This is a genomic window from Kaistella chaponensis (genome assembly GCF_900156725.1).
Lineage (GTDB): Bacteria > Bacteroidota > Bacteroidia > Flavobacteriales > Weeksellaceae > Kaistella > Kaistella chaponensis.
Genome location: NZ_FTOI01000007.1, coordinates 57,672 through 173,014, shown reverse-complemented (window position 1 = coordinate 173,014; position 115,343 = coordinate 57,672). Strand labels below are relative to the sequence as shown.

The following is a 115,343-nucleotide window of genomic DNA, read 5'->3' as shown; positions in this document are numbered from 1 at the left end:
GAATTGTGGCGAATCAAAAATATGGAGTTGAATATTTTCAGTAACTTTTTTCAATCTGCGTTCGAGCCAATCATCTGAAGGTGAAATCACATTAATTTCGGTGATGTTTTCCTTTCTAATTTCAGTTTGAAAATTTCGGATATCCGATAAATCATCTCCACTTTCAATATAAATCACTTTTGCACCATTCTTCTCCAAATATGTTTGGAAAAATTTCATGGAGGCTCGATGGAAAGCAATTTTCTGTTTATGAAACTTGAATTCCCGGAAAAATAAATGTTCCTCGATCAAATAGAAATCACCATCATTTTTTAATAAAGGATGATTTTTAAAAAGCTGATTGGAAAATATAATGTTAATCGATTTCGACATCAATTTTAGAGCGTTTTATTTCGTTTCAAATTCGTTTTGCAGTTCTTTTTTGATCTTTTTCCAATAGTTAAAGAATGACGGAAAATTACCTTCCAAATTAGAAAGTGATGTTCTGTTTTCTCTTGTTCCTGCGTAATGAGAATTCGTCGGATGTTCCTTGTAACAAATGTTATCCGTGGAAATTATTTCATTCAAAGCTGAAAATTCGCCAACAAAAATTTTAAGATCAGGAATGTTTTTGGAAAGCGCCAAAGCAAAATCCAGACATTTTTCAGAAACGGGAAATTCTTCAAAAAAGGTAGGTTCTAAAAGCAAAATTCTTTGAAAAGTTTCGTTTTCATGCCACGCAAAATCAAGATTGTAGTAATTAAATACCAATGTTTTTTCATTTAAAATTTTGTCATTTTGTATAAAATCTAAAGACGTTCTACCATTGAAATGCTGTGTTTCTTTTAAAAGATCTGGAGTTTTTAAAGTCTCAAAATCATCATATTCGACATCTAAAAAGGTGTTTTTCTGAGTTCCGCCAAAATATTTGTTCAGATTGTCCTGATTCGCGAAATATTTCTTTTTCGAGAAACTTCCGGCGACCCATTGCCAACTTAAATGATTGCTCGCCAAATCGCCGTCGAGTAAATTACTGTACAACCATTTTGCAGGTTCAGACCAATGACAGTGGGCAATATTGCAACAAACTGAAGCGAGATACATTCGCAAATGATTGTGAAGATATCCAGTTTCATACAACGTTTTTACGGCTTCATCTAAAATTTGAATTCCGGTTTCGCCTTTTAAAACTGCGGTTGGAATTCCAGTACTTTCTACATTTTCCTGGGGTTGTTTTAAATCTGAAAAAATATCATCGCCTTTTTCTTTCCAGACATTTTGAAAAAAATCGCGCCACGCTAATTCCTGAACGAGTCTTTCCACTTCAAACCATTCTAGTTTTAAAGTTTTCAAATGGTCAAAAACATCGCGCGATGAAATAACACCCCGAGAAATGTAGGGACTTAATTTGGTAATCGCGCCATCTCTGAAATTTCTGGTGAAGCCATATTGTATGGGATCAATCTCTTGAATGCGGTGTTGGATATCGGTAATGTTGGTTGGAAACTCGATGGAATTGTTTTTAGGAATTAGATTGAATGAAATAAATGTATAAAAATAATTTGGGTTGTAGGGAATTTGATTGACGATATTAAAATTTTGAGCATAAAAAAATCCACTCTGGGTAAAGTGGATTTTCTAAATTATGAATAAGTTTAATTACCATTTGCATCTGAATAATAGATCTTATTTTACCAAAACCATATCTCCATTTGCAGGATTTAGATAAAATTTCTCGCCTTTACTATTCTGCATAATTGTGGCACCATCGCTATTAAGACCAAGAACTTTTATTTCTGGCTGGAACTTATTCGTTTTCCAGGTAAAAGATTCTACGTTATTAGAATTGTTAAGTTTTTGAAAATACTCGCTTTTTGCCCATACTTCAGGTTTGATAAAATTCATATCACCAGTGGATTTATCAAGCGTAAACAATTCTCCTTTGGTATTTCGGAAAACCGTATTTCCTTTTGAAACACCTTCAATCTTAAGGTTTTCGTTACAGTTGCACTTATGAAAAGACCCCATTTTTAAATAATCATTTTTTAGATTAAATTTTATATACATGGATTCTTTTTTGGGAGACGTAACAACAGCTTGTTTTTCGTTTTGTGCCTGTATATTTGTTGAAACAGCTTGTAATGTGATTAAGGCGGCTGCAGACAGAAAATCGTTTTTTGTTAAGCGAAATGCTGGTTTTAGATGAGTGTTTTTCATTGTGTTATTTTTTAAAATTAATATTATTGAATAAGTGTTTTTCTACAATTAGTAGAGCCACAATAGCAAGGATGCAATTTTTTTCTCTCTCGAAGACTTAAGTTTCGCTCATTGGAACTGCCCAATTGATAGTCGAAGAAAAGTTCATCACCTTCTGAAATGTCTTCCATAGCATAAATGTATGGAGTATTGTCAAAAAAATAGACTTCGCAATTAGGCATACAACTGTGATTAAAAAATCGGGCATCGTTTCCTTCTCGTTCACCGTCAATCGCAGTTAAATCATCTAAGCGCATCACGTAAACTAAAGTGGTTAATCCTTTTTCCAAATCTGAAGGTAAATCTTCTTTAAGAATTCTTTTACCCATATACTCAATGATCCGTGTTCCCTTAGGAATTGCCTTTTTTGCAAATACACCTTTGCCATGAATTGGTGAATCTCTTACCAATATAAAATCCCGGTCTACAATTGATTGATTGCTTTTCATGATGTTAAATCCTGCTCCTTAATAATTTAGAATCCTGGATTTCGTGGATCAACACCTTTACCATTCCACGCAATTTTAATTGCAGAACATCTACCATCTTGACATCTTTCTGGCGTAATGAGAATCAGTTGTTTCGTGTCTTTTTCATTTGCTGGTTCCGTAGAATAAAAGCACGAAGCTGATTCTGCACTCTTACAATCGGGACCTTTTGGACAATAAGTTTCGAGTTTTGCCACGGTATTATTTTTAACCATTAATGGTTTTACTAGAGAAAGGGTAACTGTTCCAGGACTGTTTGGATCTTTTCTTTCTACTTGGTAAATTCCTTTTGCAATAATGCAGGATTCTACTCCTAAAGCTTTGCAAACTTCGGCAGGACAAACGTAATCTTCTTTGTATTCAAAATAGAGAATTGCGCCGTTTTCTGGATTTACACAAGCGGGAGTTTTTCCGTTCCAACCTTTTTTTACCGATTCTTCTGCTCCCATTTTCCCAGAATCTGCTTTTGTCATCTTAGTTTTTTCTGCGACTCCGTTCCAGCCTTTTTTTGTTTTGCTAGAAATTTCTTGTGCATTTACAAACAACGTGATTCCTAAAAGGAAAGCTGTTAAAACTGTTGTTGTTTTGAAATTTGTCTTCATCGTTAATGATTTTAATAATTAAAATTTTTATTCTTTAATAAATTTTATTTTGTAATTTTTTGTTGGGGTTACTATTTCCAGATAGTAAATGCCTTTCATCAAGCTGGAAACTTCGACCGTCTTAGAATTTGTTTTGATGCTTTTTAAAAGCCGACCTTCAGAATCGTAAATTTTGACTCCGGTTATATTTTGGATATTATTGATGAGGAGTTCTGCTTTCACAGGATTGGGGGAAATAGAAATTTTATCTGCTGAAAGTCCATTGGTCGCTAAAACTCCACTTGGAGTAATAATATTATCTAAAACATACCAATGCAGATAATTTGAAAAACCAGAGAACTCCAGATGATAGTTTCCTGCAACGCTCACTGCTATAGGATTTGTAGTGCAGGTATTAGTTGGCGCTATTCCATAATGTTGAGATTCATTGATACACAATCCACTTACTGTTGTGAAATCTGCAATAATATTTCCGCCAGAATCTTTCAATCTTATGGCAGGATTTCCCATTGGTTGATCACCCATCATAGGGTCAAATCGTGCATTGATATAACTATACTGAACAAAAAAATTTCCTGCTGATACAGGAAAACTTGATGATTTTAGATAAAAGATATCGGTAAAAGTACCAGATTGATTAATCTGCAAATAACCTGAAGGCGCAGTGATGCTGAAAGTTGCCGGAGTGATGCTCCAACCTGTAGTTCCACTATTGAAATTTCCATTAGGAACCTGGCCGAAACTTAATGTAAAAATAAATAGAAAGGGTAATAGAAGTGTTTTCATGGTATTATATTTAAAGCTTATAACAAATGTCTGAAAATAATAACATAAAATTTGTAAAGTGGTTAATTATTTTTAAATGTAACTTGCAATAAACAGAACAAAATATTTTTCTGTTAATAAATTCTGAAATACATCTTTGAAATTATTTTAGTTGACTTTAAGAAAGTTACTTTAATCCTGTCTTCTTCAATTCATAAAATAAAAAAGCCAACGTAATATTTACGCTGGCTTAAAAAAATAAATCTATGAAAAATTAAGGTCTATTTCTGTTAAGAATAGAAGTGGAATAAATTGGAGGAATCGTCCATGTAAAAGTTGAGTAGTGATCCGCTCCTTGTGATTGATAACATACGCTACAATCTTCGAAATGCACAATACAAGTCATTACAATTTCTAGATTTCCGTTGCAGTTAAGATTCACAGGCAACTGAAAAACAGGATTGTAAGTTGAGCCAAGTGTCAAATAATTTCCGCTCCAAAATTCTACTTTATTCCGTTCTTTGAAAATTCCGGAACCTGGTGATGGTAACCCAAAATTATTCAGACCTCCAATGGAACTTGGAGAAACGATATTTAACGTACCTAAAACCGTATTGCTGCAGGATAGATAGGTGGTAGGATTTAAAGTTCTGACATCTGTTAAAATAAATTCTACTTTATTCACTTTTGGTGCACCTGGAGCAAAGGTTAAAGTGGTATTCACCTTTCCGCTATTATCAATACTGTTAATTTTGAAAGTGAAATTCGCAGCATTTCCAGAATTTGTAAAACATCCTTTGGTGCTGCCGAAGATACAATCTGAAATATTTACAGAAGCGTTATTCGCAATGGTGTCAATAGGAATAAATATTGGTCCGGATGGCGCTTGTGGAAATTTAACCAAGCTCATTTTTTTGTCAATATTACTTTCCATTTTCATTTTTTGAATAAGATCGCTTTTTTCTATTTCGGATGTTGCGGCGAAATAGTTATTGATGAGTTCTGCATTATTATTAACGATGATCTTTGGTAATAAGGCAGGATTTCCTTTTGCGGAAACTACTGATGCCTGATTAGACATATATCCAAAAGTGACATTCGCTGTATTTTTCACCTCCAAAACTTGATTTGCATTAAGATTATTCGTGTTGTAGATTACAGAATACTTTATTTTTAAAAGGGTACAAGGTTTTAAATTATACTGATTAATTGTTAAACTATTTACCGTAGAACTCATGGAAGCGTAACTTGGAACACCCGTTGGAGATTCTTCGAATTGAATATTTCCTGGTTTATTTACACCTTGTCCAGAGGAAATGGAAAGGGGAGAAGGAACGGTAATGATATCATTAATATTTACAGTAATTGGGAGATATCCCATATTCAGCACCCAAATTTCGTAATCTACTCTGGCTTTTTTGGATACACAATCTGTAAACCATTTTTTAGCAGTTTTTTTGGTAATGACCAATTGATCTTTATTGACTACTAAAGTGACTGGATTTGAAATCTCTGAATTTATCATTCCACTTCCAGCATCTTTATAAGTTGTAGTGAACTGATTTGTAAGACTTCCATTCGGTGCGGTAAGTGCAATTTGACCTTTAATTTTTACAATATAATGCGTGATTCCAGTACAGGTGAATTTGTCTAAAATATTTGGACCAGTTAATTTAATTTTTAATTTCCCACCAACCAAAGAGATGGAACTGCTTGATGTAATATTCGATAATTTTCCGGGTGGAATAGTGCTGAGATCACAAATATTAGTAATGTAATTACCGTAATTGCTTATTTTGTAAACTTTAATATCATTTACATTGGCAGAGAAGTTTGCAGGTAAATTGTCCTCGATCACTACATTTGTTGCATTTGTGGTTCCATAATTATAAGTGTGTAATGCATATTCCACTTGATCACCTGGTAAAAAACTAGAGGAATTAACTCCACCACAACTGTGTGATGCGATGGTACATAATTTTTTAGTCGTAATGATAGTGGCTTGATTTGGAACTGTTTTTAAGCCAATGTCACAAAAAGCTTTGGTGATGAAACTTGGTGGTTGCACTCCGTCATTTAGACGTACTTTTAGATTTACACAATTCTTAATTATTTGGTTTGGTAAAGGGGTCGTCACCATAAATGGAATGGTTATCGTAATCGTACCACCCGGAGCTAAAGCCGTTGTCGTACTAAAATTTAAACCTCCAGAAGTAACCGTTAAAGCACTGGAATATACGGCGGGAAAAACGGAAATTCCTCCTGTATTGACCGTAATTAAATTGCTTGCTGGGAAAACATCGGAGAATTTAATGACATCATACTTGTAACTGGAAGTACAATTTTTAATGGTAATAATATACTTTCCTTTGCAACCTGCCATAGTTAGATTAAGATCATTTCCATCCATCTTTACTTTTTTCTCCGCACAAACTGCTTTATCTTCAGGTATGGAAATACTTCCTGTATTGGTGCAACTCACATTTAAAAGATCAAAGTTTGCTTCTAAAACGCTGTCGTCACCACAAACATCTGTTAAATTTGCTTTAACCGTATTTAGTAAATCAAAAGGAGTTGAGGCACAGGAACAAGTGGTGGTTTTTATTTTGACTTGAAAAAGATAGCTTCCTAAAGTTTTGCCAGAAGTTGTCGTTGGCAAATTCCAGTTAAAATCCATTCCATACGGAGCAGCTACCGCATTTCCAATGGTAGTAAAACTTCCTGGTGTGGCTTCATTTGGAATGTAGGTCACAGAACTTCCGGAAACATCTGCTCCAATACATGGTGATGAGGTAAACTGATCTAAAAAGTTTGCACTTGGTAACACATTCATGTTGAATTCTCCTACAGACGAGGAAAGTCGAACATCATAAATTAAATAACCACCGGTAAAAGATCTGAAGGTTTTCTCTAATTTCCAGGGACTTGTGCTGTTCACTTTAATTTTTGAAACTAAACTTACAATTGAACTTGGAGCCGGAGCTCCAGCTTGTTTTATTAATTTTACTTGATTGCTGATCACCGCGTTATTCGGTAACGAACATGCATTTGCATTGAGTGCAACTTTTATCTTAAAACTCAGATTTGCACTTCCAGCTCCGGGACATAAATTTACAGAGGGGAATTTGAAGGTGAGAATTCCAGTGGAACCTGAAGCAGGTTGAATTAGTCCTGACAATGAGGTTGGACACCAATTGTTGTAAAAAGCAAAGACCGTAGAAGAAGTATTAAAATCACTGCTGATATAATCCAGATTGGGATCTAAAATATCCTGAATACTTCCCAATTCAGATAAAGAGGTTATTCCGCTTATACTTATAGTGTACTCGAAAACTTCGCCCACGTAAGGATTATTATTGGAGGCGGTTTTGGTGATGTTGATGGCTTTAACCTGTGTAAAAATACCAAGGAAGAGCGCTATAAAGAAGATGAACTTTTTCATTTTTTTTGGTTTAAAATTTTTAAGACAATTAATTAAAACACTCTGGTAATATAATTTTCGCAATTGGTTCCATCAGCGAAAAATAAAGTAAACTTGATGTAGTATTTTTTCACCGTTTTCAAACTCATTTTATCGATTTTCAAATTGTAGGAAATCGTTCCGGTTGCAGGTGTTGTAAAATTGCTTACAATCATGTTACTTCTTGTCATTGTTAAACTAAAAGGAACTGAAACCGATCCATTAATCTGACTGGAAGACAAAAATTCAAAATTTGGAAGTGGATTAGCAACTGCAGCATTATTTTTATCCGCAGAAAAGGAGATCAGTTGTGCAACTACTTTTTTGAGTGGTCTGGAAGAATTTGCACCCACGATGGTTCCATTTATATTCGCGATATCACCACTAACAAGTGCAATTGGTGGACTTATAGTCACATTATAACAATCTGCACAACTTACTACAAAATAAACCACACATGTAGAACATAAAACTCCATCACACCATCCTTCAGCAACCAGACGATATGTTCCAGAGGTTGAAGGCATCGTTAGATCTTTATCCTGACCAGAGTTTGCCGTTGTAGCGCTCATTACCGTTCCCGCTTGATTGATGATTTTATATTTGATAACAGCGGTGCAGTTTCCGTTTGGATTACAATAAAAGGTATAATTAACTCTTTGCACTGAACCTGGTGTGAAAATTTTTGCCAATGTAGTATTACAGTTGACAATTCCAATATTTGTCCAGATTCTCTTGCCCCAATTACTGTTCAAGCAGCAAGAAACTGGATCCGGAAAGACTACTTTGAAAGAAATAATACAAGTAGTACAAGGTGATTCCAAACATAATCCAGTTGCGATGATGCGGTAAAAACCTTCCGTAGAGGGCATTGTAATATTAACATTGGTTCCACTTATTGCAGTTGTAGTACTGATAATATTTCCAGAAGCATCAACCAGATCATATTTAATGTAAGGTGGACAATTTGGTTGGCAAGTAAAGTTGTAATTTAATGTTTGGATACTGCCTGTAATTTTATTTCCAATAGTTTGTCCGCAGATTAAATTATTTTCTCCCATCCACTGAATGGTTCCCCATCTGCTTCCTTTGCAACAATCTGTAACACATGGAACCGAAATATAAATGTCACAATTGTCACATTGAGTTGTAGCAGTCGCCGTAGAACAGGTTGATTTTAAAACAATTTTGTACGTTCCGCACTCGGCGATCCGATTTTGCGCAAAAAGTCCGGGAGAAATATTGGCGTAGATTAAATTTCCGTTCAGATAGATATCCAATACAATATTACTTGCACATCCTCCTGGACCACAAACGTAATTACTCAGATCGAAAAGAATTCCACTTCCGACGTTCGCACTTATTTCTCCACCACAAACTGTTGATAAATTGGAAAAGCTGGTAGAATTCGGCCCGAATAATTTATAGGTAATTGCAGATGTAAAACTTCCACAACTGCACTGAGGGAATTTATTAGGGTTTGAAGTAGATGGATCTTTTGGTGTAACCGTGGAACCAGTAGGTTTTGCACTGATTTGCGACTTAATACTACTTCTTGATTTATTGATTTCTACTTTCGCAGGCTCGGGATTATTTGAACCACCTGTAGAATCAGAAGGTTTTGCACTGATTTGCGACTTAATACTACTTCTTGATTTATTGATTTCTACTTTCGCAGGCTCGGGATTATTTGAACCACCTGTAGAATCAGAAGGTTTTGCACTGATTTGCGACTTAATACTACTTCTTGATTTATTGATTTCTACTTTCGCAGGAGTAGGAGTTTCTCCCGATCCATTTGTTCCACCAAAAGAATAACTTAACCCAACACTTGCGCTGAAAGCATTGTAAGTAGTTTTTATAACTTCACCAGTAACTTTTGTTCCCAATTCTACTTGCTGTTGCTCATATTGTCCCCCTTGATTCGGTTTTCCAAAAGGCACCAAACTGGTCAACTGCGTATTTATTTTTGGTCCAAAAACATAAGCTCCGTCCGCAAAAACGCCGAAATTTTTAGTAAAAAAATATTGCGCTCTAATTTTTGGCGTAATTGCTAAACCACTGGTTTTCGTTTCTGGCAAAGTCCATAGAGTATATTCTACGGGTTTGCCGTTAACAGTACTATTTTGCAAAACGCTTAACGCATTTCTATTCAAAGAAAAATATTCTGCAATGATCATGGGAGAAAATATAAACCGTTCTCCCAAATTGAAATTCATCTGCGGTCCAGCTCCGATCCGGAATCCACTTTGTCCGGAAGCTCCAGTTTTATAAGAAACTTCAGTATTGGTTTGTCCTGAAATATTTAGTGGTGAAGGCAAAGGAGAACTGGGATTTTCATTATTTTCAAAGTAAAAAGTTCCCCCAATATTAAATCCAAAACTTCCACCTTTTACCGTTCCGTCCCAACCTTTTCGAAAGAGGGAAAATGGAATAAATGCATCCGCACTAATTCCCGATGAGTTTAAAATATAAGCATCTTTGGTTGCAGAATTAAGTTGAGTAGTATTGTATCCGAAAGAAATACTTCCTCCTTTTACTACGCCGTCCCAACCTTTTCTTTCGTTTTGCTGAGCTTGATAAAGCGTTATCGCACTCAGAAAATAAAACATTAAAATTCGTTGAAGTGTTTTCATATTCGTTTTATTTAATTTTTTTCATGACAAAGATTATAGAATTTTGTCCAAAAAAAAATCCCTAAAAGTAGGGATAAGGTAGATTGGAGACTGCAGGATTTTAGATTAAAGATCCAGGACTTTCAGCTTATAAATTTTTATAATACCACGCAATCGCTTCTCCCAAAGAGGAAATGTGAAGTTTTTCGTAGATGTGTTTTGTGTGAGAATTGATGGTGGAATAACTTACACCCAGTTGATCGGCAACCATTTTATAACTTTTTCCTTCCGCGAGGGATTTTAAAACTTCCTGTTCTTTGGAAGTTAATATTTCCAGATTTTTTTTCGGCGCAAAATACTCCAGAACGCGCTTTGCGATGGCGGGATTCATTGCAGCGCCACCTTCATAAACTTCTTCTATCGCCTGTAAAATTCGCGTTGGACTGTCGGATTTCAAGATATATCCACTTGCGCCATGAGAAATACTTTTAAAAATTTTGTCACTGTCATCAAAGGCAGTTTGAATCAAAACTTTAATCTGTGGAAATTTAGATTTAATGAGTTTTAATCCTTCCAAACCATCTACAATTGGCATATTAATGTCCATCAACACTACATCTGGAGCATATTCTTCCATTTCGCGCAGTACATTTTCACAATTTTCTGCATCTCCTACATATTTCAGATCGTCACTTAAAGAAATAAGTGCCTGTAAACTTCTCAGCCGGTCTGAACTGTCATCATATGCAAAAATGCGGATCATTTGGTGGTCGTAATTCAAAAAATTATTTGACAAAGGTAGGGGTTAAATCGCGGTTTAGGTCTCCCTAATTATAGGGATAGAAAAAATCAGCTTCGTTCCAATTCCTTTATAGATCTGAAATTTCCCACCTAATTCTTCCGTTCTTCTTCTCATGTTAGAAACCCCATTTCCTCTTTTTTCAAGTTCCGTAAATCCGATACCGTCATCTTCAATTTCGAGGATATAATGTTCTTTTGATTTTTGAAGGATTAAACAAACTTCATTTGCCTGGCTGTGTTTTAAAATATTATTTAGCGCTTCTTTACAGATGAGAATTAAATTTTTCCGCGCAGAAAAGTCCGTAATTTCAGAATCGATGATGATATCGATCAAGATCTCATATCTAATATTGGAGCTTCCTAAAATTTCACTCGTGATTTTCTTAATTCTTGTACTCAAGGTCATAAATTCATCTTGATGAGGTTTCAAGCTCCAGATAATATCGCCAATATTTTCCGAAATACTTTTTGCCTGAGTTTCAATCTTGTTTAAAATCTTTTTAGCTTCTGTAGGATTTTTATCTAATACTTTTTGTGCAACTGCACTGTTTATTTGCAAACTACTAAGTGAAGCGCCTAAATCATCATGAAGATCGGCGGTGATTTTTTCTCTTTGATTGTGCAGATCGGTTTCGTGGTTAAACTTTCTTTTCTGCTGCATTGATTTTTCACGGTTAATCGAGTAGTAAATAAGGGTAGAAGTCAAGACCGAAACCAGGATCCAGAACCAGATGGTTTTATAAAATGGTGTTTCTATTTCGAACGTTAGCTTGATGGCGTTTTGATAAATCTTGTTGTTTTCGTCGACGACGCGAATTTCAATTTTATTAACACCGCTATTCAGTTGCAGGTTCAGAAAATTGCCTTCAATATCCGAGAATTTATCTTTATTAACGGCGTATTGAAAGTTTTTGAAATGTCCCGTAATATCCACTCCGGCTAATTCTAAAGAAATATTGTTTTGATCGCTTTTCAATTGATAAGTAGAATCCAACGCGACGGTCTTTTCATTAATTTTTATTGAAATTATTTTCGGCTGAAGTTGCAGCTCTTTTTGAATGATTTGAGAAGGAATTTTGGATACGCCATTGTCTGTAGCTGCATAAACAGTATCTTTTTTCAGGTCTAAGAAATTGACGACATTAGACGTTAATCCATCTGAAGTAGTCAGTTTTGAAAGAGATACTTTTTCTAAATTGGCGTAATTTAAAATGAAGATTCCGGATTTCGAACCCATCCACAATTGCGTATTGATGTTGAGTAATTTCGAAATATTATTGGGAATTCGTTTGTCATTGATGAACTCTTTTTTGATTGTATTATTTTCCAACAGGTAGAGATTTCCTTTGTACGTACTGATCCACATTCTCGATTTGGAGACGGGTTCAAAATGTTCAATCGTATCATTTTGAAAAAGATGATTTGGAACAATCAGTTGGTACTTATTTTTACTTAAATCATACCGATATAATCCATCGATTGCCGAAAAGTAGAAAGAATGGTCATCATCTCTTTTTAGATTTAAAATTCTTTCTTGGGAGAAATTCAGAAATTCATAGTGGTCAGTATTCACATTGTATTTTACCAAACCAGCCGTACCTCCTAAAATTAATTCATTTTCATTTAGTTTTAGAGAGGTTTTTACATTTTGTCTTCTGTTGGTTTTGGTATAAAAATTAAGTTTCTTTTTTAAATTAATTAAAATTCCCTCATCAGAAACAATGATGGTTTTACCCGGAAAAAAATGGAAATTTCTGATCCAGATCGTATTATCTTTTAACGTACTAAAATTATATTTCGTTTCAGTTTTACCTTTCTTTACGTAGATTTCACCCTGATAATTTCCGGCGTAAACCGAACCATCATCTGAAACCTTAGCCGATAAAAAATTTGAGATCACTCCTGTTGAATAGTGCTCTTTTTTGATGGTTTGATCGGTATAACACATCAATCCATTATTCACTGTGGCGACCCAAATATTATTTTTGGAATCCACATAAGCAGTATTTACATTGAATTCATTGGGTATGGTAGAAAGTAATTTTAAATTTTTTTCATCATAAATATAGATCGTTCCGCTCTTGGACATTAGGCTTAACTTATCCGAAGAAAGCTTTAGCCATTTTATGTTTTCCGGCACCGTTAATTTTTGAATGTCGTATTGAAGTGGATGTAACTTATTTATTTTAATCTGGGTGATTTCTTTGTCAGAATATCGATAGATCCCGTAATTATCAAAATATTGTATAAAAGAATTATTAGCATCTACATATTGAACACTCCCTAAAAATTGACTATTCTTATAAAAATCAATGCTTTTATTTTTTTTATCGTTTACAAAAACTTCTCTAGTTTTTATATTAACCAATTCATTTTTAAAATATAATTTGTTAACATCGTTAGCTTTTTCATTTTCATTGATTTTTACTTTGTCAATGATTTTTCCCTTGCTAAAAATGAAACTTCCAATGTAATTATGAAAGAACAGATCATTTTTATTCACCGCATATATATCCTGAAACAGAGCCGTACTTAGTTCTTTTACGTGTTTGTCAAAGTCTAAGCAAACAAACCGATTTAGTTTTTCATCAAAATAACTGGGTGGTTGTTTGTAGGTATTTACCCAGATTGTTCCGTCCTTTTGTTTGATGACGTTAATAGCATCATTGGAGGGCAAACCATTTTTCGTATTGTAATTAACGAAGCGTTTTCCATCAAACCTAGAAACTCCATTATCTGTAGCAACCCAGAGAAAACCGTTATCATCTTGCACCACTTCATATACCAAATTACTGGGCAAACCATCTTTGGTACTGAAGGTGTTGGTAAGATTGTAGTTTTGTGCAAAGCAATTGGTCCCGAAAATCAGAACAAGTAAGAATAAAAGATATTGGTAGAGATTTCGAATAATTTTAAATTTTAAGATAAGCGAATGTACTCAAATTTAAAATTTGGACCTCAAAAAAAGCCAACTCCGAAAAGTTTGCTTTGTTTAAAAAACTCTGTATTTTTCTAACATCTAACATCTAACATCAAACATCTAACATCTACTTCAATTTTTCCTTCAAATATTTTCCTGTAAAGGATTTTTTATCTTTCGCCAGATCTTCCGGTGTTCCCGCGAAAACAACTTCGCCACCATATTTTCCGGCTTCCGGACCAATGTCGATCACGAAATCTGCCGTTTTTATAATATCCGGTTGATGTTCGATGACGATGACTGAATGTCCCAATTCAATTAAAGCTTGAAGCGATTTCAGCAATTTATTAATGTCATGAAAATGCAGTCCGGTAGAAGGTTCATCAAAAATAAAAAGCGATTTATCGGTCGTAATTCCTTTTACTAAAAAAGAAGCCAATTTTACCCGTTGCGCTTCACCACCTGAAAGGGTAGAGGAACTTTGGCCCAATTGCAAATAACCTAAACCAACTTCCTGTAGAGGTTTTAGCTTGGTCACAATTTTTGTTTGATGGTTTTCTGTGAAGAATTCCAAGGCTTCATCTACCGTCAGATGAAGAATATCGGAAATGTTTTTTTCGTCGAACTTTATTTCCAGAATTTCATCTTTAAATCGTGTTCCTTTGCAGGTTTCACATTCCAGCTCTATATCTGCCATGAACTGCATGGACACGGTAATTACACCATCTCCTTTGCAATCATCACATCTTCCGCCATCCACGTTAAAGGAAAAATGTTTCGGTTTTAGGTTTTGAACTTTCGCCAATTTCTGTTTCGAAAATAAATCCCGAATATCGTCATACGCTTTTAAATACGTTACGGGATTTGATCGGCTGGATTTTCCGATGGGATTTTGATCGATGAGTTCAATGTTTTTAATGAGTTTTTCCGGAAATTCTACTGAATCATAATCGCCTTTTTTTCCGCCCATTCCGAGTTGAATCTGAATATCATTCGTCAAGACTTCTTTCATTAAAGTAGATTTTCCACTGCCCGAAACGCCAGAAATAACAACCAGACTTTCCAACGGAATATCTACATTGATGTTTTTTAAATTATTTTGTCGGGCGCCTTTTACATGAATCCATTCTTTGGATTTTCTGCGGGTTTCAGGAACTTTAATTTCTAATTTCCCAGTTAAATATTGCGCTGTTAATGAATCTGAATCTCTTAATTCTTCAAAAGGACCAGAAAAAACCAATTCTCCGCCTAAATATCCAGCTTCCGGACCGATATCAATGATGTAATCTGCAGCTTTCATCACGTCTTCATCGTGTTCTACGACGATCACCGTGTTTCCTAAATCGCGCAGATTTTTTAACACTTCGATTAAATTTTCGGTATCTCGGGAATGCAAACCGATCGAAGGTTCATCTAAAATATAAATCGATCCTACCAAAGAACTTCCTAAACTTGTCGCCAGATTTATTCTTTGACTTTCCCCTCCAGAAAGCGTATTTGAGGTTCGGTTGATGGTTAAATATCCCAATCCAACTTTCTCGAGAAACGCCAAACGGGTCGTGATTTCGTAGAGCAATCTTTTTGCAATTTCGGCGTCGTGTTTATTGAGCTTCAAAGATTGCATTAAAGGTAAAAATTCATCCAACGGAAGTTCAATCATTGATTGAATGTTGTGTCCGTCTACTTTCACCCATTTTGTTTCTTCGCGCAATCGTAAACCTTCACAACTCGGACACAAAGTTTTTCCGCGAAATCGTGACAGCATAACGCGGTATTGGATTTTATATAAATTTTCTTCAAGCATTTTGAAAAAACTGTTTATAGAAGGGAAGTTGGTCGTTCCGTCGCCTTTCCATAAATAATTTTTCTGCTCTTTTGTAAGTTGATAATATGGTTTGTGAATCGGGAAATCTTTTGCTTTTTTGATGAAATCTTTCCTCCATTCACTCATGCTTTCGCCTTTCCAACTCGCTACAGCGTCTTCAAAAATTGAAAGATTCTTATTCGGAATCACCAAATCTTCATCAATACCGATTACTTTTCCGTACCCTTCACATTCCGGACAAGCGCCATAAGGATTATTAAAGCTGAAAAAATGAACATTGGGTTCCATAAATTCGATGCCATCGAGCTCGAATTTATTTGAAAATTCTCTGATTTTACCGGTTTCAATATTTTTCAAAGAACAATAGCCACGACCTTCATAAAATGCCATTTGGATAGAATCTGCCAATCTTTGCAAGAAACTCTCATCTTCTTCATAATTAAAACGATCGATGACCAACTGGATTTCCATTTCTTTTTCTGGCAAGAAACCGAAACTTTCCAGGTCTTCAATTCCGACCACATTTTGGTTAACTTCCAGTCTTGTAAAGCCCGAAACTTTTAGGGTTTTCAGAAGTTCGCTGAAATTGTCAACCTCAAATATCAAAGGACTTCTCAAAAGAAAAGTCTGGTTTTCATTTTCTTTGATGAAATTAATGACATCGCTTACGGAATCTTTTTTTACCTCATTTCCTGAAACGGGAGAAAATGTTCGTCCGACACGAGCGAAAAATAATTTCAAGTAATCATAAACTTCTGTAGAAGTTCCAACGGTAGAACGCGGATTTGAAGAGATCACTTTCTGCTGAATCGCAATAGATGGAGCCAAACCTTTAATGTCGTCAACTTTAGGTTTTTCTAATTTCCCTAAGAATTGTCGCGCATAAGAACTTAAACTTTCTACATACCTTCTTTGTCCTTCCGCATAAATCGTATCAAACGCAAGAGAAGATTTCCCACTTCCCGAAACGCCCGTAATCACAATGAGTTTGTTCTTTGGCAGAAGTACATCAATGTGTTTCAGGTTGTTGAGGTGAGCGTTTTTTACGAAAAGTTGTTTTTTGATATCGATTTCGGTCGTTGTAGCCATAGGTAAAATTGAGACGTACAAAAATACTGTTTTTTTTGACGAAAATTTTTAATATTATGTAGATTAAAATTTGGTTGGTTTTTAATTTTTTCCAATATTTGTGAAACAAATAAAGTAATATGATCATGAGAAAACTATTTAATGATTTAATTACACATTTGATGAGAAAAAGATAGCGTTTTACGACTAACTATCAAAGAAAATGCAATTCCAAGGAGTTGCATTTTTTTCGTTCTATATTAAAAAATTCTGAGAGAAAATTCTTTTTTTATTGGTGATTTCTGAAATATATTTGCCGCTTCAAAACTAGAAAATCGGCCAGTTTGGATGATTATCAAAAAAATTACGGAATGAAAAAGGGAGTTATCAGTATTTTATTTTTAGGCAGCATTATCAATTTTTCAGCTCAGGAAAAAGAAAAAAATATTTCCGAAGTTATTGTACAAGGAAAATTTCTTGCACTGCCTTTAAAAAAAGTCAATGAAAATGTAACCGTCATTTCAAAAAAAGAAATTCAAAATTCGCCCGCGAAAAGTGTGGAGGAAATTCTGGCTCACTATACAGGATTTGATATCCGAAGAAGAGGCGGAAATGGTGTTCAAGCTGATATTTCTTTGCGAGGAAGCAGTTTCGAACAGGTTTTGATTTTGGTAAACGGAATTCGAATGAACGATTCCCAAACCGGCCACAATTCGATGAGTATTCCCTTTGATATGGCTTCTATAGAAAAAATAGAAGTGGTAAAAGGTCCTGCTGCAAGACGATTTGGTCAAAATGCTTATGCAGGTGTGGTGAATATTGTCACAAAAGCCAGTTCCGATGAAAATGTAATTATTTCGGGAAGTGGAGGAGATTTCGAAACCTATTCTTTAGGAATTGGAGCAAATTTTGGAACCGAAAAAATCTCCAATTTTTTACAAGCCAATTCTTCCAGTTCAAGTGGTTATCGATACAATACCGATTACAAAATCAACAATGTTTTTTACCAAAACCAATATCAATTAAATAATGGTTCGATCAATTTTCAGGCTGGAATTCAGGAGAAAAAATTTGGTGCTAATGGATTTTATTCTAGTCCTGCAGCAACAGAACAGTACGAAGAAACGCAGGCTTCGCTTGTAAGTATAGGAATCAATAAAAAGTTTTCAAAATTCAATCTGAATTCTAATATTTACTGGCGACGAGGACAGGATTTGTATCTTTATAATAGACAAAAACCAGAAATCTACCGCAATCTACATGTCGGAAATAATATTGGTGCCGAAATCAACGGTTCTTATCTTTCAAATTTTGGAACAACTGGAGTGGGTGTTGAAGCGCGCAAAGAATTTTTGGCCAGTAACAATTTGGGATCTCGCGAACGATTTGTAACACAGGTTTTTCTAGAGCATCATTTTGCTTTTTTTCAAAACAAATTGCATTTTTCTCCAGGAATTTCTTGGGCAAATTATGACACTCAAGGCGATTTCTTTTATCCCGGTTTAGATCTTGGTTTTGATTTTAATGATCACCATAAAATTTATGGAAACGTGGCAAAAGTAAGCAGGATTCCTACATTTACCGATTTGTATTATGTAAGCAAAACAGAAAAAGGAAATCCGGATTTATTGCCCGAAAATGCTCTTTCTGCAGAAGTTGGTTACCGTTTTCAACGAGATGGTTTTTTGGCAAAAGCAAGTGGGTTCCTACGCAATTCAGACAATTCAATCGATTGGACCAAAGAAAATCAAAATGATATTTGGAAAGCCCAAAACATAGGAAAAATTGAAACAAAAGGAATAGAAGTAGAGTTCGGGCAGCATTTTAATTCGTTTGTGAAATCTTATTTTGTAGGGTACACTTTTTTAGATAGCAAAGCAAAAGAACCCCAGAATCTAATTTCACGCTATGTTTTAGAAAACTTAAAACACCAGTTTGTAGCAAAATTGGAAAATAAATTTTTGAAGAATTTCACCAGTCAGTTGATTTATAGATATAATGAGAGAGTAACCACCGGAAGTTATCAAATTCTGGATGGAAAAATAAGTTATGACTTTAAAAATATGAATCTTTATGTCTTAATCGACAATATTACCAATAACGTCTATTCTGAAACATTTGGAGTTCCGATGCCAAAACGTTGGTTTCATTTAGGCTTTACGTATAAAATTGGACTTTAACATTGGGAAATTAGTGGGGATTAATTCCATCTATTTTAGTATTTTTGCGAAATGAAAAAAAGGATTGTCCAGCTGTTTATGATCATGGTTTTTAGCAGTATTGCTGCGCAAAAGGAAAACATTTCCAGTTTCACTACGGTAGCTGTAACCTACAAGTTTCATCCCCAGTTTTTTCTTTTTGTGGAAGGTCAAATGCGTGGAATTGAAGAGTATTCTTATCCAGATTATTACGAAATTAAAGGGGGAATTGGTTATAATCTTACCAAAAATCATAAACCTTTTATAGGAATTGGGCGATACGGAAATTACAAAGACCACGATTTCAGCAAAGAAGAATTTCGAATCTGGTTGCAAGATGTCATTGATTTTAAAGCAGGTAAATTTAAATTTGAAAACCGTTTTCGGGCAGAAAAAAGTTGGTTTTATGAGCCGCAAATCGATGTGCATTCGCAGCGCGTTCGTTTGCGTTACCGGATGAATATTTCCGTTCCATTAAATTCGGAAACTGTAAAACCTGGAACACTTTTCGCCAATGCGTATGATGAAGTTTTTTTCATCACCACAGAAAACCCTTTATTTGCCCGAAACAGAATTTATGGTGGAATCGGTTATCAGATCGATGAAAATTTCGGTATTGCTTCAGGTTACCTTTGGCAAAGAGAATTTGGCAGTTCAGGCAACAAAAATTTACATTATTTATATCTCGCATTAAACATCACCATCGATTCTTCGCAGGATAGAAATTATCATTTTCCGGGGGCAGATTAAGTGTTGATAACTTTTCTTCAAATTAACCTTTAAATTTTGCGTTTGTTTCCTTATTTTGCTCCAAATCCTTATATTTGTAAAAATATTTTTTAGAGGAAACACAACTGTTTCAGAAAACTTTAGAAAAAATAAATATTAAAGAATGAAATTTATTGTTGCAAGCGGAGAATTACAAAAAGCATTGAACACCGTAAGTGGTGTGATTTCCAGTTCTCAATCGAGACCAATTCTCGAAAACTACCTTTTTGAGCTTGAAGAAAACAATCTAAAAATAACCGCTTCTGATGGTGAAACGACTTTGGTTACGACTTTGGAAGTCAAATCCGACGATACCGGAAAATTTGCGGTTCCTGCGAAAATCTTCCAGGATTTTGTAAAAACATACAACGAACAACCATTAACGCTTTCCGTAAAAGAAGCTACAGATGGAAACGGAAGTTTGCTCGAGATTTTAGATGAAAAAGATAATTTTGCTGTTGCACTTGATAATGCAGATGATTACCCGGAACTTCCGGAATTTGATGCTTCCCAAAGCGTAAAGATTTCTGCCGGAATTTTATCAGAAGCTTTAACAAACACGCTTTTTGCTACAAGTAACGATTCTCTGAGACCAGTGATGACAGGAGTTTTGTTCCAGTTTAAAGAAGACGAAACCAATTTTGTTTCTACTGATTCCCACCGATTGGTGGTTTACAAAAGAACCGATCTCATCAATGCAGAACCGATAGAATTCATCATGCCGAAAAAACCATTGGCAATTTTCAAAAATATTTTAGCCAATTCTGGGGAGGATGTTACGATTGAGTTTAATGAGAACATGGCGAAATTCACATTTGGAAACAATACCTGGATTTGTAGATTGATCGATGGGAAATACCCAAACTACACGGCGGTAATTCCAAAAGAAAATCCAAATATTTTAACAATCAACAGAAATTTACTGTTGAGTTCCATCAGAAGAGCTTCCATCATGTCGAATAAATCCACGAACCAAGTGCGATTTAAATTGTCTGGGAATATTCTTCACCTTCATGCAGAAGATACCGAATACGCAAACAAAGCAGATATGCAGATTCCTTGCGATTACAATGGCGAAGACATTAACATCGGTTTCAGTTCGAAATTTTTAACAGAAATGTTATCAGTTTTGAGTTCAGACGATATCACCATGAAAATGTCGCAACCGAATAGACCCGGAATTATCGAGCCAGTTGACGGTTTAGAGGACGAAGAAAAAATCCTCATGCTTTCGATGCCGGTAATCGGAATGTAAAATGAAGATTAAAAATTTAAAAAGTTATAGCCCGATGTTTTTCGGGCTTTTTTTATGCACTTTGTTCTTGTTTAAAATGCGCAATGCTTTAAATTACATTTGAATTTAAACTTTAAAATCACGATATTTGCAAACTTAATAATAAAAATATTTTTGGTTTTTGAAATCTCAAATCTCAAATCTCAAATCTCAAATCTTTTTTCAATGAAAATCTCAAATAACTGGCTGAAAGACTATATCAAAATAGATTTAAAATCTGATAAAATCGGAGAATATCTTACCGATATCGGTCTTGAAGTAGAAGGTATCGATAAATTTGAATCTGTAAAAGGAAGCCTAGAAGGAATTGTGGTCGGAAAAATCTTGACTTGCGAACAACATCCGAATGCCGATAAATTAAAAGTGACCACGGTTGATATTGGGAAAGGAAAAATTCTGAATATCGTTTGTGGTGCGCCAAATGTTGCGGCTGGACAAACCGTTCCTGTTGCCGTGGTTGGAACGATTATTCACAAAGGTTCAGATTCTTTTCCGATCAAAGAAGCTAAAATTCGTGGCGAAGTTTCGCAGGGAATGATTTGCGCAGAAGACGAAATGGGTTTGAGTGAAGATCACGGTGGAATCATGATTTTAGATGAAACCAAATTTGAAGTCGGCAGAAATTTCGTCGAATATTTTGAATTGACCAATGATGAAGTTTTCGAAATTGGATTAACGCCAAACAGAACAGACGCAATGTCCCATTACGGTGTTGCGCGCGATTTAAATGCATTTTTGGTTTCCAATCAAATGAAATCTGAGTTCGAAAAAGCAGTTTCTAAAACATTAAATATCGAAGGAAATACAGATTTTCAATTAGAGATTGAAGACTCAGAATTATGTCCGCGATATATTGGAGCAGTCATTGAAAATGTGAAAGTTGAAGATTCTCCCGCTTGGTTAAAAAACCGTTTGAAAGCAATAGGATTAAGTCCGATCAACAATATTGTAGATATTACGAATTATATTTTGCACGGTTTTGGTCAACCGCTTCACGCTTTTGATGCCGATAAAATTTCTGGTAAAAAAGTGAAAGTTGGTGTAAATCCAGCTGGTTCAAAATTCACCACTTTAGATGGAGTAGAAAGAACTTTGAACGGTTCTGAGATTATGATTAAAAATGGCGAAAATCAAGCAATGTGTATTGCAGGAGTTTTTGGTGGTCAAAATTCTGGCATTTCCGAACATACAAAAACGATCTTTTTAGAAAGTGCCTATTTTAATCCAATTGCGGTAAGAAAAGCAGCGAAATCTCATGGTTTAAATACCGATGCATCGTTCAGGTTCGAACGTGGAGTAGATCCCAACAGTACCAGAACAGCCATTACGCACGCGATTTCTATGATTGAAGAGATTGCAGGTGGAAAATTGGCAGGTCAACTTTTGGAACATTATCCTAAAAAATTGGAAGATTTTTATGTGATTCTAAGATTTTCAAAAGTAGAACAGATTTTAGGAACCAAAATTCATAAAGAGAAAATAAAAGAAATTTTGAAGTCGCTGGAAATTCAGGTTCTGAACGAAATTCAAAATGGATTAGAGCTTTCCGTACCTGCTTACAGAGCCGATGTAACACGTGAAATTGATGTGATTGAAGAAATCCTTAGAATTTACGGTTACAACAAAATCGATTCCCCACAAAAGTTTTCTTTCAGCCCTGTAAAACTGAGTTTTGATGACCAAGATGCTTTAGAAAATTCGTGGGGAAGAACTTTGCAAAGCAATGGTTTTAATGAAGTCATGAACAATTCGCTGACTTCTGTGAAAGATGAAACCAACGCGGTAAAACTTCTAAATCCATTGAGCGGAGATTTAGCATTTATGAGAAAATCTTTGTTAGAAGGTCTTTTGCAGAATGCAGATTATAATATTAAAAGAAAAAATCAGGATATCAAGTTTTTCGAACTGGGAAAAATTTACCACAAGAAAGAGAAATACGAAGAGAAAAAGCAATTGGCAATATTGGTTTCCGGGCGTAATGTTGCTGAAAACTGGTTACAGCCAAAATCTGCTACCGATTTTTATATGTTGAAGTCTTTCGTAAAAGTTCTTTTAGAGAAATTGAATTTGAAAATCGAAGAGAAATATTTAGTTGATGCGCGTTTTTCTGATGCATTGGAATTGGTTGCGGAAGACAAAACCATCGGGAGATTGGGTAAAGTTTCTCCCGAATTACTGAAAGATGCAGATATTGATCAGGACTGTTTCTATGCAGAGATCGAGCTGGAAAATTGCCAGGAATTGCGGTCAAAAGACAATTTGAAATTTGTAGAGATCCCGAAATTCAATAAAATCAGACGCGATTTGGCTTTATTGGTTGATAAAAATGTGACGTACGCAGAACTTTTCCATTCGGCGAAGAAAAATCCTTCAAAATATTTGAAAAACATCAATCTTTTTGATGTCTATGAAGGAAAAAATCTTCCGGAAGGCAAGAAGTCTTATGCGCTAAGTTTTGAACTTTTAACTGAAGAAAAAACTTTGGAAGAGAAAGATATTACGGAAGTGATGAATTCTTTAATTAAAACATTCCAAAAAGAGTTTTCTGCGGAATTACGTTCTTAAAAAAGCTTCAGAATTATTACAAAAAAGCATTTCAACTCGAAATGCTTTTTTTATTTGGATGGAATATCGAAAAGCGATTCTGTGGAAGTCGATATAATTTCTTAAATTTGAGAAAATAAAAAAAATGAAGAATATTTTTTTAGCAGTTTTTGCAGTCGCAGCAATGTTTTCATGCAGTTCGATGTCTAGCTCGAAAAGTCGTGGCGCGCAAACAAATATTGCAGGAACCAATTGGACTTTGGCCGATAACGTAAAAGGGAAAAAACCTACTCTAAATATAGAATCTGGGAAAATTACAGGAAATGCAGGGTGCAATAATTATTTTGGAGAACTTTCTCTGGATGCAACTGCCGGAAATTTCATCGTTAAAAATGTGGGTTCAACCAGAATGTCTTGCGATAATATGGAAGTTGAAAGTCAATTTTTGCGCATGTTGAATGAAGCCGATAAGTACGTTGTATCAGGAAATACGCTGGAATTGTACAAAGGAAATCTTCTGCTGATGAAGTTAAATAAATAATAAAGAAATTTTTTAAATAGATCTAAAAAAAAGGAACTCAAATTTGAGTTCCTTTTTTTTTTTTATGCTTCTTCGTCTTCTTCGTCATATTTTGCGAGTTCTTCGTCGCACCATTTGAAGGCTGCTTCTACAACTTTGGTGGCTTCATCTGCCATTGTTTCTTCATCATCGCCTTCTAAATCATCGAACCATTCAACTTCTTCCTCTTCTACATTGAGGACAAATCTTGGATATTCTGTGTGAACTACAAATAGATCTTCAGGAAAATCTGAGTTGTCGGCTAATAAAAACTTTGGTAATTTCATAATAATTAATTTAACTCGTCAAAAATACAAAAATTATTGAAATTTGTTCGTGTCGATCTTGATTTTTTGTAAAACTTTATATTGTGTTAAAACATTTTGATTCAGCGTATCACTTGGTTTAAATGTGACTTTTACGTTGGGATTTACGGTGCTTATCAATTCGGCGATCTGCATTTTCGACAGATCAAATTCATTTTCCATATAAAAATTGACGCGGCCTTTATCCAAATGTTCTTCTTTTAAAAATCGGGCGATTTCTCGTCTGTTCTCCAAATAATTCCCCTTGGAAAGCCACGTGAAAACAAAACCCGTAATCAAGCTCAAAACCGTGATTCCGTAGGTGAGTTTCCCAAAAATGGCAAATAATTTTTTGAAGTAAACAAGCCAAATTCCGAACGAAAAAGGCGCCATCAAACGGTAATCAATTGGATTGACCGAATAGAAATACTGAATAAAATAGGAACAGATGATGCCAACAATTCCCACAAAAACAAAGAAAAATTCAGTTTCAGAAAGCTTATTTTTCGTGAATAGAAAAACCATCAGAAAGATATTGAGTAAACCCAAACCGTAAATACCGACATTAATGATTCCACCCGAAGGATTTGCAATGTGTATAAAAGGATTAAAAACGGTCGTCAAACCTTGAAAAAGTTCGATCAGCAATTGAGAAGTAGTGTGCAAACCAATTTCTAAAAAGGTAGAAACATATTTTTCATCAAAATAATCGATGAACAAAAATTTGTAGGCAACAACAAAGAAAAATCCGGCTAAACCCGAAATGATGAAAATTTTACCGTACGATTTTTTATATTTTAAAACACCAAAAAGTCCGGTTGCGAACATTAAAAATAAGGCCGGATAACGAATATTGTACAATAAAATTAAAATCAAACTTAAATATAAAACCGCTTTCCAACCTTTGATTTCTTCTGTAATGATTTTTTGAGCGATAAAAAGAAAGAGAAATACGACCGGTAAAATGAAAGCTTCGCTCATCGTGTATGAAAAGATAGAGACGAAACTGAATAATCCACCAATCAAAATGGTTTCTTTCAAGTAAAATTTCGTTTTTGCGGCAAAATAAATGATCAATAAATAAGACAGAATTCCAACAATTTTGCTCGCCCAAAATTCATCAAAACCGAAAAGGGTGAAAAATTTTAAACTCAAAGGATAACCAAGCGGAGTCACCGTATTATCGATAATCGGGAAAACGTTTGCAGTTCTCATGTAGCGAATAGAATCGGGATTTACCCTTCCTTTTTCGTTGAGAAGAAAACGCAAAATGATCATCACAATAGTTGTAATGACCATTAAAATTTGAATTAAATTTTCCTTTATTCTTCTCATTAACCGGATGATTTTAATTTTTCTAAAATCTAAAATTTACAATTATTTCGCAAACATTTTCGCCACTTTCTCCGCTTTTTTGCTTTCAGAATAATCATAAAAACCTTCCCCGGATTTTGCGCCGAGTTTTCCTGCCATTACCATATTCACTAACAAAGGATTTGGTGCATATTTTGGGTTTTTGAAACCGTCGTACATCACATTTAAGATCGCTAAACAAACATCCAAACCAATAAAATCTGCCAATTGCAAAGGTCCCATCGGATGAGCCATTCCTAATTTCATCACCGTATCGATTTCTTCAACACCTGCAACACCGTTGTACAAAGTTTCGATGGCTTCATTGATCATCGGCATCAAAATTCTGTTTGCCACAAATCCTGGATAATCATTGACTTCAGTCGGAGTTTTCCCCAAAGTTATACTCATTTCATAAATCTGGTCAAAAGTTTCTTTTGAAGTAGAGTAGCCTTTGATGATTTCTACCAATTTCATAATCGGAACCGGATTCATAAAATGCATTCCGATCACTTTGTCTGGACGATTCGTCACCGACGCAATTTTCGTGATGGAAATCGAAGAAGTATTGGTTGCGAGAATGCAGTTTTCAGGAGCTAATTCATCCATTTGTTTAAAGATTTTCAGCTTTAAATCTAGGTTTTCTGTCGCTGCTTCTACGATCAGATCTGCATTTGTTGCACAATCTTCTAATTTGGTAAAAGTGGAGATATTGTTTAATGTTCCTTCTTTTTGTTCTTCGGTGAGATTTCCTTTGATAATAATTCGGTCCAGATTTTTGGTGATCGTGGCAATTCCTTTATCCAGTGCTTGTTGCGAAACATCCACTAAATTAACTTTAAATCCGGTTTGTGCAAAAGTGTGTGCAATTCCGTTTCCCATGGTTCCAGCTCCGATTACTACTATGTTTTTCATTGATTTATTTTTAAAGTGGTTAATCATTTTTGGTGTAACTTTTTCCTTCTTCTAAAAGGGTAGCTTCACTTTCTGAGGTTTTAAATTTTGTTTCTATAAATATTCTTTTTCCGTCGGTTCTATTCATGAAAACTGCGAAATGAAGGTGCGGTCCGCTTGCAAAACCTGTACTTCCGCTGTAACCGAGTAGTTGGTCTTTTTTTATGAATTCTCCTTTTTTTACAACTGCTCCCTGAAATTTTAAATGAGAATAGTCTGCAAAAGTTCCGTCGCTGTGCATGATCAGAATTTTGTTATTGTATTTTGCACAGGAAATATTGGGACAATTTTGCGTATTGTTATTGACAACCTGGACTACAATTCCTTCTCGGGAAGCCAATATTGCACTTCCCGTTTTTAAATTAAAGTCCAGTGCAAATTCATTTTGGTGAGAAAATTTTCCATTGTAACCCTGAAAAATAGACTGGGTTTTTCCTTTCTCATATGGCAGTGAATAGATATAACCACTGTCATAATTTTCTTGCAGTGCGTTTCCAAAATTATAAATTGTAGTGTACGAAAAAGAATTGGATGAATTGGGCTTAATTTCTTTCAGTACCGTAATGAGAAACTTTTTTGTTTTCTCCGGAATGACTACAATACCTTTATTCGCAAAAGTAGAAGTTAAGTTGGTCAATTTAAAATCAAATTGAGATGACATCGGCATTGGTTCATTGTTATCTGCATATATCGAAATCTCGCGATTGTTGATTTCATGGTAGAAACGGAGATTCCATTTCTCCTGAGAAAGCAGAAAAACATGTATCAACAGAAAAAATAATACAAATTTTGGTTTCATTTATTTTCTGCTAAAATAATCAAAAACACGTTTAGAAATATCGGCGATTATTTTGGTATTGGTTTCCTCGGTTTCCATAGAATCAGAAACGAAAACGCTGATTGCATAATGTTTTCCATTCGGAAGTGTAATAATTCCGATGTCATTTTCAGCAATTGTTAAACCTTTTTCATCTTTTCCGGAAGATCCCGTTTTGTGTGCAACAGGAGTTCCTTTTGGTAATTGAGCCACAATTTTGGTGGTTCCAGTTGTGGTTTCGATCATGGTTTTCATTAAAAAACTGGTGGAGTTTTTAGAGAGAACTTTACCATCGAAAAAGTTCATTAACAGTAAATTGCTATCGTTGGTTGATGTAGTATTCCAATACATAAATTCATATCCTTTATGCATTTGAGCTTCATCAGCTTTAATGGTGAAATTTTTTATTCCTTTATTATTAATGAATTTCTGAACCGTTTCTGTTCCGCCGATTAATCTTAATAAAAGGTCGCAACCGTTATTGTCGCTTTTCGCAACGGTATATTTGATGAGTTCACTCAAAGGCATTTCGATATTTCCGTCTGGATATTTTTCCCGAATCGGACTCCAAGTATTTTCTAAAAGATCAGCTTTTTTAATGAAAATCGGTTGATCCAATTTCAGTTTTCCCTGATCAACCTTATTCAAAACCGCTAAAGCAATATGAAATTTAAAAACGCTCAACATCGGAAGTTTTTTCTCGCCATTTTTATTTTCAAAATGAAGCGGAAAATCAATTCCAGTAACAGAAACTGCAACCGTTGCGTTTTTATCATTGGTGATTGCGTTGATTTCTTTTTTTAAATCTTGCTTTTGTGCAAAACAGAAGAAGGAAAGGAATAATAAGAAAAAGGTAAGATTTTTCAATATCTTAGGATATCCATAGTAATTTTTCATCAGTAATTTTCCATTTATTATTAATTCTTTTCAACTCAAATTTAATACCTTGTCCACACATTCCACCACAATGAAAATTTAATTCAACGTAGGCTTTTGTTCCTTTTTTATTAAATATTACATTTGAAATAACAAATTCGGATGTAAAATCTTCATTACAATTATCGATAAAATTATTTTTACAGGGAAGTTTCTCTAATCTTTTTATCTTTAATTTATTAATTTTTGAGAAATTGATTGGATTTGTTTCTACAATTAAATATTGATCATCTCCCCATTCCTGGACTGAATTATATTTTTTCTGATAATACTTCAAAGTATCTAATTTAAAAAAATTAGGAACTAAATAATAACTTAGTTTTCCTGAATTAATTAAACTGTCGTTAAATTTTTCATGGTTTTTACTTCCAAAAGTGATTGATTTGGGAGGGAAAATTTTCTTACCGTACGCATTTACTTTTTCCATTAAAATTAAATTTATAATTTCATAGGAATCTTTTTCAATATTTTCTTCACACTGAAGAAAAAGGCTTATAATGAAAACCAGATAAATATTAAATAGAATTTTTTTCATTTTCAAATTATCACATCACCACATTATCACATCAAATCATCACATCAACTAATCATCTTAACAATCTCCAAAGCTACTTTCAAAGCTTCTGTTCCATCTTCCAAAGAAACTTCCACATTTTTATTTTCAGTGATCGCATCTGCAAAACTTTCTAATTCATCCAGAATCGCATTGTTCGGTTGAATGTTTGGATATTCGAAAATAATCTGGTTCTTTTCACCTTCCGCATTTTCAATGATCATATCGAAATCAGAAGGGTTTTCTGGTGCCGGTTTCATGCGAATGACTTCGGCTTTTTTTTCTAAAAAATCTACAGAAATATAAGCATCCTGCTGGAAAAATCGGGATTTTCGCATCGCTTTCATCGAAATTCTGGAAGTCGTCAGATTCGCCACGCATCCGTTTTCAAACTCAATTCTCGCATTACAAATATCCGGAGATTTCGAAACCACCGAAACGCCACTTGCATGAATTGCTTTTACTTTTGATTTTACAATCGACAGTAAAATATCCAAATCATGGATCATTAAATCCAAAACAACAGAAACATCCGTTCCACGCGGATTAAATTCCGCCAATCGATGGATTTCAATGAACATGGGATTTTTAATATAATCTTTGGAGCCAATAAAAGCCGGATTGTACCTTTCAACGTGCCCAACTTGCGCTTTGATACCAAATTCACGGCATTTGTAGAGAATTTCTTCCGCTTGTTTTAAAGTTTGCGTAATGGGCTTTTCAATGAAAAAATGAATTTTTTTATCGATCGCTTTCATCGCATAATCGTAGTGATAAAGGGTTGGAGTTACAATATCGAGCATCTCAATCTCGTTGAGTAAATCCTCGAAATGTTCGAAATATTTGTAGCCCAATTCACTTTCCAGTTTTCTGCCATTTTCAGCATCTGCGTCGTGAAAACCGACCAATTCGTATTTTTCTGATTGATTCAGAAGTTTTAAATGTATTTTTCCTAAGTGACCTGCGCCAACTAAACCCGCTTTTAGCATTGAAAATTAATTTTTGTAAAGATAATAAAAGATGTTAGAAGCGAGAAGTTAGATGCTAGAAATTCTAATCTCTAAATTCTCATTTCTAAAATCTAATTCCTATTTTTGTGAAATGCAGGATTCATACGTACACAAAGGAAAAAGGAAAATTTTGGTGGAATATCTTCGGGAAAAAATTGGGATTTCAGACGACAATGTTTTGAAAGCCATCAATGAAGTTCCACGACATCTTTTTCTGGAAAGCATTTTCGAGGATTTCGCCTACGAAGACCGCGCTTTTCCGATCTTAGCAAAGCAAACGATTTCGCATCCTTCCACCGTTGCGGAACAAACAGAATTGCTAGAAATTCAGCAAAAAGATAAGGTTTTAGAAATCGGAACCGGAAGTGGTTACCAAACCGCGGTGTTGGTCGCAATGAATGCTTGGGTTTATACCATCGAGCGCCAAAAAGATCTGCACGATTTCTCTCAGAAAAAATTGCGTGAATTGCATCTTCGTCCGAAATTTCAGAGTTTTGGGGATGGTTTTGCAGGATTGCCAACATTTGCACCCTTTGATAAAATCCTCGTGACTTGCGGCGCAGAAACTTTACCCACCGAATTGCTTCATCAATTAAAAGTAGGCGGAATGATGGTCATTCCATTAGGTAAAACGGAGGAACAGGTTCTTACAAGATTTACAAAAAAATCCGAAAAGGAATTTGAAAAAGAAGAATTTGGGGCGTATAAATTTGTTCCAATGCTCAACAATACGAATCATTAAAATGATCTGAAAATTTTTCAATTAAGTGGAACATATATTCAGATTCTTTAGGTGCAAAATGTAAGTGGATATTTAGGATGAACTAAATTTTAAGCTGTCTGCAAAAATTTAGGTGAAGGAATTTTGCAACATATTTTCCCTTTAAACTTCTCTTTAAAATGCTTTTCCCTGAATGATTGATGATGATTGTAAAGGAAGCTGCCCCATAAACAATTAAATTTTTTGCCACTCTCCAAAAAAAAGGAATTAAAACGCGCTAAAAGAAGGTGATCTGTTTATTTTTTTAAGCGCCAGTTTTAAAAGTTCTGCTTTATGGAAACCTAATAAATATCACGTTGCAAATTCGCTTATTCATTTTATAGATTGTATTTTTGCAATTGCTCAAAAATTATCCTCAACGAATAGAACTGAAAATCTAAAAAAAAGTATTTTCAGTAATCTTTAAAAGTATTGTATTCTCATGAAAAAAATTCAGAATATTCTTATTTCCACTCGTACAATGGCGGTTTTGCTGGTTCTTTTTGCTGTAGCAATGGCCTATGCAACTTTCCTTGAAAATGATTTCGGAACTCCCACTGCAAAAGCCCTGATTTATGAAGCAAAATGGTTTGAAGCAATCATGCTCCTTTTGATCATTAACTTTATTGGGAATATGTTTCGGTACCGATTATTCCGACGGGAAAAATGGCCAACTTTGGTATTTCACCTTGCATTTGTTCTCCTCTTCATTGGAGGTGCAGTGACGCGGTACATTAGTTATGAAGGAATTATGCATATTCGAGAAGGAGCTACATCTAATGAAGTAGTGACGAGTAAAAACTATTTTAAAATTCAGATCGAAGAAAAAGGTGATATTTTGAATTATCAGGATGTTCCTTTTACGATGATTCCAGACGGAGCACGCGAAACCAAATTAATTGCAAAAATATTCGCTAAAAATTTCAAAGCGGGATATGATTACCACGGAAAACAGATTACGGTCAAACAACTTAAGTTTGTACAACGTAAAAAAGACAGTTTAGTCGCGGATAATTCAGGAACAGAATATCTACATGTAGTTTCTACAGGACAAAGTGGCCGTGAAAATATTTACATTAAAGCTGGAGAATCGAAGTTGATTAATGGGACTTTGGTCGCTTTCAACCGCGCAATTGCAGGTGCGGTAGAATTTAACAATTCGAATGGAACCATGCTCATAAAAACGCCTGTTGATGGTAATTTTATGACGATGGCAACGCAAGCAACGGGTACAACGAAGAAAGATGAATTTCAACCTTTGGTTTTACGGAGTTTATATACGATCAATGATTTAAAATTGGTAGTTCCGGAAGGTTTGAAAAAAGGAAAATTAATTTCCTATGAAGGTGATCGCAAAAAAGATAAAATGGTTCCGGATCAGTTAACGGTTGAAGTTCAAGGTCCAAAAACGAAAATGAATGTTGATTTATCCGTGGAAGAAGGAAATCCAAATGCGTATAAACAAATTACGATCGATGGTCTGAATATTATTTTAGGATTTGGACCCAAAGTCTATAACACTCCTTTCTCCCTGAAACTTGAAAAATTTGTTATGGAAACTTATCCAGGAAGTACCTCACCAAGTGCTTACGAAAGTCACGTGAAAATCATTGACGAGGGAAAAGAAACACCTTATAAAATTTATATGAATCACGTTCTTAATCATGGTGGTTATCGGTTTTTTCAGGCAAGTTTTGATCCCGATCGAAAAGGAACAGTACTTTCTGTAAACCACGATTTCTGGGGAACATTAATTTCATATTTAGGATATGCATTCTTATTTTTAGGAATGTTTGTGACCTTCTTTTGGAAAGGTTCTCATTTCTGGAAACTCAATAAAAATTTACAAGCAGTGAATCACAAAAGAGCAGCAACAGTTTTATTATTGTTCTTAAGCTTGAGTTTTAACGCGCAGTATATCGATACGCACGGAAAAGACGGTAGTGAACAAAAACATTCTGCATCAGATGGTCACGATCATGGAAATGCAGACGCAGCTTTAATGCAAGAAGCAGCTCCAAAAAAACAAACGAATACATTGGCTTTAAAGTCACCAAAAATGATCTCTGCCGATGAAATCATTAACCGAAATAAAATTTCTGAAGAACATGCTGAAAAATTTGGTAGTCTTCTCGTTCAAAATAGAGAAGGTCGTATTGTTCCAATCAACACGCAAGCTTTAGATGTTCTAAGAAAGTTATATAAAAGCGATAAATTTAAGGGTACGAACGGAAAAAGTCTTACCGTTAATCAATGGTTTCTATCAATCAATACCGATACCGCAAGTTGGACGATGGTTCCATTGATAAAAATTATTACGGGAGGAGAAGAATTACTGAAGAAAACCAAAGCCAACGCAGAAGGTTACACTTCTTTGATGAACATGTTTCCTGCGGATGCAAATGGTCAGCTTCACTATGTTTTAGAAGAAGATTATCGGATCGCCTTTGCAAAGAAACCAGCTGCTCAAAGCAAATATGATTTAGCGGTAATTGATCTTAATGATCGTGTTCAGGCTTTTAACGAATTTTTCAGCGGTCAGTTTTTAAGAATTGTTCCGGTGCAAAACGATCCAAACAGCACTTGGCATTCTTGGCTTGACCAAAATTTTGAACCCGACACCAATTCCCAAAAGGTGATGGGACCTTACTTTTCGAGTGTTTTAGCAGCACAACAATCCGGAGACTGGTCTAAACCTGATACCGAACTTAAAATCCTTTCAGACTATCAACAGAATTGGGGTAAAAACGTAGTTCCTTCCGAATCGAAAGTGAAGTTGGAGGTTTTTATGAACAAAATCAACCTGAATTTCAAATTGCTGATTTTCTACACGATTATTGGTGCTTTGCTTTTACTACTGGGATTTGTAGAATTGTTCAAACCTAACAAAATACTAAACCGAGTGATCAAAGGAATTATTGCTTTTGGAGTCATCGGTTATTTGGCTCATTTCTTAGGGTTGGTTTCCAGATGGTATTTATCCGGTCACGCTCCTTGGAGTAATGGTTACGAAGCAATTATCTTTATTTCCTGGATCGGAATTTCTGCAGGTTTAATGTTTTATTTCGGATTTGGAAAACCAAGTTTGAAAAAGAAAGACAGTTCCGAAAAAATTAAAAGAAACAATGTTTCCAACGCTTTAATTCCTGCCGCAGGATTTATGGTTGCCGTGATCATGATGGGATTTGCGCACGGTGGTTCTGCTTTGGATCCACAAATTACGCCGCTCGTTCCTGTTTTGAAATCGTATTGGTTGATTGTTCACGTGGCAATTATCACATCGAGTTACGGATTTTTCGGCTTGTCGATGGTTATTGCGGTCATCACTTTGTTATTTTACATTATTTCCAATAAGAAATCATATCTTTTTCATCACGACACTACAATAAAAGAACTAACCATCGTTTCCGAAATGTCTTTAACAATGGGACTTTTCGCTTTAACGGTTGGGAATTTCCTCGGCGGAATTTGGGCAAATGAATCGTGGGGAAGATACTGGAGTTGGGATCCAAAAGAAACCTGGGCATTTATTTCCATCATGGTTTATGCCTTCGTTTTGCACATGCGACTCGTTCCAGGATTGCGCGGAAGATGGTCATATCACGTTGCAGCAATGTTCTCATTCTGTTCGATGGTCATGACGTATTTCGGGGTAAATTATTACTTAAGCGGTCTGCATTCTTATGCAGCAGGAGATCCAGTTCCTGTTCCAGCTTGGGTTTATATCGGTTTATCGAGTATGGTTGTACTTGCAGCCGTTTCTTTTATAAGTTTGAAGGCTTTGAAAAAATAAGTGTAACGATCAAGATCAAATCCCGGAAATTTTTTTCGGGATTTTTTTTTTGGAGCACAAAAAGATAGGCTTCTGCGCCAAGACTCGACCCGCTTTCCGTTATATCTTTTTCTTTTTTCTTAGAAAAAAAAGAAAAAGGATGCCACTGCAATCGGGGCTAAAACAAAGGTTTTTTCTTCTTTTAAAATTGTATTAAAAGCCTTTTTTCTCAATTTTTAGACATTATTCAGCGAACTTAAAAAAAACGGACAACTTTTTGGAAGTCAAATTTCCTTCTAAATTTCACATTCATTATTCCTATCCCTTTTTCTTGTTTAAAATAGCCTAAGAATGATTAAATTTGTATTAAATTTAAAACTTCAATCAAAAATGATTGGTCATCAAAATCAAACACTTACCTCTTGAGTACTTATCTTACTATTCTCGGCTTCAATTCAGCAATACCTACGGTAACTTCATCGCCGACTGCGCAATTTCTAGAAATGGAAGAACGGTCTTTCCTGATCGATTGCGGTGAAGGAACACAAGTGCAGCTCCGAAAAGCAAAAGCCAGATTTTCTAAGATCAACAATATCTTTATTTCGCATCTTCATGGCGATCACTGTTTCGGATTACCGGGATTAATCGCTTCCTTCCGACTTTTAGGGCGCGAAATGCCGCTGAATGTTTACGGCCCGAAAGGAATCAAAGAAATGATGGAAACCATTTTCCGAATCACAGAAACACACCGTGGTTTTGATGTGATTTACCATGAACTTAGTGGCAAAACATCAGAAAAAATTTATGAGGACAATAGAGTAGAAGTCTATACGATTCCCCTTGATCATCGGATTTATTGCAACGGTTATCTCTTCAAAGAAAAACCAAAAGAACGCCATCTCAACATGCAGGAAATTTCAAAATATTCCGAAATAGAAACCTGCGATTACCATAATTTGAAATTGGGTAAAGATTTTATTCTCAGTGATGGTTACGTTTTAAAAAATTCTGTACTCACCAATGAACCCACCAAATCCGTATCGTACGCATTTTGCAGCGACACTCGCTATATTGAAAACGTAGTTCCGATCATTGAAAATGTCGATGTCCTTTACCACGAATCCACTTTCCTGCACGATTTAAAAGAAATGGCAGATTACACGGGTCACACAACCGCTTTAGAAGCTGCCAGAATTGCGAGAAAAGCCAATGTTGGAAAATTAATTTTGGGTCATTTTTCGAACCGTTACGGAGACTTAAGCGTTTTCACCGACGAAGCCCGCGAAGTTTTCCCCAACAGTTTTTTACCAAAAGTTTTGGAAGCAGTGAAAATTGGATAAAAGAATAGTTGGTTAGTTAATTTTTGATTGAAAGACAACGTATTGATCGTGAAGGAAATAACGATCATAATTTTCATCAATCAAATAAAAATTTCATCAAATCCTCACATCAACACATCCTCACATCAACAAATCATCACATCAATAAATGACCGTCCCCGAACTCAAATCCTTCCTCGACGAAAAAGCAGATTTCTACAATAATCTTTCTTTTATAGGCGATGATCCTATTTCTGTTCCGCATCGTTTTTCGCTGAAACAAGATATTGAAATCATCGGATTTTTAACGGCAACCATTTCTTGGGGAAATCGAAAATCAATCATTAACGATGCTGAAAAAATGCTAAATTTCATGGGGAATTCTCCTTTCGATTTTATTAAAAACAGTTCGGTAAAGGAGCTGAATTCTTTAGAAAAAACAGGTATTCACAGAACTTTTAACGGCGAAGATTTTAAAGAATTTGTCATTAATTTGAAACGAATCTATTCACAAAACGAAAGTTTAGAAAACCTTTTTTTAATGCAAAATGGGGAAGGGAATTTCTATCATGCTTTGCATCGTTTTCGGGAAAATTTTATTGGAGAAAATCTCCATAGAAGCAGGAAACATGTAAGTTCAACCTACAAAAATTCTTCTGCAAAACGACTCATGATGTTTCTGCGCTGGATGGTTCGAAAAGACAGAAAAGGAGTCGATTTTGGATTGTGGCACAATATTGATCAGAAATATTTATCGATTCCATTGGATGTTCATACGGGGAATATTTCCCGGAAACTTCATCTGATTCAAAGAAAACAAAACGACTGGAAAACGGTCGAAGAAATGGATTTGATATTAAGGAAATTTAATCCTGAAGATCCTGCAAAATACGACTTTGCCTTATTTGGATTGGGCGTTTCAAAGGATTTTTAACTAAATTTGCACTCATTATGGATAAATCAAGCAGAGCAGAATTACGCGAAAAAAATATAAAATTTCTTACCAAAGTTACCGATGGTGTGATGTGGTGGATTGGATCTATTCAGTCGCTCGTCATGCATTCCATTGTTTTTGTTGCAGCTTTTGCTCTTCCGGTTTTGCATATTGTTTCCATTGATAAAATGCTATTGATTCTCACCACGGTTTTGTCTTTAGAAGCGATTTACCTCGCTATTTTTATTCAGATGTCTGTCAATAGAAGTCACGAACATATTGAAGATATTCGCGAAGACATCGAAGAAATCCAGGATGATATTGAAGAAATTAGCGAAGATATCGAGGAAATTAGCGTCGATATTGATGACATCCAGGAAGATATTGAAGATATTGCCGAAGATGAAGATTCCGACGATCACAACGAACGCGCCAGAAATGTCATGCTAAAAAGCAATGTTTCTTCTAATAAAAACGACATCAAAGCAATGAGAGAAGTCATTGCAAACCTTCAAAAGCAGTTGGAAGAATTAAAAAAAGAAGGCAATAGTCTATCTTCTGAGCAATAAAATAGTTCGATTTTTTTACGACCTATAACGCATTTTTCCACTCCTGTGTTAAAGATATAAAATCTTGAATAGTAAGTTCTTCCGCACGTTTATCCATAAATAGATGAGATTGCAAAGCTTCCGGAATTTCTAAAACTTTCAACGAATTCGACAGCTTTTTCCGTCTTTGTCCAAATCCTGCTTTTACAATTTTTTTGAATAAAATTTCGTTGCCGACCAAACCATCCTTAGGATTTCTTGTTAGTTTGATAACACCCGATTTTACTTTTGGCGGCGGATTGAAAACATTTTCATGAACCGTGAATAAATAGTCCACATCATACAACGCCTGAACCAAAACCGACAAGATTCCATACGCTTTCGTTCGTGGAACTGCCGCAGTTCTTTCCGCAACTTCTTTCTGAAACATTCCCACCATTTCTGGAATATAATCGTAATAATCGATGATTTTAAATAAAATTTGGGACGAGATATTGTACGGGAAATTCCCGATGATTGCAACCTGACTCTCAAAAGTTTCCGCGATATTGAGTTTTAGAAAATCACCGATAATATGTTGGTTATCTAATTTAGCATAATGTTTCTGCAGATATTCCACGGATTCATGGTCGATTTCTGCCACAAAAATTTCCGATTCTTTATCCAAAAGATACTTGGTGAGAACGCCCATTCCAGGTCCAACTTCCAATATTTTTTGGTAGTGATCGAATGAAAGAGCGTCCACAATATTTTTTGCGATATTTTCATCCGTGAGGAAATGTTGACCGAGATATTTTTTTGCTTTTACGTTCATAAATTCAGTATTCAAAAGGAAAAATCTGCGTTAAAAGGCATTTTCTTTATGTTTTTTTTAACATTGATTTTCTAGGATTCTCGGCAAATTACGGAAGATTTTTTCTAATTTAGCAGAAATTTATTATTTAATGGCAAAGACAGTTGAAGATTTTAACAAAAGACGACTCCGATCCAGTAATATTACCGTTGTGGTGAGTATCGCGCTTGTGTTATTTTTATTAGGATTAATGGGCCTTATTCTCATCAATGCTCAGAAATATTCTGATTATATCAAAGAACAATTGGTAGTGAATGCCTATTTTGACGAAAATTTTGATGCCAAAGATTCTGTGAAGATCGTGAAGCAAGAAAATGATGCTTTCAAAAAAATACAAAATTTAGCTCCCGTTAAACGCGCAACTTATATATCGCGACAAATGGCAGCTGATGAAGCCAGAAAAAGCATGGGAATTGAATCCAGTGCGCTTTTCGAAGAGAATATTTTCCCGTCTTCCGTAGAAGTTGCTCTAAAACCCGATTACGTAGATCCTGCAAAAATTGATGAAGCCATCAAACAGATCAAAGCGACACCGGGAATTATGGATGTTAAAAACAACAGCACATTAATGGTTGAAGTGTACAACAACCTGAACAATATTTTAAAATGGATTTTAGGTTTTTCGATTTTGTTTTTAATCTTAGCAGTAGTTTTAATTAACAACTCTATTCGTCTGAAAATTTTCTCCAAAAGATTCATTATCAAAACGATGCAATTGGTTGGTGCAAAGCGTCGTTTCATTCTGAAACCTTTTATTAAAGAAGCGGTTATTTTGGGCGTAGTTGGAGCAATTATCGGTTTAGCGGTTCTTTTTGGTGCGTGGTATTATTTTATCACCCAAATCGGAACTCCTTTTGTTCAAGACTCGAATCAACTCATTATTTTGGTAATTGCCATTTTTATTTTGGGTGTAGTGATTACCGTTCTCAGTACCATTTTCGCCACTTGGAAATTCCTTAGATCGAATGTTGATGATCTTTATTATTCTTAAAAATGAGCAAAAAAAATCAAAAATTTTCCGCGGATAATTACGGAAATACAGAAACCGGAACACCGCCTGAAAATACCTTCTATTTCGGAAAAGAAAATTATAAATTCATGTTAATTGGTTTGGCGTTAATTGTCGTAGGTTTTCTACTGATGATGGGTCCCGATGCAAATACAGTTGATGGTAAGTACGATCCAAACGTTTGGAATGAAGGGATTTTCTCCATCCGCAGAATCCGAATTGCACCCATGTTGGTCATCGCTGGTTTCGTTGTAGAAATTTACGCGATCCTCAAAAGAAAAAAAATATAATTTAACCCCCACAAAATATACTGCTTTGTCAAAATTAAAACCTTTGACAAAGTTTTTTTTTAAAACTAAAATATGGATATACTTCAAGCCATTATTATTGCAATCGTAGAAGGTCTTACCGAATTTCTTCCTATTTCATCAACCGCTCACATGGGTTTTGCCGCTAGTTTAATGGGAATGGAGGAATCTGAATTCCTTAAGATGTTTCAGGTTTCTATACAGTTCGGAGCTATTTTGGCGGTTGTTGTCGCTTACTGGCAGAAATTTTTTGATTTCTCTAACCTTAAATTTTACTACAAATTGGCATTCGCGGTGATCCCAGCTTTAGGTTTAGGGTTTTTATTTGATGATAAAATCGAAGCCGTTCTCGGGAATCAAATCGCGATCTCAAGCATGCTTGTTTTAGGTGGAGTCGTTTTATTATTCGTAGATAATTGGTTCAAAAATCCAGTCATTCACGACGAAAAAGAAATGTCCATCAAAAAAGCGGTGATCATTGGTTTTTGGCAATGTCTTGCCATGATGCCCGGAACAAGTAGAAGTGCAGCTTCCATTATCGGTGGAATGACGCAAAAACTCACTCAAAAAGCCGCGGCAGAATTTTCATTTTTCTTGGCCGTTCCTACGATGTTGGCTGTAACGGTTTATTCAGTTTTTGTAAAAACTTGGGGCAAAGAAACGCCAAATCCAATGAAAGGTTATGAAATGATTATGGCAGACAATCACCATATTTTGCTTTTTTTCATCGGAAATATTGTAGCATTTGTAGTGGCTTGGATCGCTATAAAATCCTTCATCAGTTTGCTTCATAAATACGGTTTCAAACCTTGGGGTTGGTACAGAATTATTGTGGGAATTGTCCTTTTAATTTATTTTACGCAGTTTCAATAATATTTTTTTGGCAGACATCCCGATATCTATCGGGACCGCCCTCCGTTCCCGCTTTTTTTGTTATTGCGAACAAAATGAAGGATTCCGTTGAAGTTTTTCAGATTCGCAATAACAAAAAAGAGCTCCACTCAGGTCGGGCTGCAACTCGGAATTTTTTACCCAATTTATTTTTTTTAAACAGAAAATGAACATCAACATACCAGAAATTTTGAGCAAAATCTGTTACACAGAACTCGTGTATCAAAGAATTAACAAAAAGCTGAAAACTGAGCTTTCAAAACTGGAAATAGAAAAAATGCTTTTTGATATTTTGAATGAAACTCAAGAAAAATATTTCAAAAAAATTGGGAAAAATATTTATGTAAACAATTCAGATAATAATATTAAAATCACCATCAATTCAAATACATTTAGAATTATTACGGTCGATAAAATTGTAAAAAAATAAAATTTCTTTTACTTTGTCAAAGCTGTTTACAGAGTTATAATGCTTTGACAAAGTTTTATCGAAAATTTTCTTAATAATCTTTCATCATCCAACACCCATCAATAAGCAAAAAAACATGACCAACGGCTTCAAACTCATCGGAATTTCAGTTCGCACTACGAATCAGAATAATCAAGTTCAAGAAGACTTGGGAAAATTGTGGGGACAGTTTAGCTCAGAAAATATTCACTAGGAAATTCCCAAGAAAATTTCAAATGAAATTCTAGCAATTTATACCGATTATCAAAGCAATGACACCGAAGATTACACCACAATTATCGGCGTTCCGGTTTCTACTTTAAATGAAATTCCAAACGGAATGATTGGTCAGGAATTTCAACCAGAAAATTTCAAAAAATTTATAGCAAAAGGTGAAATGCCAAAAGCAGTTGACGATACTTGGATAAATATCTGGGAACAAGACGAAAATCTCAACCGAAAATACACCTACGATTTCGAATTATACGGTGCTAATTGTAACAAAGGCACAGATTCGGAGGTGGAAATTTTTGTTGCTGTAAAATAAAAAAAATAGTTTGTACAGAGCGTTGTCAAGACTTCAAGCCTCGACAACGCTTTCCTACTTTCCCAAACCTAATTCCTAATTTTTTTAAGATTTAAATCAATGCTTTGACAAGATTTGTCATGGTGCGAAATTCTATTTTCAAGACTCTTAACGTTTTTAACAGATTTAACGGGATTTTTTATAACTTTAGATTGAATTAAAATAAAGGTTAAAATATAAAAAATACTAATTTTTTCTTATTAAAATGTTTTAATTATTGAGAATCTGTTTTTAAAATGTAATTTTTTTTAATAGAAAGTAAATTTCACGAAAGCTAAAAAATACCCTTTTGTGTAATTGACTAGAGTTTGTATTATCTTCATCTTTGCTGAAAGAAATGAAATGAAAACAAAAATTGCCATCGTAGAAGACGAAAAAACGTATAGCAATATGTTGAAAAAAATCATCGATTATCAGGATGATTTAATGTGTGTTGCGCAATTTTTTAATGGTAAAACAGCAATAGAAAATTTGCAAAATTACGCACCAGAAGTTGTTTTAATGGATGTGCAATTACAAGATATGCTCGGAACTGAGGTGGTAAAAAAAATGAAGCCGCTTTTACCGGACAGCAAATTTATCATGTGTACGACCTATGAAGACGAAGAAGTGATTTTTGAAGCGCTGAAAAATGGCGCATCCGGTTATCTTTTGAAAGATGAAAGTTTACAGAAAATTATCCAATCAATTAAAGATTCTCTGCAGGGAAGTTCGCCAATGAGCAATAGTATTGCGCAAAAGGTTTTTCATTTTTTTCAGAAGAAAAATATTTCAGAAAAAATTTTAGAGACATTGTCCGAAAAGGAATCAGAAATTCTGAAACTCTTGTCTAAAGGTTTTTTATACAAAGAAATTGCCGACCAAAAGTGCATTAGCATTGAAACTGTGAAAAAACATATCGGGCATATTTACAGAAAATTACATGTTGCTAACAAAATAGAAGCGGTGAATATGCTTAAAAACAACTGAATAAAATGATAATTAAGAAGTTTTTCTTGCTTCTTTTATTTCTCCCATTGCTATTTTATTCTCAAAAAACGATTATGATTGAGGGTGAATCGGCAGTAGACATTAACCAGCAATCTTTATATTCTACTTCTAACAAAAATTCGATCAATTTTAATTTTTCTCCGAATCTACCGATATTAACAGATGCTCCGATTGCTACTAAAAATGTTTCTTTGTTTTTTGAATTGCAAAATAACAACGAAAACGATTCTCTATTTTATATAACGAGTAATGACGATGTTTCTGAATTTTATTTATTTACTAAAAATAATAATAAATTATTGAAAATAGGAGGAAGTGGATTTTCACATTTCAAAACTCAACTATCTGTTCCTGGAAATTCTAATGCGATAGTCTTTGTTTTAAAGCCTCACGAAAGGAAAAAATACTATTTAGAAGTCCCGAAATTTGATAACGAAATATATTTACCAGAGTTTTATGTACAATCTGAAAAGGAATTTTTAATCGCTAATTACAAGAATTCGCAATCCTATTTTACTATTCTTTCTTATATTTTTATTGGCATTCATTTATGTTTGCTTTTTTTGGGATTATATAAATTAAAGTATCAAAAATTCAGAAAACCACTTGTTTATTTCATTATTCTTAATTCGGTTTATATTTTTTATATATTCTTCAATACCGAAAATTTAATTTTAGAAAACACTCTTTTTCCGGATGTTCCCAATATTATTTACGAAAAAATTCTTGGTGCTTTAGAACCTGCGCTTTATTATTTGTTTTTTTGGAGTTATTTAACATTCAATAAAAAATACCATTATTTTGGGGTCTTTCTAAAATATTCTGGATTGTATTGGCTGGTCTATTTTATCGTGAGAAACGTACAATTTGAGTATGAATGGTATGTAAAATTCTGTAATTTTATAAAAGATTTTGCTACAATTTATGATTTGATCATTACATTTTTGGTGTTTTTATATTTATTAAAGTTTAATTCGATATTTTACAAATTTGCAAGAATTGGCGTTTTTTTACTATTAATAAGTGCTTTGCAAATGTCTTTCCCTTTTATAATGGGTTTGCTGGGATTTAGCGAAACTCCTTATGTAATTAGCGAGTTCTCTTATATTTTTATGGGATTAATGATTGTTTTGGATTTCCTTCTCTTTCTGTACGGAATTAATTTGGATGAGTTACAAGCGGTGAAAGAAGGTCAAGAGTACAAAAATGAACTTTTATCCAAAGAGCTCGAAAAGCAAAAAGAACTCGAACACGAGCGAGAACGCATTTCCAGTGATATGCACGATGATATTGGGGCCAGAATTTCTGCCATGAAATTGCACGGAGAATTCATTAAAGAAAATTTTTCCGAAGATCCAAAGTTGAAAGCCGAGCTCGATGAATTATTTAAAAACACTGAAGAAATGACCGTTTCTATGCGGGAGATGATTTGGAGCCTGAAATCTCAGAACGATTTTTTGCAAAATTTCATCAGTTTTGCTCAGCAATATGCAACGGGTTTTTTTGCAAAATCTAAAGCCCAAATTCACTTTAAAAATGAGATAGAAGAAAACCAACATTTCAATGCAGAAATCCGCAGAAATCTTTTTCTTTGCTATAAAGAAGCGCTGAATAATATTTACAAACACAGCCAAGCGACAGAAGTTTACATTATTTTTTCTACAAAAAATAGTAGATTACAATTAGAAATTTCTGACAATGGAATTGGTTTTCAGCCCAATGAAAACAACCAAGGAAACGGAATGTATAATATGAAAACCAGAATGACGGAGATTTCGGGAGATTTTGAAACCCCGAAAGTAGAAAAAGGAATGTTGCTGCGATTTAGTACGCCTTTAGAACTCGTATAAATTCTAATTTAATAAATATTTTAAAGCTTCAAGTCGTATAGATTTTGAAGCTTTTTTTTGCAAAAATATACCCGTTTGTGTAATTGACTGGTGTTTTCTTTTAAGGGAAATTTGTCATTAAAACTAATAATCATGAAAACTAAAATTTATAGTGCTATGAAAAAGATATTTTTACTTACGATTGTATTTTTTAAGATGAGTTTTGTTTTTGGGCAGAATTCTGCTGATTGGAGTCCATGGATAACTGCAGATTGTTACAAAGGAATAAAATACAAAGTAGCCAATTGGGGTAAAGTATCTGGAGATTATTCTGATTATTATTGGGGAATTATGTTTCAAAATACTTATTCACAACCAATATCATTCTCCTATCATTTTAGTGTAGGTAATGAAAATCCACCTACAAAATACAATTATACAGTCACATATCAAATTGAACCAGGTGGAGTATATAGTAATGATGGAACCAAAGCAACAGCAATTTTGTTCAAATCAAGTTCCACAAATTACAAAGTTTCGATTACAGATGTATGCGTAGGTAATTGTGATAGTAATTATATTAATTGTCAAGGTGTTCCACAAAATTCTGTTACTAATTCGAGTAATTCAAATTCGAACTCGACAAATCAAAACAATGCTGGTGGAAATTTCAGCAATGTAAATGATGAAATTAGAGATTTACAACGCAGACAATCAATCGCTTGTGGAAAAATGCAACAACAAGGGCAACCATTCAACAACCGATTATGTACGGAAGGATTAAATGGTGCATTACCTCAAAATGATTCTGATATAAGGAAATACCTTGTTCAATTGCGAAGTCAAGTTAAAGAACTTGAATCTATGAATAATTCAAATACAACCACTCAACAAAATGACCTTACCGATTACAACAACAGCAAAGCAGATCTTGAAAGAGAATTGGCTGAACACAACTCGGGAATACAAAAACAAAATGAAGAGAATGCAATAAAAGGACAAATTTGGGACAATGCAATAAAAGCTGGAGTAGATGCACACAACTCAGGAAACTACACCGAAGCAAAGAATCAGTTTACTATTGCAATCAATAATTCTACTAATGGACAAGACAGACAAAATGCACAAAATTATTATGATAATTCTGTAAAAGCTGAAAAAAGCCAAGAAAAAATAAAAGCAGTAACAGATTTAGCACAAGGAGTAATTCAGATTTTGGGCGATGCACACGAAAACAAAATGCAAAAGCTAAATGCCGAAATAGATGAAATGGACCGAAAGCAAGAAATTATTAATAATGATCAAGCTATAAATACTTTGAGCGACACTAAAATTTTTGAAACCTATGCCAATTATGTAGCTAAAAATTTTGAAGCTCTGAATATTAAATTTGAGAAGTTAACAATTTACAAAAATGAAAAAAACGAAAAAGAAGCTCATCTTAATTTTACGGGTTTACAGGTTATTATTACAAATAGATGGTTGAATAACAAAATGCAGAAATACATTAATGTTCAATCAGATACTGAAAGTTTGTATAAAAGCATCTATAACACACCATTTTTTGAAAGTTTAAAAAAGCTTGATCCATATTACAATGAAGAATTGAGACAAGAAATAAGAACTAATACAAAAGGTAATAATTTTCTCATTTATGGATTAGAAAACACACAACCTTTTATTGACGTTTATGATCACGGCTATAAAAGTAGCACATACAAAGGGTTTAATATCATTTTGCAAAATCTTGAAAATGAAGCAAAAGGAAAGTTAAACAAAACAGATAATGCAGTAGAAACTCTTTTAGAAAAAGCGAAATTATTTGAAAATGGAACAAGTGGTGTAGAAAAAAATTACCAAAAATCACTTCAATTTTACCAGCTAGCATTTGATAATAGCAACGATAAAAATATCTTAATAGCGATAGGAAAATTGTATGAAAAAGGTGATGAATTTTTACCAAGAAATGTAAATACCGCTATCGCTTATTATGAAAAGCATATAACAAATAATGATAATATTAATCCAGATGCTTTTTTAAAATTAGGTAGCGTCTACAGTGAAAACAAATCTGATGTGTATAATTTAGAAAAAGCGAAAAATTACTTTGAAAGTCAAATTGCGTTGTTAGAGCAAAAATATAATGTTACACAAAACGAAGAAGAAAAACAAGAAATCAAAAGTAAGATTGCAAGAACATATTATTTATTAGGGTCGCATTATAATTACTCAGCAAAAAAATATGCAATTAGTATTGCTTATTATGAAAATGCATTGCAATGGAACGAAAATGATTCTGAAACAGCTTACTATATTGGCTACATATATAAAGGCGGGTTAATGGGCAAAAATTTTGACAGTACTTTTAAAAAAGACAAGAAGAAAATAATATATTGGAGAGAAAAAGTGTGTGAGATTTATTCACGGATTGCCACTCAAAACGATAATTCAAAAACAAACGTAGCAAAAGTGTATTGTGATTTAGCTAAGCAGAATTTAAAATAATTACAGAATTTAGAATTAATGAAATAATTAAATAAAAACAAAATTTACTATTTTCTAGTCCTGATTTTCAGCGTTAATCACTTACAACCTTATCCATAAACAAAAAAAAATTATAAAAGCCACCAGTTATGTAAATTAATAAACCAATAACCATGAAAACAACAATTACTTATTTATTATTAACATTTGCGTTTCTAGCAAACGCACAAGATGGAATTTTAGATACCAGCTTCGGAACCAACGGAAAAATAGATTATTCATTCTTTTCTACTTTTGTTGATATGAAGGTGGACAATGGAAAAATGATAGCTCTAGGAAAGCATACCGATGGAAACCCAATTTTAGTACGATTTAATCTCGATGGCACATTAGATACTACTTTTGACAATGACGGAATCAAAATAGTAGATTTTGGGAATGACAGCGAAACTCCTGCTTCTTTCGCTATCATGAACCATTCAAGTGGTTATGCTTATCTTGTAGCTTCCTCTATAAGCGGAGAAATTGCAAAAATTATGGAAGACGGATCTTTTTCTTCCTCTTTCGGAACCAATGGAATTTTAGAATACGAAGCCACCGGTAGTTATAGACATGCTTCTGTAAATTACAATCCTTCCACTGAAAAAATTACTTTAGTAAGAGCAGATGGTAGTTGGAACAGTAGTGATGGTGGAAAAATATTAAGATTGAATGCTAATGGAACGATAGACCCGACTTTTAACAACGGAAATATGAAAAGGTTTTATTTTTATAGCGGCGGACAGATTATTAATCTAAATAGCGCTCATACAGATACGGCAAGTAATATTTATATTCATGGCTTATATACACAAGGAGGCGTTCAGGATTCGTATACCGTAAAATTTTCAAATGTAGGAGTTCAGGACTATAGTTATAGTTTGAATGTCAATGGATCTAGAAGTTATGATCCGTCACCAAGATATTTATTAAACGGATTAAATAGCACTTCTTACATTTTTGGGATGAGTACAACTTATAAAATGATGGTTGTAAAAAAAGCAGCAAATGGTAGTTTGGATCCTACTTTTGGGACAAATGGTGTAGTGTCTTTAGATTTACCTAACAAATATTATGACAATGTAACTTCGATTGCTCCGTATTCTCATGGTATCGATGATTTTAAAATTATTCTCGCAGGAAGAACCCGACAACAAACCGGTAACTCTGATGTTTTTCTTAGCCGAATTAATTCCAACGGTACGTTAGATAGTACTTTTGGAACATCTGGTTTCACTTCTGTGCCTACAACAATTGCCAATCATACTTCGCCGATTTTTTTGGGAGTAGATTACAGCAACGGAAAAATTTATACAATGGGCTATACTGCAACAGGAATAGTTTCAATGTTTCGATATGGAGTTAATCTTATTCTCCAAAACGAGGAAACTTCCAATTATGTTCTAAAGATTCACCCGAATCCTACCAAATCTAATTTAAATTTTTCCCAAGAAATTTCAGAAATAAAAATCACAGATTTAAGCGGCAGACAAGTGTTTTTTAATAAAGAAAAAACCAAAAATATTTCTGTAGAAAATTTACCAAAAGGAATTTATTTCATCAATGGAAAAAATAATAAAGGAGAAATAATTTCAGAAAAAATAATCAAACAATAAACACTAATCATGTTTTTTCAAATGCCAAAACCAAGGATCACCCCGAAAGTTTTGGCATTTTCTGTATATTTGGCCTTTTAAAAAAATGAAAACAGCCGAAGATTTTTTAAACGGACAAACCATCCTCCTCGACAAACCTTTGGATTGGACGAGTTTTCAATCCGTCAATAAACTCAAATATAAACTCAAAAGCGAATTTAATCTTCCAAAGAAATTCAAGATTGGTCATGCCGGAACTTTAGATCCAAGAGCAACCGGACTTTTAATTATCTGCACCGGAAAATTCACCAAGATTATTCCCCAAATTCAAGATGCGCCGAAAGAATACTTCACCGAAATAAAAATCGGAGTGCAAACAGAATCGTACGACACCGAAAAACCGGAGATTCTTCACCAGGATATTTCTGAAATTACTGAAACCCAAATCAAAGAAACTTTAGAAAAATTTCTTGGAGAAATCGATCAGAAACCACCCATTTTTTCAGCCATCAAAATAGAAGGAAATCGCGCCTATGATTTAGCCAGAGCCGGAAAAGAGGTTGAAATGAAATCCAGAAAAACAACGATTAATTATATTGAAAATATAGAAATTGATTTGCCTTTCGTAAGATTTACCGTGGGTTGCTCCAAAGGAACTTATATCCGGAGTTTGGCGCACGATATTGGTCAGAAATTGGGAGTTGGCGCGTATTTAACCAATCTTCGCAGAACAAAAATTGGGGATTATTTAGTTGAAAATGCAAGTTCTGATTATTTGCAAAATGATTTTAAATTTAATCAAGAGTGAAAAAATTAATTCTACTTTTTTTTATTGCAAGTTCTATTTTTCTTTATTCGCAAAAAACAACAACAAAATTAGGAGTATTCACGTCTTTGGATGCAAATATTGGTTTTGATTTGGGAAGTATGATTAGAAATAGTACGGCGAAAACTGATTACGAAAAAAGTAAGCTTCCGCCCGGAAAATATAATTACGGATTCAGTGTTTTAGCTGGTTATCAACCTTTCAATTGGTTTTCTGTGAGTGGTGGTTTGCGATACAGTTACATTGATCCGAATTTCCACTTGATCTATTATAAAGTGCAACCGAATTTTTATATCAACGCCCCTGAAACGGATGATCTTGTTTATCTTTTTGCTAACTTTGGCAACAAAATCAATCACACGGCTGCTAAAAATGCAGGATTTGTCGGCATTGGAATTGGTGCAATAGAGCCTTTAAGCAAAAGATTCGGACATCAGTTTCAAGTGAGTTTAGACGATCAGATCATCGATGGTGAAAGTAGCGTTTTCATAGGAATATCTTACGGAATCATCCTTTTTAGCAATAAAAATCTTTAATAAAATTGGAACAAACACGTATTAATAAATATCTTTCAGAAGTCGGTTTCTGTTCGCGCAGAGAAGCCGATCGTTTGTTGGAACAAGGCCGAATTACCATCAATGGTGCAATTCCAGAAATGGGAACCAAAGTTTCTGATGCTGACGAAATCTTTGTAGATGGAAATTCCATTAAAAAATCGGAAGAAAAACCCGTTTATATTGTTTTAAACAAACCAGTCGGAATCGTGTGTACCACCGATACCAAAAGAGAACTAGACAATATTGTTGAATTTGTGAATCATCCGAAAAGAATTTTTCCCATCGGTCGGTTAGATAAACCGAGTGAAGGTTTGATTATGCTTACCAATGATGGTGATATTGTAAACAAAATACTTCGCGCCAGAAACAACCACGAAAAAGAATACATCGTAAGAGTTGACAAACCCATTTCTCCCAAATTTTTGATGCAAATGCGTGGTGGAATTCCTATTTTAGACACTGTTACAAATAAATGTGAAGTAGAACAGATCGACAATTTATCGTTCCGAATAGTATTAACACAAGGTTTAAACCGACAGATCCGCAGAATGTGTGAGTTCTGTGGCTATGAAGTGAAAAAGCTAAAACGCATCCGAATTATGAATCTTAAACTGGATCTTCCGGTCGGGAAATGGCGGGATTTAACGGAAACAGAATTAAAAGAACTGCATGCACTTCTGGGGGATTCTAATAAAACGGTGGATTAAAGCAAGACCTTTTTAAACCGAAAAAACCACAAATATTTTTTACTTTTTTTAATTTTTTCGACAAATAAAACGCTGTCCGCGGCTTTGTTTTGAAAGAGAATCTCGATTTTTCAAACAAAATTTAAATGTCTAAAAATCAATTATTTACTATCTTAATCTTTAAGAAGTTTTAGTGTTTTTCCTTCAAATAAAGATATGCCGTCAAATATTTATTAAGGCGTTTAAAATCCCGGTTCGTAAGCGGTTCGGTGAAGCGTTTTAAATCCATGTTATCCGCGAGATCATTCATTTTTACCGAGACTGCAAGTGGCGACTTTTCCGTCTGTTTTACGAATTCTGTGTAGTCCTGATCGGCCGGAGTTTTGGTTAAGCATTCAATTGCGAAAACAATATGATTTGGGAAACCTTCTTCCAAAAGGTCATTCAACGTAATTTCCGGACAATCTTCGATGACATCATGTAAGACTCCTACAATTTTTTCATCGTAGGTTTTGCCTGCGTTCATTACTCTTATCACGTGTCCAATATAAGGCGTTCCAAATTTATCGGTTTGTCCTCGATGGGCTTTTTGGGCAATTTTAATGGCTTTGTTTAAGAGTTCTTCCTTTGTCATGTTGCTATTTATAGTAAAATTTAATTGGATGGAAATATATTAATTTTAAGGGGAATTGTCGTAAAAATTTCTTTTAAATATTACTGCGGTTTAGCCATTAATTTTAATTTTTTATTGAGTTCTTCTAAGAGTTCGAGCTGCTTTTGCTGTATATCGCAAAGGTGTTTGTACTGATCGATAATCGATAAATCTACTTTTTCATGCAGGTTTCTGATTTCAATTTCAGATTTCAGGTTAATCATGTAATCATTGATGGATCTTTTTCGATCTTTCACTTCCTTCCGATTTTGACTCATCATGATAATCGGTGCCTGAATCGCGGCAATACAAGATAAAATTAGATTGAGCAAAATATACGGATAAGGATCAAAACTTTTATTGACCATAATGTAGGTATTGTAAAAAATCCATAATATCAAAATAACGCCGAAAATGATAATAAACCTCCAACTTCCACCAAATGTAGCCACTTGGTCGGAGAGTTTTTCTCCATACGTGCGCTCTTCATCTACTTCTTCAATCGTTGTTGTAATAAGTGTTTCTTCTTTAATTGCCTTTTCTACAATGTCGTGCATTTTATGCAGTTGAGCATTTTCATTTTTCAAAAGATCAAGGACGTATTTCTTATTTTTCATTTTTAATATTTTTAAATGAATGGTATTAATTTTATTCAACCAATACTGGAATTAGTTTTCTATCTGAGCCAGAATTTTTTCAAAAGTACCAAAACAATCAATGCGATTCCGATAATGGATGCGCCAAAAAGGATTTCGGCCAGATTTTCCCAACGTTGCGTCCAAATCAAACTTCTGCTTTTTATCGATGCAAAAGAAAGGATTACCGAAATGCATAGCAAAACCGAAACGATGCTTGCAACTTCGTCAATAATGGAGTTGGAGGTCGCAGAACTGAGGTGTAAAGACGTGATTACAATTAAGCAGAATCCCAGTAAATTAGCAGCAGTGGGAAGAATATGTTGTGAAGTTTTATTCGACATAGCATTGGTTTTTAGAAATAAGGAACAATTTTATCTGCAAGCATTTTGGTATTACCACCAAAATGATGATCACCCCGAATGTGAACAAGCCGATAATCTTTCAGCGTGATTTCTTTTCGGGGAAAATATTTATTTTCAAAATCACTTACTTGCAACAGTCCAATGATGATGAAATCCTGAATGCTTTTTTGAATTGATCATCATCTCTTCAATCCACCTCAATAAAATTCTAAATTCTTTTCTCCCTTTTTTAGATGACCTGATTTGATCGTTTATTTTGAATTTGGAGCAGGAAGTACAAAAACGAGTCGCAAAACTGACCTCGAAAATGGGAGAAGGCTGGTTTGTACCAAGGAATGAATAAGCCTTCTTATCGAAAACCTTGTCGAATTTGATGTTTTTTGGTGAAAACTACCACGGACTGTTTCATGGAGATTCGGATTTACGCCCTTATTTGATCGATTGCTTTGGCAAGTTGATGGTCTTTTTCGGTGATGGCATCATCTTGATCATGCGTACAGAGGGTGATTTTCACTTTGTTGTATTCGTTTGACCAGTCGGGATGATGGTTTGCGCATTCTGCAACCAGAGCAACTCTGGTCATAAAAGCAAAGGCTTCAGAAAAATCTTTAAACTTGAAAGTCTGCTCGAGTTTTCCATTGATTTCTTTCCACATGATTAAATGGTTTTGGGGTTTGTATAATCTTTCTATGGATGCATCAAATATGCTTCCAATGAATGCTATACCGATTGATCCTTTGAAAATAAGGAGAAACAAGTAATTTTGTGGAGTCCATTTATTCGTGGATGGCCCATTTTATCGAGCCTTTGCGCGGAAATTCTTTGCTACGGCATGCAATGGAGTTATTTAACTTATCCTAAAATTCCTAAATGTACCAAAGTGCGATTCAACAACTTTCTCTTTCCGACGCGGTGATCTTCTGCCATAAACGATGGTTTTCAGCGAGGACAATCATGATCTTATCATCATGTGCAATCTTATTCAATCCTAGGTTTTGGTCTTTTTGCTTTTTAAACCGTTTCTGTTTAATGGAATAAACACTGAGGAAAAGGGTGTGCAAAAAAAAGGGTGAAGCCAAATTTTTTCAACTTAAACCTGCGCATAAGCGGCATTTTTTCTCCAGTTTTCATACGTCATTTCAAATTTCATTTCTTTGGTTCCGTTTGTCCCAGCTTCTGTCCAACCTGCTTTTCGGTAGAAGTGTTCTGCTCTTGTATTGAAAGCCGTTCCCAACCAGATTTGATGCTGAGTTTGTGAAAAATACCAGTTCAGCATGGTGTTATGCAATTGTTGACCAATGCCTTGTTTCTCAAATTCCGGATCCAGGAATAAAGCCCAAACATTATGATCCTGCAAATCAGCGATGGCAAATCCCACTATGTCATTTTCAATTTCATACACCCAACCTTTTCCGCGCACGGTGAGAAAGGCCGTACAATCTTCATCTGTCACCAAATCGGGGTTCGATAAGGTGTTTTCCTTTACCGCATTTCTGACTTTCTGAATCTGCTTGATATCCTCAATTTTTGCTTCTCGTAAACCCATTTCTTTTTTGTTGATGCTAAAAGTATTTTGTTCTTTTTACTAATCTTCGCAAACCTTGTCAAGATGCAAAACCTTGAAAATGTTGAATTTTTCACCTTCATTTTAAAAATCCAGCCGTTGTTTTTTGATGAGGAACGGATGCGATTCTGCTGTAATACTTATGAATTCTCTCGCTACTGAAAGAGACGAAGCAGACTGCTCATTTGTCGGTTGAATCTCATCTGAAGTAACCCACTGATGGAGGTTTTTACTACCTTTTGACTGGTCCGTTTTTAAAGCGTATTTCGCAGTATTTTCAACAGATCGCGTTGGTCTTTTATTTCAAATTCTTTGATGTAATCCTCGTTGGCAAACTCCAGTTTCAACCGATATAAAGGCACAAAAAACAGCCGTTCCGGTTGGGTGGAAGTGCCGCCAATTCCGAGAGCGACAAATACTTTTTCGTTCTTTGTTTTTTGATAGGTGTTGTAGTTCTTGATCTGATAATCTTTTGCCCAGTTGATATTGCCGCTTTTGAAGCTGCTTCTCCATTTGCATTCTACCGCAAAATGGGCGCTTTGAGTTTTAAATTTCAGGTCGGGTTCTGTGTTTTCTAAGGCAGAAACGCCGTCTTTGTGATAATCAGAAACTTTACCCACCAATTGAATGCCCTCCGTTTTTCCGAGTAACTGAATGAGGTAGTCTTCAAAATCATTGCCTTTTTGTTTATTGACCGCAGAAAAATCAGCAGGTGGTATTTCCTTTTTGGTGTAGAAATAGTAGGAGAGTGCCAAACTCAGCACTCCGAGGATTAAAAATAATAAAGCCATTTTTTTCATTAATAGTTCTTAGTTCTTTAGTATTTGTCACTTAATTAACCTTGTCAAGGTTTTGAACCTTGACAAGGTTAAATTTTGGGGATTAAAAGTAATACTTTCCTTTTTTTTATTGGTATTTCGTTATTTCTTAGCGCTTTTCACTTAATTAACCTTGTCAAGGTTTTGAACCTTGACAAACCTTTGTTCGACTTTGCTTCGTATCAGTTCCCAAAAAAAGTACTTTTTTTCGAACCATCCTCGAAGAAACCACGAACCATCATGAGAGAACTAAGCGATCAAATAAGGAAATTTGCTTGATTAAATTCTAATCTCAGTAATAAGATCAATCAAAGTCTTTTTCCGCATGCTTTTGTCATTTTAAAAATGTTTGAAGAAAAGCGTAATGAATGGCAACAAAGAAGTAAAACTTTAAATCATTAAAAATAAGGTTTTACTTTTTTAAAGGGGTTTGCAACGATTCTGTGAAATATATATCGCGCATCATTATTTTAAATTCGTCCATTGATGGTCTTAATCACTTCAAGAGCCACATGTTCCCCAGAAAGCATGGCAGCATTTAGAGAACCATTAACCAAAGTATCCCCTGCAAGAAAAATTTTCTCTGAATATCGACTTTCAGTAGCGGTTAAAGTATATTTGATCTCTTTTAAATCGGGTAGTGCTTTTGGGATTTCATAGGTCTTGATCCATCTCAGAACATCAATATTGAAGTGTTCTTTTAATTCACTTTTTACTTTTTGCGTGAGTTCATCACCTTTTAAACCGTGATTGTCGATAACCGTAACGCAAAGCAGTTCTTTCCCGCCATTCCGCGCAGTTTTCAAACTGGTGGTATAAAAAAGATTGTTGATTAAGGAATTTTCTTTCGGTAAAAGTCCGATCAGTGGTTTGGCAATGACGCGTTTTTCGGTTTCAAAATAAAGGGTGAAACAGGATTTCCACTTTATAGATTTTTTAGAGGAATTAGAAAGTAAAGCAGTAGAATCTGTGGCGATAATGGTGAAGTCGCTTTCCAGAATGGTACCATCTTCTAAGGTAATTTGCCCATCAATGACGGATTTTACTTTAGTATTAAAGAGGATTTCCGTCGTTTTCAATTGGTTCTTCAATTGATCAGGAATGGCTTGGATTCCGGCTTTTGGTACCGCTGCATTTCCGGTTCCAAACATTTTATAGACAAATTCAAACATCCGGCTTGATGTTTCCAACTGCGTTTCCAGAAAGATCCCGCTAAAAAATGGTTTGAAAAATTGCGTGATCACTTCGTCTGAAAAGCCAAAATCCTGCAAATACTGAAGCGTGGTTTTTTCCTTTTCCTCAAATATCGCTGTAATTTTTTTTTTCTTGAGTTGAATGTTGAGCTTTAGGATTTTAACTTTATCTTTTAAAGGAATTAGGCTGGAAAATACCGTCGGAAACAATAAGGAAAAATCACGCAAAGGATCGCCAATTTGGTTTTCTTTTCCCTCTTTAAAAATGGATGCTCCCGGTAGGAAATTTTGCAATTCTAAAGCTTTAAAATCCAGAAATTTCTGCGCTGCAGGATAGGCCGTTAACAAAACCTGAAAACCGTGATCCAGTTGATAACCTTCGATGAGGTCTGTCTTTACGCGACCACCAACAAAATTGGTCGCTTCTACAATGATAGGGGAGAACCCGTGATCTTCAAGCGTCTTCGCAGCTATTAAACCACAAACGCCCCCTCCGATAATGTGTATTTTGTAATTCTGTTTTTGCATCATAATTCTATAGACAGCAAAAATACTCTTTTTAAGAAAATTGTAGTGGAGTGCATGAATAAATAAAAAGCGCTTTAATAAAAGAAATCCGTGTTTAAAATTTTAAACACGGATAATGATAAGTTGATGAAAAACTGTTCGTCGATTTTCTATCATGAAAATTTAAAACGGTTGATCAGGAGAAGTTGTTCTGATGAGTTTGATGTTTACAAACTCCAGCAGACCTTCGATCGCCTGTTCTCTTCCGTAACCGGATTTTTTCGTACCACCAAAAGGAAGTTGGGGCGCTACACTTGTCGCATGATTGATGTAGATCATTCCGGAATCTATTTTTCGGGCGACTTTCACTGCTTTTTTCGTGTCGGTCCCGAAAACGGTTCCCCCTAATCCAAATTCGGTAGCATTGGCAATTTCCAACGCTTCTTCGATTGTTTCGTACTTGTAAACCATCATCACAGGTCCGAATACTTCTTCAAAATAAAGATCCATTTTCGGAGTAATATCGGTGATCAAAGTGGGTTCTAAGAACGCTCCGACGCGGTCAATTCTTTTTCCACCCAGTTCAATAGTCGCACCCTGTTCTGCGGCTTTTTTGATTTGAGCCAATACATCTTCTGCAGCTTTCTCTGTACTTAGAGGCCCTAATGTAGTATCTGAATCCATAGGATTTCCAACTTTGATCTGGGCAAAAGCTTCTTTCGTTTTGGCTAAAAATTCTTCGTAAATACCTGATGCTACAATGATTCTTTTTGGGGAGGTACAAACCTGTCCGCCATTCGCCATTCTTCCCTGAACTGCAGTCTTCACGGCTAACTGAACATCGGCATCCTCTAAAACAATGAAGGGATCACTTCCGCCTAATTCCAGCGTCGATTTTTTTACCTGTTTTGCAGCGGCGGTCGCAATACTTGCGCCGGCTGGTTCGCTTCCTGTTAAAGTTACCGCTTTAATTTTTGGGTTTTCTACGATGGGCTCGATATCTTTTCCGGCGACGAATAAATTCGTGTAAACACCATCCGGTAAACCGGCTTCTTTGAAAAGATCTTCCATCATTTGCGCACATTGCGGCACATTGGATGAATGTTTTAAAACCATTGCATTACCGGCAGTAATATGTGCAGCGGCTGATCTGGTCATCTGATAAAAAGGGAAATTCCAGGGTTGAACACTCAAAATAACTCCGATCGGCTCGTAACTTAGAAATGCTTCGCCGTGGGGAACTTCTAGTGGTTTATCTGCTAAAAATTCGGCAGCGTTATCCGCATAATAATCAAAGATAGCGGCGCAGATTTTTACTTCGCCAATTGCCTGGGCTAAAACTTTCCCCATTTCCAAAGTGGCTAATTTTCCGAGGTCTTCTTTTTTGTCGCGCATCAAAGAAGCCATTTTATGCATGATCTTGGCGCGCTCTTCGATGGACGTATTTTTCCATGATTTAAATGCCTGATCTGCTTTATCAATCATGGAGGCAACCTTTTCAGGAGACATTAATTCAAATTCTTTTACCACTTCATTATTAAAAGGATTGATGCTTTTTATAGAAGGTGTTTTGGTTGTATTGCTCATAATAATATTTTTGTGGTTTAGTGATTTCAAATTTTATTCCAAGCGTTCATGAAAAGACGGTAGATGATAGATTGCGATCATACACAAAATAAATCGAAATCACTTTTATCTTCTAATGACCTGAAAAACTGTGACCTTAGCATCACTTAATAATTCTTCTTTCAATTTTTAAAAATTTTTCGATTTGGATAAAAAATGGGTGTTTTCACGGTGGATTGAATTTGTTTTTCTTGTTACTTTTGGTATAATTAATTAATAAAAACACTAATTATGGCAATCAACAATCTAAACAATGTGCACTTAACCGCAGCACAACAAGACGCAATCAATGATGCAATTACTGCTTTGGAACTGGCATTGGAAATGCTGACCGTAGCGCTTACACCGGCTGAGCGAAAATCTTATGGCAGCGTAAACGAACAAAACAAACTACTGGTGAACAAGGTGTCGGATTTCCGTAACAGCAGTCCGCAGCTTTCCGATCCCGAAATTGACTGGACGGAGTTTGGTCTGGATTACAGCAGCAGACTTTTTCTGGAAAATGCCTGGAACAGAATTCAGGCGCTGCAGGAGAGAATGAGAGATGCGAAGATCCTTCACGATTACGATAATTATCAGACAGCGCTGAATGATTATGGATATACCACGTATCGGGCAGGTTCCGGAGCAGCAGGTTTTGAAAACAAAATGAATGAGCTCAAACAATTTTTTGTTTCGCGGGGCAATAAAAAACCGCCCACAGAAAATCCTGTTGTTGAGTAACAAAAACAATTTCTAACCATCAATCCCTGCTTCGTGCAGGGATTTTTTATGCAATCGCGGTTCAGAACGAAGCCGACGCGGTTGTGAACCGGGACGACGGGGTTCTGAACCGGGATGGCGGGGTTCCGGACGAAGCTGAAGCGGTTCTGAACCGGGACGACGCGGTTCTGAACGAAGCTGACGGGGTTCTGAACGAAGCTGACGGGGTTCTGGACCGGGATGACGGGGTTCTGAACTGGGATGACCTGGTTTAAGACGGAAAATTTGTGATTTTGGAAGTTTAAGTATTATCAAAAGGGAGATTGGTGTTGCTCGAAGTCGGGAGACTTTGCCAGCAGCGGAAATAATAAAAACATTGTCTAGGTTAAATTATTCTTTTAAAAACCCGTATTCATATATCTTTGGTTTTATGACGTCTGCAAGTATTTTGAGATTTGATCTTAAATCACCTAATAATTGAGTGTACGTTTCATCTTCACTTCGGGAATTCATTCTGCCTTTTTCGTTTCTGCCCTGGAAATATTCTCTGATATCGTACAAGCTAGCGTTCACATTATAACCACCCCGTCCTTCGGACACCCCTCCGGAGGAGGGGAATTTTTGAGCGTGATAATATTTCCATAATTCTCTTCCGGCATCAAAGACTGCGGTTGCTTCTGCTGAAAATTGTCTTGGTTGATTGTCGTAAATACCACCGGAGTTTTCATTTTCGAATAATGTGTTTTCAGATGGCTCTTCTATTTTTAATTTCCCGTTAATGAAATTGGTCATGAAATTACTGGCAAATTTTTCTTTGGCGTTTACTTCATGTTCGGTGAAGGGAATCCAGTGGTTTATTCCAGATTTTGCTGAGATATCATTCCTGAAAAGTGTAAATACCAAACAGTTATTCTGAAATTCTAAATCAGTCATCCAACGATTGTTCGGAAATAAAAATTGATCTCGATCATTTAGCCAATCGGCAGATATACAATGACGAACAGCAAAATATATACTTGATTCTTTTAAATTTGAAACTCCAATTGGTTTAAAATATGTTGAAGTTTGGTTTTTCTTTTCTACTTCAATAAATACCCCGTTTTGATTTTGAAAATCATTGCTATTACAAGATAAAAATCCTATTTCCTTTTTAATATTTGACCAATTTGGACGTAACCAGTCATTTAAATATTTTTCGTTATTGTAACTAAATATTTTTTTATTTCCGATGAATTTAGATTCTGAGTCAAAAACATCTGCAATTATTTCTTGAAATATTTGATTTTTTTCACTGTTCCAAATGAAAAACCCGATTGGAAATTTTCCTTTTACATTATCAAATGTATCGGCTGGAACTAAAAAAAGTTTCTCAAGCTTAGCTTGGAATACTTCGCGAAATTCTAAGAAGTAAGAAGATTGTAAATTTTTCAACTTTGAAAAATTTACAATCTTGCTGGTAGGAATGTCGGCATATATTCTCATTAAAAATTGCACGTAAAGTTCCCTCTTTGAGAAAGTACTCATTTTAGCAAAATACTTTTTATGACTCATCGTCTCATTGGAAACACCCTTTTTTGATTCTTTATGTTTAGTGCTACCTGTTTCCGCATAAGGCGGATTAATATAAATGACCAACTTCTTTCTTTTCTCTTCGTTATTAATAATGTCCTGTAAACTTTGAGGGAGTTTGGTGAAATCGTCATTTAAAAAATCGAACTGAAAAACATGGCTGTCCAATAAATTTGCGCCGTGTTCTATCCGTTCGTGCATTACATTTACATCTGCCTGATCGAGCGTACTTGCATAAATATTATATTTATTCGTTAGGCCTGCCAAGAGATTTCCTGTTCCTGCAGCACAATCCCAAATGTAATATTCGTCTTGCCAGTCTTCTCCTAAATAATCTGCAATATATTTCTGGGATAATTCTACCCATTTACGCGGTGTAAAGAATGCCCCTTTTCTTTCCCGAATATCCTGCGGAGCGAGCAAATCTCTGCGTTCTATAATATAATCCTGGAATTCTTTTATTGGTGGTCTTTTGTATAATTTCCAAAATTGCAGATAGGTTTCTGTATTTTTAAATTTAATGGTTGCATCAAACATTTGCTTCAGATCTTCCTTTGCTATTTTATAACCTTGGTTTTGAAAGACCACAAAAAGACTGTCTCTTATGGTGAGATCATCATCAATGTTTTGGGTATCTCTATCGTCTACAAAAAGATCAGCGAGATAAAAATCGTTGTCGTAAATATTTGCTTTTTTTAGGTCGTCCCAATTAACATCGATATTTGGTTTCACTATTTCAAGCCAACGGAGATAAATAGGAATGAAGTTATTTTTATCAATTTTTATTTTATTAGCCGTAGTAGCTTTTGCCACATTGTTTTTAATAAAAGTCGCGAGTTCTTTTTCATCTTTTTGGAAATCAAAAATGTAGCTCTTTTGTTTAAGAATTGCTTCGATTCTTTCTTTAATCAATTTAAATTCTTTGGTGGAATGATTACTTGGCGTAACATTCCAGTTGAAATCATTGAGATAAAAAATATCCTGAATGCTTATGTAAGGAATAAAAGCCATTTTCTTAAAATCAAATGCACCTAAGAAAGCAGGGGGTAAAGTTTTGTCAAAAGTTCTGGCTTTGCCAATGGTGAGTATTAATTGAACAAACATCGCAGGAACATCGTAATTCCCTGTCTTTGCTTCTGCCCAAAGCAACGCCGTTCTACCAAACAAATTATCCTGTCTCGGAAAAACGGAAAAGTCGATATTTCCAATGATTTCGGTGGTGTCAAATTGGCTGAACCAGTCTGCCCCAACTTTATTTTTTAGTTCTTCTTCTCTTATTTTTTGGTATTTCATTTTATATCAAACAAATCATTTACGTAATTAAGTCTTGTATTTTTCCGCTTTCTTATATTCAAACAAAGTTGGACTAAATGTAAAAAAAATATATGGAATGGAATTTCATTTTGTTAATAAATCATTAATATTACTGCATTGCGTACAATTTACGACTTTAAGCCCGCTACGAAAAGTCTCCGGCTTTGAGTCAATAAACAAAACGCCCCAAATTCTTGAGGTGTTTTGTTTAATTAAGGGATTGCTTCGTTCCTAGCAATGACGGTGACCGATTTTTTGTTGAGCAAAGTTTCCAACTTTGGGTCCTATACAAAAAAAGAACGCCCCGATTTCTCAGAGCGTTCCAACCACATGTCAAACTATTGCTAGTAAGATCCTTTTTCCACGAAATGAGCGGCAACTTTTTCAGTTAATGCTACTACATTTGGCATATTGGTGTATTTGGTAAATCTTCTTAATCCTGAAAGCATCATGCGCTGTTCGTCGCCTTCTGCAAAAGAGACAATTCCTTCTTTCGCGGCAGTGGTGATTGCTTCCACGGCTTTGTAAAGGTTCAGTTGTGCCATTGCTGCTTCTACTGAATCGGCAGAGAAATGTTTTTCTGCTCTTAAAACTGCAGATTCTGCCATGTAGATTTGGTTCAGAATTTCAGAAGCATTCAACAAAAGGTGCTGCTGTTTTTCGATCTCCATCATGTATTTCTGAAGCGCGGCTCCGGCAACCATTAAGAATACTTTTTTCAGGTTGTGAAGGATGGCTTTTTCTTCAGACATGTAAGCTGAAAAATCAGGAACTTCGAAAGACGGAATTCCCATCAATTCTTTCCCGATTGCCATCGCTGGTTTCAAGAGATCCAATTCGCCTTTCATGGTTTTTTTGATCAACATTCCTACCGCAAGAAGACGGTTGATTTCGTTGGTTCCTTCGTAGATTCTGCCGATTCGGGCGTCTCTCCAAGCTGCTTCCATCGGTGCATCTGCAGAGAATCCCATTCCACCATAGATCTGAATTCCTTCATCCGCAATATGTTGCGTAAGATCGGAAACATATACTTTTAGAATTGAACATTCTACCGCGTATTCTTCCAACGCTTTTAGCTCTGCTTCTTCGTGCGTGGATCCTGCTGCTACAAATTCTTCAATCTGATCTTCTACATTTTTCGCTGCTCTGTACGCTGCAGCTTCGGAAACGAAAATACCCGTGGTCATTTCTGCAATTTTCTTACGGATCGCCCCGAAAGTAGAAATAGAAACGCCGAACTGTTTTCTTTCGTTCGCATAATTGATTGCTAAACCTGTGATTCTTCTTTGTCCGTCGATGTTTGCCGCAGCTAATTTAATTCGGCCTGCATTTAAAGCATTCAAAGCGATCTTGAAACCGTTGTTTCTTTCGCCTAAAAGATTTTCTACCGGAATCTTCATATCATTGAAGAAAACCTGACGCGTAGAAGAGGATCGGATCCCCAATTTGTGTTCTTCTTCCCCAAAAGTCATGCTGTTTGGATCTTCCAGTTCAGAACGGTTGATCACGAAACCGGTGATGTTTTTATCGTCTCCAATTCTTGCAAACAAGGTGAAAGTATCTGCAAATCCCGCATTGGAGATCCACATTTTCTGTCCGTTGATGATGTAATGTTTTCCGTCTTCCGACAATACTGCTCTGGTTTTTCCGGAGTTTGCATCAGAACCTGCATCCGGTTCTGTCAAACAATAGGCTCCGAATTTTTCACCTGTTGCTAAAGCGGGAAGGTATTTTAGTTTTTGTTCTTCGGTTCCATAAAGCAGGATCGGAAGTGTTCCAATTCCCGTGTGTGCGCCGTAAGCGGTTGCCAAAGAACCATTGGCTCCGGAAACAACGTCGCAAGTTAACATGGTGCTCACAAACCCCATTCCGAGTCCGCCGTACGATTCAGGAACCGCGATTCCTAAAGCTCCGAGTTCTCCAAGTTTACGCATGGTTTCTTCTGTCAACGCGTAATCTTTGTTTTCGAAACGCTCTCTTTGTGGAATGACGTCTCTGTCGATAAATTCCGTTAAAGATTCGCGAAGCATTTTTTGCTCCTCGTTCAATTCTTCTAAACTGAAAAGTTCTGCTGCAGGAATATCTTTGATGATGAATTCGCCGCCTTTTAGTGTATTGCTCATTATTGTAATTTTAAATTATAGATTATAGATTTTAAATTAGATTCGCGTTCATAAATTTTAGATGTTTATTAAAAGTTTCCATTTCATTAATTACAAAACATGTCAATTAAATTGTTTTCCATCTAAAATTTATAATTTAAAATCTAAAATTGTAGTTCGTTTAGATTCTTTTATAAATTTTGAGATGATGTTTTGATGATTTTAGTTAAGATATTGATGATGCTTTCAATCTCTTTCAAATAAGGTTCGACGTCAATTTGGACCAAATTTGAAGAATGATATAATCGCAACCAATATTTTGTTTCTCTTGCTTCTTTATTTGCAATAGATAGCTTGGAGATAAAATCTTTTTTAGACTGAGCTGCAATCCCTTCTTCTACATTGGCTCCGATTGATGTACCACTTCGAAGAATTTGTTTAGACAAGATATACTCATTCTGAGATTTGCATTCCATGTAAAATTTAATAATACTCAATGCAAAATCGAATGTTTTTATCTGAATTAAATTATCTTCTTTGTAACTCATCTCCTCTAAAATTTATAATTTAAAATCTAAAATTTTTAAAGAAGCTCGAAAATACTCGCTGCACCTTGTCCTGTTCCTACACACATGGAAACCATTCCGTATTTCATGTTTCCGCGTTTGCGCATTTCGTCGAGAAGTTGAACGGTTAATTTGGTTCCGGTACAACCGAGTGGATGTCCGAGTGCGATGGCGCCTCCGTTGACGTTTAAGATATCTGGATTTAGATTAAGTTCTTTTTTCAAAGCCACGGATTGAGAAGCAAAAGCCTCGTTCAATTCGATGAGGTCGATGTCTTTTAATTCTAAACCTGCTTGCTTTAAAGCTTTTGGAATAGCGTACAAAGGTCCCATTCCCATGATTCTTGGCTCTAAACCTGCGGCGGCGTACGCTGCCAATCTTGCTTCTGGTTCAAGGCCTAATTCTTTTACCATTTCTTCGCTCATTACAATCACGAAAGCAGCACCATCACTCATTTGAGAAGAGTTTCCTGCGGTTACCGATCCTCCGTTTGCAAAGACCGGACGTAATTTTCCTAGACCTTCCAAACTCGTGTCTTTTCGTGGACCTTCATCCATTGCAAAGTCGTATTTCTTGGTCTGCATTTTTTGGTTTTCATCCAGATAATTGTATTCTACTGGAATAGAAACGATTTGATCTTTGAATCGTCCGGATTCGTTGGCTTTCAAAGCTTTTTGGTGAGATTCAAAAGCAAACTGATCTTGTTCTTCTCGGGAGATTTTAAACTGATTTGCTACCTCTTCTGCAGTGTAACCCATTCCCCAATAATAATCGGGATTGGATTTTGCCATGTCGCTTTCCGGTACTGGTTTGTAACCACCCATCGGAATGTAAGACATGGATTCTGTTCCACCCGCGATGATACAATCAGCCATTCCTGCTTGAATTTTCGCAGAAGCAATTGCGATCGCTTCAGATCCAGAAGCACAATATCTGTTCACGGTTACTCCGGGAACTTGATCGGTGTTTAATCCCATTAATGAAATGAGACGCGCTACGTTTAGCCCTTGTTCAGCTTCCGGCATTGCGTTTCCAACGATTAAATCGTCGATTCTGTTTTTGTCGAGTTGTGGAACGGCTTCCATTAATTTTTCAATAACGGTTGCTGCCATGACGTCGGGTCTGGTAAATCTTAAACTTCCTTTTGGCGCTTTACCAACGGCAGTTCTGAAACCATTGATTATATATGCTTGTTTTGACATTTTTTAATTTTTTAAATTTGATTTCGCTACTTCGCAGCTTCAAAAAAACCTTCTAATTTCATTGGGCTTCACCCAATGCTATTGATTTCGCCACTTTGTGGCTGCACAATTGAAAATTAGTTTCTCAATGGTTTTCCTTTCGTTAACATAAACTGAATTCTTTCCAATGTTTTTCTTTCCCCACAAAGCTGTAAGAACGTTTCTCTTTCGAGATTCAATAGATATTGCTCCGTAACAACAGTTGGTTCGGAAAGATTTCCTCCCACTAGAACGTTGGCTAACTTGTCTGCGATCAATTTGTCGTGCTCAGAGATGTATTTTCCGGTAAGCATTTGATCGGTTCCAACCAAGAACATTCCGAGTGCATCGCGACCTAAAACTTTTACTTTTTGTTCGATGGGTTGCGTGTAACCGTGTTCGGCTAAACTTAAAGCCATCATTTTAGCAGTCTTGATCTGACGGTTTTTATTGACCACCACGATGTCTTTATGATTTTCTAAAATTCCCATATCGTAAGCTTCGTAAGCAGAAGTCGCCACTTTACCCATCGCGATGTTCATGAACATATCTCGAAGTCTGTTGTTCTTCACATCATCAGAATGGAATTCACGGGAAACTCTCAATGCCATTTCTTTTGTTCCACCACCGCCAGGAATTACGCCGACTCCGGTTTCTACCAATCCGATATAGGTTTCTGCAGCTGCAACAACGCGATCGGCGTGCATGGTCATTTCGCAACCACCACCAAGAGTCATTCCGTGAGGAGCAACTACGACAGGAATTGAAGAATAACGAACGCGCATCATGGATTTTTGGAAATAGGCGATTGCCATATTCAAATCATCCCAATCCTGATCGATCGCCATCATTAAAATCATCGCTAAATTGGCTCCGACAGAGAAATTAGCACCCTGATTTCCGATGACCAAACCTTCATAATCTTTTTCAGCTAAGTCGATGGCTCTGTTCAAACCATCTAAAACTTCACCACCCAAAGAGTTCATTTTAGAACGGATTTCAAAATTGATAATTCCATCACCCAAATCCTGAATTGCAGAACCTGAATTGCTCCAAAGGGTTTTGTTTTTTCTGATATTATCAAGGATGATAAAAGATTCCTGACCTGGAATACTGTTGTAGTTTCCAGAGTTTTTGTCGAAGTATATGGTTTGACCTTCGTCGTTTACTTTATAGAAAGAAGCTACGGTTTTCACCCAGTCGGAAACTTCGTAACCCGCTTCTTTTGCAAGTTCGATTCCTTTCTGAACACCAACGGCGTCCCAAATTTCGAAGGGTCCGTTTTCCCAACCGAAACCTGCACGCATGGCGTCGTCGATCTTGTAAACTTCATCCGAAATTTCTGGAACTTTATGAGAAACGTAAGCGAACAAAGCGCCTAACGATTTTCTATACAATTCTCCGGCTTTGTCTTTTCCACTCACCAAAACCTTGAAACGGTCGATTGGTTTATCGATACTTTTTGTTAATTCTAAAGTAGGGAAGTCTGATTTACCTTGAAGTTCGTATTCTAAAGTGTCCAGATTTAATCCGTGAATTTCGGATTTACCTTCAGCATTTTTTACTTTCTTATAAAATCCTTGTTCCGTTTTTGAACCCAACCATTTGTTGTCGATCATGGTTTGGATGTATTTCGGAAGTGCAAAAACATCATTAAAATCGTTTGCTTCAGCTTTACTGTCGCGAACTCCGTTTGCTACCATGACCAAAGTATCTAGACCAACAACATCCGCAGTTCTGAACGTTGCAGATTTCGGTCGGCCGATTACAGGTCCAGTTAGTTTATCAATGTCGGAAACATTTAATCCTAAATTTTGAACTTCATGAAGCAAGTTCATCATAGAGAACACCCCAATTCTGTTGGCGATAAATGCAGGAGTATCTTTCGCTTCTACGGTTGCTTTTCCCAAGAATTTAGCTCCATATTCCATGTAGAATTTGATGATCTCCGGATCAGTTTCCGGGGTTGGAATAATTTCTAAAAGCGGTAAATATCTTACCGGATTAAAGAAATGCGTTCCTGCGAAATATTTTTTGAAATCATCGCTTCGTCCTTCGATTAAGAAATGAATTGGAATCCCGGAAGTGTTGGAAGAAACCAAAGTTCCTGGTTTTCTGTGCTGTTCAATTTTTTCGTAAACCGATTTTTTAATGTCGAGTCTTTCTACTACAACTTCAATAATCCAGTCGGTTTTTTTGATCTTTTCTAAATCATCATCGAAATTTCCTACGGTAATTCTCTCCGCAAATTTAGGTGAATATAAAAGCGCTGGACTTGATTTTTGTAGTTTCACAAAATTTTCCGTTGCAATTCTATTTCTTACCGCTTTGTCTTCTTTGGTTAGCCCTTTTTTCTGTTCAGCTTCCGTCAGTTCAAAAGGTACGATATCTAATAAAAGCACTTGCACGCCGATATTGGCGAAATGTGCTGCGATACCGGAACCCATAATTCCTGAACCGAGAACCGTTACGTGTTTAATTCTTCGTTTCATTTATTTATTTTTTATTATTTAATTCGTTTGCGATTTTCAAAATATCGGTCATTACTTCTTTGAAAATGTCCATTTTTTCAGTGGGAATATTTTCTATCACTTTTTTGTTAAAGTTCACCACAACTTCTTTGGATAAGTTTCGGGAGTTAAGACCTTTGTCGGTAAGTCTAATGATCACTTCGCGCTTATCGTTGGTCGTTTTCTCTTTATAAATGTATCCGTTATCTTCCAGTAATTTAATTATCCGCGTCAAAGAGGTTGGTTCAATGGCCATTTTGGGACCAAGATTGGTGCTTCGTGTTCCTTCTTTAGGATCAATTTTCAGAAGCGTTAAAGCCTGAACAGCAGTTGCATCGTGAACTTGCGCTAATTCCGAATACATTTTCGAAACAGCAAGCCACGTAGATTTCAAAATGAGATCTACATTTTCAACTTTTTCATCATTTTTTTTGTTCATATTTTTTAATAATGTGGTTACCCAAATATAAATAATATTATGCATGCATAGTATATTATTTTTGTTGAATAAATGTTAATCGTTGAAAATCAACACATTAAAATATATGAATTGCATAATACTATGCATGCATAGTATTGTAAAAAGGACCCATTTAATAAGGATTTAACGAAGGTTTTCGATGATGTGTGAAAGATCCGCAAAAGAATCGCAGTTTTGCTGAAAATTAGGTTTAGATATGACCCAAAATGTTCCTTTCCATTCAAATTTATAAGAGGAAAGGTTTTTTCTGAAGTTTTTTTGAAGAAAAGAATAGAGCATTTCTTTTTCTAATGAAGGCGCATCAATATAAGGTGGTGAAAATTCTTCGTCGAGGTGAAAAAGTTGTGGATTAAGGAGTTCATCATTTTTCAATAAAATATCTTCTGTAATTCCTGCTTCTAATTTTTCGTTGTGAATGAACCACATTTTAGACGCAAATTCTTTAGACAAACGCCAATCATGGGAGGAGAACAGAATGAGTTTGTTTTGATTTTTCGCTAGTTTTCTGAGGAGTTTTAGAATGATAATTTTATTTTCTTCATCCAAGTGAGTTGTTGGCTCATCTAGGATAATCATCGGTGAATTCTGCGCCAAAGCTCTTCCTATAAATGCTTTTTGAAGATTTCCATCGGATAATTGATGCAGTGAAAAATTCCGGTATTGCATTAAATTCAAATTTTCGATAATTACTTCAACGTGTTTTTTATCAGCATCATTAAGCTCAAAATAATAAGGATAATGAATGTATTTCCCGAGCGAGATCAGATCAGTTACGGTATAATTTGCAGGAATTTGGGATTTCGAAAAAACCACCGCAATTTGTTCAGCAATTTCTTTGTTTGAAAGTGTTTTTAGGTTTTTTCCGCCGAGAAAAAGTTCGCCTTCTAAAGCAGAAATCTGATTAAGAATACTTTTTATTAAAGTCGTTTTTCCCACGCCATTGTTTCCGACCAAAAGACAAGTGTCACCAAGTTCCAAAGTGGTATTAACGCCTTTAATTAAAGGAGTTTGGTGACCAATTGTTGTATTTTTTAATTTTAAAAACATATTTTGTTGTTGGATTTCGCAAAGGCGCAATTTTTTTGCTAAAATACTTCTTTAAGGCGCAAGGAATTTGACAAAGTCAAATTTTCTTTTTTTTATAAGCCATTTACAATTCTTGTTACTCCATTTTTGAATAAATCTGATTGAAAATTGATGAGTAAACCTAATCTACAATCGGTCATTTTTAGATAGGTTAAGAGTTGTTGGGCTTTGTGTGAGGAATTGATGTAATCTACGGTTTTTATTTCCAAAATTAACTTGTCTTCAACAATCATATCTAATTTATACGCATTTTCAATAGTCAATTCTTCATATTTAATGGGCAATAATTTTTGTTTTTCTACTTTCAATCCTGCTTTTTTCAATTCATAAAACAAGCATTCTTCGTAAACAATTTCAAATAAACCGGGACCTAAATTTTTATGAATTTTTAAATCGATCTCAAAAACAATTTTTGATAATTCATTTTCTGTCATTTGTGTAGTTTTTATTTTTTTAAACATCAAAGGATAGATTTTTGAAGTATATTACTACAGTGTAAATTTTATCACGGATAAAATCCTCGCGTCTTAAAGAAGTATTTTTGTAAAAAAAATAGCGTCTTTGCGACTCACCAACTTATTTGCTATTCTTCAACATCATCATCAAAATTACAGGAATTCCAAAGAGTGAGGTAATTATATTTAAGGGAAACTGTGTCGTTTCGGAAATGATCGAGAAAAATTCCATGATTAATATTCCTAATAACATATTCAAAATCCATTGTTGCCATAATTTTGCGGGATTAAATAACATTCTGCAAAAATGCGGAACTACGATTCCGATAAATAAAATCGGTCCCAAAAATGCAGTCACAGAAGCAGAAAGCAGGGAAGAAGCAATGATTACAAAATACTTCAACTGTCTTAAATTAACACCCAAACTCTGCGCATAAGCTGTTCCCAGCGAATTTCCAATTAACGGTTTGATGGTTTTAAAAGTAAGGAATAATCCCAAAATCACAATCACGGAAAGAATCCAAATTTGATTCGTAGAAACCTGATTATTAGCGCCAAAACTCCACAAAACATAGTTTTTCAAACTTTGATTTTCTGCATAGAATTGTAAAATAGAAACAATCGCTCCGGCTAAAGCAGAGATTAAAAATCCGAAAATAATCAAGAACGATTTATCTTGAAATTTACCTGAAAAAGCAAGCAAAATCAGCATCAAAACCAAACTTCCTCCAATTGCGGAAATACTTAAAAAGCTGTTCTGCAAAAATTCTGGAAGGATAAAATCCTGAGAAAAGAAAATATAAAATGCCACGCTCAAACTTGCTACCGAAGTAATTCCCAAAACTGATGGTCCAGCCAAAGGATTTTGAAAATATTCCTGCAATAAAAATCCCGAAGTAGGAATAGAAATTCCCGCCAAAAGCATTACTAAAATACGATTGATGCGCAATTGTGCAATTTGTGCTTGATCTGAACTGGAGGAGAGAAAATCTGAAAAATTTAATTTTATAAATCCAATATTCAAATTAATCACCATCGAAACCAAGATTGCAATAAGGATTAAAATAGTGGTAATCTTAAAATTTTTGTTCATTTCAGAAAGAGGGTAATGTTGAGGACAAAAAAAAGAAAACACCTTTGGAGAGATGTTTTCTTCGACTTGTTAGTTGAAGTTTATTTGAAAGAATTGAGTTTTTCTGCCAACATTTCCTCACTCATAGATCCTAAAGTTTCATCGGTTTTATCGCCTTTTCTTAAAAAAGTAAAAGGAATTGCTCCACCGTCCCATTTTTTAAAATTCGCTTTGAAAAATTCGGGAGTCAGTTTTGAACCATCGATAAAAACAATATGATTGGAAAGGTTTTCTTTTTCTGCAAAGGCTTTCACTTTCGTATCCCAATCTTCTTTTTGGTCGAGATCAACGAATGTAAATTTTACCGGTTGACCTTTCATTTCTTCCATTTTCTTTTTAAAATGCGGAATTTCCTGCATACAAGGACCACACCACGTTGCAAAGAAATTGTTGACATATAAAGTATCACTATTTTGTTTGCCTAGAAATTTTGTGGTTTCTTCGGGACTTAATTCTATTTTTTTGAAAGGAACTGCCGCTTCAACCGTTTCATTGGATTCTGGAATTGTGATCGAATCTTCTATTTTGTTTTCTTCGTTTTTAGTGATTTTCGTTTCTTTTTTACAAGCAGAAAGCAGTGCGATAATCATTAAACTAAAAGTTAATTTTTTCATTTTATTTTTATTATTTTTGACTCATTATTGATTATGGAAAAACTCTTACCTAAAGCAAAGCAAACTGAATTTCATTGGCTAAAATTAGCAAAAAAACGACAGTTGACCAAAACCATCTTTTTTTTGGAATTTGAAATTCCTCAGTCTTTGCAAGTCCATTTTCAGTTTGAAGCCGGGCAATACGTCACTTTGAAATACTTTTCGATGGGACAGTGGAATCAAAACGATTTTTCGATGACTTCGGCGCCTTATGAAGGTAAAATTACTTTAGGGATTAAAATCAATTACGAAAAAAGTTCGGCGAAAGATTTATTTGAAAACCTGAAAGTCGGCGATTTACTTGAAGTTTCAGAACCTAAAGGTCGGTTTACGCTGGTTTCTAAACCCCACGAATTTCGCACCATTATTGGTTTTGCGGGTGGAATTGGGATTACTCCATTGCTCAGTCATTTTAAAAATATTCTGCGAAACGAACCTCGAACACGACTTTTTCTTTTTTACGGCAATAAAACCAAAGAGGATATCGCTTTTAAAAATGAGCTCGATGAATTGATGAATTCCCATTCTGATAGGCTAAAAATCTATTATTTCTATTCGCAGGAAAAAATAGGAAATGGCTTGTTTGAAGGTCGATTAAATGAGAAAAAAGTCGCTTTAATCATCAATCAGATTTTACTTCTGGATGATACCGATGAAGAAAGCACCATTTGGGATGCTGTAGATGAAGTTTTAATCTGTGGCAAAGGAGAAATGATCAAATCGGTTGCTAATGCATGTTACCATCACGGAATCCCGAAAAGGAATATTCATTTTGAACTTTTTGAAGAATTTAATGAAGATATTTATCCTGTTGAAAAAGATTTTCCGTTGATTGAAGATATTGAGGTTGATTTCAAACTCCTTCATCATCAATATTCTTCAAAATTAAAAAACAATAAAGTGAGACTTTTACAGCAGCTTTTAATTCAAGGGTTTCCGGTGCCATATTCTTGTAAATCAGGAATTTGTGGCAGTTGCGAATGTGTTTTAGAAGAAGGTGATGTTGAACTTTTGGAGAATGAATATTTAACAGAAAAGGAAGAAAAAGCAGGAATAATATTAGCCTGTATGTCGGTTATTCTTAGCAAAAATATTAAAGTTAACTTTGATTTAAACTGATGATTTGAAAAAGATTTTAGACCTTTTGAAATCATTTTTCACTTTGGTGGAAATGGGAATTTTGCTGATGATTTTAGCAAACGTATGGGTGTTTGCAGTCACCAATGGGAAGACTTTTACCAAAATTTCGAAAATTCCACCAAGAGAAACCGCCTTGGTTTTGGGAACTTCCCCAAGGATGAAATCAGGAATTTCAAATCCCTATTTTACGTCCAGGATGGACGCAACAGCATTGTTATACCATCACGGAAAAATTAAGAAAATTATTGTCAGCGGAGAAAAAAGCAAAGGATATGATGAACCATCTGCCATGAAAAATTACTTGGTGTATCAGGAAGGAGTTCCCGAAAATATCATTACCGAAGATCCCAAAGGTTTTAAAACGCAAGTCAGCATCAATAACTGCAAAAATATTTATCATCAGAACAACGTGATTATCGTGTCGCAAGGTTTTCACAATCTTCGCGCTTTATTTTATGCACGAAATAATGACATGAATGCATTGGGTTTTGATGCACAAGATGTTTTAAGCAATCAAAGTTTTTATAGAAATCAGTCGCGAGAATTTTTGGCAAGAGTTTCTGCTGTGCTTTTTTATATACTGAACATTGAGAAAAAAGGGTGATTTTAGCGCGCTTTAGTTAAATTTCTGACCTTAATTTTTAAAAAATTCGTACAAAAAGCTATCTTTGTGCAAACAAAAATATATGCTCGTTATCGGAATCGCGGGGGGAACCGGCTCAGGTAAAACCACTGTTGTGAATAAAATCCTTCAACAACTGAATGTTGAAGGTGTAAATGTACTTTCGCAAGACAATTATTACCATGATAATCAACATCTTACGCTTTCTGAACGAGAGGTTTTAAATTATGATCATCCAAAGTCGATTGATTTTGATTTGTTGATTAAACATGTCGCAGCACTCAAAAATGGTGTGGCGATCGAGCAACCGATTTATTCATTTGTTACCCATTCCAGATCTGGAGATTTCGTTTCTATCGAACCCAAAAGTGTTTTGATTGTAGAAGGAATTTTGGTGTTGACGAATTCCGAATTATTAAAGGAATATGATCTAAAAGTCTTTGTTCATGCGGATTCCGATGAAAGATTGATTAGAAGAATCCGTCGCGACACCCAGGAAAGAGGTCGCGATCTGCAGGAAGTTCTGCACCGTTACCAAACGACGCTGAAACCCATGCATCAGGAGTTTATAGAACCCTCGAAAAATGAAGCAGATTTGATTGTTCCCAATATGAAACAAAACACAGTCGCAATTGATTTTCTTTCGACCGTGATCAACAATACTTTGAAAAAAACGCATTAAATTTGAATTGAAAATTTGAATCGTGTTCCAGAAATAAAGCGTCATCAGATGAAAAAATTAATTAAAGAAATTACCCCAAAACCCCCGATTATTAAATTTTTTCAAAAATATATTTTGACGAAATATTTTATTACGGTTTTTCTCTTTTTGATTTGGATGGTTTTCTTTGATAATACCTCTTTTCTTGTTGTAAATGAGCTCAATGGAGAAATCAATCGCTATGAAAAGCAACTGGCTTATTATAAAGATGAATACAAAAAAAATGATAATTTCTTCAAAAAATTAATGACGAATAAATCGGAAAAAGAAAAATTTGCGCGCGAAAATTATTTCATGAAGAAACCCAATGAAGAAATTTTTATCTTGGTGGTAGATTCTACCAATTTGAAGCGTGCCGATAAATAATCAAATTTGATAAAACTTAAATAATGTTTGCAAAAACGACTTTAAAAGACTGGGAAAATTTGGTTCAAAAGCAACTGAAAACAGAAGATATTTACACCGTTTTATCGAAAGAAAATCTCGAGGGAATTGAACTAAAACCTTATTACGATACGGTTTCAAAACCTTTACCCAATCTTCCGAGAATAGAAGAATCTACGCATCTGGTTTCGCTTTATCATGCAAGTGCCGAAGAAAATGTATTTGCTTTTCTCCTCGATCAAAATGTTGAAAATTTGACAGAGAAAGTGATTTTTGTGAATAATAAAGATTTAGCGGATCATATTTCTTTAGACGAAACCAACCGCTATTTTTCTTTGATCGACGTTTTTTCAGAAGACGAAAAAGCGGAAGTTAATCAGCAGTTGGTTCAAGAATTATTGGCAAAAAATTTCGACCGAAATATCTGTATTGATGTTTCTCTCCATCAAAATTCAGGAGCGACAATCACTCAGCAATTAGCCTTTGCTTTGGCTAAAACAAAAGAATTGACAGAGATTTTCGGGTCAGAAATTTTAAACAAAATCATTTTCAAAATCGCCATCGGTGGAAATTATTTCTTTGAAATTGCTAAAATCAGAGCACTTAAATTGCTTTTTAATCAATTTTCTAAAGAATTTGATTTCAATGAAATTCCCTTCATTTTTGCGGAAACTTCATTAAGAAATAAATCGAAAAATGATGCGGAAAATAATTTAATTCGTTCAACCTTAGAACTTTCTGCAGCCATGATTGGTGGTGCAGATGCTGTTTTCAGCAATGATTATAAAATGGAGAATTCTACTTCTCTTTCTGAGGAAGTTTCTTTCAAGCAGCAAATTGTTTTGGCGTATGAAAGTATTATTAATGTTTTCGATGACGCTGGAAACGGAAGTTATAGCATTGAAACCATCACGCAGCAATTTGCAGACAAATCCTGGAAATTGTTTTTGGAAATCGAAAATAATGGAGGGTATTGCGAACTTTTGAAAGCGGGAAAAATTCAGGAGATGATTTACGAATGCGCCCTGAAAGAACAAAATTGGGTAGAAGAGGGGAAACTAAAAATCATTGGCGTCAATCTTTATCCGAAACTAGAGAAAGTCAGATCAGTGGAAGAAATGTATGTTTCAACGAAAATAAAACCAGTTCGCTTAGCCGAAATGTTTGAGTAGATTTTGTTGTGATCACACGCATTTATTTCTGTTTTTCACTTGAAGTATTTATTCGGTTTTGAAAAGAATAGAAATCAATGATAATCGCAATGGTCTGTGCAGAAAATTGCTGTCAAATCATTGGACTTTGCAGAAGATTTTCCAACGATCGAGCAAGATCAATTCGTTTTTTCGTGATAAATTGGATTAAATTAGAGGGTGAAGACTGAAATTTTAAATAAAGAAGTTCAAAACTATATCAATGCAAATTTAGAAACCGATTTGCATTCTTTATTGTTAAAAAAATCGCCTTTTTCAGATGTTTCAATGCAGGAAATGGTGCAACAAATTAAAGGTAAAAAAGTAGCCCAGCGAAAATTCCCTTTTTTGCTCAAAGAAGACATTGTTTTTCCACCAAATCTTAATCTGGAGCAAGCTTCATCACAATCGACCGCAGAATTTAAAGCAGACAATTTGAATGGGAAAAAGTTCCTCGATTTAACTTGCGGTTTCGGAATCGATGCTTATTTTTTGTCGCAAAACTTCGAAGAAATTACTTTAGTAGAAAAGAATCCAGAGCTTTTAGACCTTGTGAAACACAACTGGAAAATTCTGAATAAAAAAGCCACGTTCGTCAATGAAAATTTGGAGCATTTTTTAGCGAAAAATAGCGAAAGTTTTGATGTCATTTATTTGGATCCGGCGAGAAGAGATTCTGAAAAAAATAAAAAATTTCTGCTCGAAGATTTATCGCCCAATCTTTTAGAAATTCAGGATCAGCTTTTAGAAATTTCTTCTCAAATTATAATTAAACTTTCGCCTTTAATCGATATTTCTTATTTGATTTCTGTTTTAAAAAATGTTGCCAAAATCCAGATTATTGCAGTTCGAAATGAAGTAAAAGAATTGATTGTTTTTCTCGAAAAAGCAAGAAAAGGTGATGATGTAGAAATTTCGTGTATTAATTTAGAAAGTGATGATGCTGAATTTGCTTTTCAATTTAAAGAGGAGAAAACCGCGGTCTCTGCATTTTCTGAACCGCAACAATTTCTCTACATTCCGAATAATGCGGTTTTAAAATCAGGTGCATTTAATTTAGTTTCTCAGTTTTTCAATGGTAAAAAGCTTCATCCGAATACTCATTTTTATACGAGTGACAAGCGAATAGAGCGTTTTCCGGGGAGAATTTTAGAAATAAATATGATCGATTCCAAACACATTAGAAAAGGCGAGAAATACAATATTATTTCGAAAAATTATCCCTTGTCACCAGATGAAATCAAGAAAAAATACAAGATTTTGGATGGTGGAAACTGCTATTTAATTTTCACGCAAACCCAAAACAGAAAGATTATTTTAAAATCTCAATAATTTCTTTGCTGAAAATGCCAATATTTCTTACTTTTGGGCAGTGAAAATTTTAAATATTCATAATAATCATAAAGTAGATATGAAAAAAGTAATTTTAGGTGTTGCAATCGCTTGTTTAGCATTAAGTTGTAAAAAAGTTCAGGCGGGCGGAAATATTGGTGTTTTGAAATTGGAAGAGGGAACTGAAAGATACACCGATGATGAGATGTCTGATAAAGCGACTGAAGGGAAAGAAGCAGCTGCGAAAACGGTAGATGGAACTGCAACTGCAGACAGCACCAAGAAAGCAACTCCAGCGTTAATGGATAGTGCGAAAATTATTCCGGCAAATTTGCAGTCTCCGATGAGAGAACGAAAATAAAATATTTCTAGAATATAATTCAAAATGTCTTGCCTTTGCTGGACATTTTTTTTATTTTTACTGAATCCGATTTTTTAATAATTTTAATGAAAATAAAATGAAAGAAACCCTGAATTACATACAGGAAAACAAGCAACTGTACATTGATGAGCTTTTCGAATTGTTGAGAATTGCCTCTATTTCAGCAGATCCAGCTTATAAAGACGAGGTTTTAAAATGTGCAGATGAAGTTGCGCGATTTTTAGAAAATGCTGGTGCCGATAATGTGGAAGTTTGCGCTACGAAAGGATATCCTATTGTTTATGGTGAAAAATTAATTGATCCCAACTTACCAACCGTTTTGGTTTACGGGCACTATGATGTGCAACCGCCGGATCCATTAGAATTGTGGAAAAAACCTCCATTCGAGCCGTATATCGAAAAAACAGAAATCCATCCGGAAGGAGCTATTTTCGCACGAGGTTCCGCTGATGACAAAGGTCAGTTTTTTATGCACATAAAAGCGCTGGAAGCAATGATGAAAACCAATACTTTACCTTGTAATGTGAAATGCATTTTTGAAGGGGAAGAAGAAGTGGGTTCGAAAAGCTTGGAAGCTTTTGTCAATGAAAATAAAGAAAAATTATCTTGTGATGTTATTTTGATTTCAGATACACATATTTATTCCAATGAACAACCCACGGTAACTACAGGATTACGAGGTTTAAGTTATGTGGAAGTAGAAGTGGAAGGACCAAACCGAGATTTGCATTCCGGACTTTATGGTGGTGCAGTTCCCAATCCTATTCACGTGCTTTCGAGAATGATCGCCAATTTGATTGATGATAACGGACACATCACGATTGAAGGTTTTTACGACAATGTAGAAACGGTTTCTGAGGAAGAAAGAGCAGAAATGAACAAGTTGAAAGATGATCAAGAACACTTCAAGAAATCAATCGGGTTGAATGGAGTGGAAGGGGAAAAAGGTTACACTACATTGGAAAGAACCTCAATTCGCCCGACTTTAGATTGCAACGGAATTTGGGGCGGTTATATTGGTGAAGGAGCAAAAACCGTTATTCCATCGAAAGCCTTTGCGAAAATTTCAATGAGATTGGTTCCATATCAAACTCCAGAAGAGATCACCGAAAAATTCACGAAATATTTTGAAAAGCTTGCTCCTGCAAACGTGAAAGTAAAAGTAACGCCTCATCATGGTGGAATGCCGTATGTTTTACCAAGCGACACGAAAGAATTTAGAGCCGCAAAAGCTGCTATGGAAACTGCGTTCGGGAAAGAAGTTCTTCCGTACAGAAGTGGGGGAAGTATTCCTATTACAGCAATGTTTGAACAGGTTTTAGAGGCCAAATCAGTTTTGATGGGATTCGGGTTAGATTCCGATGCAATTCATTCCCCAAATGAGCATTACGGTTTATATAATTTCTATAAAGGAATTGAAAGTATTCCGTTGTTCTTTGAGAATTACGCAAAATAAAAGCGTTTTTTCTAAGTAATTTTAATAAGAATTGATTAATACGTATTAATCAATTTTTTTTGCTATTTTAGTCGACGAAAAACAAACTCTATTTTTATGAAAAAATTCTATTTTTTAAGTGCAGTAGCACTTTCAACAACATTCTTCTCCGCTCAGATTTTAGATTCTGATAATTTTAATGCCTTAAACAATGGCGATGTTGGTACAAGCACCACATTTGGAGCACCTGGACAAGGCGGAATTTACACCAACGGAGGTGCAAATGCAGATTATCAAATTGTGAGTATTGATGCTGGACACGGAAAGTCTTTTCAAATGGCTTCAGGAAATACAGGCGTCGCAACTGCTTCAAACAGACAGGCTGTAAAACCAGGTCTAAGTGCGGCATGGAACGCAAGAACTTCTGGAAATAATATTATTCAGGAAAAATTTGAAATTTATACCGGAACGGCAGTTGGTTCTACCAGAATTGGTACCAATATTACATCTACTACAGCAGGAATTGTAGGGATTCACTATAATTCTGAGACAAAAACACTTAATGGTCAAGCTAATATTACACCAACCGGAGGAGCTTCAGGTTTTTATAATATTACAGGAATTACCCTAAATACGTATCCTGCAAACACTTGGATTTCAGTTGCATTTACCTATGATTCAGTTAACGGAATTATTACCTATACCGTTGATGGAGTGAAAACAACACTAAATATTGCAGGTTATGCGGTTACAAAGAATTTAGCACCAAATCAGCACAATATCGTTAATCAAGTAAACGCTACCAATACAGCGGTCAATAATGGTTCCATCGACAATTATGTGATCTCTGCAGAGAATACGGAAAGTTTAGCAACAGGACAGGCTGTAACCAATAACGCGAAAATTTCGCTTTATCCAAACCCAACAGCAGATTACTTAAACTTTAGTGCGAAAGTAAAATCTGCACAGATTTTTGATGCTGCAGGAAGAAACGTATCTTCATCTAAAGCAACAAATAACCAAATCGAAGTAAGAAACCTTGCAAAAGGAGTTTATGTGGTGAAGTTTGAAACTGAAAATGGTACGCAAACTGAAAAGTTTATCAAACAATAATAGACAATTATAATATTTGTTAAAAAGCGCCTCTATCTGAGGCGTTTTTTTTATATTTAAGGTTTAAAATTTAATCATGTTTGAAAATAAAGTGGCCTATATAACGGGTGGTACTAAAGGAATCGGATTTGGGATTGCAAAAATTCTGTTACAAAATGGAATCAATGTAGCGATTACGGGTAGAAAAAAAGCAGACGTGGATCATGCCGTTTCGGAACTGTCACCAGATTCATCAAAAGTTTTAGGAATCGTTTCAGATGTAAGAAATTTTGAGGAGGAAGTACAAGCTGTTTCGGCGATAAAAAATCACTTCGGTCGCTTAGATTATGTGATCGCGAACGCTGGTTTGGGAGTTTTCAAACCTGTTGATGAACTTTCTGTTGAGGATTGGAACGATATGATTGGAACCAATCTTTCAGGTCTTTTTTATACTTTGAGAGCTTCAATGGAAGAATTGAAAAAATCGGAAGGATATTTTATTAGTATTTCCAGTTTAGCGGGAACTAATTTTTTTGAAAAAGGTTCAGGTTACAATGCTTCAAAATTTGGTGCAGTAGGTTTTACACAAGCTGCGATGATCGATTTGCGAAAATACAACATCAAAGTTGCTACGATTATGCCGGGTTCTGTTGCAACCAACTTTAATGGAAATGTACCTTCTGAAAAGGATTCCTGGAAAATTCAACCCGAAGATTTAGGGAACTTGGTTCTCGATATCCTTAAAATGAATCCACGCTCTTTACCTTCTAAAATTGAGATTAGACCCTCAAAACCAAATAATTAGTCGCCATAATTATTATGCGGATAATATATTTTCCTAAAAATTTATTATGCATGCATAGTATTTATATTTATATTTACAAAAAATAAAATAAGGCAGTTGTGCTGCGAAAAAATGTTTCACTTCTAACCAAAAAATAAATAAACATTGACAAATGAAAATATTAGTATGTATAAGTAGTGTTCCAGATACTACTTCAAAAATTAATTTTACAGCAGACAAATCAGCATTCGACAAAACCGGAATTCAGTGGGTGATCAATCCATGGGATGAATTCGCTTTAACGAAAGCAGTTAAATTGCAGGAGACGCAGGGAGCAACCGTAACAGTAATAAATGTGGGTGATGCGACCACTGAACCGGTGATCAGAAAATCATTAGCGATCGGTGCAAACGATGCAATTAGAGTGAATGTAGAACCGAAAGATAGTTATTCTGTTGCAAAAGAAATTGCAAATGTTGCCCAAAATGGAGGTTACGATTTAATTCTTTGTGGGAGAGAATCTATTGATTATAATGGCGGTTCAGTTCCTGGGATGGTTGCACAATTATTGAATCAACCTTTCGTAAATGCTTGTGTGGGTTTAGAGGTAAATGGCGCTGAAGCAAATGCTGTTCGTGAAATTGAAGGCGGAAAAGAAACTATTTCGGTAAAACTTCCCGCAGTAATTGCAGGACAAAAGGGAATGGTTGACGAAAAAGATCTCATCATTCCAAACATGAGAGGAATTATGTCGGCCAGATCAAAACCTTTGCAGGTTGTAGAACCTACTTCTTCTGAAGTAAAGGTAGAAGGTGTTTCTTACGATTCAGTTCCACAAAGAGCTGCCGTGAAAATGGTTTCAGCAGAAAATATAGACGAATTGGTAAGATTACTTCACGAAGAAGCAAAAGTAATTTAATAAAGAAGTTAGAGATTAGAAAATAGAGTAAGATTGATTAAGAGATTTTATTCAATTATTGATAATCTAAAATTGATAATCTAAAATTCAAAATTTAAAAAAATGGCAATATTCGTATACGCAGAAAATATCAACGGAGTTTATAAAAAAGCAGCTTTCGAATCGGTTTCTTATGCAAAAGCGATTGCAGATCAAGCGGGCGAAACCGTAACTGCGATCACCATAAACCCCACCGATTCTTCAGATTTATTGTATAAATATGGAGCATCACAGGTGATTATTATTAAAGATGAAGGTTTGAAGAATTTCAGTGCTAAAGCATATGCTCAAGCTGTGAATGAAGTTTCTATCGGAAATATCATCGTTTTCCCGCACACTACAGATGCTTCTTCGATCGCTCCAATGTTGGCGATTATGAACGGTTTTTCTTTAATTACAAATGTGATCGAAACACCAGAAAGCCTATCACCATTTCAGGTGAAAAGACGGGCATTCTCCGGAAAAGGTTATATGCACGCAAAAGCAGATGCACAAGGTGTGATCGTTACCATTTCTCAAAACGCTTATGGAATCAAAGAAAATGCGGTTTCGGGATCTGAAGAAATAAAGGAACTATCCGTTTCAAATGAAGATACCAAAGTTATTTCTCACGAACAGAGTTCTGGTAAACTAGACTTGAAAGAAGCAGAAATCGTAGTTTCCGCAGGTCGAGGATTGAAAGGTCCAGAAAACTGGGGAATGATCGAAGATTTGGCCAGTCTTTTGGGAGCAGCAACTGCTTGTTCAAAACCGGTTTCAGATATCGGTTGGAGAACTCACGCAGAACACGTAGGACAAACGGGGAAAGCGATTTCACCAAACTTGTATATTGCAGTTGGTATTTCCGGCGCAATTCAGCATTTGGCGGGAGTAAACTCTTCTAAAACCATTGTGGTAATCAACAGTGATCCTGAAGCACCTTTCTTTAAATCTGCGGATTATGGAGTAGTAGGTGATGCCTTCAAAATTATTCCTGAATTAACACAGAAAATTAAAGCTTTAAAGGGATAATTTTTTCTAAAAAATACATGCTAAAACGTCAGAGAAATCTGGCGTTTTTTTATTTTATTTTAAAATGAATAAGGATAGGTGAAATAGTTTGCGAATTGTTTAGTGAAAAAGAGTAATTTTACTATAAATGCGAATTTTGACACAATACCTTTTTTAGTGGAAATGTTCATTTGGAATATGGCAATTTCTTTTCAACTCTTCTTTGTTATTATAAGTGGAGTTATTTTTGTGTTTGTAAAGGACAAAAGTTTTAAATATTACGCACTCTACAATCTCTTTTTATTGCTCTACTTATTGAGCAGGAATGACGAGTTTTATGACCAATTTCAAAATGCTGTTGGTTATTTTTTAGGTTCCCATAATGCAGAAGTCTTTACCCAAATTTTTAATTTTTATATCCAAATAATCTTTTATACCTTTTATTCGCTTTTTGCGCTTTATTTTTTAGATCTGAATAAGCGGAACAAAAAATATTTCAATAATGTTTTGTGGTTGTTGAAATTTTTGGTGGTTTTGTTCCTGTTTTTTGGAGTTCTCACTTTTTCTCTGAAGAACGCAGAATTGTTTATTGCTCTCTACACCTTCCTTTATTTACCGGTAATGCTTATTGTATTTTTCCTAACGATTGTTAAAGCGGTAAAAAATTCAGGCAATCACAAATATTTTTTCCTGTTTGGAGTAATTGTATTTGTAATTTGTGCTTTAATTTCGTTTGTAGGCACCTTTGTTCCTTCTTTAAATATAGGTAATCCGATGGTGTTTTTCTATGTCGGAATCGTGATTGAAACGATTTTTTTTAGTTTAGGTCTGGCCTACAAAATAAAATTGATGAATGATGAAAGAAACAGAATTCATTTTATGGTAATCCGACATAAACACCAGAAACAAATCAGTAAACTTCAAGGCTTACTGGAAGGTGAAGAAAATGAAAGAAAGAGGATTGCCGAAGAACTTCATGATGGGATTGCAGGTGATTTGTCTGCAATTAAATTAAATTTATCTTATTTAAAAGAAAGTATTAATGACGAGAATAATGATAACGTTTTAGAAGATTTATCGGAAATTATCGATAAATCTTGTCTTCAAATTAGAGAAATTTCACACAATCTTTCGCCCTCTCCCATTACGAATTACGGAATCGTAAGTGCAACCCGAAAATTTTGCAAAAAGATTGAAGACTTATATAAAATAAAAGTCAATTTTTCGTACACCGGAGAAAAAATGGAGCTCTCGAAAATAATCGAAACCCATATCTATCGAATCATTCAAGAGCTGCTAAATAACATCGTGAAACATTCTGAAGCGCAACTTGCTGAAGTTAAAATTACCTATGATGATCCTTTCATAGAAATTCTTGTGAAAGATAATGGCAAAGGATTTGTCCTCAATTCTCGGTCAAAAGGGATTGGTTTAAGCAACATCGAATCCAGAGTTCGGTACATGAAAGCCTGCGTTAAAAAGGAAAGTACAGAAAATGGCAGCACCTTTACGATCATGATCAATTTAAATGAAATTCCTAAAACTTAAACATATTTTATGATTTACATCATAATTTCTTAAATAATTTTCAGAAAACTTTTGAAAATAAATTCCTAATCTAAAAATTGATTTATATTTGTAGCTATGGATTACAAACGATTAATCATACGTGGGATTTCTTACAGCCAAACACAAACTGGAGCTTATGCGCTTCTTTTGGAAGACGAGGAAACCAGCGTAAAATTACCTGTAGTTATAGGGAATTTCGAAGCGCAGTCAATTTCTCTTGGTTTAGAGAAAGATATTCATCCGCCACGACCTTTAACACACGATTTATTTGCAAAATTTATAACCTCTGCTAATTTTACTATAATTTCTGTGATTATCTATCAAATTATTGATGGCGTGTTTTTTTCGAATATCAACTTCAAAAATAATTTAAACGACGAAGAACTCATTTTAGACGCTCGAACTTCTGATGCAGTCGCAATGGCGGTCCGGTTTGAAGTTCCTATTTATACCACTCCGCAAGTATTAAGTGAAGCAGGAATTTTATTAGAATTAGATCAACCGGAATCAGCAGATGCCGATTTTTCGCCCCTTGCTTCCGAAGGAGATTTGGCTTCTTTTACGGTAGAAGAATTACAAAAATTGATTGATGATGCAGTGAAAGAAGAGGATTTTGATGCAGCATTGGAATTTCAGCAGGAGATTAAAAGAAGAAATAAAAAAATTGATTAGAAAATTTTATAAATAAATCATGAATTTAAAATTAAGACTTACTGTATTGTCTTTCCTGCAGTTTTTTGTGTGGGGAGCTTGGCTGATTACCATCGGAGTTTATTGGTTCGGAACCAAAAATTGGGGAGGCGAAGAATTTGGTAAAGTTTTCGCAACTTTAGGAATAGCCTCGATCATCATGCCTGCTTTAACCGGAATCATTGCAGACCGCTGGATGAATGCAGAAAAACTCTTTGGCATCTTGCATATTTTGTATGGAGTAACAATATTCTTTTTACCCTCCATTACGACACCAGAAAATTTCTTTTGGGTCATGCTTATTGCGATGATGTTTTACATGCCGACAATTTCTCTTTCCAACTCAATCGCGTATTATGTTCTTAAAAATAATAACTACGATGTTGTAAAAGTTTTTCCACCCATCCGTGTTTGGGGAACCATTGGTTTCATCGCTGCGATGTGGATCACCAATCTTACCGGGAATAAAGCTTCTGGAAATCAATTTTATATTGCGGCGGTGATCGCAATTATTTTGGGGATTTACTCTTTTTCTTTACCAAAATGTCCGCCTCAGAATTTAATTCCTGCAAATGCTACTTTATCAGAGAAATTGGGTTTAAATGCTTTTTCGTTATTTAAAGATTACAAAATGGCATTATTCTTCTTTTTCTCCATGTTTTTGGGAGCAGCACTGCAATTAACGAATATGTATGGCGACACTTTCTTGTCCGATTTCGGTAAAATTCCCGAATATGCTGAAAGTTTTGTCGTGAAACGATCAACCTTAATTATGTCCATTTCTCAGATTTCCGAAACTTTGTTTATTTTGGCAATTCCTTTCTTCCTAAGCAAATATGGAATCAAAAACGTGATGTTGATGTCCATGCTTGCGTGGGTTTTGCGCTTTGGTTTATTTGCTTACGGTGTTCCTGTAGGATTTGGTTTGGGATTGATTGTTCTTTCTTGTATCGTTTACGGAATGGCTTTCGACTTTTTCAATATTTCAGGATCGTTATTTGTGGAAACAACTACCGATTTTAAAATCCGTTCTTCTGCACAAGGTTTATTTATGATGATGACCAATGGTTTTGGCGCAATTGCCGGAAGTTTGGTGAGTGGTTGGCTTATTCAGGAGTTTTTTACCCAACCAAATGGAGATAAAATGTGGCACGAAATCTGGCTTGTTTTCGCAGGTTACGCTTTAGTGATTGCAGTTCTTTTTGCTATTATGTTTAAACATAAACATAATCCGGAAGAAATTGCAGCGGTAAAACATTAGAAAAAACCTTTAAAATAATATAAAACACGCTTTACCAAAAGTGTGTTTTTTTTTGTAATTTGGCGTACTTAAAATTAACGCTTCCAAACTGAAAAATACAGTTTAAAAAGCATCAAATAAATTATAAAATCTATTTATGAAAGAAGTATTCATCGTTTCTGCAGCTAGAACACCAATGGGAAGTTTTTTGGGAAGTTTATCTACGGTTCCGGCAACAAAATTAGGTTCTACCGCGATCAAAGGCGCTTTAGAAAAGATCAACCTTGATCCGAAATTGGTTCAAGAAGTGTATATGGGAAATGTTCTGCAAGCAGGTGAAGGTCAAGCTCCTGCTCGACAAGCAGCAATGGGAGCAGGATTATCTGAAGAAACTCCCGCTACAACTATTAATAAAGTTTGTGCATCGGGAATGAAAGCGGTGATGATGGCTGCACAATCCATTAAAGCAGGTGATCAAGAGGTGATCGTTGCAGGTGGTATGGAAAATATGTCTTCAGTTCCCCATTATTTTAATGCGAGAAACGCTACGAAATTGGGTGACGTGAAAATGCAAGACGGAATGGTTCTCGATGGTTTAACCGATGTTTACGGTAAAGTTCATATGGGAGTTTGTGCCGAGAAATGTGCAGCTGAATATGGAATTTCAAGAGAAGACCAAGATCAATTCGCGATCGAATCTTACAAACGATCCGCAAAAGCTTGGAGCGAAGGAAAATTTGATGAAGAAATTGTATCTGTAGAAATTCCACAAAGAAAAGGAGATCCAATTATCTTTAAAGAAGATGAAGAGTACAAGTCTGTAAACTTCGACAGAATCGGAACTTTACCAACGGTTTTCCAAAAAGAAAATGGAACGGTAACTGCCGCAAATGCTTCCACGCTAAATGATGGTGCTTCTGCTTTGATTTTAATGTCGAAAGAAAAAATGGAGGAATTGGGACTAAAACCTTTGGCAAGAATTGTTTCTTACGCCGATGCAGCCCAAGCTCCGGAATGGTTTACAACTTCTCCAGCGAAAGCTTTGCCGATCGCTCTAAAAAAAGCAGATCTCCAAATTTCAGATATCGATTTCTTTGAATTTAATGAAGCATTTGCAGTGGTTGGTTTAGCAAATAATAAAATTCTAGGCCTCGATGCTACCAAAGTAAATGTAAACGGAGGAGCTGTTTCTCTCGGTCATCCACTCGGAAGTTCAGGTTCCCGAATCATTGTAAGTTTGATCAATGTACTAAAACAAAATAACGGAAAATACGGTGCTGCTGCAATCTGTAACGGAGGTGGTGGTGCAAGTGCGATCGTAATTGAGAACATGTAATCGATCTTATTTCTTTAAATTTAAACCATTAAGAATTATTAATGCCTTTTTTTCATTGATATCTTAATGGTTTTTTTATTTTTGTTCAACTAATTATTTTAAAATGTCAGTAAACGCCGATTTGCAAAAGCCAAATATCAAGAATAATCCAAAGATCATGAAAGCTTGGGCTTTGTACGATTGGGCAAATTCTGTGTACTCTTTAGTAATTACTTCCACGATCTTTCCTATTTATTATTCCATCATTACCACAGCTTACAAAAAGAAAGTTTTTATCGAAAGTTCTGGGGAGTGGAAAGAAGTTCCTGTGCCGAATATGATCAATATTATGGGGGATTCTTATGAACCCACGGCGATTTTCAGTTTTTCATTAACCCTGTCTTTTTTAATCGTAGTAATTATTTCGCCCATCTTATCTTCATTGGCGGATACCATTGGGAATAAGAAATCATTTCTTCAGTTTTTTTGCTATTTGGGATCTACCTCTTGTATGGGTTTAGCAATGTTTACAGGCATGCAAAATGTATTTCTGGGATTACTCTTCAGCATTACTGCAAGTGTTGGTTTCTGGGGAAGTTTAGTATTTTATAACTCGTTCTTACCCGATATTGCGACGCGTGATAAGCAAGATGCACTTTCTGCCAAAGGATATGTTTACGGTTATATTGGTTCAGTAATCTTGCTGATTATATGCTTGTTACTTATTCAGGTTGTTGCAAAAACGCCGGAGGAAACCAAGATTTATACCAGAATTACTTTCTTGATTACAGGAGCTTGGTGGTTCGGATTTTCACAGTATACTTTCAGATACTTACCTCAGTTTGGACTTATAAAAGATAAACTGCCGAAAGATTTAGTGCTCTTGAATTACAAGAACATCTTCGAGAAACACGAAGAGCATGGTGGTTTTTTCGAGGTTTTGAAAGATAATTTGGCCTTTTATGTTGATGTGGCAAAAGAAAGTTTTCGAGAGTTGTTTAAAGTCGGAACAGAACTGTTTAAAGACAGAAATCTCAAATTTTTCCTTTCCTCTTTTTTCTTTTACAGTATTGGGATGCAAACCATTTTTTTAATGGCAACCTTGTTCGGAACCTCCGAAATTTTCACCAAAGAAGAAGATCAGTACAAATTGATCATCACCATTTTGGTTATTCAAATTGTTGCGATTTTTGGGGCATTGGCTTTTTCCCGATTATCAAGAACGATAGGAAATAAAAATGTGATCAGTATCGCAGTCGCGATCTGGATTATTTGTTGCCTATCCGCATTTTTCCTCAACAAAGAAAATCCTAAAGTTGAAATGCAGTTCTATGTTTTAGCAGCATTTATAGGTTTGGTAATGGGCGGTTTGCAGGCAATGTCGCGGTCTACTTATTCTAAACTGTTGCCGGAAGATTCCATGGACAACACTACGTATTTCAGTTTTTATGATGTTTTAGAAAAAATGGCGATTATTTTGGGCTCGCTTATTTTCGGGATTGTTATTCAGAAATTTCACAATATGCATTACGCGTTTATCGGAATGTCTTTCTTTTTCGCAATAGGCTTAATTTTAATCAGATTTCTTAAATTAAAATCCCATAAAGCATAATTTGGTGAATTCAATATTTTTGATAAGTAATTTATTGATAATCAGAAATGTTGTATATTTGCAGTGGAAAATAACCAGTAATCTATGACGAATCCTTTATTTTACGCAAAAATCCTGTTGTTCGGTGAATACGGCATTATTGAGGATTCTCAAGGACTTACTTTACCGTATAGTTTTTATAAAGGTGCGTTGAAATTTTCCTCTTTGCAAAGTGATTTTGAAAAGGAATCCAATGAATCTCTGAAGAAATATGCCAATTATCTTAAAGATTTAGAGCTTCCAGATGCATACACGATTAATATTTCTGCTTTGCAGAAGGATATTCGAAAAGGACTTTTCTTTGATTCAAATATTCCACAAGGTTACGGTGTCGGAAGTTCCGGTGCTTTAGTAGCGGCAATTTTTGAAAGATATTCCATTAAAACTTATCTTCCTGAACATATTTCTAAAGACGAACTCAAAGATCTTAAAAAGATTTTTGGCCAAATGGAAAGCTATTTCCACGGTAAAAGTTCTGGTATCGATCCATTAATCTGTTACATGAATCTCCCAATTCTTATTGAAAATAAAGAAAATGTAAACAAAGTTTCCATCCCACAAAGTGAAGAAGGAAAAGGTGCTATTTTCTTAATTGATTCTGGAATAACAGGTGAAACTGGACCTATGGTTCAGATTTTCTTTGAGAAAATGAAGACTGAAGGTTTCCGAAAAACAATGAAAGAAGAGTTTATCCGCTACAACAATGCTTGTATCGATGCTTTTTTGAAAAAGGAAATGACACCGCTTTTTAGAAATTTGAAAAGTCTTTCTGTTTGGGCGTATGAACATTTCAAACCCATGATTCCCGAAAGCATTTATAAAGCCTGGAAAAAAGGGCTCGATACGAATGCTTATTACCTTAAACTATGCGGAAGCGGAGGCGGCGGATATATTTTGGGTTTTACCAAAGATTACGGAAAAGCAGAAAAAATGCTCGAAGGTTTTCACAAAGAAGTCATTTATAGATTCTAAAAACTGAAGTCGAAAAATTTGCAATCTCTTTTACATTTATTCGGCTTTATTTATGAAAAATCCTCTCTTTTACAGAATTTCACAGTTAATCGGTTTCCTATTGGGAGCAAGGGTTTTCGTAACGATACTTTTAACATTTGCCCTCTATGTTTCTACTTTTTTCCTGTTCAACAGAGAAGAAAGTTTGCGAAATTTCGTTTTTGATTTTCGCGTTCACGGAATTATTTTCTGCACCGTTCTAAGTATTTTGGCAGGCGGAATAATCAATCAGTTCTACGACCAAGAAAAAGATCAGCTGACCAAGCCTTTCCGAACGAGAATCCAAAAGTTTTTAAAGCAGAAATATTTTTTATACGCCTATCTTACCTTAAATTTAATTTCTCTTGGAACGGCATTTCTCATCTCTCCACGGGTTTTCTTTTTCTTCCTGATTTATCAATTTCTCATGTGGTTCTACAGCCATAAACTCAGCAAAATTTTAATTGTTAATAATTTAACATTTGTAAGTTTGACGGTTTATCCTTTTTTTGGAATGTGGATTTATTACAAAACGTTTTCTGCCAAAATATTTCTGATGGCAATTTTTTTGTTTTTAATCTTATTAATGATCGACATTATCAAAGATTTCTTAACCAAAAATGCAGATAAGATGTTTGGCTATGCAACCATTCCAAATCAATTGGGCAGCAATGTTTCAAAAGTGATTTTAGGGGTTATTTCTGTTCTTTTAATGTGGATTTCTACCGTAATAATCAGCAAAGAAGGAATTCATAATATTATGAATTTATACTTTGCAGGTGGATTATTGGTACTTGTTTTCACCATATATCTTCTCTTAAACCCCTATAAAAAAAGCAATTTCTTAGTACTGAATATCCTTAGAATCTGGGTTTTTGTTGGCATTATCGCCATGTTGATGGACGGAATTATTTTAAGATTTTAAGATATTCTCCGTATCATTCTCTTTGGGATTATTGATTTTATATAAAAAGAACGACACACCAGTTTCAAAGCCTCCCAAAAGAACTAAAAAATACCTTATCTTTGCAGATAAATTTTTCAGAACATGAGCAGAGATCGAAACAGTAAAAGTAAGCCACAAAGAATAAGCAAAATTTCCAATTCAGGAAATACTGCAAAACCACGTGCACAAAAATCTACGCGACCACGTCCTGAAAGATCAGAAGAAAGCAAAGAGCCGAAAGCTGCAAAAGCGCCGAGAGAACCGAGACTAATGTCACAGTCGGAAGCGAAAAGCTACGATAAATCTTTTGAAAGAACAGCGAAACCAGCTGGTAAAAGAATAGGAAAGTCTTTTGGTGCAGCCGGAAAATTTGTAAAAGGGGAGACTAAATCCCGCACTACAAAACTTTTCAAAAATTACGAAAGACCAGTAGATGAAAACGAGAAAACACGAAACTTCGTTCAGAAAAGAAGATTCGATAAATTAGCGAAAGAAGTTCCCAAAGAAACCATTCGTCTAAATAAATATATTGCCAATTCAGGCATTTGTTCGCGCAGAGAAGCTGATGAATTAATCACGCAAGGTTTAGTACAAGTGAATGGAACGGTGGTTACCGAAATGGGTTATCAAGTTCAGAAAACCGATAAAGTAATTTTTGATGGACAAGGAATTACACCAGAAAAACCCGTATATATCTTACTGAACAAACCTAAAGGTTATATTTCTACAACCAAAGATGAAAAAGCCAGAAAAACAGTGATGGATCTTGTTGCAAACGCTTCACCATATCGTGTTTTTCCTGTGGGAAGATTAGATCGATCCACAACCGGGGTTATTTTGCTCACCAATGATGGTCACATGACCAAAAAATTGACGCACCCTTCATTCAACATGAAAAAAATATATCATGTTACTTTAGATCGAAAGTTGGATAGAGCAGACTTAAACGCAATTGCAGAAGGAATTCGATTAGAAGAAGGTGTTGCCGAAGTTGATAGCATTTCTTACATCGAAGGAAAACCAAAAAATGAAGTCGGAATCGAAATTCATATCGGTTGGAATCGAGTAGTGCGCAGAATTTTCGGAAGATTAGGATATGAAGTTGAATTGTTAGATCGTGTAATGTTTGCAGGATTAACCAAGAAAAATATTAAACGTGGACACTGGAGAATTTTATCAGAATTAGAAGTCAACAACTTGAAAATGATGTAATTTTTCTTTTTTAAAATACCTATGAAAACCCTTTTTGCTACAATGCAGAAAGGGTTTTTAATTGGAGAGAGCGCAGTGTTTTTTTAAGGAGCAATGAGATGCTATAAAAGCAATTTCAAACTCACAACCGTTTTTACCGATCAAGATGAAATCCCCGAATTACCCAATTCTGATTCTTATCGTAGTTTTTCTGAAGAAAGCAAAACCAACAAGAATTCGGTAACAAAAGTAACTTTAGACTTCAAAAATGAATCCCGAAAACACTTTGAAAACAGGTGCGAAATTTGATTCCAGAGAGGTTTTACCATGATTTTAAATGATGAAGATTTCAAATTGGAAGTCTTAAAAAAGCACCATTAAATGCATTATCTTAAACGCTAACCAGCAAAACCATCTTAACCATTCAAGATCCGAATGTTTTTTTATTAAAAATTTAAGACCCATCTTTTTCTCACCCCTTAAATTCTTCGTAATTTCACGTCAAAATTAGAACTTATGACCTCATCAGAAAAAATAGTGGCGCTTCGCCAAAAAATGTCAGAAAATAATATCGACGCCTTTATTATTTATTCTGCAGATCCGCACATGAGTGAATACTTACCGGCAGAATGGCAGGAAAGAACTTGGCTTTCGGGTTTTTCAGGATCAGCGGGCTTCGTTGTAATTACCAAAAACAAAGGCGGTTTGTGGACCGACGGAAGATATTTTGTACAAGCTCCTCAAGAATTAGAAGGTTCTGGAATCGATCTTTTTAAAGAGGGAATGGAAGGAACTCCTCATTACATCGATTGGATTAATTCGGAAATTCCAGAAAACGGACTTGTCGCGGTCAACGCCATCGCAACTTCCCACGCAAATTGGGAACTGCTTTCTGAGAAATTAGCCGCAAAAGGAAACAAATTGGTGGATTTGCCTTTGTTGAAAGAGATCTGGACCAACAGAAATGCAAACACTAAAAAGAATCCGATATTCGTACAACCTGTAGAAAGAGCCGGAAAATCGGTTACGGATAAATTGATCAGCATCCGCAATAAAATGGAAGAATTAGATGCTTCAGTGCACGTAATTTCTAGTTTAGATGATGTTGCCTGGACTTTAAACTTGCGTGGAAGTGATGTGCAATCAAATCCTGTGTTTTTAGGATATATAATGGTAACAAAAAATGAAGCAAAACTGTTTGTCGATCTGGAGAAGTTAGATGTTGATGCAAGAAAACAAATGGATGATTCCTGGGTGAAAATGCTTCCTTACGAAGTATTCTATCATGAATTAAAAAACATTAAAAACGAAAAAGTGCTTGTTTCGCCAAATAGCAATCAATCAATTTTCGAGGCGTTAAAAGACAATAATACCTTCATTAAAGCTCCGGTTCCAGGAAATTTAATGAAAGCCATTAAAAACAAAACCGAACTAGAAGGTTTCCGAACCGTGATGCAGAGAGATGGAGTAGCGATGGTGAAATTCCTTTATTGGCTGACTCATCAAGCAGGAAAAGAAGCAATGACCGAGTTTTCGATCGGGGAAAAACTTCGCGGTTTCCGCGCAGAAGGAAAAAACTTCGTTGGCGAAAGTTTTGGCAGCATCGTCGGGTACAAAGAAAACGGCGCCATCATGCATTATTCCGCGAAAAGTGAAGGCAGCAAAGAAGTGACGAACCAAGAAACGATTCTTGTAGATTCTGGCGGACAATATTTAGAAGGAACAACCGATATCACGCGAACGATCGCCTTAGGAAATGCTTCCGATGATTTCAAAAACAACTGTACTTTGGCTTTAAAAGGACTCATCCAACTTTCTATGGTGAAGTTTCCGAAAGGAACGCGCGGTGTTCAGCTTGATGCTTTTGCGAGAATGGCACTTTGGCAGCAAGGAAAAGACTACAACCACGGAACCGGACATGGAGTTGGGAGTTTTATGAATGTTCACGAAGGCCCACAAAATATCAGAAAAGACATGAATCCACAGGAACTCATTCCGGGAATGGTTTTATCGAATGAACCTGGATTTTATTATGATTACCACTATGGAATTCGTCACGAAAACCTCATCGCAGTACGAGAACTCGAAACGACAGATTTCGGAACTTTCTATGATTTCGAAACATTGACGGTTTGTCCGTTCGATAAAAACGTAATTGTTACCGAATTACTCACCGAACCAGAAAAAAACTGGCTCAATGATTACCATGATTGGTGCAAAGATAAATTGGAAAACGATTTGGAAGGCGACGTGAAAAATTGGTTTTTGGAGCAGGTTAAACCCCTTTAAAAAAACAAAAAGTGCAACTTGAACGGGTTGCACTTTTTTAATGTTTGAAAACGGGGAAGAAGTTGATTACCTTGTTTTCATATTTTTATCCATTTCACCTGATTTAATAGGGGCTAGAAAGCGATATTCTACCCTTTGATGCAGTTGAGTTTCGGAAACGAATATTCATCAGTTCCAGATCTTTTTTATAAAATTCAAAGCATTCTCACTGCTAATTTTAGTGGTTTGTTCAGCGCCAAATTGTTTCCTAAAAACCTCATTAATCTGCGGATAACAATCTGCATTTTCGTGTGCCGGAAAATAAAACGGGATTCTGGATTTGTCCAGCATACCTTTCGTATAAAAATAATCTGCACCGTAAGAAATGGCGTTTTCACCACCTAAAGAAAGTCCGTGCGCAACATGCTCTTCCAAAGCTTCCACTTTTTCCGGATTCACGAAAGCGCGAACAAAATTAAGTCCGATTAAACCCTTTTGATGGATGATTTCTTTCGCCACATCATCGGGTAAATTCCGTGGATGATCAAAAACCGGACGGTAATTGGAGTGACTCGCAATGATGGGAATATTCAAATTTTGCTTTGAAATATAATCGAGTAAATCGTAGGCTAAAGCATCACTCGTGTGCGAAAAATCGATCGCGATGTTTCTTTGGTGCAAGTAATCAACCAAGGCTTTTCCGTCGTCTTTTAGACCAGCTTTTGAGTAATTTCCACCACCGAATCTGTTTTCTTCGTGGTGCGTAAAACTGATATAGAAAACGTTCCCCACATTTTCTATGATTTTTTCTAAGTTTTGGAAACCTTCTTTTAAAGTCATTTCTTCATTGCAAAAAGCAGAACCGCTTTCAATTGAAGCGAGCATTCCGATGTTTTCATGGGTTCCAAAATGTTCTAAATGCTTCTTTTCAAAACGGTATAATTCATTTTCTTCTTCATTTAAATTTTTAAAAATTTCGCTTTGAACGAATCCAAATTGATGACTGGTTGCTTCTACCGCGGCAAAAATCGCCATGATCTGGAGTTTTACCTGGCCTTCTTTCAAAAATGGAATCGCGCAACCAATTTCTTCAGTTTTGTATATACCGGCATTCTGTTGGGTAAGATAACTGAGTAAATCGCAGTGAAGATCGATGACAGGTTGATTCATGTTTTCGTTATTTTGAATTATTTTGCAAAAATACTCATTTCAAAATTGGAGGAGAAGGAGCAATAGAGATCAGTATCGGAAAGCATTTCAAAAAGGCGCAACTCAGCCAATTTGAAATGATGAAAATCGCAAATACAAATAAAAAGGGAACGGGTGTTTTCAGGTCTTTTCAAATTAAAATCAGTAAGGAGACCGATGCATTTTTTTCACCCCTCACCAAAATGAAGACGAAGAAGCAATTGACTTCGTACCATTAACCCACAAAGAGGGGAATCGGAATGATTGAAGTTGTAAAATTTCCTTTTAATGATGGATTTTAATAAACGCCGAACAAATTTTTTATCCTGATAAAATCTATATTTTGGGCATCAGAAAGATCTAAAAAGTACCGTGTTTGCCAAGCTTGGGTTTTTTGTGATTGTAGATTTACCGTGGAATCCCAACTGGGATAAATCCTCATTCCGCGTTTTCCGTCTCGTGTTTCATTTGATATAATGCGGTGTTCGAGCAGTACTTTTTTCAGGAACATAAAAAGTCCAAATTGTGTAGGCGTTTTTGTGACAATCAGCAGGGAATCTACTTCATCTTTGTGGTCAAAAGGAGCGGTTATTCCTTGTTCGTTGCGTTTCCAGATGCTTACAAACTGCCCAGTTTTGGTCGGTGTTATTTTGGCAACGCGAAAAATGATCTTTTTGTCATTCAATTTAAAACGATGAGCACCATATTCCTGACTTTCTGCTTCAGGCTTTAAATCGGTAATTTTCAGATTGCACGATGTGAAAATCAATTCATGGAGTACATTGATTTCTGCTATTTTAATGTTTCGAAAGTTCATCATCATTCTTACTTTTTTAACTTTCTTTCATTTTCGAACTAACCAATTAGCACACTTTCAAATAAAAAAATCGCCAAATGAGCAAATCATCACATTCTCAAATCATTACATCGTCAAATCATCACATCAATAAATCATCACATCACCACATCACCAAATCATCACATCACCAACAAAATCTTCCCAATATGTTCGCTGCTTTCCATCAATCGGTGCGCTTCGGCGGCTTCTGCTAAAGGAAACTTTTGGTAAATAATGGGTTGAACCGCTTTGGAAAGAAATAGGGGCCAGATATTTTTTTCGACTTCCTGCGCGATCTGGGTTTTTACTGCGGCAGATTGCGGTTTCAGGAAACTTCCGGTCAAGGTTAGATTTTTCGCCATGATCGTGCGAAGATTGATGTTCACGTCGGTGCTTTTCATGCCGTTGATGTACACGAGGCGGCCTTTTTTATTCAGGATCTCGAGGTTTTTTTGCGTGTAATCTCCACCGACCATATCGAGAATCACATCGATGTTTTCGTCTTTCCAGACTTCTTCGAAAGCTTTGTCTTTGTAGTTGATTACCTGATCAACGCCCATTTTTTCTAGGAATGCTTTTTTTTCTTCGGTTCCAACGGTGGAATAGGTTTCGCAACCCCACGCTTTTGCCATTTGCAATCCCGTGGTTCCGATGCCGCTTGTTCCGCCGTGAATGAGTAATTTTTCCCCACGTTGTAATTTCCCCAACATAAAAATATTGAACCACACCGTAAAAACCGCTTCCGGAATGGCGGCTGCATCTTCCAGACTGATTCCTTCCGGAATGGGAAGACAATGCGAACTTTCTACCGCTACATATTCAGCATAACCGCCGTCTGCAATCAGCGCACAGACTGCGTCGCCCACTTTTTTGTCGGTCACATCGGCGCCGATCTCTTCGATAACGCCGGAAACTTCTAAGCCCGGAATCAAAGATGGGGGCAAATCTTTGCCGTAAGTGCCGGTATTTTGTCGCGTAATCACATCGCTGCGGTTGATTCCTGCGGCTTTTATTTTGATGAGCACCTGATTGTTTTCTGGTGTTGGTTTTGGGGTTTCCTGCAGTTGTAAAACTTCTGGTCCGCCGGATTTGGTGATGTGGATTGCGTGCATAATTTGTATTGTTCGTGCTAAAGATAGCCTATTTTTCAATTTTTAAAACTGGTGAAATTCCATTTTAAAAAATATTTAACAGAAATTTGAAATCTCCAAAAGAAAAACCACCCTCCATTCTAGCCGCGATGGAAACGGCATCCTTTTTTGTGATTGCGAGGACGAACATTTTCAACAGCGTACCGCCCTTTGTTCGCAATCACAAAAAAGATACAGTGGACAGCGCGTGAAGTCTTCGGAAGAGGCGAAATCTTGGTGCTCCTAAATCCCGATAGCAATCGGATTATTTCCGTAATTTTGCAGCATGAATCAAGATACGATCTGTGCGATTGCCACCGCAAACGGAGTGGGCGCTTTAGGAATTATCCGACTTTCCGGCGCGGAAGCCGTGAAGATTGCGCAAAAAACTTTTAAAGGAACCGATTTAGAAACAGTGAAATCGCATACCGTGCATTACGGGTATATTGTGGATGGGAAGACGCAAGAAGCAAGAGGCGAGAAGCAAGAGGCAAGAGAAAAGAGCAAAGAGGATAGACCAGAGATGGAGGAGGATGAGGAATTTAACATTCAAAATTCAAAATCTAAGATTCAGAATTCGGAATCATCCCTCACCCAACATCAAACATCCAACACTACCCAAGAACTGATCGACGAGGTCATGGTTTCAGTTTTTCGAGCACCAAAAACCTTTACGACGGAAGATGTGGTGGAAATTTCTTTTCACGGATCGCCGCATATCGCTCGCAAAATTCTGGAAGTTTTGGTGAAAAACGGGGCTCGACTCGCAAAAGCCGGAGAATTTACCATGCGTGCTTTTATGAACGGCAGAATCGATCTTGCACAAGCGGAATCCATCGCTGATCTGATCGCCTCGGAAAATGAAGCCTCGCGGAAAGTGGCTTTGAATCAGTTAAAAGGCGGCATTACGAATGAGATTTCAGTCTTGAGAAATGACTTGCTGAATTTTACCTCGCTTATTGAACTGGAGCTCGATTTTGCAGAAGAAGATGTAGAGTTTGCAGACCGCGCCGCCATGAACCAATTGTTGCTGAATCTGCGCCAAAAACTGCGCGCTTTGATCGAGAGTTTCCAGTACGGAAATGCGGTGAAAAATGGAGTAGAAGTCGCCATTATCGGGAAACCAAACGCCGGAAAATCGACGCTTTTGAATGCGTTGTTGAAAGAAGAAAGAGCCATCGTTTCTGAAATTGCAGGGACCACCCGTGATACGATCGAGGAAGTTATTCACCTGAAAGGAACGGCTTTCCGGTTTGTAGATACGGCCGGACTTCGGGAAACCACCGATGTCATTGAGAAAATTGGCGTGACGAAAGCGAAGGAAAAAATTGCCTCCGCAAAAGTGTTGCTGTATCTCTACGATGAGCGCGATTCTACGACGCAAGAAGTAATTGCTTTTGTAAAAGAATTTTACCGCGAGGATTTGAAAATCGTCTTGGTGCACAATAAAGTAGATCTGACCAACCAGGAAACGCCCAACAGTTTTGATGCCACCTTGAACCAGGAACTTTTCCCGGATTTTTGTGATGAATTGTTGAGGATTTCCGCCAAAGATCAAACCGGAATTGAAGCTGTAAAAACAGTGCTGATCGACTACGTAGAAAATCTGAAAGACGAGGAAAGCAATGTGATCATTACGAACCAAAGACATTTCGATGCCTTGCAGAAATCACTGCAATCGGTATTGCAAGTTGAACATGCGGTGAGTTCCGGCATTCATACCGAACTCTTGGCATACGAGTTGAGAAATGCGTTGGAGCAGTTGGGTGAAATCTCCGGAGAATTTACGAATGATGAGGTTTTGGGGAATATTTTTTCTAAGTTCTGTATCGGGAAATAAATTACGTTTTCTTTAGTTTCTTTTTCTTTCTTTTATTTGATTTACAGTTCTTTATGTAAATTTTATTTTCTCTTGTTGGAGTTTATTTCTATATTTGTACATCTTTTGTACACCTCAAGATACAAAAGTAGTACTGAGGTGTACAAATGTACACCTCAAATAAAGCTTATGAAAATTACATTAAAACAAAAGAAATTGGCCGACGGTATGATTAGTCTCTACGTCGAATATTACAAAGGTTCATCTACGAATTTGCAAGGGAAACGAATTCATCTACGTGATTTTGAGTACCTCAAGTTGTATTTACACCCAGAACCAAAGTCCGTTAAGGAGAAGAAAGAAAACAAAGAAACTTTAGCTCTAGCAGAAAATATATTTGCGATTCGTAAAGCGGAATATATACAAGGCAAATATGATCTTAAAGATAAAGTAAAATCAAAGAGGCTCTTCCTTACCTATTTTGAGGAACTGACTGAAGAAAAGCAAAAGCAGGATTCTTCTAATAATTACGGCAATTGGTTTTCTACTTTGCAACATCTGAAAAAGGTTGTTCCAAAAAATATGACGTTTGACGAAATTGATGAAAATCTCATCAAAAAAGTCCGGAAGTATTTTGAAAAGGACGCTCTGACAAAAAGTGAGTTGTCACTTTCACAAAATTCAAAATATTCTTATTTCAATAAGTTTAAAGCAGCTCTAAGAAATGCTTTTGACGATGGTTATCTAACCGTTAATTACGCTGCAAAAATAAAATCATTTGATCAGGCAGAAAGTCAAAGAGAATATCTGACTTTTGATGAACTGCAATCTTTAGCCAAAGCCGAATGCAAATATCCGGTTTTGAAAAAAGCATTTCTTTTTTCGTGTTTGTCGGGACTTCGCTGGTCGGATATTAATACTTTAGTTTGGTCTGAAGTTCGTGATGAAGGTGATGTTTTTAAAGTTAATTTTCGACAAGAAAAAACCGATGGTGTAGAATATTTGTATATTTCAAAACAAGCTCGTGAACTTTTGGGCGAAAGACAAGATCCTCAAGATCGGGTTTTTAAAGGTTTGAAATATGGGATGACTTATAACACTGAAATTATCCGTTGGTGCAATCGCGCGGCAGTTCCAAAGCACATTACTTTTCATTCTGCAAGACATACCAATGCCGTGCTATTACTGGAAAACGGTGCAGATATTTACACGGTTTCAAAAAGACTGGGACATCGCGAAATTAGAACAACTGCGATTTACGCTAAAATCGTGGATAGTAAAATGAAAGAAGCAGCAGAAATAATTCCAGAACTTAAGTTGGAAATGTGAGTATTTTTCTTTGAAGTATGTTACAGTAAAGAAAAATCTGAGTTTTAAAACCTAATTTTTCACTTTTAAGCAAGTAGAATCCAGAATAGCCCAGATTCATCTTATTTAGACTTTTTTGAACCGTTTTTAATCCATATTAATAGTATTTAGCCTTTTGCAAACTTCTGGTATTGCCCATTAAGTTTATGTTGATGACTTTTGTATCAATAAATCAATCAAACGATACAAATGGAAAATGAACTCATTCTACACAAACTCAATCGTATCGAAAAACATATTTTCGGACTGAAAGAAATTCTCAACACAGAGGAATTATCTGATTATACTGGATTCAAGAAATCCTATATCTACAAGTTGGTTCATACCAACAGTATTCCTTTTTCTAAACCCAACGGAAAAGTTCTCTTTTTCGAACGTAAAAAAATCGATACTTGGTTGTTAAAAAACAGCCATAAATCTAATGATGAAATCCAACAGGAAGCTGTGGAGTTTTCTCTACGAAAAAAGTAAAACCCAACTATTGCAGTAGTTGGGCTTAAATGTATTGTTTCACTTGGAAGTGAAGTACAAATATAGCAATTATTTGTTTCTGCTTCCCAAATACCTAATCTTTTATGGAGGAAGATAAAATGCTGTATCAAACTGGTGCAGTAAGCAAAACTATATTTGATCGAACGCTGAAATATCTTAATTCTAAGTATTCTTTGAGATTTAATACGATATCTCTGGAGTTTGAAATCAAAAGATCATTAGATAAAAAATGGTCGAGTTTGAACTTAAGTTCATTGTATATCGAACTGATTCAATCCGGAATTGATATCCCAATGAATAAATTGGAAATCCTGGTAAGAAGCCATCTGATTAACCAGTATAATCCCATTTCGGAATATTTTGAAAGTCTGGAACAGTGGGACGGCGACGATCACATTAAAAACCTTTGTAGTTACGTAAAAACCAATGATGATAAAGCCTTTCTGTATCATATGGAGAAGTGGTTTACCAGAGCAGTTTTATGTGCTTTAGAAAAAGAAAAAATAAATAAACATTGTTTAGTCCTCGCCAATACTATTCAAAATAGTGGCAAATCAACTTATTTGAGATTTTTCATTCCCAGAAAATTGATGAATTATCTCTCGGAAGATATCGGTTTGGATAAAGACAGCAGAATTAAATTGTGTAAAAATTTGATTATGAATTTAGATGAACTCTCGATTTTAGCCAAAGCAGATATTAATTCATTGAAAGCATTTATCTCAAAAACCCATATCAACGAAAGGCTTCCCTATGCACGTAAAGCGGAGTATTTGGAGCGGATTTGCAGTTTCGTAGGTTCTACTAACAAAACTGATTTTCTAACCGATGAATCGGGCAGCGTGCGCTGGATCATTTTTGAAGTGACCGAGAAAATCAACTTTAATTATTCATTGGAAATCGACATTGATAAAGTTTGGTCACAAGCATACTTCAACGCTTATAAAAAGAAGGGTTTTAATCCGGAACTGACTTTGGCAGATATCTCTGAAAATGAAAAACGGAATGAGAGATTTACGCAGATGACTTTAGAACAGGAAATGATCAACAAGTTTTATGAACCATCGGATAATCTAGAAGAATTCAAGACTGCGACCGAAGTGATGATGGATTTGAGCACGCAGGGAATTCGATTAAACCATTTAAAAATCGGGAGAGCATTATCATCTTTCAAATTTCCCAGAGTAAAACATCCACAAAGACAAATCTATGGTTACCTCATTCGGTTGAAAATCATGGAATAATTAAAAACATAAAAATAATCTACCTATTTACCTAAATATTATAATTAATTGAATTTCAATTTATTATATAGGTAAGTTTAAATAAAAAAAAGTTACCTAAACTTACCTATTAAAGCCACTCGGTAAGTAGGTAGAATGAGGTAAGAACAAAAAATCCCTTTAAATAATTGATTATCTAATGTTTGGTAAGTAGGTAGGTAGTTTAGCAAAAAACATAGAAACATATACAAATATCATGAATTGTTCAGAAGCAAAAAATATATCAATCAGAGCAGTATTGGAAAGTTTTTCTCTTTTCCCTAGCAAAGAAAATTCCCGAACCGCTTTTTATTTTGCACTTGATCGCGAAGAGAAAACACCAAGTTTATCAGTTGATTTTATTAAAAATACCGCATTTGATTTTGGAACCGGAAAAAGCTATGATATTATCTCAATTGTTCAGACCATGAAAAGATGTTCAGTAAGCGATGCATTAAAATATTTAGAACAATTTAATTTTTCTTTTCAAAAGCAAAATCTAAAATTAGAAAATATTCCAAAAGGTTACGAAATAATTGACGTCAAGGAAATTCAGCATCCTGCTTTATTAGATTATTTAAAAAGCCGAAATGTTGAAGATCTAAAAAAATGGGTTGAAGAAATTCATTATCGGATGAACGATAAAAATTATTTCGGAATCGGTTTTAAAAATGACTCTGGTGGATATGAAATTAGGAATGCTTATTCAAAAATATGTCTGGGCAAAAAAGATATTACATCGATAAAAAACGATTCTAAAGATGTAAGAGTTTTCGAAGGCTTTTTTGACTTTCTCTCCTTTAAAAAAGTAGAAAATTATCTGGAAAAAGAAACTTCTGATTATATCATTTTGAATTCGGTTTCGATGATTCATAAAATTAAAAATTTATTGGGAAATTATAAAAACATTGAACTCTATTTTGACAATGACGACGCCGGAACACGAGCCGTTGAAATAATCAAAAATGATTTGAAAAACGCAGAAGATTGTCGGCTTTTGTATTCCGGTTTTAAAGACTTAAATGATTGGTTGATCCAGAATAATCCTACAGAAGAAAGGCAAGTAAAATATAGAAGAAGGTGAGTAAAATAGTACCAGTTTCGAAACGCATATCAAAATTAGAGTAGGTGTCAGCCTGCGTAAAATAAACACAGGAAGAATAAAAACACCTGCGTAAAATAAGTTAAGGCAAAATATGGTAGAATTTTAGTGCAAAAAGTACCCAATGTTTACAAAAAGCGCATGCTGCTTTTTCGTAAAAATGGGAGTTTTTAATTTCTTCCTATCGTCAGAAATACAATTAGATTGAAAATTAATAAAAGATGAAAGCAGATAATTTGAAAAATTTTATAGATAAAATGGCTCAAGAAAATGAGCGAAAAATGAATGCTGAAAAAAGAAAAAAACACTTCCAAGAAATTGGACGAAAAGGAGGTTTAAGGAAAAAATCTGAACAGCAATTATCTAAAGTAATTTCCTTTCGATTGACGGATGTCGAGTATGAAGAAAGTCAGAAAAAAGCGCAAGAATTTAATCTGAAATTATCCGCTTACTCGAGAATGGTTCACCTGCAAAAAGAATTAAAAGTGAATGAATTCGAAACCGATAAAACGCTTTTAAATTACGGAAATAATTTTGTCAGAATCACTAATCTTTTGCGAAATAGGGAATGGAATATGTTTCAAAATAAGAAGCGAATTCTTAAGGAAATACAAGAAGTTATTGACCTTATCCGTAAATATTTATATTCAAAAATGGACGAAAGAAACAAACAATGAACAACTCTGCAACAACCAGAATGATTTCTAAAATCGCTTTGGAATACAACGGAAACGACAAAGGAATGGCTGAACTTGCAGCAGTTAATTTTCTTTTGGGCAGTAATCCAGAAGATCAATTTCAGGAAATGAAAATTGTTGCAGACCGAAATTCAAAGGTGAAAAAATGGGCATTAACCGGATATATTTCTCCACCCGAAGAAATTGGAAAATCGCTTACTGATGAAGAATTGACGGACATTGCGATTGAAGTATTAAGGAAGGTTGGCGTTATGGATCTAAATCAATTTCGCTTGGATATCCACAATAGTACGAAGCAAAAACATATTCATTTTGTGGTTAACAGAATTAATATCCAAGGGAAATGTACAGTAAAATCACGCAAAATAGGAGAGAGGTTTGGTGAAGCAGTCCGACAAATTTGCCAAGAACGAAATCTTAAAACCGATGTAGAAATTGGAATTGAGAAAAAAGCAGAAATGTTGAAAAGCCTCACAGAATCTTTACGAACATCCAATAATTTTGAAGAATTAATTTCAAAAATGCGTGCAAAAGGTTTTGATGTGCAACTTTCATCCAATGTAAAAGATGGCATTTCTGGAATGCGAATCATTCTGGAAAAAGACAAAAATCCTTATACAGAACGACAATACAAAGCAGGTTACACGCTTTCTCAAATTTCAAATAAATTGAGAATTTCGGAAATAAAATTGCTTTTTGAGATAAAACAAACGTTTCGGAAAAACCTACAAAATACTACTACCTTGAATGATCTCAGAAAAAAATTGCAGCAAGATGGCTTTAAAATGAGAGTTCAATACAAAGGCGAATTTAAACCAAATCAGAAGAATGAAATTCAGGATATTTTTATTAATAAAGTCCAACCGTTTGATATTGGACAACAAAAAGATGGCTTCTTTTTTAAAAAATATCAGGGTTTTTCTCTTTCGGCGATTGATAATGTTTTTGGTAGTTTACTGAAGCCTGTATTTACGCCTTCGGAAATAAGAAATAGGGAAGACGATTTTACTACTACTACTACTACTACTACTACTACTACTGTAAAATCAACAACGATAGATACTTTACAAGAAATTGCTAGTGAAGTGATAGAAGGTTTCCTGAAGCCTAATTATGTTTCGCAGCAGGAAGATGAATGGTGGAGGAAGAAACGGAAAATGAGACGATGATTAATAATTTGATGACACAATATTGTGTAATTCGTATCAATTTTTATTAAGATAAACAGTTATTATTTTGATTTATAGCAGTTTAGTGTGATGTTTACTTTTGGCAATGGTGACACTAATGGTGACATGTTTTTATAAAATTCGCCATTCTCCAATTATATTATTTCCTAATCTTTCTATAATTGAATCTTCCTGTAGGGCTTTAAAGGTTATGAATATAGTTCTGTTATTCACAGATAACAGTTCGCTAATTTTAACAACTGTCATTTTTGGATCTTCCTTAATCAAATCCAAAACTTGCTGGTGAAGACTTACTTCTACAAAATTAAAAATGACATAAAAACCGTTATCCTCATATCTGAAAATTGGACAGGAATTTTGGCAGCTTTAGCTTCATTGAAAATTTTAATTGTACCTCTTCCCCAGGATTCTATAAGTCCGCTACGGAAAAAAGCATTAGCAATGTCAGGATTATAGAGTCGGGATGGATGCTTCACTTTCGGTTTTGCCACCGTCCAATTTTCAGGTATTTCTCCCTCACTCTAGATACTAAGATATCTAAAACTAATTCCAGAGAAATCAGAGAAATTAGAGTTTTAGGTGTGTCAATCATTTTGCTGTTTTAGAGTAGATTTTTTTTTTGATTACTATCTTAGTTGTCATTCTCGGAATTGTGCAAGGAAGCAGATGTGTCATCTCCTGAAATTTTTGTCCCAATATATCCGAAGATCATATTGACAAAAACTACGGTGCCCGTAAATAATAATAAATCCATAACCAGGTAAAATGCTGCGATACAACCTGCAGCAGCACTGCACCAAACTGTAGCTGCCGTTGTTAGACCTTGTACATTTGCGCCCTTCTTTAAAATGACGCCCGCACCCAAAAAACCAATTCCCGTTACTACCTGACTTAAAACACGTGTTGGATCAAATGATTCCCCGCCTTGAAACTGGAGCGATAAAAACACAAAAACGCAGGAGCCAACAGAAACCAGCATATTGGTTTTTAAGCCTGCATCTTTTCCCTTAAATTCCCGTTCAACTCCTATCAGAAGTCCGGCTCCAATTGCCAAAAGTATTTTGAAAAGGAAATCAAAATTAAAGGTTAAATCAGGTTGGTCTCCAACTCGTGTTAAGAGCTGTTCTGTGGTTTGTATGGAACTTAAAAATAGAGTAGAAATCATCATTTGTTTTGGCTTTTAATTTTCAATGGTTAAAGATATGGGTTTAAAAATGTGTACTTTTTGTAAACTTTGTATCTCTAAAGACTTATTTTCAGTCCAGTCACAAAGTATAATTCGTGCACCAGATTTTGCGTAAAGTCACTCAATCTGTATTCGGCAACCAGTTCAATTTTCATGAGATCACTCACTGCAAAACCTACTCCAGCTCCGATTCTTTGTTCATATTCGGGTTTGCTGGTTTTGGCTACGGTCAGCAGCGTTTCCAGATCTCCGATTATATAAGCATTGCCTTTCTTAATTTCAGTTCCTTTAAAAGAACGGTTGACTGCAAAATTATATCGGAACCGATGAGAAGTTTCTGATGAAGCGATGCGCTGTTCTGCTCGAACACGGTGCTCAAATTCAGTAGCTTTTGGTTTTGTAGTGTAAGTATATTCTTCGGTAAATCTTAATTCATTTTCTTTGTCCTTATCAAAATTTTCTCTAACCCGGTATTGAATACCAACTGCCACTGTATTTTTATCGCTTAATTTCAATTTGGAGAAATGGGCAAGATCAATTTGCTTGACATCAAACTTAAAAGATTCATCATCATACCAAATGGTTCGCTCTTCAAGAATAAACTCTTGCGAGAAATTCTTACTTACATCATAATCTAACTTAATATACGGTTCATAGAATCCATTAAATTTATTTTGTCCGAAAAGAATGGTAGTTCCCAGTGCGACGAGAACAATTGAAAAAAAATTCTTCATATAGTTGTATTCGTGAGGCATACATCACATCAAATTTGTATACAATACCCTGTTTAAATATCGGCAGTAAAAATAGAAAGCAATACTGTAAAGAATTGGGAATAGAACAGGGTGTAGATAGAGTTTTTCGAAACCTTAAACTTATTCTTGTTTACTGTTACTTCACAAAATATCCCCCCATTAGAGCGGGTTTTTGGTATATTTAACCAAAAAATTAGTGATTTCTTTCGTTTAACACTTTTCCCTTTTCATCAAAAATAATGTGTTTTTCGTCCTGTCCTTTTTCAAGTTCTACTTCGTAGGTTTTCACCTTATTTTTCCACACCATTTCTACATCATCCACTCTGTAGCCTGCGTATTTCGATTTAATTATAGAACGAACGACTTGTGGAAGTTCGGCTTCAGTAATTTCCAGTTCTTTTTTCAGCATATTTCCGGAAGCATTGTACCAAACTTCATGATCGCGTCTATCGAGATCAAATTCAACTTTGTAATGATCCAGTTCTTTTTTCCATTCTGCATTTGTTGCTTTGGGATATTCTTTGTTAAAAGCGTCGTTCAGATTGCCGGGAACGTCAGCCGAATTTAATTCCTGTGCTTTTGCAAAACCGCTGGTGAAAAGCACGACTGCTAAAATTTTTAATATTTTCATACTATTTTCTTTTTAAATTTAAACAAAGTAACTCCTTGAATCTGTAAACAATTTGGAATGAGCTCTAGTAGTCCTAAATACATCTTCGTAGAAAGGATCTTCAATCCCAATTCTTTACAGTTTTAATAGGTATATTTATCGCAAATAATTTCTTTAATGAAGATATTAATAGTAGAAGACGAAGTACAAATGCTTGAAAACATGTCCAAAAATCTTTTGGCAGAAGGCTATTTGGTTGAGACCGCAAGCAATTTTATACAGGCTCAAGAACGCATCGGCGTTTATGAATATGATTGTATTCTTTTAGACATCAATCTTCCCGACGGAAACGGTCTGGAACTTCTTAAAATTATTAAAGAGAAAGGTTTACAGGACGGCGTGATCATCGTTTCTGCGAGAGATTCTTTGGATGATAAATTGCAGGGATTGGATCTTGGCGCGGATGATTATCTCCCGAAACCTTTTCATATGGCTGAACTTCGTGCCCGTGTGAAAGCGGTTTTGCGAAGAAAAAAATTTGAAGGTCATGATGAAATGAAAATAGGAAACATTTCGATTAATACTTCGGACAGAACATTATTTATTGAAAACAAGGAAGTGGAACTCAACCGAAAGGAATATGATGTTCTGCTTTATTTAGCCTCAAATAAAGATCGGTTGGTCAATAAAAATGCATTGGCAGAGCACGTTTGGGGAGATAATATCGATCAGGCAGACAGTTTTGATTTCATCTATTCTCAAATAAAAAATTTACGTAAAAAACTGGATTTTCACAGCGCTGATATTGAAATAAAGGCGGTATATGGAATCGGGTACAAAATGCAGAATAAGTGAAACTTCTTAATTACACTTCTACCTATTTTTCTGTTATGCTTTTGGGATTACTTTCCATTTGGGCAGTAGTTTTTTATTACGCCATGTTCAATGAGATCTATGATAGTATTGATGATGGTTTGGAGCACCGCAAAATGGTTTTGATCGCCCGTGCAAACGAGGATCTATCACTTTTAGACAAACCACAATATGACGAATATTTATTCACGATAAAACAGGTAGACCACAATGACTATCGTGGTTTTAAAGATACTTACAAAGATTCGGTGATGTATATGGTCAATGAAAAAGATCATGAGCCCGTTCGTTTGCTGGAAAGTGTCTTTAAAAAAAATGACGATTATTACAAAATATCCATCGTCACCTCAATGGTAGAGGAAGATGATCAAATTCATAATTTACTTAAATACACTCTAATTTTATATGCGGCTCTGGTTCTCAGTATTTTGCTTTTAAATAATTTGTTTCTGCGAAAAGTATGGCAACCTTTTTATAGAATTTTAGATCAATTAAAAGGGTATCAACTCGAAAAGAATGAACCCATTCATTATAAAGCGACGAATATTGAAGAATTTTCTTTGTTAAATAAAAGTATTGAAAAACTGTTAAACAGAACGCAGCAAAGTTATTCCAATCAAAAACAGTTTATAGAAAATGCCAGTCACGAACTGCAAACACCATTGGCTATTGCGATCAATAAACTGGAACTTTTATTTGAAGATGAAACATTAACCGAAGCACAGGCGGAACAATTGCAACAGACTTTGGAAAATCTGGAAAGATTAACAAGGTTGAACCGTTCCCTTTTGCTGATATCAAAAATTGAAAACGATCAGTTTCAAATGCGTGAAGAGGTACATCTACAAGTTGTGATAGAAAAAAATATTTCAGATTTTTCTGAAATGCTTCATCATAAAAATCAAAAGATCAATTTTGATGCAGAACACAGAACTGTTAAAAATGCTAATCCGGATTTAATCTATATTTTATTTTCAAACCTGATTAAAAACAGCATCGCTCACGGGCAATCTGGCAGCGAAATCTCAATGAAACTGAGCGATAAAGATTTTGTGATCAGCAACTATTCGCAAAGTGATTCCTTACAAAACGAAGATATCTTTGAACGGTTCCAAAAAATAGGAAATAATCCAAATTCTACCGGTTTGGGACTTTCCATTGCCAAAAGTATTGCGGAAAAATTTGGGTTTACTTTGGAATATCATTTTCAAAATGGACAGCATTATTTTACGGTTGAGTTTAATTAAATCCTGCATTTTAAAATTTTTCCCAAATTCTTACAGTTTTGCCTCGCATCTTTGCATTAAATAATTTAAAAATATGTCTAAATTACCTTATTTAATAGCACTTGTACTATCATTAAGTTTCGTTTCCTGTGAAAATGATATTACAACTTCAGAAGTTCCCTCGATCGTAGAAAATACTTTCAAAAGCAAATTTGTTCAGGCAAAAAATGTGGAGTGGGAGTTTGCAAATGAAACTTATGAAGCCAGTTTCGAAGTAGATAACGTGGATCACGATGCGCTTTTGGATAGTTCCGGAAATCTATTAAAACACAAACGCAGAATTGATGGAACTGCCGTACCGCAAGGTATTAGAGCATTTCTTGCACAAAATCACCCCAAAGGAAAATGGGATGATGCGGAATACATAGTGGATGGAAATTCCAAATATTTTCAAATAGAACTGGAAGGTTTTTTTACCGATACAAAACTGGTTCTGGACAGCAGTGGAAAAGAATTGTCTAACATTAAGTATTGGAATTAAATTAACCATTAATTCTTAAAAAAATACTACGTCAACATTCTGAAATTGTAATGATATGAAGCATAATGAATAAAAGTTCTTCCCCAAAGAAAAGTAAACTGCCTCTTTATTTGTCTCTGCTTTTAGTCGCAATTTTGGTCATCTGTTATTTTGCAGTTCCGCCCGTAAATGATTTCTTCAATGAAGCCTGGAGTGTACTTACCAGTGATGACGAAGCGCGGGTAAAAAAATGGGTGGAAGATTTTGGCTGGTTCGGACCGGTCGTGATCGTTGTGGCAATGATCGTACAAATGTTTTTGCTAGTAATTCCTACCATTCTTTTGATGATCGTTTCCACACTTGCATACGGACCTTTTTGGGGAAGCATCATTAATTTTACTGCCGTGATTATTGCTTCATCTGTGGGTTATGCAATCGGAAAGTATTTAGGATTGTCTTTTATTGAGCATTTATTAGGTGAAAAAACCACCAAAAAAATTACAACATTTATTCAAGAATACGGATTTTGGGCGGTAGTCATCACTCGGATCAATCCGTTTTTATCAAACGATGCCATTAGTTTCGTTGCGGGCATTCTCAAAATGAATTACTGGAAATTTATCAGTGCAACCGCCGTGGGAATTACACCTTTAATTTTACTGATCGCCATTACCGGACAAAACACAGATTCCCTAAAGACGGGATTGCTTTATGGTTCCATAGCGAGTTTAATTATTTTCGGAGGCTATATTTGGTGGGATAAGAAAAGGAAGTCTAAACAATAATACTAGATCTCTCTAAAAATCCATCTTCTGGAATTAAAGAATTTTAATAATTCGGTAACTAACTGAAAATAAACGATCATTATTAATGGTTTGGTTTTTCTGCAGAAGGACTGAAAATACGAAATGTTTCTATTGCTATAACTTAATTAATCGCGCATCTTCGAGGTAAATTTCTACTCGTTTGGATAATGTTTTGTTAATGAAAATCTTTTATTCAAAAAGATCTTCTTTATCGAGATTGTTTATCGAGTTTTTATTTGCTCGTAAGAAGAAAACAGAATGTAATAAAAGAAGTATTCCCCAATAAACTGCAACCATGATGGATACGTTTAAATTCTCATATTTAGACCCGAAACCAAGACCGATCCATAAAAGCGATATTCCATTATGTATTAAATAAGTTGTTAGATGAAACCTAAAACCAACGTCATATATTGGTAAATATTCTCCATCTTTTTGTCCGAAATACCAACCTGAAGCGAACATTAGAAGACCATAAGTTGCTGCCGAAACACCAATAATAATTCCGGATTGGTCATCTATTCCATAGCTTAAAAAGTATCTGAAAATTATGGTTAATACAGTTGCAGTTAATGCAAATTTTAATAAATACGGTGTAATTGTTTTCATTGTTCTTCTAATTTTAAAATGTTTTTGATTTCAGTAGAGTAGAATAATTTTATATTTCTATCGACAAATTCATTGAAAAGTACTTGACCAAGATCTGTCATATAGTAGTATTTCCTCTCGGGACCTTTATTTCCTTCCTTTAAGTCGTGAGTAAGAACCTTGATGTGTTCGTATTTTCTTAATGCTCTGTATAGACTTTGTTCTTCACAACTAATTGTTCCGTTCGATTTCTTTTCAATAAAACTTTTAATTTCGTCGACGTACTTTTTGTTTTCTTGAAGCGCCATAAAAATCCAGAGGGTTAATTGCCCTTTTTTGTAGGTGTTTTCCCAAGAAAGCAATAATTCATCTAGGTTGTCGGAACTCTTCATTATTATTTAAATTGTATTAAACAACTTGTATAGTACAAATGTAATAATATTATTTTATTTAGGCAAAAAATTTCAAGATAGTTTAAAATTGAGGTGTATCGCTTAAATTTTAGTTAACTGTTCTGCGGGATCGTTGAGTTGAGAATTAGAATAGATCTCATTTTCTAAATTTAGAAATAGATCCCGCATCAGATTTAAAAGGTTAAAGACGGTTTCTTATTCAATTTTGGGGTCTTTTATTAATTTAGAAGCCAACATTCCTCCAGCGAGTGACAATACGATTACGCCAAGTGACAACCATTCAGGGATTTCTACATGATGAGAAATGATCATTTTTACTCCAACGAAGGCCAGAATCACCACCAAACTATAATTGATGTATTTGAATTTATCCAACATACCCACAACTAAAAAGTACATCGACCGTAATCCCATTATCGCCAGAATATTAGAGGTGAAAACGATAAACGGATCCGCGGTAATTGCCAATATCGCAGGAATGCTGTCTATAGCAAAAAATACATCCGTCAATTCTATGATGATCAGTGCTACAAATAACGGCGTAGCATACTTTACACCATTTTTTATTACGAAAAATTTATCGCCTTCAATCGTTGTTGTAACCGGATAAACCTTAGCGATCCACTTATAGATCTTAAAATCATGTGGGTCTTTTTGTTCGTTGTGACTGAACAGCAGTTTTAGCGCAGTTAAGATCAAGAATACGCCAAAAACATAGATCATCCAACTAAATTCTGTAATGAGTGCTACGCCAAAAACGATCATTATGGCTCTGAAAACGATTGCGCCTAATACTCCGTAAAAAAGTACTTCATGCTGATACTTTTTAGGAATCGCAAAAGACGAAAAGATGAGTGCAATAATAAAGATGTTGTCAACACTCAAAGAGAGTTCGATTAAATAGCCGGTAACAAATTTTAAGACTGCATTTGTTGGGGTGAGGTTCGTTGGGTTCTCGATCCAATCATTCTCAAAGGAAAGATAGACTACTCCGGAAAAAAGCAAAGCACAGGTTACCCAGACACTGGTCCAAATGGCCGCCTCTTTTGTTTTTATTTCGTGAGGTTTTCGGTTGAATACCCCTAAATCTAAAATCAATGCAAAAATTACTACTGCAATAAATACTATCCAAACTATCATAAGTTATCGATTAAAATGGTGTTCTAATTTTTTAAAAATCAAATAGATCACCTAAAAGTCCCTTTTTCTTCTTATAATATCTGTCCTTGTCAGAATAATATTTGTCCTTATCGGAATAATATCTTTCTTGATTCGGGTAATTACTTCGCTGGGGAATTGGGGGTTGCTGAACCGGTGGTTGCTGAACGGAGCGTTCGATAATTTTATCGAGTTCACCGCGGTCAAGCCAAACTCCGCGACAATCCGGGCAATAATCAATTTCGATTCCGTTACGGTCTGCCATTGTTAAGGCAACATTACAATTTGGACATTTCATAATTTTCTATTTTTTATTAAATTGTTTGATTTGTATTTTCTTTTTTAGTCATTAGTTTTATGATCACTGGAGCTGTAACCAATAAAACCAGAGCTATTAATATATATTCTAAATTATTTTTAACCCACGGAATATCACCTAAAATGTAACCCAATGAGGTGATGCTTACAACCCAAACAATTGCACCAACGACATTGTACATCGCAAACTTTTTAAAGTTCATTTCCACTGTGCCGGCGATTATTGGAGCAAAAGTTCTTACGATTGGTAAGAAACGAGCAATAGCAATAGCAAAGCCTCCTCTTTTTTCATAGAAATCGTGCGCCGTTTGAATGTGTTTACGTTTCAAAAACCAAGTATCTTCTTTTCTATTGACGACGTGTTTGAATTTATATCCAAACCAATAGCCGAAAAAGTTTCCTAAAATTGTTGAACCTGTAAATAATACCATCCAAAATAAAAGATTGAAAATTTGCGTCTCAAAAGGGTATGGCGTTTCATTGGCAGAAGCGATGACCATTCCGGACACAAACAAAAGAGGATCTCCTGGTAGAAAAAAACCAATGATAATTCCTGTTTCAATAAATAAGATCAGCAGAACTAAATAAAGTCCGCCATTTTTCATGATCCAATCCGGGTCTAAAAGATATTGAAGGGATTCTAATATAAAATCCATTTGCAGTAGTTTTTTAATTCTTGGCAAAAGTAGTTAAACTATTTTAAATAGAAGTAATACTATCATAAAAAAAAGTAAAGTTTTTTTTGGTAGATTTGTTGAAACTTTTTCAGGAAAGAATTAATACTTATGGAATACCAGTTCAAAATAAAAATGAACGAAGGCTTATATCTTCGTAATCCTGAAGACACGGATTTGGGAAGAAAAATTCTGAAACACAGTGTAGAACTTATTTATAAGTTAGGATTCGAAGCTTTTACTTTTAAAAAACTCGCCGAAGAAATTAGTTCAACAGAGGCGGGTATTTATCGCTATTTTGAGAACAAGCATAAATTATTAATTTATATTACCGCCTGGTATTTTGGATGGATCGAATTTCAGATCAATTTCCAGACGAATAACATCAAAGACCATAAAGTTAAATTACAAAAAATAATAAGCCTGTTAACATCTCCTATTGAAGATGACAAGCAAACAAGTTATATAGATGAAAGTCTTCTTCATCCTGTAATAGTGGCAGAAGGTTCCAAAGCTTATTTAACAAAACAAGTGGCGGAAGATAATAAATTAGAGTTTTTTCAGCCTTATAAAGATTTATGCACG

104 protein-coding genes and 1 pseudogene (2 of these 105 cut by a window edge) are annotated in these 115,343 nt (G+C 35.2%); 56 read left to right on the top strand and 49 right to left on the bottom strand.

The genetic code is table 11. The features are described from left to right. The 11 genes from BW932_RS09035 to uvrA all read right to left on the bottom strand — a co-directional run. Window positions 1-372: the start of a cryptochrome/photolyase family protein gene (locus tag BW932_RS09035; protein WP_076387163.1), read on the bottom strand. It extends 540 nt beyond the left edge of the window; the window shows 372 of its 912 coding nt (coding positions 1-372); its start codon is at window positions 370-372; the stop codon falls past the left edge of the window. A 15-nt stretch (window positions 373-387) separates the two neighbouring features. Next, window positions 388-1,302 carry an FAD-binding domain-containing protein gene (locus BW932_RS09030; RefSeq protein WP_245820695.1) on the bottom strand — a complete coding sequence of 305 codons (915 nt, stop codon included), beginning with the start codon at window positions 1,300-1,302 and terminating at the stop codon, window positions 388-390. Window positions 1,303-1,665: 363 nt separating this feature from the next. Next, the gene (locus BW932_RS09025) at window positions 1,666-2,196 is read right to left on the bottom strand and encodes a hypothetical protein (protein ID WP_076387161.1); all 531 of its coding nucleotides are present in this window, start codon (window positions 2,194-2,196) and stop codon (window positions 1,666-1,668) included. Between the two features lie 23 nt (window positions 2,197-2,219). Beyond that, window positions 2,220-2,684 (bottom strand): SET domain-containing protein, encoded by a 465-nt coding sequence (locus tag BW932_RS09020; protein WP_076387160.1) that lies wholly within the window; start codon window positions 2,682-2,684, stop codon window positions 2,220-2,222. A gap of 26 nt (window positions 2,685-2,710) precedes the next feature. After that, a complete protein-coding gene (locus BW932_RS09015) occupies window positions 2,711-3,325 on the bottom strand; it encodes a hypothetical protein (RefSeq protein WP_076387159.1) in 615 nt (204 codons plus the stop codon). Between the two features lie 27 nt (window positions 3,326-3,352). Continuing rightward, window positions 3,353-4,111, bottom strand: a complete 759-nt coding sequence (locus BW932_RS09010) for a T9SS type A sorting domain-containing protein (protein ID WP_076387158.1) — start codon at window positions 4,109-4,111, stop codon at window positions 3,353-3,355. Window positions 4,112-4,364: 253 nt separating this feature from the next. Continuing rightward, a complete protein-coding gene (locus tag BW932_RS09005; protein WP_143745538.1) occupies window positions 4,365-7,532 on the bottom strand; it encodes a DUF11 domain-containing protein in 3,168 nt (1,055 codons plus the stop codon). A 32-nt stretch (window positions 7,533-7,564) separates the two neighbouring features. Next, window positions 7,565-10,186: a hypothetical protein gene (locus BW932_RS09000; protein WP_076387156.1), complete on the bottom strand. Its 2,622-nt coding sequence runs from the start codon at window positions 10,184-10,186 to the stop codon at window positions 7,565-7,567. Window positions 10,187-10,313: 127 nt separating this feature from the next. Continuing rightward, window positions 10,314-10,928, bottom strand: coding sequence for a response regulator (locus tag BW932_RS08995; RefSeq protein WP_076387155.1), 615 nt, complete (start codon window positions 10,926-10,928; stop codon window positions 10,314-10,316). 54 nt (window positions 10,929-10,982) lie between these two features. Continuing rightward, window positions 10,983-13,766, bottom strand: a complete 2,784-nt coding sequence (locus BW932_RS08990; RefSeq protein WP_076387154.1) for a sensor histidine kinase — start codon at window positions 13,764-13,766, stop codon at window positions 10,983-10,985. Window positions 13,767-14,013: 247 nt separating this feature from the next. Next, window positions 14,014-16,800, bottom strand: a complete 2,787-nt coding sequence (gene uvrA, locus BW932_RS08985; RefSeq protein WP_076387153.1) for an excinuclease ABC subunit UvrA — start codon at window positions 16,798-16,800, stop codon at window positions 14,014-14,016. 350 nt (window positions 16,801-17,150) lie between these two features. Between uvrA and BW932_RS08980 the strand changes: the two genes are divergently transcribed. The 5 genes from BW932_RS08980 to BW932_RS08960 all read left to right on the top strand — a co-directional run bounded on the left by BW932_RS08980 (window position 17,151) and on the right by BW932_RS08960 (window position 24,124). Then, on the top strand, window positions 17,151-18,959 hold the full coding sequence (locus BW932_RS08980) for a TonB-dependent receptor plug domain-containing protein (protein WP_076387179.1): 1,809 nt from the start codon (window positions 17,151-17,153) through the stop codon (window positions 18,957-18,959). Window positions 18,960-19,010: 51 nt separating this feature from the next. Then, window positions 19,011-19,727, top strand: coding sequence for a DUF2490 domain-containing protein (locus BW932_RS08975; protein WP_076387152.1), 717 nt, complete (start codon window positions 19,011-19,013; stop codon window positions 19,725-19,727). Window positions 19,728-19,869: 142 nt separating this feature from the next. Continuing rightward, window positions 19,870-21,000 (top strand): DNA polymerase III subunit beta, encoded by a 1,131-nt coding sequence (dnaN, locus tag BW932_RS08970; RefSeq protein ID WP_076387151.1) that lies wholly within the window; start codon window positions 19,870-19,872, stop codon window positions 20,998-21,000. A 204-nt stretch (window positions 21,001-21,204) separates the two neighbouring features. Further along, window positions 21,205-23,604 carry a phenylalanine--tRNA ligase subunit beta gene (gene pheT / locus BW932_RS08965; RefSeq protein WP_076387178.1) on the top strand — a complete coding sequence of 800 codons (2,400 nt, stop codon included), beginning with the start codon at window positions 21,205-21,207 and terminating at the stop codon, window positions 23,602-23,604. A 124-nt stretch (window positions 23,605-23,728) separates the two neighbouring features. After that, complete coding sequence (locus BW932_RS08960) at window positions 23,729-24,124, top strand: META domain-containing protein (protein WP_076387150.1); 396 nt, start codon at window positions 23,729-23,731, stop codon at window positions 24,122-24,124. Between the two features lie 62 nt (window positions 24,125-24,186). Here BW932_RS08960 and BW932_RS08955 read toward each other — a convergent pair whose 3' ends face one another. From BW932_RS08955 to BW932_RS08925, 7 genes are all read right to left on the bottom strand, one after another. Beyond that, the gene (locus tag BW932_RS08955) at window positions 24,187-24,429 is read right to left on the bottom strand and encodes a hypothetical protein (protein WP_039347940.1); all 243 of its coding nucleotides are present in this window, start codon (window positions 24,427-24,429) and stop codon (window positions 24,187-24,189) included. A gap of 33 nt (window positions 24,430-24,462) precedes the next feature. Continuing rightward, the gene (locus BW932_RS08950) at window positions 24,463-25,782 is read right to left on the bottom strand and encodes a hypothetical protein (protein WP_076387149.1); all 1,320 of its coding nucleotides are present in this window, start codon (window positions 25,780-25,782) and stop codon (window positions 24,463-24,465) included. Window positions 25,783-25,824: 42 nt separating this feature from the next. Further along, window positions 25,825-26,715, bottom strand: a complete 891-nt coding sequence (locus BW932_RS08945; RefSeq protein WP_076387177.1) for a 3-hydroxybutyryl-CoA dehydrogenase — start codon at window positions 26,713-26,715, stop codon at window positions 25,825-25,827. 19 nt (window positions 26,716-26,734) lie between these two features. Beyond that, window positions 26,735-27,553 carry a M23 family metallopeptidase gene (locus tag BW932_RS08940; RefSeq protein WP_076387148.1) on the bottom strand — a complete coding sequence of 273 codons (819 nt, stop codon included), beginning with the start codon at window positions 27,551-27,553 and terminating at the stop codon, window positions 26,735-26,737. Then, a complete protein-coding gene (gene bla, locus BW932_RS08935; protein WP_076387176.1) occupies window positions 27,554-28,438 on the bottom strand; it encodes a class A beta-lactamase, subclass A2 in 885 nt (294 codons plus the stop codon). A 4-nt stretch (window positions 28,439-28,442) separates the two neighbouring features. Further along, window positions 28,443-28,934: a hypothetical protein gene (locus BW932_RS08930; protein WP_143745536.1), complete on the bottom strand. Its 492-nt coding sequence runs from the start codon at window positions 28,932-28,934 to the stop codon at window positions 28,443-28,445. Between the two features lie 152 nt (window positions 28,935-29,086). Beyond that, window positions 29,087-30,049, bottom strand: coding sequence for a Gfo/Idh/MocA family protein (locus BW932_RS08925; protein ID WP_076387147.1), 963 nt, complete (start codon window positions 30,047-30,049; stop codon window positions 29,087-29,089). Window positions 30,050-30,161: 112 nt separating this feature from the next. Here BW932_RS08925 and BW932_RS08920 point away from each other — a divergent pair, with 112 nt between their 5' ends. The 5 genes from BW932_RS08920 to BW932_RS08895 all read left to right on the top strand — a co-directional run bounded on the left by BW932_RS08920 (window position 30,162) and on the right by BW932_RS08895 (window position 37,424). Beyond that, window positions 30,162-30,812, top strand: coding sequence for a protein-L-isoaspartate(D-aspartate) O-methyltransferase (locus BW932_RS08920; RefSeq protein ID WP_076387146.1), 651 nt, complete (start codon window positions 30,162-30,164; stop codon window positions 30,810-30,812). A gap of 460 nt (window positions 30,813-31,272) precedes the next feature. Continuing rightward, the gene (ccsA, locus tag BW932_RS08915) at window positions 31,273-34,623 is read left to right on the top strand and encodes a cytochrome c biogenesis protein CcsA (RefSeq protein WP_076387145.1); all 3,351 of its coding nucleotides are present in this window, start codon (window positions 31,273-31,275) and stop codon (window positions 34,621-34,623) included. 401 nt (window positions 34,624-35,024) lie between these two features. After that, a complete protein-coding gene (locus BW932_RS08905; RefSeq protein WP_076387143.1) occupies window positions 35,025-35,942 on the top strand; it encodes a ribonuclease Z in 918 nt (305 codons plus the stop codon). Window positions 35,943-36,090: 148 nt separating this feature from the next. Continuing rightward, window positions 36,091-36,855, top strand: a complete 765-nt coding sequence (locus BW932_RS08900; RefSeq protein ID WP_076387142.1) for a TIGR02757 family protein — start codon at window positions 36,091-36,093, stop codon at window positions 36,853-36,855. Window positions 36,856-36,872: 17 nt separating this feature from the next. Further along, on the top strand, window positions 36,873-37,424 hold the full coding sequence (locus BW932_RS08895) for a DUF1003 domain-containing protein (protein ID WP_076387141.1): 552 nt from the start codon (window positions 36,873-36,875) through the stop codon (window positions 37,422-37,424). 22 nt (window positions 37,425-37,446) lie between these two features. On the opposite strand, the gene rsmA is transcribed toward BW932_RS08895, so the two are convergent. Next, window positions 37,447-38,217 (bottom strand): 16S rRNA (adenine(1518)-N(6)/adenine(1519)-N(6))-dimethyltransferase RsmA, encoded by a 771-nt coding sequence (gene rsmA / locus BW932_RS08890; protein ID WP_076387140.1) that lies wholly within the window; start codon window positions 38,215-38,217, stop codon window positions 37,447-37,449. 130 nt (window positions 38,218-38,347) lie between these two features. On the opposite strand from rsmA, the gene BW932_RS08885 reads away from it, so the two are divergent. The 12 genes and pseudogenes from BW932_RS08885 (at window position 38,348) to rluF (ending at window position 50,525) form a co-directional block, all read left to right on the top strand. Further along, the gene (locus BW932_RS08885) at window positions 38,348-39,247 is read left to right on the top strand and encodes a cell division protein FtsX (RefSeq protein ID WP_076387139.1); all 900 of its coding nucleotides are present in this window, start codon (window positions 38,348-38,350) and stop codon (window positions 39,245-39,247) included. A gap of 2 nt (window positions 39,248-39,249) precedes the next feature. Then, window positions 39,250-39,555 carry a DUF3098 domain-containing protein gene (locus BW932_RS08880; protein WP_076387138.1) on the top strand — a complete coding sequence of 102 codons (306 nt, stop codon included), beginning with the start codon at window positions 39,250-39,252 and terminating at the stop codon, window positions 39,553-39,555. Window positions 39,556-39,627: 72 nt separating this feature from the next. Continuing rightward, window positions 39,628-40,446 (top strand): undecaprenyl-diphosphate phosphatase, encoded by an 819-nt coding sequence (locus BW932_RS08875; RefSeq protein ID WP_076387137.1) that lies wholly within the window; start codon window positions 39,628-39,630, stop codon window positions 40,444-40,446. Between the two features lie 184 nt (window positions 40,447-40,630). Then, entirely contained in the window at window positions 40,631-40,894 is a 264-nt protein-coding gene (locus tag BW932_RS08870; RefSeq protein WP_076387136.1) for a DUF3781 domain-containing protein, read from the top strand. Between the two features lie 115 nt (window positions 40,895-41,009). Then, a pseudogene (locus tag BW932_RS08865) lies at window positions 41,010-41,459 on the top strand (GyrI-like domain-containing protein). Between the two features lie 381 nt (window positions 41,460-41,840). After that, window positions 41,841-42,467 carry a response regulator gene (locus BW932_RS08860; RefSeq protein WP_076387135.1) on the top strand — a complete coding sequence of 209 codons (627 nt, stop codon included), beginning with the start codon at window positions 41,841-41,843 and terminating at the stop codon, window positions 42,465-42,467. A 74-nt stretch (window positions 42,468-42,541) separates the two neighbouring features. Continuing rightward, on the top strand, window positions 42,542-44,338 hold the full coding sequence (locus tag BW932_RS14170; protein WP_159436426.1) for a sensor histidine kinase: 1,797 nt from the start codon (window positions 42,542-42,544) through the stop codon (window positions 44,336-44,338). Between the two features lie 132 nt (window positions 44,339-44,470). Then, complete coding sequence (locus BW932_RS08850; protein ID WP_076387134.1) at window positions 44,471-46,822, top strand: tetratricopeptide repeat protein; 2,352 nt, start codon at window positions 44,471-44,473, stop codon at window positions 46,820-46,822. Window positions 46,823-46,974: 152 nt separating this feature from the next. Then, window positions 46,975-48,456, top strand: coding sequence for a T9SS type A sorting domain-containing protein (locus tag BW932_RS08845; protein ID WP_076387133.1), 1,482 nt, complete (start codon window positions 46,975-46,977; stop codon window positions 48,454-48,456). Between the two features lie 85 nt (window positions 48,457-48,541). Further along, window positions 48,542-49,243 (top strand): tRNA pseudouridine(55) synthase TruB, encoded by a 702-nt coding sequence (gene truB / locus BW932_RS08840; protein WP_076387132.1) that lies wholly within the window; start codon window positions 48,542-48,544, stop codon window positions 49,241-49,243. Then, on the top strand, window positions 49,240-49,797 hold the full coding sequence (locus tag BW932_RS08835) for a hypothetical protein (RefSeq protein WP_076387131.1): 558 nt from the start codon (window positions 49,240-49,242) through the stop codon (window positions 49,795-49,797). Before truB ends, BW932_RS08835 begins: the two co-directional genes overlap by 4 nt. Window positions 49,798-49,802: 5 nt before the next feature. Further along, window positions 49,803-50,525 carry a 23S rRNA pseudouridine(2604) synthase RluF gene (gene rluF / locus BW932_RS08830; protein WP_076387130.1) on the top strand — a complete coding sequence of 241 codons (723 nt, stop codon included), beginning with the start codon at window positions 49,803-49,805 and terminating at the stop codon, window positions 50,523-50,525. 169 nt (window positions 50,526-50,694) lie between these two features. Here rluF and BW932_RS08825 read toward each other — a convergent pair whose 3' ends face one another. The 8 genes from BW932_RS08825 to BW932_RS08785 form a co-directional block, all read right to left on the bottom strand. Continuing rightward, the gene (locus tag BW932_RS08825) at window positions 50,695-51,138 is read right to left on the bottom strand and encodes a phosphohydrolase (protein WP_076387129.1); all 444 of its coding nucleotides are present in this window, start codon (window positions 51,136-51,138) and stop codon (window positions 50,695-50,697) included. A gap of 80 nt (window positions 51,139-51,218) precedes the next feature. Beyond that, window positions 51,219-51,773: a DUF1003 domain-containing protein gene (locus BW932_RS08820; protein ID WP_076387128.1), complete on the bottom strand. Its 555-nt coding sequence runs from the start codon at window positions 51,771-51,773 to the stop codon at window positions 51,219-51,221. 59 nt (window positions 51,774-51,832) lie between these two features. Beyond that, complete coding sequence (locus BW932_RS14235) at window positions 51,833-52,135, bottom strand: hypothetical protein (RefSeq protein ID WP_076387127.1); 303 nt, start codon at window positions 52,133-52,135, stop codon at window positions 51,833-51,835. A gap of 442 nt (window positions 52,136-52,577) precedes the next feature. Beyond that, entirely contained in the window at window positions 52,578-52,811 is a 234-nt protein-coding gene (locus BW932_RS08810; protein WP_076387126.1) for a 4a-hydroxytetrahydrobiopterin dehydratase, read from the bottom strand. A 435-nt stretch (window positions 52,812-53,246) separates the two neighbouring features. Continuing rightward, on the bottom strand, window positions 53,247-53,702 hold the full coding sequence (locus BW932_RS08805; protein WP_076387125.1) for a GNAT family N-acetyltransferase: 456 nt from the start codon (window positions 53,700-53,702) through the stop codon (window positions 53,247-53,249). Window positions 53,703-53,974: 272 nt separating this feature from the next. Beyond that, entirely contained in the window at window positions 53,975-54,511 is a 537-nt protein-coding gene (locus BW932_RS08800; protein ID WP_143745535.1) for a hypothetical protein, read from the bottom strand. A gap of 497 nt (window positions 54,512-55,008) precedes the next feature. After that, window positions 55,009-56,259, bottom strand: a complete 1,251-nt coding sequence (locus tag BW932_RS08790; RefSeq protein WP_076387173.1) for an FAD-dependent oxidoreductase — start codon at window positions 56,257-56,259, stop codon at window positions 55,009-55,011. A 162-nt stretch (window positions 56,260-56,421) separates the two neighbouring features. Then, window positions 56,422-57,825: an NAD-dependent succinate-semialdehyde dehydrogenase gene (locus BW932_RS08785; protein ID WP_076387122.1), complete on the bottom strand. Its 1,404-nt coding sequence runs from the start codon at window positions 57,823-57,825 to the stop codon at window positions 56,422-56,424. A 270-nt stretch (window positions 57,826-58,095) separates the two neighbouring features. Between BW932_RS08785 and BW932_RS08780 the strand changes: the two genes are divergently transcribed. Next, window positions 58,096-58,587 (top strand): hypothetical protein, encoded by a 492-nt coding sequence (locus BW932_RS08780; protein ID WP_076387121.1) that lies wholly within the window; start codon window positions 58,096-58,098, stop codon window positions 58,585-58,587. A gap of 369 nt (window positions 58,588-58,956) precedes the next feature. On the opposite strand, the gene BW932_RS08775 is transcribed toward BW932_RS08780, so the two are convergent. From BW932_RS08775 to BW932_RS08730, 10 genes are all read right to left on the bottom strand, one after another. Then, on the bottom strand, window positions 58,957-61,428 hold the full coding sequence (locus BW932_RS08775; RefSeq protein ID WP_076387120.1) for a hypothetical protein: 2,472 nt from the start codon (window positions 61,426-61,428) through the stop codon (window positions 58,957-58,959). Window positions 61,429-61,793: 365 nt separating this feature from the next. Further along, entirely contained in the window at window positions 61,794-63,572 is a 1,779-nt protein-coding gene (locus BW932_RS08770) for an acyl-CoA dehydrogenase family protein (protein WP_076387119.1), read from the bottom strand. Window positions 63,573-63,742: 170 nt separating this feature from the next. Further along, entirely contained in the window at window positions 63,743-64,099 is a 357-nt protein-coding gene (locus BW932_RS08765; RefSeq protein ID WP_076387118.1) for a four helix bundle protein, read from the bottom strand. Between the two features lie 35 nt (window positions 64,100-64,134). After that, on the bottom strand, window positions 64,135-65,319 hold the full coding sequence (locus BW932_RS08760; protein WP_076387117.1) for an acetyl-CoA C-acyltransferase: 1,185 nt from the start codon (window positions 65,317-65,319) through the stop codon (window positions 64,135-64,137). 116 nt (window positions 65,320-65,435) lie between these two features. Next, a complete protein-coding gene (locus BW932_RS08755; protein WP_076387116.1) occupies window positions 65,436-67,829 on the bottom strand; it encodes a 3-hydroxyacyl-CoA dehydrogenase/enoyl-CoA hydratase family protein in 2,394 nt (797 codons plus the stop codon). 4 nt (window positions 67,830-67,833) lie between these two features. Beyond that, a complete protein-coding gene (locus tag BW932_RS08750) occupies window positions 67,834-68,286 on the bottom strand; it encodes a MarR family winged helix-turn-helix transcriptional regulator (RefSeq protein WP_076387115.1) in 453 nt (150 codons plus the stop codon). A 165-nt stretch (window positions 68,287-68,451) separates the two neighbouring features. Further along, window positions 68,452-69,375 carry an ABC transporter ATP-binding protein gene (locus tag BW932_RS08745; RefSeq protein WP_076387114.1) on the bottom strand — a complete coding sequence of 308 codons (924 nt, stop codon included), beginning with the start codon at window positions 69,373-69,375 and terminating at the stop codon, window positions 68,452-68,454. A 92-nt stretch (window positions 69,376-69,467) separates the two neighbouring features. Further along, window positions 69,468-69,848 carry a GxxExxY protein gene (locus BW932_RS08740; protein WP_076387172.1) on the bottom strand — a complete coding sequence of 127 codons (381 nt, stop codon included), beginning with the start codon at window positions 69,846-69,848 and terminating at the stop codon, window positions 69,468-69,470. Between the two features lie 142 nt (window positions 69,849-69,990). Then, window positions 69,991-70,962 (bottom strand): FecCD family ABC transporter permease, encoded by a 972-nt coding sequence (locus tag BW932_RS08735; RefSeq protein WP_076387113.1) that lies wholly within the window; start codon window positions 70,960-70,962, stop codon window positions 69,991-69,993. Window positions 70,963-71,042: 80 nt separating this feature from the next. Continuing rightward, a complete protein-coding gene (locus BW932_RS08730; RefSeq protein WP_076387112.1) occupies window positions 71,043-71,615 on the bottom strand; it encodes a TlpA family protein disulfide reductase in 573 nt (190 codons plus the stop codon). Window positions 71,616-71,648: 33 nt separating this feature from the next. Between BW932_RS08730 and BW932_RS08725 the strand changes: the two genes are divergently transcribed. The 21 genes from BW932_RS08725 (at window position 71,649) to BW932_RS08620 (ending at window position 94,565) form a co-directional block, all read left to right on the top strand. Next, window positions 71,649-72,773: a 2Fe-2S iron-sulfur cluster-binding protein gene (locus tag BW932_RS08725; RefSeq protein WP_076387111.1), complete on the top strand. Its 1,125-nt coding sequence runs from the start codon at window positions 71,649-71,651 to the stop codon at window positions 72,771-72,773. A gap of 67 nt (window positions 72,774-72,840) precedes the next feature. Continuing rightward, the gene (locus BW932_RS08720; RefSeq protein ID WP_143745541.1) at window positions 72,841-73,398 is read left to right on the top strand and encodes a SanA/YdcF family protein; all 558 of its coding nucleotides are present in this window, start codon (window positions 72,841-72,843) and stop codon (window positions 73,396-73,398) included. 82 nt (window positions 73,399-73,480) lie between these two features. Continuing rightward, complete coding sequence (udk, locus tag BW932_RS08715) at window positions 73,481-74,098, top strand: uridine kinase (protein WP_076387109.1); 618 nt, start codon at window positions 73,481-73,483, stop codon at window positions 74,096-74,098. A 48-nt stretch (window positions 74,099-74,146) separates the two neighbouring features. Further along, window positions 74,147-74,503, top strand: coding sequence for an FtsB family cell division protein (locus BW932_RS08710; RefSeq protein ID WP_076387108.1), 357 nt, complete (start codon window positions 74,147-74,149; stop codon window positions 74,501-74,503). Window positions 74,504-74,526: 23 nt separating this feature from the next. Next, entirely contained in the window at window positions 74,527-75,693 is a 1,167-nt protein-coding gene (locus BW932_RS08705) for a methylmalonyl-CoA mutase family protein (protein ID WP_076387107.1), read from the top strand. Between the two features lie 198 nt (window positions 75,694-75,891). Then, window positions 75,892-77,043, top strand: coding sequence for a class I SAM-dependent methyltransferase (locus tag BW932_RS08700; RefSeq protein ID WP_076387106.1), 1,152 nt, complete (start codon window positions 75,892-75,894; stop codon window positions 77,041-77,043). 79 nt (window positions 77,044-77,122) lie between these two features. Beyond that, window positions 77,123-77,404 carry a hypothetical protein gene (locus tag BW932_RS08695; RefSeq protein WP_143745534.1) on the top strand — a complete coding sequence of 94 codons (282 nt, stop codon included), beginning with the start codon at window positions 77,123-77,125 and terminating at the stop codon, window positions 77,402-77,404. Window positions 77,405-77,501: 97 nt separating this feature from the next. After that, on the top strand, window positions 77,502-78,881 hold the full coding sequence (locus BW932_RS08690; RefSeq protein WP_076387104.1) for a dipeptidase: 1,380 nt from the start codon (window positions 77,502-77,504) through the stop codon (window positions 78,879-78,881). A gap of 96 nt (window positions 78,882-78,977) precedes the next feature. Further along, a complete protein-coding gene (locus BW932_RS08685; protein ID WP_076387103.1) occupies window positions 78,978-79,973 on the top strand; it encodes a T9SS type A sorting domain-containing protein in 996 nt (331 codons plus the stop codon). Between the two features lie 76 nt (window positions 79,974-80,049). Then, on the top strand, window positions 80,050-80,757 hold the full coding sequence (locus BW932_RS08680) for an SDR family oxidoreductase (protein WP_076387102.1): 708 nt from the start codon (window positions 80,050-80,052) through the stop codon (window positions 80,755-80,757). Window positions 80,758-80,908: 151 nt separating this feature from the next. Further along, window positions 80,909-81,655: an electron transfer flavoprotein subunit beta/FixA family protein gene (locus BW932_RS08675; protein WP_076387101.1), complete on the top strand. Its 747-nt coding sequence runs from the start codon at window positions 80,909-80,911 to the stop codon at window positions 81,653-81,655. Between the two features lie 102 nt (window positions 81,656-81,757). Next, window positions 81,758-82,705: an electron transfer flavoprotein subunit alpha/FixB family protein gene (locus tag BW932_RS08670; protein ID WP_076387100.1), complete on the top strand. Its 948-nt coding sequence runs from the start codon at window positions 81,758-81,760 to the stop codon at window positions 82,703-82,705. 162 nt (window positions 82,706-82,867) lie between these two features. Continuing rightward, complete coding sequence (locus BW932_RS08665; RefSeq protein WP_076387099.1) at window positions 82,868-84,232, top strand: sensor histidine kinase; 1,365 nt, start codon at window positions 82,868-82,870, stop codon at window positions 84,230-84,232. Between the two features lie 96 nt (window positions 84,233-84,328). Next, on the top strand, window positions 84,329-84,925 hold the full coding sequence (locus BW932_RS08660; RefSeq protein WP_076387098.1) for a bifunctional nuclease family protein: 597 nt from the start codon (window positions 84,329-84,331) through the stop codon (window positions 84,923-84,925). A gap of 19 nt (window positions 84,926-84,944) precedes the next feature. Then, on the top strand, window positions 84,945-86,204 hold the full coding sequence (locus BW932_RS08655) for a nucleoside permease (protein ID WP_076387097.1): 1,260 nt from the start codon (window positions 84,945-84,947) through the stop codon (window positions 86,202-86,204). Between the two features lie 136 nt (window positions 86,205-86,340). Beyond that, window positions 86,341-87,519, top strand: coding sequence for an acetyl-CoA C-acyltransferase (locus tag BW932_RS08650; protein WP_076387096.1), 1,179 nt, complete (start codon window positions 86,341-86,343; stop codon window positions 87,517-87,519). A 103-nt stretch (window positions 87,520-87,622) separates the two neighbouring features. Next, window positions 87,623-89,110 carry an MFS transporter gene (locus tag BW932_RS08645; protein WP_076387095.1) on the top strand — a complete coding sequence of 496 codons (1,488 nt, stop codon included), beginning with the start codon at window positions 87,623-87,625 and terminating at the stop codon, window positions 89,108-89,110. Between the two features lie 84 nt (window positions 89,111-89,194). Then, entirely contained in the window at window positions 89,195-90,121 is a 927-nt protein-coding gene (locus BW932_RS08640; RefSeq protein WP_076387094.1) for a mevalonate kinase family protein, read from the top strand. A gap of 52 nt (window positions 90,122-90,173) precedes the next feature. Further along, a complete protein-coding gene (locus BW932_RS08635) occupies window positions 90,174-91,064 on the top strand; it encodes a UbiA family prenyltransferase (protein ID WP_076387093.1) in 891 nt (296 codons plus the stop codon). 123 nt (window positions 91,065-91,187) lie between these two features. Further along, complete coding sequence (locus BW932_RS08630) at window positions 91,188-92,297, top strand: pseudouridine synthase (protein WP_245820694.1); 1,110 nt, start codon at window positions 91,188-91,190, stop codon at window positions 92,295-92,297. A gap of 495 nt (window positions 92,298-92,792) precedes the next feature. Next, a complete protein-coding gene (locus BW932_RS08620) occupies window positions 92,793-94,565 on the top strand; it encodes an aminopeptidase P family protein (protein WP_076387091.1) in 1,773 nt (590 codons plus the stop codon). A 168-nt stretch (window positions 94,566-94,733) separates the two neighbouring features. Here BW932_RS08620 and BW932_RS08615 read toward each other — a convergent pair whose 3' ends face one another. From BW932_RS08615 to BW932_RS08605, 3 genes are all read right to left on the bottom strand, one after another. Continuing rightward, the gene (locus BW932_RS08615) at window positions 94,734-95,714 is read right to left on the bottom strand and encodes a dipeptidase (RefSeq protein WP_076387090.1); all 981 of its coding nucleotides are present in this window, start codon (window positions 95,712-95,714) and stop codon (window positions 94,734-94,736) included. A gap of 316 nt (window positions 95,715-96,030) precedes the next feature. Continuing rightward, window positions 96,031-96,555 (bottom strand): MepB family protein, encoded by a 525-nt coding sequence (locus BW932_RS08610; RefSeq protein WP_221404512.1) that lies wholly within the window; start codon window positions 96,553-96,555, stop codon window positions 96,031-96,033. A 155-nt stretch (window positions 96,556-96,710) separates the two neighbouring features. After that, window positions 96,711-97,682 carry an NAD(P)H-quinone oxidoreductase gene (locus tag BW932_RS08605; protein WP_076387089.1) on the bottom strand — a complete coding sequence of 324 codons (972 nt, stop codon included), beginning with the start codon at window positions 97,680-97,682 and terminating at the stop codon, window positions 96,711-96,713. A 304-nt stretch (window positions 97,683-97,986) separates the two neighbouring features. Here BW932_RS08605 and mnmE point away from each other — a divergent pair, with 304 nt between their 5' ends. The 7 genes from mnmE (at window position 97,987) to BW932_RS08570 (ending at window position 105,610) form a co-directional block, all read left to right on the top strand. Then, on the top strand, window positions 97,987-99,540 hold the full coding sequence (gene mnmE, locus BW932_RS08600) for a tRNA uridine-5-carboxymethylaminomethyl(34) synthesis GTPase MnmE (RefSeq protein WP_076387088.1): 1,554 nt from the start codon (window positions 97,987-97,989) through the stop codon (window positions 99,538-99,540). A gap of 168 nt (window positions 99,541-99,708) precedes the next feature. Then, entirely contained in the window at window positions 99,709-100,848 is a 1,140-nt protein-coding gene (locus BW932_RS08595; RefSeq protein WP_076387169.1) for a site-specific integrase, read from the top strand. 228 nt (window positions 100,849-101,076) lie between these two features. After that, window positions 101,077-101,358: a helix-turn-helix transcriptional regulator gene (locus BW932_RS08590; RefSeq protein WP_076387087.1), complete on the top strand. Its 282-nt coding sequence runs from the start codon at window positions 101,077-101,079 to the stop codon at window positions 101,356-101,358. Between the two features lie 104 nt (window positions 101,359-101,462). Beyond that, a complete protein-coding gene (locus BW932_RS08585; protein WP_076387086.1) occupies window positions 101,463-102,623 on the top strand; it encodes a VapE domain-containing protein in 1,161 nt (386 codons plus the stop codon). A gap of 235 nt (window positions 102,624-102,858) precedes the next feature. After that, window positions 102,859-103,725 (top strand): toprim domain-containing protein, encoded by an 867-nt coding sequence (locus BW932_RS08580; protein WP_076387085.1) that lies wholly within the window; start codon window positions 102,859-102,861, stop codon window positions 103,723-103,725. A gap of 239 nt (window positions 103,726-103,964) precedes the next feature. Then, entirely contained in the window at window positions 103,965-104,420 is a 456-nt protein-coding gene (locus BW932_RS08575) for a plasmid mobilization protein (RefSeq protein WP_076387084.1), read from the top strand. Further along, on the top strand, window positions 104,417-105,610 hold the full coding sequence (locus BW932_RS08570; protein WP_076387083.1) for a relaxase/mobilization nuclease domain-containing protein: 1,194 nt from the start codon (window positions 104,417-104,419) through the stop codon (window positions 105,608-105,610). Before BW932_RS08575 ends, BW932_RS08570 begins: the two co-directional genes overlap by 4 nt. A 317-nt stretch (window positions 105,611-105,927) precedes the next feature. Here BW932_RS08570 and BW932_RS14230 read toward each other — a convergent pair whose 3' ends face one another. The 4 genes from BW932_RS14230 to BW932_RS08550 form a co-directional block, all read right to left on the bottom strand. Continuing rightward, on the bottom strand, window positions 105,928-106,140 hold the full coding sequence (locus BW932_RS14230) for an ATP-binding protein (RefSeq protein WP_143745539.1): 213 nt from the start codon (window positions 106,138-106,140) through the stop codon (window positions 105,928-105,930). A 122-nt stretch (window positions 106,141-106,262) separates the two neighbouring features. After that, window positions 106,263-106,799: an MgtC/SapB family protein gene (locus tag BW932_RS08560; protein ID WP_245820692.1), complete on the bottom strand. Its 537-nt coding sequence runs from the start codon at window positions 106,797-106,799 to the stop codon at window positions 106,263-106,265. Window positions 106,800-106,873: 74 nt separating this feature from the next. Beyond that, window positions 106,874-107,551, bottom strand: coding sequence for a DUF2490 domain-containing protein (locus BW932_RS08555; protein WP_076387081.1), 678 nt, complete (start codon window positions 107,549-107,551; stop codon window positions 106,874-106,876). 214 nt (window positions 107,552-107,765) lie between these two features. Next, window positions 107,766-108,203, bottom strand: a complete 438-nt coding sequence (locus tag BW932_RS08550) for a PepSY-like domain-containing protein (RefSeq protein WP_076387080.1) — start codon at window positions 108,201-108,203, stop codon at window positions 107,766-107,768. A 156-nt stretch (window positions 108,204-108,359) separates the two neighbouring features. Between BW932_RS08550 and BW932_RS08545 the strand changes: the two genes are divergently transcribed. From BW932_RS08545 to BW932_RS08530, 4 genes are all read left to right on the top strand, one after another. Continuing rightward, window positions 108,360-109,037, top strand: coding sequence for a response regulator transcription factor (locus BW932_RS08545; protein ID WP_076387079.1), 678 nt, complete (start codon window positions 108,360-108,362; stop codon window positions 109,035-109,037). Beyond that, window positions 109,034-110,302 carry a sensor histidine kinase gene (locus BW932_RS08540; protein ID WP_076387078.1) on the top strand — a complete coding sequence of 423 codons (1,269 nt, stop codon included), beginning with the start codon at window positions 109,034-109,036 and terminating at the stop codon, window positions 110,300-110,302. Before BW932_RS08545 ends, BW932_RS08540 begins: the two co-directional genes overlap by 4 nt. A 73-nt stretch (window positions 110,303-110,375) precedes the next feature. Then, window positions 110,376-110,822, top strand: a complete 447-nt coding sequence (locus BW932_RS08535) for a PepSY-like domain-containing protein (protein ID WP_076387077.1) — start codon at window positions 110,376-110,378, stop codon at window positions 110,820-110,822. Window positions 110,823-110,887: 65 nt separating this feature from the next. Beyond that, window positions 110,888-111,586 (top strand): TVP38/TMEM64 family protein, encoded by a 699-nt coding sequence (locus tag BW932_RS08530; RefSeq protein WP_076387076.1) that lies wholly within the window; start codon window positions 110,888-110,890, stop codon window positions 111,584-111,586. A 210-nt stretch (window positions 111,587-111,796) separates the two neighbouring features. Here the strand turns inward: BW932_RS08530 and BW932_RS08525 are convergent, their stop codons facing one another. The 5 genes from BW932_RS08525 to BW932_RS08505 form a co-directional block, all read right to left on the bottom strand. After that, on the bottom strand, window positions 111,797-112,216 hold the full coding sequence (locus tag BW932_RS08525) for a hypothetical protein (protein WP_076387075.1): 420 nt from the start codon (window positions 112,214-112,216) through the stop codon (window positions 111,797-111,799). Continuing rightward, the gene (locus BW932_RS08520; protein ID WP_076387074.1) at window positions 112,213-112,587 is read right to left on the bottom strand and encodes a PadR family transcriptional regulator; all 375 of its coding nucleotides are present in this window, start codon (window positions 112,585-112,587) and stop codon (window positions 112,213-112,215) included. Before BW932_RS08520 ends, BW932_RS08525 begins: the two co-directional genes overlap by 4 nt. Before the next feature lie 216 nt (window positions 112,588-112,803). Further along, window positions 112,804-113,748, bottom strand: a complete 945-nt coding sequence (locus BW932_RS08515; protein WP_076387073.1) for a TerC family protein — start codon at window positions 113,746-113,748, stop codon at window positions 112,804-112,806. Window positions 113,749-113,779: 31 nt separating this feature from the next. After that, a complete protein-coding gene (locus BW932_RS08510) occupies window positions 113,780-114,064 on the bottom strand; it encodes a TFIIB-type zinc ribbon-containing protein (protein WP_076387072.1) in 285 nt (94 codons plus the stop codon). Window positions 114,065-114,080: 16 nt separating this feature from the next. Continuing rightward, window positions 114,081-114,740 carry a DedA family protein gene (locus tag BW932_RS08505; protein ID WP_076387071.1) on the bottom strand — a complete coding sequence of 220 codons (660 nt, stop codon included), beginning with the start codon at window positions 114,738-114,740 and terminating at the stop codon, window positions 114,081-114,083. 153 nt (window positions 114,741-114,893) lie between these two features. Between BW932_RS08505 and BW932_RS08500 the strand changes: the two genes are divergently transcribed. Further along, window positions 114,894-115,343, top strand: the 5' portion of a protein-coding gene (locus BW932_RS08500; protein ID WP_221404511.1) for a TetR/AcrR family transcriptional regulator. Its footprint extends 222 nt past the window's final position; 450 of the gene's 672 nt are visible here — the first part of the coding sequence; it begins with the start codon at window positions 114,894-114,896; its stop codon lies off the right edge, out of view.

Coding starts and splice junctions, on each gene's coding strand:
- BW932_RS09025 (WP_076387161.1), bottom strand. CDS start 2,196: ATGAAAAACACTCATCTAAAACCAGCATTTCGCTTAACAAAAAACGAT.
- BW932_RS09020 (WP_076387160.1), bottom strand. CDS start 2,684: ATGAAAAGCAATCAATCAATTGTAGACCGGGATTTTATATTGGTAAGA.
- BW932_RS09015 (WP_076387159.1), bottom strand. CDS start 3,325: ATGAAGACAAATTTCAAAACAACAACAGTTTTAACAGCTTTCCTTTTA.
- BW932_RS09010 (WP_076387158.1), bottom strand. CDS start 4,111: ATGAAAACACTTCTATTACCCTTTCTATTTATTTTTACATTAAGTTTC.
- BW932_RS09005 (WP_143745538.1), bottom strand. CDS start 7,532: ATGAAAAAGTTCATCTTCTTTATAGCGCTCTTCCTTGGTATTTTTACA.
- BW932_RS09000 (WP_076387156.1), bottom strand. CDS start 10,186: ATGAAAACACTTCAACGAATTTTAATGTTTTATTTTCTGAGTGCGATA.
- BW932_RS08995 (WP_076387155.1), bottom strand. CDS start 10,928: ATGATCCGCATTTTTGCATATGATGACAGTTCAGACCGGCTGAGAAGT.
- uvrA (WP_076387153.1), bottom strand. CDS start 16,800: ATGGCTACAACGACCGAAATCGATATCAAAAAACAACTTTTCGTAAAA.
- BW932_RS08980 (WP_076387179.1), top strand. CDS start 17,151: ATGAAAAAGGGAGTTATCAGTATTTTATTTTTAGGCAGCATTATCAAT.
- BW932_RS08975 (WP_076387152.1), top strand. CDS start 19,011: ATGAAAAAAAGGATTGTCCAGCTGTTTATGATCATGGTTTTTAGCAGT.
- dnaN (WP_076387151.1), top strand. CDS start 19,870: ATGAAATTTATTGTTGCAAGCGGAGAATTACAAAAAGCATTGAACACC.
- pheT (WP_076387178.1), top strand. CDS start 21,205: ATGAAAATCTCAAATAACTGGCTGAAAGACTATATCAAAATAGATTTA.
- BW932_RS08960 (WP_076387150.1), top strand. CDS start 23,729: ATGAAGAATATTTTTTTAGCAGTTTTTGCAGTCGCAGCAATGTTTTCA.
- BW932_RS08955 (WP_039347940.1), bottom strand. CDS start 24,429: ATGAAATTACCAAAGTTTTTATTAGCCGACAACTCAGATTTTCCTGAA.
- BW932_RS08950 (WP_076387149.1), bottom strand. CDS start 25,782: ATGAGAAGAATAAAGGAAAATTTAATTCAAATTTTAATGGTCATTACA.
- BW932_RS08945 (WP_076387177.1), bottom strand. CDS start 26,715: ATGAAAAACATAGTAGTAATCGGAGCTGGAACCATGGGAAACGGAATT.
- BW932_RS08940 (WP_076387148.1), bottom strand. CDS start 27,553: ATGAAACCAAAATTTGTATTATTTTTTCTGTTGATACATGTTTTTCTG.
- BW932_RS08930 (WP_143745536.1), bottom strand. CDS start 28,934: ATGGAAAAAGTAAATGCGTACGGTAAGAAAATTTTCCCTCCCAAATCA.
- BW932_RS08925 (WP_076387147.1), bottom strand. CDS start 30,049: ATGCTAAAAGCGGGTTTAGTTGGCGCAGGTCACTTAGGAAAAATACAT.
- BW932_RS08920 (WP_076387146.1), top strand. CDS start 30,162: ATGCAGGATTCATACGTACACAAAGGAAAAAGGAAAATTTTGGTGGAA.
- ccsA (WP_076387145.1), top strand. CDS start 31,273: ATGAAAAAAATTCAGAATATTCTTATTTCCACTCGTACAATGGCGGTT.
- BW932_RS08900 (WP_076387142.1), top strand. CDS start 36,091: ATGACCGTCCCCGAACTCAAATCCTTCCTCGACGAAAAAGCAGATTTC.
- BW932_RS08895 (WP_076387141.1), top strand. CDS start 36,873: ATGGATAAATCAAGCAGAGCAGAATTACGCGAAAAAAATATAAAATTT.
- rsmA (WP_076387140.1), bottom strand. CDS start 38,217: ATGAACGTAAAAGCAAAAAAATATCTCGGTCAACATTTCCTCACGGAT.
- BW932_RS08885 (WP_076387139.1), top strand. CDS start 38,348: ATGGCAAAGACAGTTGAAGATTTTAACAAAAGACGACTCCGATCCAGT.
- BW932_RS08880 (WP_076387138.1), top strand. CDS start 39,250: ATGAGCAAAAAAAATCAAAAATTTTCCGCGGATAATTACGGAAATACA.
- BW932_RS08875 (WP_076387137.1), top strand. CDS start 39,628: ATGGATATACTTCAAGCCATTATTATTGCAATCGTAGAAGGTCTTACC.
- BW932_RS08870 (WP_076387136.1), top strand. CDS start 40,631: ATGAACATCAACATACCAGAAATTTTGAGCAAAATCTGTTACACAGAA.
- BW932_RS08860 (WP_076387135.1), top strand. CDS start 41,841: ATGAAAACAAAAATTGCCATCGTAGAAGACGAAAAAACGTATAGCAAT.
- BW932_RS14170 (WP_159436426.1), top strand. CDS start 42,542: ATGATTGAGGGTGAATCGGCAGTAGACATTAACCAGCAATCTTTATAT.
- BW932_RS08850 (WP_076387134.1), top strand. CDS start 44,471: ATGAAAACTAAAATTTATAGTGCTATGAAAAAGATATTTTTACTTACG.
- BW932_RS08845 (WP_076387133.1), top strand. CDS start 46,975: ATGAAAACAACAATTACTTATTTATTATTAACATTTGCGTTTCTAGCA.
- truB (WP_076387132.1), top strand. CDS start 48,542: ATGAAAACAGCCGAAGATTTTTTAAACGGACAAACCATCCTCCTCGAC.
- BW932_RS08825 (WP_076387129.1), bottom strand. CDS start 51,138: ATGACAAAGGAAGAACTCTTAAACAAAGCCATTAAAATTGCCCAAAAA.
- BW932_RS08820 (WP_076387128.1), bottom strand. CDS start 51,773: ATGAAAAATAAGAAATACGTCCTTGATCTTTTGAAAAATGAAAATGCT.
- BW932_RS14235 (WP_076387127.1), bottom strand. CDS start 52,135: ATGTCGAATAAAACTTCACAACATATTCTTCCCACTGCTGCTAATTTA.
- BW932_RS08810 (WP_076387126.1), bottom strand. CDS start 52,811: ATGTGGAAAGAAATCAATGGAAAACTCGAGCAGACTTTCAAGTTTAAA.
- BW932_RS08805 (WP_076387125.1), bottom strand. CDS start 53,702: ATGGGTTTACGAGAAGCAAAAATTGAGGATATCAAGCAGATTCAGAAA.
- BW932_RS08800 (WP_143745535.1), bottom strand. CDS start 54,511: ATGGCTTTATTATTTTTAATCCTCGGAGTGCTGAGTTTGGCACTCTCC.
- BW932_RS08790 (WP_076387173.1), bottom strand. CDS start 56,259: ATGCAAAAACAGAATTACAAAATACACATTATCGGAGGGGGCGTTTGT.
- BW932_RS08785 (WP_076387122.1), bottom strand. CDS start 57,825: ATGAGCAATACAACCAAAACACCTTCTATAAAAAGCATCAATCCTTTT.
- BW932_RS08780 (WP_076387121.1), top strand. CDS start 58,096: ATGGCAATCAACAATCTAAACAATGTGCACTTAACCGCAGCACAACAA.
- BW932_RS08775 (WP_076387120.1), bottom strand. CDS start 61,428: ATGAAATACCAAAAAATAAGAGAAGAAGAACTAAAAAATAAAGTTGGG.
- BW932_RS08770 (WP_076387119.1), bottom strand. CDS start 63,572: ATGAGCAATACACTAAAAGGCGGCGAATTCATCATCAAAGATATTCCT.
- BW932_RS08765 (WP_076387118.1), bottom strand. CDS start 64,099: ATGAGTTACAAAGAAGATAATTTAATTCAGATAAAAACATTCGATTTT.
- BW932_RS08760 (WP_076387117.1), bottom strand. CDS start 65,319: ATGTCAAAACAAGCATATATAATCAATGGTTTCAGAACTGCCGTTGGT.
- BW932_RS08755 (WP_076387116.1), bottom strand. CDS start 67,829: ATGAAACGAAGAATTAAACACGTAACGGTTCTCGGTTCAGGAATTATG.
- BW932_RS08750 (WP_076387115.1), bottom strand. CDS start 68,286: ATGAACAAAAAAAATGATGAAAAAGTTGAAAATGTAGATCTCATTTTG.
- BW932_RS08745 (WP_076387114.1), bottom strand. CDS start 69,375: ATGTTTTTAAAATTAAAAAATACAACAATTGGTCACCAAACTCCTTTA.
- BW932_RS08740 (WP_076387172.1), bottom strand. CDS start 69,848: ATGACAGAAAATGAATTATCAAAAATTGTTTTTGAGATCGATTTAAAA.
- BW932_RS08735 (WP_076387113.1), bottom strand. CDS start 70,962: ATGAACAAAAATTTTAAGATTACCACTATTTTAATCCTTATTGCAATC.
- BW932_RS08730 (WP_076387112.1), bottom strand. CDS start 71,615: ATGAAAAAATTAACTTTTAGTTTAATGATTATCGCACTGCTTTCTGCT.
- BW932_RS08725 (WP_076387111.1), top strand. CDS start 71,649: ATGGAAAAACTCTTACCTAAAGCAAAGCAAACTGAATTTCATTGGCTA.
- BW932_RS08720 (WP_143745541.1), top strand. CDS start 72,841: ATGATTTTAGCAAACGTATGGGTGTTTGCAGTCACCAATGGGAAGACT.
- udk (WP_076387109.1), top strand. CDS start 73,481: ATGCTCGTTATCGGAATCGCGGGGGGAACCGGCTCAGGTAAAACCACT.
- BW932_RS08710 (WP_076387108.1), top strand. CDS start 74,147: ATGAAAAAATTAATTAAAGAAATTACCCCAAAACCCCCGATTATTAAA.
- BW932_RS08705 (WP_076387107.1), top strand. CDS start 74,527: ATGTTTGCAAAAACGACTTTAAAAGACTGGGAAAATTTGGTTCAAAAG.
- BW932_RS08695 (WP_143745534.1), top strand. CDS start 77,123: ATGAAAAAAGTAATTTTAGGTGTTGCAATCGCTTGTTTAGCATTAAGT.
- BW932_RS08690 (WP_076387104.1), top strand. CDS start 77,502: ATGAAAGAAACCCTGAATTACATACAGGAAAACAAGCAACTGTACATT.
- BW932_RS08685 (WP_076387103.1), top strand. CDS start 78,978: ATGAAAAAATTCTATTTTTTAAGTGCAGTAGCACTTTCAACAACATTC.
- BW932_RS08680 (WP_076387102.1), top strand. CDS start 80,050: ATGTTTGAAAATAAAGTGGCCTATATAACGGGTGGTACTAAAGGAATC.
- BW932_RS08675 (WP_076387101.1), top strand. CDS start 80,909: ATGAAAATATTAGTATGTATAAGTAGTGTTCCAGATACTACTTCAAAA.
- BW932_RS08670 (WP_076387100.1), top strand. CDS start 81,758: ATGGCAATATTCGTATACGCAGAAAATATCAACGGAGTTTATAAAAAA.
- BW932_RS08665 (WP_076387099.1), top strand. CDS start 82,868: ATGTTCATTTGGAATATGGCAATTTCTTTTCAACTCTTCTTTGTTATT.
- BW932_RS08660 (WP_076387098.1), top strand. CDS start 84,329: ATGGATTACAAACGATTAATCATACGTGGGATTTCTTACAGCCAAACA.
- BW932_RS08655 (WP_076387097.1), top strand. CDS start 84,945: ATGAATTTAAAATTAAGACTTACTGTATTGTCTTTCCTGCAGTTTTTT.
- BW932_RS08650 (WP_076387096.1), top strand. CDS start 86,341: ATGAAAGAAGTATTCATCGTTTCTGCAGCTAGAACACCAATGGGAAGT.
- BW932_RS08645 (WP_076387095.1), top strand. CDS start 87,623: ATGTCAGTAAACGCCGATTTGCAAAAGCCAAATATCAAGAATAATCCA.
- BW932_RS08640 (WP_076387094.1), top strand. CDS start 89,195: ATGACGAATCCTTTATTTTACGCAAAAATCCTGTTGTTCGGTGAATAC.
- BW932_RS08635 (WP_076387093.1), top strand. CDS start 90,174: ATGAAAAATCCTCTCTTTTACAGAATTTCACAGTTAATCGGTTTCCTA.
- BW932_RS08630 (WP_245820694.1), top strand. CDS start 91,188: ATGAGCAGAGATCGAAACAGTAAAAGTAAGCCACAAAGAATAAGCAAA.
- BW932_RS08620 (WP_076387091.1), top strand. CDS start 92,793: ATGACCTCATCAGAAAAAATAGTGGCGCTTCGCCAAAAAATGTCAGAA.
- BW932_RS08615 (WP_076387090.1), bottom strand. CDS start 95,714: ATGAATCAACCTGTCATCGATCTTCACTGCGATTTACTCAGTTATCTT.
- BW932_RS08610 (WP_221404512.1), bottom strand. CDS start 96,555: ATGATGATGAACTTTCGAAACATTAAAATAGCAGAAATCAATGTACTC.
- BW932_RS08605 (WP_076387089.1), bottom strand. CDS start 97,682: ATGCACGCAATCCACATCACCAAATCCGGCGGACCAGAAGTTTTACAA.
- mnmE (WP_076387088.1), top strand. CDS start 97,987: ATGAATCAAGATACGATCTGTGCGATTGCCACCGCAAACGGAGTGGGC.
- BW932_RS08595 (WP_076387169.1), top strand. CDS start 99,709: ATGAAAATTACATTAAAACAAAAGAAATTGGCCGACGGTATGATTAGT.
- BW932_RS08590 (WP_076387087.1), top strand. CDS start 101,077: ATGGAAAATGAACTCATTCTACACAAACTCAATCGTATCGAAAAACAT.
- BW932_RS08585 (WP_076387086.1), top strand. CDS start 101,463: ATGGAGGAAGATAAAATGCTGTATCAAACTGGTGCAGTAAGCAAAACT.
- BW932_RS08580 (WP_076387085.1), top strand. CDS start 102,859: ATGAATTGTTCAGAAGCAAAAAATATATCAATCAGAGCAGTATTGGAA.
- BW932_RS08575 (WP_076387084.1), top strand. CDS start 103,965: ATGAAAGCAGATAATTTGAAAAATTTTATAGATAAAATGGCTCAAGAA.
- BW932_RS08570 (WP_076387083.1), top strand. CDS start 104,417: ATGAACAACTCTGCAACAACCAGAATGATTTCTAAAATCGCTTTGGAA.
- BW932_RS08560 (WP_245820692.1), bottom strand. CDS start 106,799: ATGATGATTTCTACTCTATTTTTAAGTTCCATACAAACCACAGAACAG.
- BW932_RS08555 (WP_076387081.1), bottom strand. CDS start 107,551: ATGAAGAATTTTTTTTCAATTGTTCTCGTCGCACTGGGAACTACCATT.
- BW932_RS08550 (WP_076387080.1), bottom strand. CDS start 108,203: ATGAAAATATTAAAAATTTTAGCAGTCGTGCTTTTCACCAGCGGTTTT.
- BW932_RS08545 (WP_076387079.1), top strand. CDS start 108,360: ATGAAGATATTAATAGTAGAAGACGAAGTACAAATGCTTGAAAACATG.
- BW932_RS08535 (WP_076387077.1), top strand. CDS start 110,376: ATGTCTAAATTACCTTATTTAATAGCACTTGTACTATCATTAAGTTTC.
- BW932_RS08530 (WP_076387076.1), top strand. CDS start 110,888: ATGAATAAAAGTTCTTCCCCAAAGAAAAGTAAACTGCCTCTTTATTTG.
- BW932_RS08525 (WP_076387075.1), bottom strand. CDS start 112,216: ATGAAAACAATTACACCGTATTTATTAAAATTTGCATTAACTGCAACT.
- BW932_RS08520 (WP_076387074.1), bottom strand. CDS start 112,587: ATGAAGAGTTCCGACAACCTAGATGAATTATTGCTTTCTTGGGAAAAC.
- BW932_RS08515 (WP_076387073.1), bottom strand. CDS start 113,748: ATGATAGTTTGGATAGTATTTATTGCAGTAGTAATTTTTGCATTGATT.
- BW932_RS08510 (WP_076387072.1), bottom strand. CDS start 114,064: ATGAAATGTCCAAATTGTAATGTTGCCTTAACAATGGCAGACCGTAAC.
- BW932_RS08505 (WP_076387071.1), bottom strand. CDS start 114,740: ATGGATTTTATATTAGAATCCCTTCAATATCTTTTAGACCCGGATTGG.